This is a genomic window from Roseomonas sp. AR75 (genome assembly GCF_005222815.1).
Classification (GTDB): Bacteria; Pseudomonadota; Alphaproteobacteria; order Acetobacterales; family Acetobacteraceae; genus Falsiroseomonas.
In genome coordinates this window covers 219,027-332,051 of sequence record NZ_STGB01000005.1, presented here as the reverse complement: position 1 = coordinate 332,051, position 113,025 = coordinate 219,027, and the positions used below count along the sequence as shown (strand labels likewise).

The 113,025-nt window shown below is 71.9% G+C and carries 99 protein-coding genes and 1 pseudogene (2 of these 100 running past the window's edge); 47 read left to right on the top strand and 53 right to left on the bottom strand.

Features of this window, described 5'->3' with window-relative positions:
- A protein-coding gene (locus tag E4T13_RS21200) for a hypothetical protein (RefSeq protein WP_137180339.1) crosses the window boundary here: on the top strand, positions 1–491 show its 3' portion. It extends 418 nt beyond the left edge of the window; the window shows 491 of its 909 coding nt (coding positions 419–909); the start codon falls outside the window, past its left edge; the stop codon is at positions 489–491.
- Positions 492–531: 40 nt separating this feature from the next.
- Positions 532–2,031 (top strand): oligosaccharide flippase family protein, encoded by a 1,500-nt coding sequence (locus E4T13_RS21195; RefSeq protein WP_137180338.1) that lies wholly within the window; start codon positions 532–534, stop codon positions 2,029–2,031.
- A 23-nt stretch (positions 2,032–2,054) separates the two neighbouring features.
- Here the strand turns inward: E4T13_RS21195 and E4T13_RS21190 are convergent, their stop codons facing one another.
- The 7 genes from E4T13_RS21190 to asnB form a co-directional block, all read right to left on the bottom strand.
- Positions 2,055–2,705, bottom strand: coding sequence for a sulfotransferase family protein (locus E4T13_RS21190; protein WP_137180337.1), 651 nt, complete (start codon positions 2,703–2,705; stop codon positions 2,055–2,057).
- 201 nt (positions 2,706–2,906) lie between these two features.
- Entirely contained in the window at positions 2,907–3,740 is an 834-nt protein-coding gene (locus E4T13_RS21185; RefSeq protein WP_206030264.1) for a carbohydrate ABC transporter permease, read from the bottom strand.
- Positions 3,733–4,671 (bottom strand): carbohydrate ABC transporter permease, encoded by a 939-nt coding sequence (locus E4T13_RS21180; protein WP_137180336.1) that lies wholly within the window; start codon positions 4,669–4,671, stop codon positions 3,733–3,735. Before E4T13_RS21180 ends, E4T13_RS21185 begins: the two co-directional genes overlap by 8 nt.
- Before the next feature lie 19 nt (positions 4,672–4,690).
- Complete coding sequence (locus E4T13_RS21175; RefSeq protein ID WP_170985128.1) at positions 4,691–5,974, bottom strand: ABC transporter substrate-binding protein; 1,284 nt, start codon at positions 5,972–5,974, stop codon at positions 4,691–4,693.
- 37 nt (positions 5,975–6,011) lie between these two features.
- A complete protein-coding gene (locus E4T13_RS21170; protein WP_137180334.1) occupies positions 6,012–6,761 on the bottom strand; it encodes a FadR/GntR family transcriptional regulator in 750 nt (249 codons plus the stop codon).
- 4 nt (positions 6,762–6,765) lie between these two features.
- Positions 6,766–7,653: a TauD/TfdA family dioxygenase gene (locus E4T13_RS21165; protein WP_240791270.1), complete on the bottom strand. Its 888-nt coding sequence runs from the start codon at positions 7,651–7,653 to the stop codon at positions 6,766–6,768.
- Positions 7,654–7,754: 101 nt separating this feature from the next.
- Positions 7,755–9,683, bottom strand: coding sequence for an asparagine synthase (glutamine-hydrolyzing) (asnB, locus tag E4T13_RS21160; RefSeq protein WP_137180332.1), 1,929 nt, complete (start codon positions 9,681–9,683; stop codon positions 7,755–7,757).
- A 162-nt stretch (positions 9,684–9,845) separates the two neighbouring features.
- Between asnB and E4T13_RS29995 the strand changes: the two genes are divergently transcribed.
- On the top strand, positions 9,846–10,010 hold the full coding sequence (locus E4T13_RS29995) for a hypothetical protein (protein ID WP_170985127.1): 165 nt from the start codon (positions 9,846–9,848) through the stop codon (positions 10,008–10,010).
- Here the strand turns inward: E4T13_RS29995 and E4T13_RS21155 are convergent.
- The 10 genes from E4T13_RS21155 to E4T13_RS21115 all read right to left on the bottom strand — a co-directional run bounded on the left by E4T13_RS21155 (position 10,003) and on the right by E4T13_RS21115 (position 24,540).
- Complete coding sequence (locus tag E4T13_RS21155; protein ID WP_137180331.1) at positions 10,003–10,968, bottom strand: NAD-dependent epimerase/dehydratase family protein; 966 nt, start codon at positions 10,966–10,968, stop codon at positions 10,003–10,005. The genes E4T13_RS29995 and E4T13_RS21155 overlap by 8 nt on opposite strands.
- A 37-nt stretch (positions 10,969–11,005) precedes the next feature.
- A complete protein-coding gene (locus E4T13_RS21150; RefSeq protein WP_137180330.1) occupies positions 11,006–13,228 on the bottom strand; it encodes a hypothetical protein in 2,223 nt (740 codons plus the stop codon).
- Positions 13,225–14,331 (bottom strand): glycosyltransferase, encoded by a 1,107-nt coding sequence (locus tag E4T13_RS21145; protein ID WP_240791229.1) that lies wholly within the window; start codon positions 14,329–14,331, stop codon positions 13,225–13,227. Before E4T13_RS21145 ends, E4T13_RS21150 begins: the two co-directional genes overlap by 4 nt.
- Positions 14,282–14,566, bottom strand: a complete 285-nt coding sequence (locus E4T13_RS30615) for a hypothetical protein (protein ID WP_240791228.1) — start codon at positions 14,564–14,566, stop codon at positions 14,282–14,284. The genes E4T13_RS21145 and E4T13_RS30615 overlap by 50 nt, the downstream gene beginning before the upstream one ends.
- Before the next feature lie 37 nt (positions 14,567–14,603).
- Entirely contained in the window at positions 14,604–15,935 is a 1,332-nt protein-coding gene (locus E4T13_RS21140; protein WP_137180328.1) for a putative O-glycosylation ligase, exosortase A system-associated, read from the bottom strand.
- 9 nt (positions 15,936–15,944) lie between these two features.
- On the bottom strand, positions 15,945–18,755 hold the full coding sequence (gene prsT / locus E4T13_RS21135) for an XrtA/PEP-CTERM system TPR-repeat protein PrsT (protein WP_170985126.1): 2,811 nt from the start codon (positions 18,753–18,755) through the stop codon (positions 15,945–15,947).
- 13 nt (positions 18,756–18,768) lie between these two features.
- Positions 18,769–20,178, bottom strand: coding sequence for a PEP-CTERM-box response regulator transcription factor (gene prsR / locus E4T13_RS21130; protein WP_137180326.1), 1,410 nt, complete (start codon positions 20,176–20,178; stop codon positions 18,769–18,771).
- A complete protein-coding gene (gene prsK / locus E4T13_RS21125; RefSeq protein WP_137180325.1) occupies positions 20,175–22,247 on the bottom strand; it encodes an XrtA/PEP-CTERM system histidine kinase PrsK in 2,073 nt (690 codons plus the stop codon). The genes prsR and prsK overlap by 4 nt, the downstream gene beginning before the upstream one ends.
- Positions 22,248–22,284: 37 nt before the next feature.
- Complete coding sequence (locus E4T13_RS21120; RefSeq protein ID WP_137180324.1) at positions 22,285–23,589, bottom strand: exopolysaccharide biosynthesis polyprenyl glycosylphosphotransferase; 1,305 nt, start codon at positions 23,587–23,589, stop codon at positions 22,285–22,287.
- Positions 23,590–23,946: 357 nt separating this feature from the next.
- Positions 23,947–24,540, bottom strand: coding sequence for a PEP-CTERM sorting domain-containing protein (locus tag E4T13_RS21115; RefSeq protein WP_137180323.1), 594 nt, complete (start codon positions 24,538–24,540; stop codon positions 23,947–23,949).
- 213 nt (positions 24,541–24,753) lie between these two features.
- Here E4T13_RS21115 and E4T13_RS21110 point away from each other — a divergent pair, with 213 nt between their 5' ends.
- The 11 genes from E4T13_RS21110 to E4T13_RS21060 all read left to right on the top strand — a co-directional run bounded on the left by E4T13_RS21110 (position 24,754) and on the right by E4T13_RS21060 (position 36,968).
- On the top strand, positions 24,754–25,833 hold the full coding sequence (locus tag E4T13_RS21110) for a GNAT family N-acetyltransferase (RefSeq protein WP_137180322.1): 1,080 nt from the start codon (positions 24,754–24,756) through the stop codon (positions 25,831–25,833).
- Between the two features lie 350 nt (positions 25,834–26,183).
- A complete protein-coding gene (locus tag E4T13_RS21105; RefSeq protein WP_170985125.1) occupies positions 26,184–26,681 on the top strand; it encodes a helix-turn-helix domain-containing protein in 498 nt (165 codons plus the stop codon).
- 122 nt (positions 26,682–26,803) lie between these two features.
- A complete protein-coding gene (locus E4T13_RS21100; protein ID WP_137180320.1) occupies positions 26,804–27,709 on the top strand; it encodes a hypothetical protein in 906 nt (301 codons plus the stop codon).
- Positions 27,710–27,992: 283 nt separating this feature from the next.
- Positions 27,993–28,619, top strand: coding sequence for an XrtA/PEP-CTERM system exopolysaccharide export protein (locus E4T13_RS21095; protein ID WP_137180319.1), 627 nt, complete (start codon positions 27,993–27,995; stop codon positions 28,617–28,619).
- 1 nt (position 28,620) lies between these two features.
- Positions 28,621–30,147, top strand: coding sequence for an XrtA system polysaccharide chain length determinant (locus E4T13_RS21090; RefSeq protein WP_137180318.1), 1,527 nt, complete (start codon positions 28,621–28,623; stop codon positions 30,145–30,147).
- On the top strand, positions 30,144–31,100 hold the full coding sequence (locus tag E4T13_RS21085) for a hypothetical protein (protein WP_137180317.1): 957 nt from the start codon (positions 30,144–30,146) through the stop codon (positions 31,098–31,100). The genes E4T13_RS21090 and E4T13_RS21085 overlap by 4 nt, the downstream gene beginning before the upstream one ends.
- Positions 31,093–32,805 (top strand): TIGR03016 family PEP-CTERM system-associated outer membrane protein, encoded by a 1,713-nt coding sequence (locus E4T13_RS21080; RefSeq protein ID WP_137180316.1) that lies wholly within the window; start codon positions 31,093–31,095, stop codon positions 32,803–32,805. The genes E4T13_RS21085 and E4T13_RS21080 overlap by 8 nt, the downstream gene beginning before the upstream one ends.
- A gap of 12 nt (positions 32,806–32,817) precedes the next feature.
- Positions 32,818–33,798, top strand: coding sequence for an AAA family ATPase (locus tag E4T13_RS21075; RefSeq protein WP_137180315.1), 981 nt, complete (start codon positions 32,818–32,820; stop codon positions 33,796–33,798).
- Entirely contained in the window at positions 33,795–34,688 is an 894-nt protein-coding gene (locus E4T13_RS21070; protein WP_137180314.1) for an XrtA system polysaccharide deacetylase, read from the top strand. Before E4T13_RS21075 ends, E4T13_RS21070 begins: the two co-directional genes overlap by 4 nt.
- A 10-nt stretch (positions 34,689–34,698) precedes the next feature.
- The gene (locus E4T13_RS21065; RefSeq protein WP_137180313.1) at positions 34,699–35,745 is read left to right on the top strand and encodes a FemAB family XrtA/PEP-CTERM system-associated protein; all 1,047 of its coding nucleotides are present in this window, start codon (positions 34,699–34,701) and stop codon (positions 35,743–35,745) included.
- Complete coding sequence (locus tag E4T13_RS21060) at positions 35,745–36,968, top strand: TIGR03087 family PEP-CTERM/XrtA system glycosyltransferase (protein ID WP_137180312.1); 1,224 nt, start codon at positions 35,745–35,747, stop codon at positions 36,966–36,968. The genes E4T13_RS21065 and E4T13_RS21060 overlap by 1 nt, the downstream gene beginning before the upstream one ends.
- 10 nt (positions 36,969–36,978) lie before the next feature.
- Here E4T13_RS21060 and E4T13_RS21055 read toward each other — a convergent pair whose 3' ends face one another.
- Positions 36,979–37,722 carry a choice-of-anchor W domain-containing protein gene (locus tag E4T13_RS21055; protein WP_137180311.1) on the bottom strand — a complete coding sequence of 248 codons (744 nt, stop codon included), beginning with the start codon at positions 37,720–37,722 and terminating at the stop codon, positions 36,979–36,981.
- A gap of 158 nt (positions 37,723–37,880) precedes the next feature.
- On the opposite strand from E4T13_RS21055, the gene E4T13_RS21050 reads away from it, so the two are divergent.
- Together E4T13_RS21050 and E4T13_RS21045 are read left to right on the top strand one after the other, a co-directional pair.
- Positions 37,881–39,116, top strand: coding sequence for a glycosyltransferase family 4 protein (locus E4T13_RS21050; RefSeq protein WP_137180310.1), 1,236 nt, complete (start codon positions 37,881–37,883; stop codon positions 39,114–39,116).
- The gene (locus tag E4T13_RS21045; RefSeq protein ID WP_137180309.1) at positions 39,113–40,072 is read left to right on the top strand and encodes a glycosyltransferase family A protein; all 960 of its coding nucleotides are present in this window, start codon (positions 39,113–39,115) and stop codon (positions 40,070–40,072) included. The genes E4T13_RS21050 and E4T13_RS21045 overlap by 4 nt, the downstream gene beginning before the upstream one ends.
- A 6-nt stretch (positions 40,073–40,078) precedes the next feature.
- On the opposite strand, the gene E4T13_RS21040 is transcribed toward E4T13_RS21045, so the two are convergent.
- Positions 40,079–41,215, bottom strand: a complete 1,137-nt coding sequence (locus tag E4T13_RS21040) for a glycosyltransferase family 4 protein (protein WP_170985124.1) — start codon at positions 41,213–41,215, stop codon at positions 40,079–40,081.
- A gap of 179 nt (positions 41,216–41,394) precedes the next feature.
- Here E4T13_RS21040 and E4T13_RS21035 point away from each other — a divergent pair, with 179 nt between their 5' ends.
- Together E4T13_RS21035 and E4T13_RS21030 are read left to right on the top strand one after the other, a co-directional pair.
- A complete protein-coding gene (locus E4T13_RS21035) occupies positions 41,395–42,204 on the top strand; it encodes a TylF/MycF/NovP-related O-methyltransferase (protein ID WP_240791269.1) in 810 nt (269 codons plus the stop codon).
- A gap of 144 nt (positions 42,205–42,348) precedes the next feature.
- On the top strand, positions 42,349–42,807 hold the full coding sequence (locus tag E4T13_RS21030; protein WP_137180306.1) for a DUF6525 family protein: 459 nt from the start codon (positions 42,349–42,351) through the stop codon (positions 42,805–42,807).
- Positions 42,808–42,809: 2 nt separating this feature from the next.
- On the opposite strand, the gene E4T13_RS21025 is transcribed toward E4T13_RS21030, so the two are convergent.
- A complete protein-coding gene (locus E4T13_RS21025) occupies positions 42,810–43,403 on the bottom strand; it encodes an SIS domain-containing protein (RefSeq protein WP_137180305.1) in 594 nt (197 codons plus the stop codon).
- A gap of 48 nt (positions 43,404–43,451) precedes the next feature.
- Between E4T13_RS21025 and E4T13_RS21020 the strand changes: the two genes are divergently transcribed.
- The 4 genes from E4T13_RS21020 (at position 43,452) to E4T13_RS20995 (ending at position 48,566) form a co-directional block, all read left to right on the top strand.
- A complete protein-coding gene (locus E4T13_RS21020; RefSeq protein WP_137180304.1) occupies positions 43,452–44,192 on the top strand; it encodes a YdcF family protein in 741 nt (246 codons plus the stop codon).
- Positions 44,193–44,349: 157 nt separating this feature from the next.
- Positions 44,350–46,218 (top strand): M10 family metallopeptidase C-terminal domain-containing protein, encoded by a 1,869-nt coding sequence (locus E4T13_RS30915; protein WP_206030263.1) that lies wholly within the window; start codon positions 44,350–44,352, stop codon positions 46,216–46,218.
- A gap of 75 nt (positions 46,219–46,293) precedes the next feature.
- Positions 46,294–47,493, top strand: coding sequence for a VanZ family protein (locus E4T13_RS21000; protein WP_137180303.1), 1,200 nt, complete (start codon positions 46,294–46,296; stop codon positions 47,491–47,493).
- A complete protein-coding gene (locus E4T13_RS20995) occupies positions 47,490–48,566 on the top strand; it encodes a GNAT family N-acetyltransferase (RefSeq protein WP_137180302.1) in 1,077 nt (358 codons plus the stop codon). The genes E4T13_RS21000 and E4T13_RS20995 overlap by 4 nt, the downstream gene beginning before the upstream one ends.
- On the opposite strand, the gene E4T13_RS29990 is transcribed toward E4T13_RS20995, so the two are convergent.
- A complete protein-coding gene (locus tag E4T13_RS29990; protein WP_170985122.1) occupies positions 48,535–48,693 on the bottom strand; it encodes a hypothetical protein in 159 nt (52 codons plus the stop codon). The two genes, E4T13_RS20995 and E4T13_RS29990, sit on opposite strands and share 32 nt — an antisense overlap.
- Before the next feature lie 298 nt (positions 48,694–48,991).
- Here E4T13_RS29990 and E4T13_RS20990 point away from each other — a divergent pair, with 298 nt between their 5' ends.
- Positions 48,992–49,924, top strand: coding sequence for a glycosyltransferase (locus E4T13_RS20990; RefSeq protein WP_137180301.1), 933 nt, complete (start codon positions 48,992–48,994; stop codon positions 49,922–49,924).
- A 154-nt stretch (positions 49,925–50,078) separates the two neighbouring features.
- Here E4T13_RS20990 and E4T13_RS20985 read toward each other — a convergent pair whose 3' ends face one another.
- From E4T13_RS20985 to E4T13_RS20970, 4 genes are all read right to left on the bottom strand, one after another.
- Positions 50,079–52,340, bottom strand: coding sequence for a glycosyltransferase (locus tag E4T13_RS20985; RefSeq protein ID WP_170985121.1), 2,262 nt, complete (start codon positions 52,338–52,340; stop codon positions 50,079–50,081).
- Between the two features lie 16 nt (positions 52,341–52,356).
- Complete coding sequence (locus tag E4T13_RS20980) at positions 52,357–54,612, bottom strand: glycosyltransferase (RefSeq protein ID WP_137180299.1); 2,256 nt, start codon at positions 54,610–54,612, stop codon at positions 52,357–52,359.
- A 137-nt stretch (positions 54,613–54,749) separates the two neighbouring features.
- Positions 54,750–57,281: an ATP-binding protein gene (locus tag E4T13_RS20975; protein ID WP_137180298.1), complete on the bottom strand. Its 2,532-nt coding sequence runs from the start codon at positions 57,279–57,281 to the stop codon at positions 54,750–54,752.
- A gap of 103 nt (positions 57,282–57,384) precedes the next feature.
- Entirely contained in the window at positions 57,385–59,259 is a 1,875-nt protein-coding gene (locus E4T13_RS20970) for an ABC-F family ATP-binding cassette domain-containing protein (RefSeq protein ID WP_137180297.1), read from the bottom strand.
- Positions 59,260–59,374: 115 nt separating this feature from the next.
- On the opposite strand from E4T13_RS20970, the gene ndk reads away from it, so the two are divergent.
- Together ndk and E4T13_RS20960 are read left to right on the top strand one after the other, a co-directional pair.
- Positions 59,375–59,797 carry a nucleoside-diphosphate kinase gene (gene ndk, locus E4T13_RS20965; protein ID WP_137180296.1) on the top strand — a complete coding sequence of 141 codons (423 nt, stop codon included), beginning with the start codon at positions 59,375–59,377 and terminating at the stop codon, positions 59,795–59,797.
- A 124-nt stretch (positions 59,798–59,921) separates the two neighbouring features.
- A complete protein-coding gene (locus E4T13_RS20960; protein WP_137180295.1) occupies positions 59,922–61,607 on the top strand; it encodes a methyl-accepting chemotaxis protein in 1,686 nt (561 codons plus the stop codon).
- Between the two features lie 63 nt (positions 61,608–61,670).
- Here the strand turns inward: E4T13_RS20960 and aroB are convergent, their stop codons facing one another.
- Complete coding sequence (aroB, locus tag E4T13_RS20955; protein WP_240791227.1) at positions 61,671–63,386, bottom strand: 3-dehydroquinate synthase; 1,716 nt, start codon at positions 63,384–63,386, stop codon at positions 61,671–61,673.
- Positions 63,387–63,435: 49 nt separating this feature from the next.
- On the opposite strand from aroB, the gene E4T13_RS29985 reads away from it, so the two are divergent.
- Positions 63,436–63,585 (top strand): hypothetical protein, encoded by a 150-nt coding sequence (locus E4T13_RS29985; protein WP_170985120.1) that lies wholly within the window; start codon positions 63,436–63,438, stop codon positions 63,583–63,585.
- A 12-nt stretch (positions 63,586–63,597) separates the two neighbouring features.
- Positions 63,598–64,479, top strand: coding sequence for a site-specific tyrosine recombinase XerD (locus E4T13_RS20950; protein WP_137180294.1), 882 nt, complete (start codon positions 63,598–63,600; stop codon positions 64,477–64,479).
- A gap of 99 nt (positions 64,480–64,578) precedes the next feature.
- Here E4T13_RS20950 and E4T13_RS20945 read toward each other — a convergent pair whose 3' ends face one another.
- Together E4T13_RS20945 and E4T13_RS20940 are read right to left on the bottom strand one after the other, a co-directional pair.
- Positions 64,579–66,060 (bottom strand): UbiA family prenyltransferase, encoded by a 1,482-nt coding sequence (locus E4T13_RS20945; protein WP_240791268.1) that lies wholly within the window; start codon positions 66,058–66,060, stop codon positions 64,579–64,581.
- On the bottom strand, positions 66,038–67,318 hold the full coding sequence (locus E4T13_RS20940; RefSeq protein WP_137180292.1) for a hypothetical protein: 1,281 nt from the start codon (positions 67,316–67,318) through the stop codon (positions 66,038–66,040). Before E4T13_RS20940 ends, E4T13_RS20945 begins: the two co-directional genes overlap by 23 nt.
- A gap of 291 nt (positions 67,319–67,609) precedes the next feature.
- Between E4T13_RS20940 and E4T13_RS30600 the strand changes: the two are divergent.
- Positions 67,610–67,867 (top strand): annotated as a pseudogene (locus tag E4T13_RS30600) (hypothetical protein); the annotation flags it as partial.
- On the opposite strand, the gene E4T13_RS20935 reads toward E4T13_RS30600, so the two are convergent.
- Together E4T13_RS20935 and E4T13_RS20930 are read right to left on the bottom strand one after the other, a co-directional pair.
- Positions 67,755–68,150, bottom strand: a complete 396-nt coding sequence (locus E4T13_RS20935) for a hypothetical protein (protein WP_137180291.1) — start codon at positions 68,148–68,150, stop codon at positions 67,755–67,757. The pseudogene E4T13_RS30600 and the gene E4T13_RS20935 overlap by 113 nt on opposite strands.
- A gap of 22 nt (positions 68,151–68,172) precedes the next feature.
- Positions 68,173–68,898 (bottom strand): M48 family metallopeptidase, encoded by a 726-nt coding sequence (locus E4T13_RS20930; RefSeq protein WP_137180290.1) that lies wholly within the window; start codon positions 68,896–68,898, stop codon positions 68,173–68,175.
- Between the two features lie 75 nt (positions 68,899–68,973).
- Here E4T13_RS20930 and E4T13_RS20925 point away from each other — a divergent pair, with 75 nt between their 5' ends.
- Entirely contained in the window at positions 68,974–69,867 is an 894-nt protein-coding gene (locus E4T13_RS20925) for a DMT family transporter (RefSeq protein ID WP_170985119.1), read from the top strand.
- Here the strand turns inward: E4T13_RS20925 and E4T13_RS20920 are convergent.
- From E4T13_RS20920 to E4T13_RS20905, 4 genes are read right to left on the bottom strand one after another with little or no spacing between them, the layout of a single operon-like run.
- A complete protein-coding gene (locus E4T13_RS20920; protein ID WP_137180288.1) occupies positions 69,857–70,171 on the bottom strand; it encodes a cupin domain-containing protein in 315 nt (104 codons plus the stop codon). The two genes, E4T13_RS20925 and E4T13_RS20920, sit on opposite strands and share 11 nt — an antisense overlap.
- Positions 70,168–71,106: a dihydrodipicolinate synthase family protein gene (locus E4T13_RS20915; protein WP_137180287.1), complete on the bottom strand. Its 939-nt coding sequence runs from the start codon at positions 71,104–71,106 to the stop codon at positions 70,168–70,170. Before E4T13_RS20915 ends, E4T13_RS20920 begins: the two co-directional genes overlap by 4 nt.
- Positions 71,103–71,603 (bottom strand): YcgN family cysteine cluster protein, encoded by a 501-nt coding sequence (locus E4T13_RS20910; RefSeq protein WP_137180286.1) that lies wholly within the window; start codon positions 71,601–71,603, stop codon positions 71,103–71,105. The genes E4T13_RS20915 and E4T13_RS20910 overlap by 4 nt, the downstream gene beginning before the upstream one ends.
- A 27-nt stretch (positions 71,604–71,630) precedes the next feature.
- Positions 71,631–72,242: a phosphohydrolase gene (locus E4T13_RS20905; protein WP_137180285.1), complete on the bottom strand. Its 612-nt coding sequence runs from the start codon at positions 72,240–72,242 to the stop codon at positions 71,631–71,633.
- A gap of 124 nt (positions 72,243–72,366) precedes the next feature.
- Here E4T13_RS20905 and E4T13_RS20900 point away from each other — a divergent pair, with 124 nt between their 5' ends.
- From E4T13_RS20900 to E4T13_RS20875, 6 genes are all read left to right on the top strand, one after another.
- Entirely contained in the window at positions 72,367–74,217 is a 1,851-nt protein-coding gene (locus E4T13_RS20900) for an alpha/beta hydrolase (protein WP_137180284.1), read from the top strand.
- A gap of 45 nt (positions 74,218–74,262) precedes the next feature.
- Complete coding sequence (locus E4T13_RS20895; RefSeq protein ID WP_137180283.1) at positions 74,263–75,489, top strand: DNA repair exonuclease; 1,227 nt, start codon at positions 74,263–74,265, stop codon at positions 75,487–75,489.
- On the top strand, positions 75,486–78,950 hold the full coding sequence (locus E4T13_RS20890; protein WP_137180282.1) for a YhaN family protein: 3,465 nt from the start codon (positions 75,486–75,488) through the stop codon (positions 78,948–78,950). The genes E4T13_RS20895 and E4T13_RS20890 overlap by 4 nt, the downstream gene beginning before the upstream one ends.
- A gap of 41 nt (positions 78,951–78,991) precedes the next feature.
- Positions 78,992–80,524 carry a UxaA family hydrolase gene (locus E4T13_RS20885; RefSeq protein ID WP_137180281.1) on the top strand — a complete coding sequence of 511 codons (1,533 nt, stop codon included), beginning with the start codon at positions 78,992–78,994 and terminating at the stop codon, positions 80,522–80,524.
- 4 nt (positions 80,525–80,528) lie between these two features.
- A complete protein-coding gene (locus E4T13_RS20880; protein WP_137180280.1) occupies positions 80,529–80,795 on the top strand; it encodes a hypothetical protein in 267 nt (88 codons plus the stop codon).
- A gap of 96 nt (positions 80,796–80,891) precedes the next feature.
- The gene (locus tag E4T13_RS20875; RefSeq protein ID WP_137180279.1) at positions 80,892–83,093 is read left to right on the top strand and encodes an esterase-like activity of phytase family protein; all 2,202 of its coding nucleotides are present in this window, start codon (positions 80,892–80,894) and stop codon (positions 83,091–83,093) included.
- Positions 83,094–83,096: 3 nt separating this feature from the next.
- On the opposite strand, the gene E4T13_RS20870 is transcribed toward E4T13_RS20875, so the two are convergent.
- The 6 genes from E4T13_RS20870 to E4T13_RS20845 all read right to left on the bottom strand — a co-directional run bounded on the left by E4T13_RS20870 (position 83,097) and on the right by E4T13_RS20845 (position 88,221).
- Complete coding sequence (locus E4T13_RS20870; protein WP_137180278.1) at positions 83,097–83,303, bottom strand: hypothetical protein; 207 nt, start codon at positions 83,301–83,303, stop codon at positions 83,097–83,099.
- Between the two features lie 51 nt (positions 83,304–83,354).
- The gene (locus E4T13_RS20865) at positions 83,355–83,663 is read right to left on the bottom strand and encodes a YdhR family protein (protein ID WP_137180277.1); all 309 of its coding nucleotides are present in this window, start codon (positions 83,661–83,663) and stop codon (positions 83,355–83,357) included.
- Positions 83,663–84,511 (bottom strand): fumarylacetoacetate hydrolase family protein, encoded by an 849-nt coding sequence (locus tag E4T13_RS20860; protein WP_137180276.1) that lies wholly within the window; start codon positions 84,509–84,511, stop codon positions 83,663–83,665. The genes E4T13_RS20865 and E4T13_RS20860 overlap by 1 nt, the downstream gene beginning before the upstream one ends.
- Positions 84,512–84,678: 167 nt before the next feature.
- Positions 84,679–85,428: an SDR family oxidoreductase gene (locus E4T13_RS20855; RefSeq protein WP_137180275.1), complete on the bottom strand. Its 750-nt coding sequence runs from the start codon at positions 85,426–85,428 to the stop codon at positions 84,679–84,681.
- Positions 85,429–85,504: 76 nt separating this feature from the next.
- Complete coding sequence (locus E4T13_RS20850; protein ID WP_137180274.1) at positions 85,505–86,371, bottom strand: response regulator; 867 nt, start codon at positions 86,369–86,371, stop codon at positions 85,505–85,507.
- 47 nt (positions 86,372–86,418) lie between these two features.
- Complete coding sequence (locus E4T13_RS20845; protein ID WP_137180273.1) at positions 86,419–88,221, bottom strand: IlvD/Edd family dehydratase; 1,803 nt, start codon at positions 88,219–88,221, stop codon at positions 86,419–86,421.
- 380 nt (positions 88,222–88,601) lie between these two features.
- On the opposite strand from E4T13_RS20845, the gene E4T13_RS20840 reads away from it, so the two are divergent.
- Positions 88,602–89,369, top strand: a complete 768-nt coding sequence (locus tag E4T13_RS20840; RefSeq protein WP_137180272.1) for a response regulator — start codon at positions 88,602–88,604, stop codon at positions 89,367–89,369.
- Positions 89,341–90,861: a PAS-domain containing protein gene (locus tag E4T13_RS20835; protein ID WP_137180271.1), complete on the top strand. Its 1,521-nt coding sequence runs from the start codon at positions 89,341–89,343 to the stop codon at positions 90,859–90,861. The genes E4T13_RS20840 and E4T13_RS20835 overlap by 29 nt, the downstream gene beginning before the upstream one ends.
- A 230-nt stretch (positions 90,862–91,091) precedes the next feature.
- On the opposite strand, the gene E4T13_RS20830 is transcribed toward E4T13_RS20835, so the two are convergent.
- Both E4T13_RS20830 and E4T13_RS20825 read right to left on the bottom strand, forming a co-directional pair.
- Positions 91,092–91,427: a hypothetical protein gene (locus E4T13_RS20830; RefSeq protein ID WP_137180270.1), complete on the bottom strand. Its 336-nt coding sequence runs from the start codon at positions 91,425–91,427 to the stop codon at positions 91,092–91,094.
- Positions 91,428–91,541: 114 nt separating this feature from the next.
- Positions 91,542–92,588, bottom strand: coding sequence for an alpha/beta hydrolase (locus E4T13_RS20825; protein WP_137180269.1), 1,047 nt, complete (start codon positions 92,586–92,588; stop codon positions 91,542–91,544).
- A 117-nt stretch (positions 92,589–92,705) separates the two neighbouring features.
- Here E4T13_RS20825 and E4T13_RS20820 point away from each other — a divergent pair, with 117 nt between their 5' ends.
- Genes E4T13_RS20820 through E4T13_RS20810 form a run of 3 tightly spaced genes read left to right on the top strand, consistent with a single transcriptional unit; the run spans position 92,706 to position 95,568 of the window.
- Positions 92,706–94,118, top strand: a complete 1,413-nt coding sequence (locus E4T13_RS20820; protein WP_240791226.1) for an MATE family efflux transporter — start codon at positions 92,706–92,708, stop codon at positions 94,116–94,118.
- A gap of 8 nt (positions 94,119–94,126) precedes the next feature.
- On the top strand, positions 94,127–94,561 hold the full coding sequence (locus tag E4T13_RS20815; protein WP_137180268.1) for a PaaI family thioesterase: 435 nt from the start codon (positions 94,127–94,129) through the stop codon (positions 94,559–94,561).
- A 5-nt stretch (positions 94,562–94,566) separates the two neighbouring features.
- Positions 94,567–95,568 carry an asparaginase gene (locus E4T13_RS20810; RefSeq protein WP_137180978.1) on the top strand — a complete coding sequence of 334 codons (1,002 nt, stop codon included), beginning with the start codon at positions 94,567–94,569 and terminating at the stop codon, positions 95,566–95,568.
- A gap of 42 nt (positions 95,569–95,610) precedes the next feature.
- Here E4T13_RS20810 and E4T13_RS20805 read toward each other — a convergent pair whose 3' ends face one another.
- The gene (locus E4T13_RS20805) at positions 95,611–96,456 is read right to left on the bottom strand and encodes a cell envelope integrity EipB family protein (RefSeq protein ID WP_137180267.1); all 846 of its coding nucleotides are present in this window, start codon (positions 96,454–96,456) and stop codon (positions 95,611–95,613) included.
- Positions 96,457–96,482: 26 nt separating this feature from the next.
- Positions 96,483–98,444, bottom strand: coding sequence for an aspartate--tRNA ligase (aspS, locus tag E4T13_RS20800; protein ID WP_137180266.1), 1,962 nt, complete (start codon positions 98,442–98,444; stop codon positions 96,483–96,485).
- A 107-nt stretch (positions 98,445–98,551) separates the two neighbouring features.
- Between aspS and rnd the strand changes: the two genes are divergently transcribed.
- Positions 98,552–99,736, top strand: a complete 1,185-nt coding sequence (rnd, locus tag E4T13_RS20795; protein ID WP_137180265.1) for a ribonuclease D — start codon at positions 98,552–98,554, stop codon at positions 99,734–99,736.
- Between the two features lie 74 nt (positions 99,737–99,810).
- Positions 99,811–100,332, top strand: coding sequence for a YqhA family protein (locus E4T13_RS20790; protein ID WP_137180264.1), 522 nt, complete (start codon positions 99,811–99,813; stop codon positions 100,330–100,332).
- A gap of 46 nt (positions 100,333–100,378) precedes the next feature.
- Here E4T13_RS20790 and E4T13_RS20785 read toward each other — a convergent pair whose 3' ends face one another.
- From E4T13_RS20785 to E4T13_RS20750, 8 genes are all read right to left on the bottom strand, one after another.
- The gene (locus E4T13_RS20785) at positions 100,379–101,593 is read right to left on the bottom strand and encodes a serine hydrolase (RefSeq protein WP_137180263.1); all 1,215 of its coding nucleotides are present in this window, start codon (positions 101,591–101,593) and stop codon (positions 100,379–100,381) included.
- 102 nt (positions 101,594–101,695) lie between these two features.
- Positions 101,696–103,222, bottom strand: coding sequence for a Ppx/GppA family phosphatase (locus E4T13_RS20780; RefSeq protein WP_137180262.1), 1,527 nt, complete (start codon positions 103,220–103,222; stop codon positions 101,696–101,698).
- 8 nt (positions 103,223–103,230) lie between these two features.
- Complete coding sequence (locus tag E4T13_RS20775; RefSeq protein ID WP_137180261.1) at positions 103,231–105,441, bottom strand: RNA degradosome polyphosphate kinase; 2,211 nt, start codon at positions 105,439–105,441, stop codon at positions 103,231–103,233.
- Between the two features lie 9 nt (positions 105,442–105,450).
- Complete coding sequence (locus tag E4T13_RS20770) at positions 105,451–106,155, bottom strand: HdaA/DnaA family protein (protein ID WP_170985118.1); 705 nt, start codon at positions 106,153–106,155, stop codon at positions 105,451–105,453.
- Positions 106,156–106,425: 270 nt separating this feature from the next.
- Positions 106,426–106,980 carry a hypothetical protein gene (locus E4T13_RS20765; RefSeq protein ID WP_137180259.1) on the bottom strand — a complete coding sequence of 185 codons (555 nt, stop codon included), beginning with the start codon at positions 106,978–106,980 and terminating at the stop codon, positions 106,426–106,428.
- A gap of 115 nt (positions 106,981–107,095) precedes the next feature.
- Entirely contained in the window at positions 107,096–108,277 is a 1,182-nt protein-coding gene (locus tag E4T13_RS20760) for an AI-2E family transporter (RefSeq protein ID WP_170985117.1), read from the bottom strand.
- Complete coding sequence (locus E4T13_RS20755; RefSeq protein WP_137180258.1) at positions 108,274–108,876, bottom strand: CDP-alcohol phosphatidyltransferase family protein; 603 nt, start codon at positions 108,874–108,876, stop codon at positions 108,274–108,276. The genes E4T13_RS20760 and E4T13_RS20755 overlap by 4 nt, the downstream gene beginning before the upstream one ends.
- Complete coding sequence (locus E4T13_RS20750; RefSeq protein ID WP_137180257.1) at positions 108,860–109,642, bottom strand: hypothetical protein; 783 nt, start codon at positions 109,640–109,642, stop codon at positions 108,860–108,862. The genes E4T13_RS20755 and E4T13_RS20750 overlap by 17 nt, the downstream gene beginning before the upstream one ends.
- Before the next feature lie 49 nt (positions 109,643–109,691).
- On the opposite strand from E4T13_RS20750, the gene purM reads away from it, so the two are divergent.
- The 5 genes from purM (at position 109,692) to E4T13_RS20725 (ending at position 112,755) form a co-directional block, all read left to right on the top strand.
- Complete coding sequence (gene purM / locus E4T13_RS20745; protein ID WP_137180256.1) at positions 109,692–110,750, top strand: phosphoribosylformylglycinamidine cyclo-ligase; 1,059 nt, start codon at positions 109,692–109,694, stop codon at positions 110,748–110,750.
- Entirely contained in the window at positions 110,750–111,448 is a 699-nt protein-coding gene (gene purN / locus E4T13_RS20740) for a phosphoribosylglycinamide formyltransferase (RefSeq protein ID WP_137180255.1), read from the top strand. Before purM ends, purN begins: the two co-directional genes overlap by 1 nt.
- Before the next feature lie 18 nt (positions 111,449–111,466).
- A complete protein-coding gene (locus E4T13_RS20735; protein ID WP_170985116.1) occupies positions 111,467–111,631 on the top strand; it encodes an aa3-type cytochrome c oxidase subunit IV in 165 nt (54 codons plus the stop codon).
- Positions 111,632–111,656: 25 nt separating this feature from the next.
- Positions 111,657–112,115 (top strand): GNAT family N-acetyltransferase, encoded by a 459-nt coding sequence (locus E4T13_RS20730; RefSeq protein ID WP_137180253.1) that lies wholly within the window; start codon positions 111,657–111,659, stop codon positions 112,113–112,115.
- Between the two features lie 64 nt (positions 112,116–112,179).
- Complete coding sequence (locus E4T13_RS20725) at positions 112,180–112,755, top strand: DUF2889 domain-containing protein (RefSeq protein WP_137180252.1); 576 nt, start codon at positions 112,180–112,182, stop codon at positions 112,753–112,755.
- 7 nt (positions 112,756–112,762) lie between these two features.
- Here E4T13_RS20725 and E4T13_RS20720 read toward each other — a convergent pair whose 3' ends face one another.
- Positions 112,763–113,025, bottom strand: the 3' portion of a protein-coding gene (locus E4T13_RS20720; RefSeq protein WP_137180251.1) for a BolA family transcriptional regulator. It continues 19 nt past the right edge of the window; the window shows 263 of its 282 coding nt (coding positions 20–282); the start codon falls outside the window, past its right edge; the stop codon is at positions 112,763–112,765.

The following is a 113,025-nucleotide window of genomic DNA, read 5'->3' as shown; positions in this document are numbered from 1 at the left end:
CCTTCAGCCTGGATGTCGAGCGGCTGCTCGGCGACCGCGATGCCTTCAACCTGCCGGCGATGCTGTGGGACTTCGTGCAGAAGCAGGTCCGCCGCGACCGCGCGCATGCGAATTTCGACAGCGTGATGCGCTACCTCTGGCCGGGCCGCGAGGCCGGGCGGGTGCTGACCCGCAAGCCCGGCGGCACGCTGCACTGCTTCCGCCTGGATGACGAGGCGGGCGGCATGCCGATCCCGCCGGACAACATCGACCTCTCCCAGGTCTTCGCCTTCGGCGTCTCGCCGCCCGCCGTCGCCTTCCACGCGGCGCGCTGCATGATCCGCGTGGTCAAGGCCTGCGACCAGGTGGACACGGACCGGCTGCATGTCGCCGTCTCCTCGGCGATCGCCGGCACGACCATCCGCTTCTTCCCGAACAGCTACTACAAGTGCCGGGCGGTCTGGGAATTCTCGATGAAGGACCGCTTCCCCAACGTGATCTGGATGGGCTGATGCCGCTCGCCGCCCGCCTGCAGCAATCCCGGACGCCGCGATGAGCGAGGGGGAGGCGGGCGCGAAGCCGCTGGCCAATGTGGTGCTGCGCGGCGCCGTGATGATGGTCGCGCTGCGCTTCGCGCTGCGCGGCATCGGCCTGGTCTCGGTGTTCTTCACGGCGCGGCTGCTCACGCCCGCGGATTTCGGCGTGCTCGGCACCTCCGCCATCGTGCTCGGCCTGTTCGCCATCCTGCAGAGCGTGGGCATCGGCGATGCGCTGGTGCGGCTGCGGAAGCTGGACGCGGATCATGTCCACACCGCCTGGACCATCAACCTGATCGCCTCCCTCGCCGTCTCGGCCTGCGTGTGGGTGACGGCGCCCTTCGCGGCCCGCGTGCTGGAGGAGCCGGCGCTGGTGGCGGTGCTGCGCTGGCAGGCCTTCACGCCGACGCTGATGGCGCTGGTCAGCCCGGGCACGATGACCTTCCTGCGCGACTTCGCCTTCCGCAAGGAGTTCGTGCTGAAGGTCTTCCAGAAGGTCGTCGTGGTGGTCTGCGTGGTGACCGGCGCCTTCCTCACGCGCAGCTACTGGGGTCTGGTGTGGGGCACCATGACAGGCACGGCACTGACGGTCGTGATGACCTATGTGCTGTATCCCTACCGCCCGCGCCTCAGCCTGGCGAAGCATCGCGACTTCCTGGGCTTCTCCTTCTGGACGATGATGTTCAGCCTGGCGAGCTACGCCGCGCGGGTGGTGGACGAGGTCGTGGTGCGGCGCATGGTCTCCACCCAGGTGTTCGGCCTCTATCACACCAGCCGCGACCTTTCCCGCACGCTGGTGTCGGAGATGGTGGCCCCGGCTTCGGCCGCGCTGCTTCCCGGGCTGGCGCGACTGCAGGACGAGCCCGCGCGCTTCGCCCGCGCGGCGCAGCACATGGTCGGCGCCGGCGCGATCGTCGCGGTTGCCGCGGGCCTTGGCGTCTCTGCGACGGCGGAGGAGATCACCGGCCTGCTGCTCGGCCCGAAATGGGCGGGCGCGGCGGCGATCCTGCAGATCACCGCGATCGGCGTGGCGGGCCAGACGCTCGCCGGGCTGCATCGGAGCATCCTGATCCCGCTGTCGAAGCAGCACTGGTCTGCGGCGCTCTGGGCGCTGCGCGCCGCGGTGCTGGCGGCGGTCTGCGTGCCGGCGGGCGCTTATGGCGGCGTGCTGGCCGTCGCCGCGGCCTTCGCCGTCACCTCGGTGCTGATGACGATCCTGGACTACACGCTGATCTTCGGCCATCTCGGCCGCCCGACGGCGCCGGTGGCGATCTTCCTGCGGCCGATGCTGGCGGGCGCGGCGATGATGGGCGTGCTGGCGCTGCTGCCGGCGGGCCTGCCGCTGCTGCTCTCCGCGGTGCTGAAGGTTGCGGTGGGCGCGCTGACCTACACGCTGGTTCTATGGGGCGCCTGGTTCCTCGCGGGGCGGCCGAACGGGGCGGAGACCGCGCTGCTGCATCGCCTGCCGGCGCGCATCGGCAGGCTCTTCCTGCCGCGCAAGCAGGCCGCCGCCTGACCGCAGGGCATCGGGCGGGACGCTCAGCGGAAACGGGCGAGGGCGCGGCGGAGCGCGGGCTTCACCAGGGCGGTCAGGCCGGTCTCCGGCTCCTGCTTCGGATTGGTGTTCGCCTTGCCCCACCAGGTGATGGGGATGCCGAGCGCGCGGCTCAGGCGGTCCGGCGCGTCCGGTGCGGTGATGTCGAGTTCGAGGAAGGCGGGATCGTCGCGGAACATGGCACGGACGGCGGCGAAATGGCCCTCGATCCAGCGGATCAGTTCCGCGCGCGTGCGGCCGCGGCCGGCGGGCAGGCCGGGGATGTATTGCGATGCGATCCGATGCTGCATGTCGCCCCAGCGCTCGATGCTGCCGGCGATACCCTCGGCGGGGCGTGTGTTGAGGATCAGCAGGCAATCCGGATGGCGCTCCCGGATGGCCGCGAGGAGTGCGAGATCCAGGTTCGGCCAGTAGTTCTGCTTCCGGGCCGGCTTGCAGTAGTCCATCTGCGTGACGGCATCCACGTCCTGCAAATGGGCGAAGGGATCGCCCGTCTCGAACCAGCCATCGTAGACGAGCTTGCCGATCGGCTGGCCGCGATGCGTCCAGTGGACGCTGCGCAGCCCGGCCTCCTGCAACGCCTCGTAAAGGGTGCTGGTGCCCGACTTCGGGAAGCCGATCGCAACGGCCCGCAAGCTGAACTCCTCATTCACAGCAGAGGCGCGCATAACGCATAGCACGCCACGAATCGAGTATGGGCCTGTTCACAAGCGTCAGCTTTATACGCGAAGAAATTTTATTCCGCACTTTTCTGTCCATCGGTAAGCGCGTGATCGACCCCGCCCGGCCTGTGTAACAAAGTGCGGGTGGCCGGGCGCGGCGGTCGCGCTGCGGAACTATCCCTTCACCGCGCCGGCGGTCAGCCCCGCGATGACGTAGCGCTGCGCCGCCAGGATGAAGGCGAGGATCGGCGCGAGTTGCACCGTCGCGGCCGCGAACAGCACGCCCCAGTCCACGCCATCGGTCGTGCTCAGCATCTCGCTCATCACCAGCGGCGTCGTCCGCGCGATGCGGGTGGTGAAGACCAGGGCGAAGATGAATTCGTTCCACGCATAGACGATCACGAAGAGCGAGGCCGCGATCACGCCGTTGACCACCAGCGGCAGCACCACCATGCGCAGCACCTGGAACAGGCCGGCGCCGTCCACCAGCGCGGCTTCCTCCAGCTCCCGCGGCACCTGGTCGATGAAGGCGCGCATGATCCAGGTGGCGAGGCTGACGAAGAAGGCGGCGTAGAGCACGATCAGCACGAAATGCGTGTCGTTCACCTGCAGCCAGGAGAAGAAGGGGAACAGCGGCAGCGTCACCACGATGGGCGGCAGCATCCGCACCAGCACCATGAAGAAGGCCGAGAGCGCCAGGATGCGCCCGCGGAACCGCGCATAGACATAGCCCGCGAGCGTGGCGCAGAGCACGGTCAGCAGCGTCGCGCCGGTGGTCACGATCAGGCTGTTCAGCATGTTCGGGAAGAAGGCGGGCCACTCCGTCACAAGGCGGCGGTAATTGTCGAGCGTCGGCGCGAAGACGAGTTGCGGCGGAATGGCGAAGATTTCGCGCTGCGGCTTGAACGACGACAGCACAACCATCGCGATCGGGAAGACCGACCAGGCGATCGCCGCAGCCGCACCGGAGAGCCGCAGCGCGCGCCACATCGGCCCCGGCCTACGCATGCCGGAACATCTTCAGCCAGGCGGCGTAGAGATAGGGCGCCGCGACCGCCAGCGAGAGCAGCACCATCGCGAAGGCCGTGGCGGAGGCCAAGCCGAATTCGTGGTAGCGGAACGCCGCGCGATACAGATAGACCGCAAGCACCTCCGTCATGCGCGCCGGGCCGCCTTCGGTCAGCAGCCAGATCTCGGAGAAGATGCGCATCGCCGTGATGTAGCGGAACACCAACGCCACCAGCAGCGCCGGCAGGATGAAGGGCAGGGTGACGTGGCGGAAGGACTGCCACGCATTCGCGCCATCCACCGTCGCCGCCTCCTTGATCTCCTGCGGCACCGATTGCAGCGCGGCGTAGAGGATCAGGAAGGTGAAGGGCGTGTGGATCCAGATGCTGAGCAGCGCCGCCAGCACGAGCGCATCGGCCGGATCGGCCGACCAGTCGAGCTGGCCGAGCCCGATCTGCAGCATCGCCCAGTTCACCATGCCGATGTCGGGCTCCAGCACGAAGCGCCACATCGCGACGGCCGAGACCTCGTTGATCGCATAGGGCGCGATCAGCAGCGCGATGACGATCTTGCGGTACGGCATCCAGCCGGAGACGAGCAGCGCCAGGCCCAGGCCGAGCAGCAGTTCGCCATAGACCACGGCATTGACGACGAGGAAGGTGTTCCAGGCTGCGCGCCAGAACACGGAATCGGCCAGCAGGGCGCGGTAGTTCTCCAGCCCGACGAAGACCGGGTCGGCGCCGAAGCTCACCTTCTGCAGGCTCATCCAGGCCACGTAGATGGCGGGCAGCAGGATGATGCCGACCAGCAGGATCTGCGCCGGCGCCAGCAGCGCGTAGTGCGAAGCACCCGGCCGCGTGCCGCCGGGCAGGCGCCGCGCGCGTCTCGCGGCGGGCCGCGCCGCCGTGAGCGGCGCGGCGCCGGCCGTCATCTCCGAAGGCGCCACGGCGTCAGGAAGGCAGCAGGGGCTCGATCCGCGACTTCGCCGCGTTCATCGCCGCCTGCGGCTCGGCGGCGCCGAGCATCGCCTTCTGCACCTCCTCCATGAAGATATCCATCGCGCGGCCGGCCTGGTCGAAGCCGGGCACGGTGAGCTGCGCGGTCGGCAGCACGCGGCGTTCGAGGTCGGCATAGGGCGCCAGTTCGCGCACGCGCGGGTCGTCATAGGCGGACATCCGCACGGGACCGTTGCCGTTCACCGCCGCGCGGATGGTGCTCTCCACCGAGGACAGCTCGCGGATCAGCGACCACGCCCGCTGCTTGTCCGGCGAGTTGCTCGGGATCGCCATTGCCCAGACCGATGTCTTGGCGGGCACCAGCGCGCCCTTCCGGCCCGCGACGGATTCCATCATCGGGATGTTCGCGACCGAGATCTCGCCGGGGAAGCGGCTGCCGCGCGGATCGTTGTAGTTGACGATGCGGCCGAAGGGCTGGTTGGTCAGCGCCGCGCGGCCCTGCTGCATGGCGGTGATCACCTCCTCCGTCTTGAAGGTCATCACGTTGCGCGGCAGCACGCCGCGGCGATACCAGTCGCGCACCAGCGCGATGGCCGCGACCGCCTGGGGCTGGTCGGCGACGAAGCGGTAGTCGCGCGTGATGAAGTCGCCGCCATGCGCGCGGATGATGTCCATCAGCGCCGAGGGATCGTCCATCGACAGCGCATAGCCCGCCACGCGCGCACCGTCCCGCGTGTAGGTCAGCTTGTCGGCGGCGGCGATCACCTCCTCGAAGCTCTGCGGCACCTGCGTCACGCCGCGTTCGCGCGCCATCACGTTGTTGGTGAAGAAGCCATGCGTCGCATGGCGGAAGGGAATGCCGATCAGCTTGCCGCGATAGGTGTGCGCGGCGAGCATGGAGGGCGAGATCTCGTCCAGCTTCTCGATCGGCGCGGCATCCATGTAGGGGCGGAGATCCTCGAAGAGCGGCGCGATATGCGGGCCGCCGTAGCGTTCCAGGATGAAGGCCATGTCCACGCCGCCCTGGGAGAGCTGCGCCTCCCGGTACAGGCGCTCATGCACCGCCTCCACGCCGAAGGTCAGCCACTCGATCTCGAGGTTGTTGCGCTGGCGCCAGGCCGCCGTGCTGTCGCCGCCGCGTGCGCCGGTGGAGACGTTGCGGTGCACCGCATGACTCATGATGACGAATTTGCGCGTCTGCGCGATCGCGGGCCGCGCAAGCGCCGCCGCAGCCAGCGCCGTGCCCGCGGCCAGTGCGTTCCTGCGTTTGATGTCCATGGCCGTTCCCTCCCTGCCTGCTGCGCCTGCGGCGCTTCTATTCGTGGACGATCCGCGCCTTGTGGCGCTGGTAGACGTGCTGCCGCGCCGCGCTGATATGCGCGCCCATCTCCGCCCCCGCGCGCGCTGCGTCGCGTGCCCGGATCGCCTCGAGGATCGAGCGGTGCTCGGCATTGATGCGCGCGATCCGCGCCGCCGGATCGCGTTCGTCGAAGTTGCGCACCTCGACCGGGCCGAGGCCGATCAGGTTCGGCAACTGCTCGATGGTCGCGACATGGAAGGCATTGCCGCTGGCCCGCGCCACGGCGCGGTGGAAACGGAAATTGGCGTCGCGGGTGAGTTCCGGGGCGCCCATCTGCAGCACCTCCTCCGGCTCGGCGAGCGTCGCCTCGATCTCGTCCAGCGCCTCGGGCGTGCGGCGCTGCGCGGCGAGGCGCGCGATCTCGCTTTCCAGCGCGGCGCGGTATTCGAAGTATTGCTCGACATCCGCGATGGTGTTGATCAGCGGGAAGCGCAGCCCCGCAGGGTCCGGCCCGCGCAGCACAAGCGTGCCGGAGCCCTTGGTGGAGCTGACATAGCCGGCGTCGCGCAGCGTCTGCAGCGCCTGCCGCACGATGGGGCGGGAGACGGAGAAGCGGCGGCACAGCTCGAACTCGGTGGGCAGGCGCACGTCGCGCGGGAACTCGCCGCGGTCGATCAGGCGGCGGATCTGCTCCTCCACGCGCTCGGCGAGCCCCGCCGGCCGCTTTGCGGCGGGCTCGGCCGGCAGTGCGGCGCTGCGCGCCACGGCGTCAGGCCGGCCGTTCGCCGAGCGTGGTCAGCCGGTGCATCCGCCGCCGTCCCTGGCCTGTGAAGGCGTCGCGGCGATGCATGGTGCAGCGGTTGTCCCAGATGATGAGGTCGCCGACGCGCCATTCCTGCGTCCAGGTGTTCTTCGGCAGCGCCGCCACCGACCACAACTCGTCGAGCAGTTCCTCGCTGCGCGCCAGCGTCAGGCCCGGGACGTAGCCGCCGAAGCGGCGGCCGAGGAACAGCGCCTTCCGTCCCGTCTCGGGGTGGGTGCGCAGCAGCGGATGGATCGGCCCCGGCATCTCCCTCACGTCGTCGGTGACGACATCCTTGTAGCCGGGGCGGGCGCCGCCCTGGGCGTTGTGGCTGGCCTGGTGCTTCGCCTTCAGCCCGTCCCTGCGGCCGCCGGGATGTTCCAGCAGCGCCCGCGTCTCCGGCTTCAGGGCGTCCACCGCCGCATACATATTTGCAAAGGAGGTGTTCCCCCCGGTTGGCGGCACTTCCCGCGCCAGCAGCATGGTCAGCGCGGAGGGCTCGTCGGTGAAGGCGAGGTCGGTGTGCCAGTTCAGCTCGCCATCGCCATGCTCGCCGATCGGCTTCCCGTCCTCCGTGACGTTGGAGATGATCGTCACCGAGGGCGCGTCCTGCAGGTAGACGGGACGCGAGCGCGTGAAGTCGGGCGAGGGCTTCAGGGTGCCGAAGCGGGCGCCGAAGCGCTCGAAGGCGGCGTCGTCGATGTCCGTGCCGCGGATGCGGATGACGAGGTGATCGAGCAGCGCCTGCTTCACCGTGGCGAAGTCGTCATTGCTGAATTCGGCGGGGTCGAAGCCGATGATGTCGGCGCCCAGCGCGGCCCCGCTCGGCCGCACGGTGACGCGGGTCTTTTCCATGACAGGCACGGCCGTCCCTCCCACTGACAGAATTGGAGGCAGGGTGATGGCTGGGTGACAAATGTGTCAAGGGAAATCTCCGGCCGCCCCGGAGGGAGGCGCTACGCGCCCACCGTCTCCACCGCGCGCGCGGGCGCGGCGCCCTGGGCGGCGAAGAAGCCTTCCAGCGACAGCAACTGCCAGATCGCCTGCGCATGGTCGAAGCGGCCGGAGGCATGCTCGTCCACCAGCCGGCCGAGCGACGCGGCGTCGAACAGCCCGCTGTCCAGCATCGCGCCGCCGGTCAGCCGCGCCCGCACCGTCGCGGCCTGGGCGCGGAACTGGCCGGCGATGTCGTCGGCGAAGCCGCGCTTCTTGCCCCAGAGCAGGTCTTCGGGCAGCAGCGGGGCCATCGCGCTGCGCAGCACATGCTTGCCGTAGCCGTCCTTCAGCTTCAGCGAAGCCGGCAGCGACAGGCCGAACTCCACCAGCTCATGGTCAAGGATCGGCGGCCGCAGTTCCAACGAGACGGCCATCGCCATGCGGTCGGTCTTCACCAGGATGTCGCCGGGCAGGTAGCTGTGCAGGTCGGCATATTGCGCCTGCAGCAGCGCGTCGTCCGGATCGCATTCCTCCATCAGCGCGACGATGCGCGCGGCCGGATCGTAGCCTTGCAGCGCCGCACGGAGCGGCGCGGCGTACAGGCCGCGGCGGCGTTCCTCATGCAGCTTGCAGACGGTGCGGTAATAGCCCAGCGCGGAATCGAGGCTGATCTCCGTCAGCGTGGATTTCGCGCGCAGCCAGCGCGGCGCGCGATCGAGCTTCGGATAGGCCGCGGCGAGCCGGCCGATCACCTGCCTGCGTACCCCCGCCGGGAAGATGCGCCGCGCCGCCTCGGCCAGCTTGTGGAAGCGGTAGCGGCGATAACCGGCAAAAACCTCGTCGCCGCCATCGCCGGAGAGCGCGACGGTCACGTATTTCCGCGCCAGCCTGCACACCATCAGCGTCGGCACGGAGGAATGGTCGCCGAAGGGTTCGCCGAACAGCTTCGCCTGCTCCCGCGCCGCGGCCACGTAGTCCACCGCGCCGGCCTCCGCATGCGCTGCGAGGCCGAGACGCGCGGCGAGCGCGGCGGCCGCGGGGCGCTCATCCTCGCTGCCCTCGAAGCCGATGGTGAAGGTGGCGAGCGGGCCGGTGCCGGCCTCCGCCACCGCGCGCGCGGCGAAAGCGACGACCGCGCTGGAATCCACGCCGCCCGAGAGGAAGGCGCCGAGCGGCACGTCCGACATCAGCTGCGCGCGCACCGCCGCATCCAGCCGCCGCGCGAGCTCCGCCGGCGCGTCGGCCGGCGCTGCCACCGCCTGGCGCGGCGCCTGCCAGTAGCGACGGGGCGAAAGGTCCAGCGGCTCGCCGCGGCGGACCAGCAGGAAATGCCCGGCCGGCAGGCGGCGGATATCCTGGTAGATGCTCTGCGGGTCCGGGATGTAGCCGAGCGCCAGGAAGTCATCGAGCGCCGCCTGGTCCAGCCGACGCGGCATGGAAGGCAGCGCCAGCAGCGCCGCCATCTCGGACCCGAAGGCCAGCGTGCCGTCCGGCAGCGCGCCGTAGAGCACCGGCTTCTCGCCGAGACGGTCGCGCGCCAGCAGCAGCTCGCCGCGCGCGCGGTCCCACAGCGCGAAGGCGAACATGCCCTTCATGCGGTCGAGCAGGCCGAGGCCCCATTCGCGCCAGCCATGCAGGATGGATTCCGTGTCGGAGCGCGTGCGGAACCGATGGCCCGCCGCTTCCAGCTCCGTCCGCAGCGCGGCGTAGTTGTAGATCTCGCCGTTGAAGCAGACGATCAGCGCGCCGTCCTCGGTCGCCATCGGCTGCGCGCCGCCGGCCAGGTCCACGATGGACAGGCGCAGATGTCCGAAGCCGAGATGCGGCTCGGCATGGAAGCCGTCGCCATCGGGGCCGCGATGCGCGATGGCTGCCGTCATCCGGCGCAGCAGCGCCTCCGCCGGCACGGCGGGACGCAGGGGGTGGAACAGGCCGACTATGCCGCACATGGCGTGGGGCTCCTGCACAACCCGCGATTGTCCAGGGCAACCACGGCGGCTTCAGGGCGCTTCATTCGCATGCCGGGTCGCATGCCCCGCCTCACGGAGCGGTGAGGGCGATCCGGCCAAGTGCCGGTCGGGACCTCGGCCCAGGCAGAAGCGAGAGGAGACATGACCCAGCTCGATGTGGCGAGAAGCTGCCGGACCCTGCGGGACATCACGCGGTCGCAGGCGCAGGACCGGTTGCCCTGGCCGGTGGCAGGCCTCGCGATCGCGGCGCTCGCGTTCGTCGGCTGGAGCCTCGTCCTGCTTCTCGGACGCGTGCTGCTCAACTGAGCTGCGCCTCCAGCGCGCGCTGCCGTGCCAGCCCGGGCCGGCCATCGCGCAACCAGGCGACGACCTGATCGAGCCCTTCCCGCAAACGCGCGGGCTCGCCGAGGCCGAGCAACGCGCGGGCCTGTGCCGGATTGCCAAGGGAATGGCGGATCTCGCCGGCGCGCGGCGGCGCGTGCCGGATATCCGCGGCGACACCGCATGCGGCCGCGATGGTCCGCCCCAGTTCCACCACCGAGGTGGCGCGGCCCGTGCAGACATTCAGCACCGGCGCCTCTACCGACGCCGCCTGCATCCCCGCCAGCAGCGCCGCGACCACGTCGGCGACATAGACGAAGTCGCGCGTCTGCGCGCCGTCGCCGAACACAGTCACCGGCTCGCCGCGCGACAGGCGGTCGCAGAAGATCGAGATCACCCCCGAATAGGGCGAGCGCGGGTCCTGCCGAGGCCCGAACACGTTGAAGAAGCGCAGGCCGAGCGTCGGGATGCCGTGCACATGGCCGGCGACGAGCGCCTGCTGCTCGCAGCCCAGCTTGTCCGCGCCATAGGCCGAGAGCGGCCGCTTCGGCGCGTCCTCGGTGATCGGCAGCACCGCCTGGTCGCCATAGACCGCGGCCGAGGAGGCATAGACCACCGGCACGCGCCGCTCGCGCGCCGCGTCCATCACGGCGATGGTGCCGGTCAGGTTGACGCGATGGGTGCCGAGCCAATCCTGCACGCCGCGCTCCACCGAGGCGATGGCGGCGAGGTGGAAGCAGCCCGCAACCCCCTGCATCGCATCCCGCACCAGCGCGGCATCCGCGACGTCGCCCTGCACCAGCTCCGCGCCCGGCAGCAGATTGTCGAGCGAGCCGGTCGAGAGATCGTCCAGCACGCGCAGCCGGTCGCCGCGCGCGGCCAGCGCGGCCGCGAGATGCGAGCCGATGAAGCCGCAACCGCCGGTGACGAGGTAGAGGGCCAAGGGCAGGACTCCGCGTCGGGTTGGGGAGGTCAGGCTGTCATCGCCGCGGCGGCGCCGAGGCGGCGCAGCGCGGCAGGTGCTCGGGATCGAGCGCCATGCCCGGCGGCGCCACCGTGTGGAAGGAGGCGCGCAGGAAGTTGCCGAGGTTGACGTTGGGCGAATCCGATTTCGCCAGCCACTGCCACGCCTCCTTCGCGCGCGGATCGTCGAAGGCATGCGCGATCAGCGCGAGGGACAGCATCCCCAGGCGGATGTACTCGCCGTTGCTGTGGCTCCATCCCGTGCCGTTGTCCTGGTCCCGTGCGCGGTTGGAGGCCACGACCTCGGTCCAGGTCTGCAGCGGCGGCTTGGGCGGGCTCGGCGGTTCGGGCAGCGGGTCCGCGATCAGGGAGAAGCGGTCCGCCACCGCGTCGTTGCGCGTGAAGCCGTACTGCGTGGCGAAGAAGCGCCCGACGATGAAGTTGCGCATCCAGTCCAGCACCTGCCGTGCATCCTCGCGCCCGCGCAGCGTCGCCATCGCGGCGGAGGAGACGACATAGTCCTGCTGCCAGGCCGCGATGTTCGGCGTGTAGCCGTAGTTCAGCGGCTCGATGTAGCCGTGCAGCTGGCCCTGGAACTCGGTCAGGCGGGGAATCTGCTCCACCATCCAGCCCCAGTTCGCCGCTGTCACCTGCTCGATGTAGGGCAGGGTGGGGTCGGCGTCGGATGCGGCCCAGGCCGCCTCGCTCAGCGTGCGGATGGTCCAGGCGGTGCTGCGGGTCTGGCGCTTGCGCACCACCAGCATGTCGTCGGCCGGCCCTTCCACCCGGCGGTTGGCGGGCCAGACGCAGATCACGTTCCACCCGGCTTGCGCCATCAGGTTGTCCAGGAACGGCCGGCGGCCGGTCAGCACATAGGGCACGAAGCTGAGCGCCGGCTGGTGCGAGGGCACCGCGCCACGCTGCCAGACGCTGTTGGGCACTGCGCGGACCAGCGTGTGGGGCGGGGAGCCGCCGCGACGGTCGGTCCAGAAGCGCGGCCAGCGCTTCACGTCCAGCCAGCCGCCATTCCCGTCCTTGCCGCCCTTCGGGTCCCAGAAATGCCAGGGAATGCCGCCGGCGGCCTCGGCCTGGCCGATCGCGATCTCGGCCGCCTCGGCATCGCCGGAGATCAGCCAGGCGGCGTTCCAGTTGGTGGTCTGGCCAAGATCGGGACGCCCGCCGGGCGCGCCCATGCTGGTCTTCAGGCCGCGTGGCGAGAGCGGCGGGTCCCAGGTCTCGGGCTCGCGCGCGCGCGCCATCCGCTGCAGGACCGCCTGGTCAACACCGACGGAAATGTCGAACGGCATGGTCGCGCCGGTGGTGCCGAGGTAGCGCGGGTCATGGATCACCCGCGGCGGCTTCGGCGCCGCGCCGCGCGCCCCGGCGCCGACCAGCCGGCCCCAGGCACCGTACTGCCAGTGCCGCGGCACGTCCTCGGTCAGCGCGTCATGCTCGCCGATGGTCAGCCGCGCCGTGTAGGAGGCGTCGCCGCCGCCCGGCTGCATGGCGATGTCGTTGCGCAGCCAGAGATCCACCCAGATCGTGCGGTCGGCGCGCACCGCGACATCGGCGATGCAGCGCATCGAGCGCACGGCGCCGAGCGGCGCCGGCAGCACGATCCGCGCCTGGGTCGCCAGCGGGCCGGATTGCCAGGGTGCCTCCGCACGACCGCCGCGCAGCAGCGCGCCGAGATCGGCCCGCCACGGCGCGCCGCCTTCCTTCGGCGTCAGCTCCACCGTCACCTGCCGGCCATCGAGCGCCGAGGCGAAATCCAGCGCCTGGCCGGCGGGCGCGCCGCCCTGGCCGCGGGCGAGCACCACCCCGGCAAGCTGGCCCTGCGGCAGCGCCGGCGCGGCAAGCGACACCAAGCCGTAGCGCACCGAGCCGTCGGGATGATGGCGCGAGGCATCGAGCTGCACCGGCAGGGCGCGGCCATCGGCGGCGAGCCGCGCGGTGAGCCCGCTGCCGCGGGGAATCTCGCCGGGGCGGAAGGGCAGGCCGAAGACCACCACCGTGCCGGACGGGGCCCCGCTGCCTTCCAGCAGCAGCCCGGTGAGGTCGCCGGGACGGTCCGCGCAGGGCATCGAGGCAGGCAGGCGCAGGACGGTGCGCTGCCGCCCGCCGCGCGCCTGCCGGCGGTTGTGCTGCGGCTGCGCCTGCGCCGTGCCGCTGGCGCAACCCGGCAGCAGCAGGCCGAGCAGCGCGGCGAGGTCGCGGCGGCCGAGGGGACGCGCGGTCATGCCGCGGACCCCGCCAGGACGCGGCGGAAAAGCTCGAGCTGGCCCATCGTGGTCTCCTCCCAGCCGAAGCGTTCGGCATAGGCGCGCGTCGCCTTGCGGTCCGGCAGCGCGGCGAACAGCCGTCGCACACCGGCAGCGATCGCCGCCGCGCTCGTTTCATCCAGCACGAGACCGGCCTCCGGCGCCGCGATCGCCTCGCGCGAGCCCCAGGCCGGGCTCGCCACCACCGGCGTGCCGCAGGCGAGCGATTCCAGCAGCACATTCGCCCAGCCCTCGCGGCTGGACGCCAGCACCATGGCATCCGCGGCGCCGTAGTACATCGCCAACTTGTCGTGGGGTTGCGGACCGACGAGGCGAAGGCGGTCGGCCACGCCGAACCGCGTGGCCAGCGCTTGCAGCCGCTCGCGCTCCGGCCCGTCGCCGACGATCAGCAGGCGGTGGTCCGGAAGCTGGGCGAGCGCTTCGATCGTCAGGTGATGCCCCTTGCGCGGGATCAGCAACCCGACGGAGACCAGAGTCGGCCCGTCCAGACCCAGCGCGGCGCGCGCGGCGTCGCGATCCGCGGGCTGGCGGAACAGGCCGAGATCCACGCCGTTGCGCAGCACCGTCACCTTCTCGCGCGGTGCGCCGAGCGCATGCAGCCCCTCCGCCAGGTCGGCGCTGACCGCGATCAGCGCGTCGGCGCGCGCGATCGCGTCGCGGATCAGGCGGCCGGGCACGGCGTGGCGCGGCAGCTGGCTGGTGTCGGAGCCGCGCGCGGTGATCACCACGGGCAGGCCGAATTCGCGCCCGAGCCGCACCGCGGCCACGCCATCCGGATAGAGGTAGTGCGCGTCGATCGCGTCGAAGCGCTGCCCGGCCGCGAGCAGCCGGCGCAGCGCACGGCGCGCGACATGGGCGAGGGCGAAGGGGTTGCTGTACATCCCGATCCCCGGCGGCGCGGCGAAGCGGGGGTGGTGCACCGTCAGGCCGTGCCGCCGCTCCGTCGCCGGCACCGCCGCGCGCGGCGGCGTGCGGCCGGGAAACCAGGGCACCGGCGCGAGGACGGTGCTCTCAGCCTCGCCGCTTGCGACCAGATGCCTCAGCCTGTTCTCGACGAACACGCCATGATTGGGCTGGGCGGGGTTGGGGTACAGGGTGCTGAAGGTGAGCAGGCTCAGCCTCGGCTTCGCGGGCAGGCTTGCCGCGGCGCCTGCCCTCGGGGCCGCTGTCGAACTGCTCGGTATCGTCGCGCATGTCGAAGGGGGATGGGTATCGGCTGGTGAGCTTGGGGAAGCCGATCCAGAGGCAGAGCCAGATGACGCCGATGAGCATGGCGAGATAGTAGGGGCCTTCCATCGGTCCTCTCCTCCGCGGGCGTCGAGCGCCGCCTGGGTCATGTGGTGGCGCCCTTGATCGCGCCCGCAGCCGTGTTGCGGCGCCAGCTTCCGCTGCCGGCAGGCTGCTGCCTTCGCGCCGGCGCCTCCGCCGCCACCTGCGCCAGGGCGATCTTGTAGGCGGCGGCGGTGACCAGCAGGATCGCCCAGTAGAAGTCCCAGTAGGACAGCGACAGGAAGGTTCCGCCCGCGAGGTAGGCCACGATCGAGACCTGCACCATGCGGCCCAGGTCGCCCGCCCAGCTCAGCTCCGGCCGGTTCTTCGCGAGCTTCATCAGCCGCTGCGCGTAGATCGCGCCGGCGATGGTCATCCCGATCCAGATGAAGAAGCCGATGAAGCCGTGCTCGCCCAGCACCTCGAAGTAGATGCTGTGCACCGCGCGGGCGCGCACGTCCGGCGCCACCATGTTCACGATGTCCTGGTTGTACATCGCACGGAAGCCGACGCCGGTCAGCGGGTATTGCAGGGCGAGCAGCCAGGAGGCGGTCCAGATGCGCACCCGCCCCATCGCCGAGGCATCTTCCTCGTAGTTGGTGATGGTGTTCATGCGCTGCACCCAGCTGTCCGGCATGAATGCCAGGATCGCCGCGATGCAGCCGAACAGCACGAGGGCGCTGACGATCTTCTTCTTGCTGCGCCACCACAGCACCATCGCGGTCGCGGCAAGCGCCACCAGCGCGCCGCGCGACTGGCTGCCGATCGCGCCGAGCAGCGTCAGACCGGCGGCCGCCAGCAGCCCGACGCGGATGATGTAGTGCTTCGATTGCAGGCGCAGGTAGTTCATCAGCGGCACCGTCACCAGCAGCGCCACCGCGATGTGGTTGCGGTCGGCGATGATGGTGTCGGGCGGGCCGACCACGCGGAAGCCGCCGCCCGTCATTCCTGTGAATATGCCGCCCTTGACGCCGTAGTATCCGATCGAGATCACCATCAGCCAGATCATCGCGTGGATGCGCCGGCGCGAGGTGAGCAGGCACGCCACCAGCAGCGCGCCGATGATCGTCTTGATGGTGATGTTCCAGCGGTGCCACATCACCGATTGCAGGCCGATGCCGGTGATCGTGGTGAAGGTGATGAACACGCCGAAGAGCAGCAGCAGGACGGTGACCGCATTCACCTCGAAGCGCTTCGGCTCCTTCGCGATGATGCAGGAGATCGCGGTGGCGATGAAGATCACCATCGCATAGGGCAGGTTGGTCGCGAATCCCCACACCTCGCGGTGCGGGTTCATGAAGGAGATCCACGACCACAGCATCGCGCCGACGAAGGGCTGCGCGAGCGCCGGGACCAGCAGCCCCAGATAGACCAGCAGGAAGACGTAGCTGCGCACGCGAAGGGCTCAGCCGCGGCGCATCTCGGCGAGCAGGCGCTCGGCCTCGGCGCGTTCGGGGAAGGCGGCGTCGCCGGCCAGCGCCGGCTCCAGCACCTTGATCGCCTCCTCCTTCTGGCCCGCGGCGTTCAGCGTGGCGGCGTAGCGGAACACCTTGCCCGGATCGGGCGCCTGGCCGCGCGCGCGCGGCGCGCTCGCGGACTGGCGCAGCAGGACCAGCGCCCGATCCCGGTCGCCGGTGCGCGACAGGATCCAGCCGAAGGTGTCGGCCGTCTCGGGCCCGGGCATCAGGAAGTAGGCACGCTCCGACATCGCGCGGGCGCGCTGCAGGTCCTCCGGCCGGCCGCGCTCCTGCAACAGCCAGGCGAGGTTGTTGAGCGCCACGGCATTGTCGGGCGCCTTCTCCACCAGGCGGGTCAGCAGGCGCTCGGCGGCGTCGTTGCGGCCGGCGGCGATGTCGATCTGCGCCGCGAGGTTCAGCGCGCCGATATCGTCCGGCTCCTTCTGCAGCCAGGTGCTGAGCAGCGCGAGCGCCTCCTGCGGCTTGCCGGCGGCGCGCAGCGCCCCCGCCTCGCGCAGCGTGAGCGTCGAGGACGCATCGATCCGCGACGCGGCGGCATAGGCCTGCGCCGCTTCGGCCGGGCGCTGCGCCGCCATCAGCAGGTCGCCGCGCAGGCTCAGCGAGGCGGGGCGCATCGTCACCACGCCCGCCAGCCGGTCCGCCAGCTGCAGCGCCGCATCGAGGCCGCGGTTCTCGCGCACCGTGACGAGCAGGAGCTGCTGCAGCGCCGCGTTGGCTGGCTGGGTGCGCAGCGCTTCCTCCAGCATCGCCTCTGCGCCGCGCTGGTCGCCGTTGCGCAGCAGCAGGGAGAGAAGCTGGCGGCGTGCCGGGAAGAAGGTGGGATCGTCGGCCAGCGCCGCGCGCGCGGCCTGCTCCGCCTCCGGCCACCGCTCCAACGCCGCATAGGCCTGGGAGCGGGTGAGCGGAAGCTGCGGGCCCTGGCCCGCGCGGCGCAGCTCCGGCGTGTCCACCACCGCCAGCCCGCGCTCCGGCTGGCCCATCGCGCCGAAGGCGGTGGCCAGCGTGATGGCAAGTTGCGGGTCGTTCGGCGCCGCGGCATGCGCCGCCTGCAGCGCAATCAGCGCCGGCTCCGCGCGCGGCGGGCCGGACATCACGGTGGCGAGCAGCCGGCCGAGCGCTTCCGGATGGCTCGGTGCGCGCTGCAGCACCTCCACCAGCAGGCGCTCCGCCAGCACCGGGTTGCCTTCCGCGGTGGCGACGCGCGCCAGGCCGAGCCGTGCGCCGATGCTTTCGGGGTGGTTGCGCAGCACCTCCTCGAAGGCGCGGCGTGCCGGCTGCACCTCGAAGCGCGACAGCGCCAGCAGGCCTTCCAGCGTGCCCGCGGCCTCGCCCTTCCGCTGCTCGGGCGTCAGGCGGTCGTATTCCGCCTGCGCGCCGGTGATGTCCCCGCGCGCCAGCGCGGCGATCGCGAGCAGTTCGCGCGCCCCGCTCTGCTCGGGCGCGAGCCGCAGCGATTCCGTCGCCGCCTGGCTCGTGCCGCGCGAATCGCCGGAGGCGAGGCGCGCGGCCGCGAGGCGGGCGCGGATGCCGGAATCGTTCGGCGCCATTTCGGCGGCGCGGGCATAGGCGATCACCGCCTCCCGCGGCCGGCCGGCGGCGACATGGGCGCGGCCGAGCATGTCCATCGCTTCGGCATCGGCGGCGTTGCGCTGCGCCAGGCGGGTCAGCGTCGCCGCCGCCGCGTCGGGGCGGTTGCGCTCGAGCTGCAGCGAGGCGAGCAGCTTGGCGCCGCGCGCATCGTCCGGCCGGCGCGCAACGTAGCGCTGCGCCGCATCCTCGGCCTGGCCGGGCTCGTTCAGCGCGCGCTTCACCGTCGCCTGCAGCAGCAGCGCGTCGCCGAGCATCGGCAGCGCCGCGCCCATGCGCTGCAGCGTCTCGTCCGCCGCGCGCCAATCCTGCGCGCGCACCTGCATCAGCGCGGTGAGGTAGGTCGCCGCGGGGTGGGAGGGGAAGATGCGCAGCGCCGCGTCGATGTCCGGCCGCGCCTGCTGTTCCTGCCCGGTGCGGATCAGCAGCTCCGCCCGCAGCACGCGGGCGGAGACATTGCCCGGCGCCTGGGTGATCAGCTTGCCCAGGGTTTCCAGCGCCATCGGGATCTGGCCGCGCTCCGCCTGGAACGAGGCCTTGCGCAGCTGCGCTTCCTGCGAGGTCGGATCGGCCGCCAGCGCCCGGTCCACCGCTGCTTCCGCCGCGGCGCGGTCGCCGGCCGCCAGCGCCACGGTGCCGGCGGCGAGCTGCGCATCGGCCGAATCCGGCGCGAAGCGCACCGCGGCCTCGGCCGAGGCCCGCGCGGCGTCGCGCTGGTTCAGACCGAGTTCGGCGAAGGTGCGCGCTGCGGCGATCTGCGCGGCGAGCGCGGCGGGCTCGTCCACCTGCGGGAAGTCGCGCAGCAATTCACGGAAGCGGCCGCGCGCGAGATAGGTGCGCATCAGCAGCGCGGTCGCCTGTGCCTTGTCGAAGCCGCGTTCCAGCGCGGCACGCGCCTCGCGCTCGGCGGTGTCGGGATCGCCGAGATCCATGCTGACCTGGGCGAGGCCCATGCGCACCGCGGCGTTGTCCGGCTGCGCCCGGACCGCGTTGCGATAGTCGATCTGCGCCGCGCGCAGGTCGCCGCGCGCCTGCGCCGCGCGCGCACGTTCCAGCGGCTGCGCGATCGCACTGCCGGCGCCCAGCCCGAAGGCCAGGGTGGCGGCCAGCATCAGCGGGCTGCGACGGATGTTGAAGGGCGGTGTCGCCATGGTTCTGGCTCCGCTACACGGGGTCGGGATCGGCCGGGGCAAGCGCGCCCTCGGCCCTTTGGCGGGCTGCGGCGAGACCATGCGTCTCGAGCAGGCTGTAGAGCGTGGGCCGGCTGATGCCGAGCAGCCGCGCCGCGGCGGAAAGGCTGCCGCTGCTACGGGCCAGCGCGCGCTCGATCGCCTCGCGCTCCGCGCGCAGCCGCGCGCTGCGCAGGTCGAGATCGGCCTCGCCCTCATTCTCCATCGAGGCCGGCGCGATCTCCAGGTCGCCGATGCCGACCAGCGGGCCGTCCGACATCAGCGCAGCGCGCCGCACCCGGTTCTCCAGCTCCCGGACATTGCCGGGCCAGCGATGCGCGGCGATCGCCTCGGACGCCGCGGCGTCGAAGCCGCGAAGGCGCCGCCCATGCTCGCGCGCGAACTTCGCCAGGAAGAAGCGCGCCAGCAGCAGCGCGTCGCCCACCCGCTCGCGCAGCGGCGGGATGCGCACCGTCACCGCGTTCAGCCGATACAGAAGGTCGCCGCGGAAGCGGCCGCTCTCGGCCTGCTCCTCCAGCGGCTGGTTGGTGGCCGAAACCACGCGCACATCCACCCGGATCGGCGTGCGGCCGCCGATCCGCTCGATCACCTGGTCCTGCAGGAAGCGCAGCAGCTTGGCCTGCAGCGCGACGGGCATCTCGCCGATCTCGTCGAGGAAGAGCGTGCCGCCATTCGCCGTCTCGATGCGGCCGGCCACCTGGCGCACGGCACCGGTGAAGGCGCCCTTCTCATGGCCGAACAGCTCGCTCTCCAGCAGCGTCTCCGGGATCGCCGCGCAGTTCAGCGCGACGAAGGACTTGCCGGCGCGCGGGCCGAGCTCGTGCAGCGCGCGCGCCAGCGCCTCCTTGCCGGTGCCGCTCTCGCCGAGCAGCAGCACGGGGACGGAGACGCCGGCCAGCCGCTCCACCGTGCGGCAGACCTTCAGCATGCCCTCGTCGGCCGTGAGGATGCCCTGGATCGGCGAGGATTTCGGCGCCGTGGCGAGGCGCTGGTTCTCCTCCTCCAGCTCGCGCAGGCGCAGCGCGCGCTCGATCACGGTGCGCAGCACCGCGACATCCACCGGCTTCTCGCAGAAATCATAGGCACCGAGCGCGACCGCGCGCAGCGCATTCTCCCGCTGGCCCTGGCCGCTTGCCACCACCACGGGCAGGTTCGGCGTCGCGGCGCGGAGCGATTCGAGCGTCGCGAAGCCCTCGCTCACGCCTTCCGCATCCGGCGGCAGCCCGAGATCGAGCAGCACCGCGTCGGGCTGCTCGCGCTTGGCCAGCGCCTCCGCCTGCTTGCGGTCGTTGGCCACCACGACGCGGCAGTTCGGGAAGGCCCAGCGATATTGCGCGCAGAGGCCGGGATCGTCCTCGACCACCAGCAGCTTCGGCTTGCTCATGCCGCACCTCGCAGCATCGGGGCGGCGGCTTCGCGCGGCGGCGCGACGGCGCCGCGCGCGGGCAGCACCACGCGCATCGTCGTGCCGGCGCCGGGCCGGCTGAGCACGGTCAGCTCGCCGCCGGCCTCGCGCAGCAATTCACGCGCCTGCCAGGCGCCGATGCCGCTGCCCTGCCGCTTCGAGGTGCTGAGCGGCCGGAACAGCTCGTCGCGCACGAACTCCGCCGACATGCCGGGACCGCGGTCGATGACATCCACGATGAGCTGGGACCCTTCCTGACGTATCTGCACCCGCACCGCCTCCCCTGGCGGCGAGGCCTCCGCGGCGTTGTTCATCAGATGCCCTATCGCGGTGTCGAAGCGCGAGGCCGGAATCGCAGCGAGAACGGTCGGCGCCTCGCCCTCCACCCGCACCGGATAGGGCTTCGCCGCCGCAAGGGCGTGCAACCGCTCCAGCGGCGCGATCGTCTCCGCAGCACCCTCCGGCACATCGCCCGGCTGGCCGAGGCGCACGATCAGGGCATTGATGCGCGCCGCGGAGGCCCGCACCGTCACCAGCATGTCGTGCTGGAACTCGGGATCGGCAAGGTTCTCCTCGGCATTCGAGAGCAGCAGCGAAAGCTGGCTGGAGACGGTCTTCACGTCATGCGCGACGAAGGCGAACCGTTTCGCGTAGTCGGCCAGCCGCCGCTCATCCACCAGCCGCTCCGCCGCGCGCCGCTCGGCCAGGAACATCGCCACCTGCCGGCCGAGCATGCGCAGCAGCTCCGTCACCTCGCGATCGAGCTTGAAGGGCGCCCGTGGCGGCGCGAGCAGCACCACGCCGGTCAGCCCCTCCCGCCCATGCAGCAGCGGCACGGCGAGCCAGAGCGGGCCATAGGCCTGGCGCAGGACCCGCGTCGCCTGGTCCTCCGCGGCCAGTTCCAGCACCTCCGCGCCAGCGCCGAGCGCCGAGACGAAGGGATGGCCGCCGGTCAGCGCCTGGTGCTCCGACGGAAGGTTCCACGACCCGGTCCAGCGCAGGCCGGCTTCTCCCGGATCGCGCTGCAGCAGCACGCCGGCGGGGCTGTCCACCACATCGGCCACCACGCGGATGGCGCGCTGTTCGGGCGCCATGGCCTGCTCGCCGGCGGACAGGCCCTCCACCGCGCGCAGCCATTCGCGGCGGTAGTCGTAGCGCGCGGTGAAGAAGTGATCGACGATCAGCGTGCGGATGCGCGACCGCGCCGTGCCGGAGGTCAGCGCCACCGCCAGGCCGATCAGGGCGATGGCGAGCAGGCCGATCTGCGCCGTCGCACCCCATTGCACGTCGAGCCAGCGCAGGATCTCGCCCAGCGCGCCGATCACCAGCAGGAAGGCGCCGGCCACCACCAGCGTCGCGCCGTGGAACACGACCTGGCGGGAGACCGGCGGGTCGCGCCGCCAGCGCGCATCGCGCACCGCGGCGACCGCGAGAAGCGGCGTCACCGCCGCGGTCAGCGCGGCGCGGGCATCGAGCAGCGGCACGGAGATCTGCTGCGACAACGCCGCCTCGGCATACAGCAGGACATCGTAGGCGGAGAGGCCGCCGAGCGCGATCGCGGGCAGGCTGACATGCCAGCGCTCCGCCTCGCCCGCGGTGCGGAACAGGTTTTCCGCCATCAGCACGACCAGCAGCGCCAGCAGCAGCCGCGCCAGCGTGCCGAAGGTGGCGAGGCCGGAGAGCAGTTCCGCCGCGTCGCCGCCCACCAGCGCGACCAGCAAGGCGACGCCTGCGCCGCAGGCGGCGGTCAGGGCGAAGGCCCGGGTCAGCGCACCGGCGCGCTGGCCGGCCACGCGGCGGAAGAAGAAGCCGAGTACGCCGAGCCAGACCAGCCAGCGCGCGATCTCGGTGACGGCGGCAAGCTGCATCGCCCAGGGCGCCTGGCTGTGCAGCGCCAGTGCGAAGCTGCCGGCCCAGAGCGCGGCGGCGCCGCAGGCCAGCGCCAGCAGCCGCGCCGCGGTGCCGCGCCCGGCCGAAAGCACGAGCGCGGTCCACACGAGGCAGACCGCGGCCGCACCGGCATGCAGGATGAAGGATGCGGCGCTCACGGCCCGCGCGAGAGGCCCGCCCGCCTTGTGCCCTGCCTCACCGCGAGCCCTCCTGGAACAGCACCACGCGCACGGTGGCGACCAGGATCAGCAGGTCGAGGAACAGGCTTCGGCGGCGGATGTAGTAGAGGTCGTAGGCCAGCTTCATGCGGGCATCTTCCACCGAAGCACCGTAGGGATAGTTAACCTGCGCCCATCCCGTGATGCCCGGCTTCACCACGGCGCGATCGTTGTAGTGCGGGATGATGTGGCCGAGCTGCTCCACGAAGGCGGGGCGTTCCGGCCGCGGGCCGACGAAGGCCATGTCGCCGCGCAGCACGTTCAGCACCTGCGGGATCTCGTCGATCCGGGTGAGCCGTATGAAGCGGCCGACGCGGGTCACGCGGTCGTCGCGGCGGCTGGCCCAGACCGGCGCGCCGCCGGCCTCGGCATCGGTGCGCATGCTGCGGAACTTGAAGAGGGTGAAGACCCGGCCGCCGCGGCCCACGCGCTCCTGCCGGTAGAAGACCGGGCCCGGGCTGTCGAGCTTGATCGCCACCGCGGTGATGAGCAGCAGGGGCAGCGTCGCCAGCACCAGCACCGAGCCGAGCAGGATGTCGAATCCGCGGCGGAACCCGGCCTCGATCCGGCCTTCCCGCACGGCGTTGGACCGCGCGAGCCAGTTCGGCCGCAGGCGCTCGATATCGACCCGCGCCAGTTGATGTTCCAGGAACTCGGTCTCGTCCATCACGCGGATGCCGGCACCCTCGATCGAGCGGGCAAGCGGCTCGGGCAGGCCGGCCGGGCCGCCGGCGATCACCATGCGGATACGCTCCGCGCGCAGCCGCGCAGGGGCGAGGAGACGTTCGAGATCGGCGGCCGGGGCGAGGTCGAGCGCCACCTGGAAGCGGCCGTTCGGGCCGGTCGCGCCCTCCATCTCGTTGATGCGGTAGGGGGCGCCGGCGGCGCCGCGCACAACCGCGACGCGATGCACCAGGCGACCGCTGCGCCGCGCGGCGGCGAAGCCGAGCCGTGTGGTGACCACCGCGCCCAGCACGGCGAGCGTGACGCCGACGAGGTGGTTGCCGAGCTGCACGCCTTCGGCCGGGCTGATCATCGCGATCAGCGGCAGCAGCACCAGCATCAGCAGGCCGGCGACCAGGACGGCAACCAGGAGTTTACGGATTCGCGCGAACGCCTCCGGCTGGTAGAGGCCGGTCGCACCGCCGATCACGCCGCATGCAACCGCGACGGGCACGGCCAGGATGCCGCCTTGCTCCAGCGGCAGGCCAACCTGCAGCACGAGCAGCGCGAACACCGCGATGAAGCACAGCAGCGCGTCTGCCACATACAGAAGTAGCATGTCAGACCGGACGCTGTGCCCGAACAGGCTGGTCATCCCACAGCCCCCCACAACCCGAAGCAGTGAAGCACGATTGGCTACGCGTCCTGCGTGCGGAGACGGGGGTGGCCGGAACGGCCCGTCCCTATCTCTCTGTTTCGCTTTAACAAAATCCTAAGGCTCGATCAAGCTACCATCTTACCCACACTGCAACTTGTCACAAAACAGAGACTTCCTTGCTTTGTTTCCCAGGGAATGCGGCATGCGCCGAAGGTCGGTGCTGTCACCAGGGTGGGCACACGAAAAGAGCCGGCAGACTAGTCTGCCGGCTCTCCCGTGGGGAGCCTCCGTCGGAGGCTCTCCGGAATGTTACGCCAATCAGGCGCGGCGGCGCATCGCCACGCCGAGACCGGCCAGGCCGAGGCCGAACAGCGCCATGCTCATCGGCTCCGGCGTCTCGATCGGCGGCGGGGCCGGCGGCGAGGACAGCGTGAAGGAGACCGAGATGGCCGAGCCCGAGCCGCCGGTCTGGTTGGCGGTCAGCGTCACGCTGGCGGCGCTGGGGTCGAAGGTGTCGAACGCGCCGGGGACTTCCGGCGTCCAGGTGCCGAGCGCGTAGACGTCGAGCGTGCGGCTGCTGTTCGGGCCGCTCGCGGCCGCGAGGGTGATGGTGCCGGAGAAGGCGCCGTAGCCCGCGATGCTGAAGCTCAGCGCGTTGCCGTTGCTCGCCGTGAAGGTCGGCATCACCACGGGCTGGCCGGTCAGGCCGACGCCAGCATAGTCGCTGCCAGCCTCGGTCGAGGTGACCAGCGCGCCGCTGTTGCCGATGTCCGTGCCGACCGCGAGCAGCGCGAGGCTGGTCGTCGGGTCGAGCAGCGCACCGCCGAAGCTGCCATCCATCGTCGCGGCATAGGCGCCGCTCGACATGCTGAGGGCCAGCGCTGTGCCGGCCAGGAGACGAGAAATCTTCATCTGTTGCCCACCTTGTGAAAAAGGCCTGGCCAGTGACGGCCACGCAACGAGGGAAGCAAGTGGCGTGCCAGAGATGCAACCCGTTGGATTCCAATTGGTCCTGCCGCATGGGTTGAGAGGACCGTCGCGGTTTGTAAAGAAAGTCGACACCGGTCGGCGCGGAGCAGGCTTGCCCCGCCCGTGGCCTCGCCCCCAGGATGCGCCGGACATGCGATGACCCTCCTGGTCGCCCCCCAGCCCTTCGAGGGTTTCCAAGCCCTGGGCGAGACCTGGACCAGGCTCGAGGCGTCCGTCCCGGCCTCCTTCTTCCAGGGCTGGACCTGGGTCGGGTGCCTGGCGGAGGAGCGCTACCCTGACCCGGTGGTGCTGCGCGCCGAGCGTGACGGGGTGCTGGTGGGCCTGGCCCTGTTCAACCGCCGCCGGGGCGTCCTGCACCTCGCCGAAAGCGGCGATCCCGCGCGCGACCGGCCTTTCACCGAGCATAACGGCCCGTTGGCAACCGACCCCGCGGTGGCCGCGGCGCTGCTGCGCGCCGCCTGGGCCGTGCCGGGCATGCGCGGACTGGTGCTCGGCGGCATGCCGCCATCCCTCGCCGCCGCCGCCGGCGGGGCCGAGATCCGCCGCCAGGACCGGCCGGCACCGACGCTGGATCTTGCCGCGCTCCGGGCGGCGGGCGGCGAGCTGCTGCCCCGCCTGAGCGCCAACACCCGGCAGCAGATCCGCCGATCCGACCGCTTCTATGCGGCGGGCGAGGCGCTGCGGCTGGAGCGCGCGGAGGGCGCTGCGGCGCTGGATGCCTGGTTTCCCGAGATCCTCCGCCTGCACGAGGCGTCCTGGCAGCGGCGCGGCCAGGCCGGCGCCTTCGCCACCCCTTGGCTGACGCGCTTCCACCGCTGCCTGATGGAACGGGCGCTGGCGGCGGGGCAGCTCGACCTGTTGCGGATCACCGGGGGCAGGGGGCTTGTCGGCCTGCTTTACAATCTGCGGTTCCGGGGGGTGGTGTATGCCTACCAGAGCGCGCTCGCCGATCCCGCTGGCCAGCCGCAGGCGAGGCCGGGCCTGACCTGTCACGCCCTGGCGATAGCCGAAGCGCTGCGGCGCGGCGACCGGATCTATGACTTCCTGGCCGGCGACCAGCGCTACAAGCGCAGTTTCAGCGATGGCGGCGTGACCCTGGCCTGGGTGGAGCTGGCCCGGCCGTGGTCGCCGCGGGCCGCTCTGTCCCGCCTCCGCCGCGCGGCGGGCGCGCTGCGGAGCGGCGCCGCGGCAAGCCCGGACACGGCGGGGTTGTAAGGCTTTCCGACAGGGTCGCGCTGGGAGGGGGTTGGGGAGGGCTGGGGAGGTGGCGGCGGGCGGCCTGGCCCGGATCAGCGGCCGGGCCCCTGTCGATCAGGCTTGTGCGGATGTCATCAATTCTTACAATGTATGGAACTTGCCTGGACGCCTCCTGGCAAGGTTTTGATTCGGCTCATTCCATCGGATGGCATCGTTCTTGCTCGCCTTACACTTCGCACAGCCTGCTGTTGGAAAGGGGGGGATTTGATGTCCGAGACCTTGCATCGTGGTCTTCGCGCGGGGACCGCTCCCGCCCGCCTTCCCGCCTTTGGCGCGGCGCGTCGGGCGACTGCCCGGATGATCGTCGCATGATGGAGGATGGCAGCGCCCTGCCTCTCGAGGAGGAGGGGCATGCGGCCGGGGCCCTGGATGGATGGGGCAGCCGGGCGAGCGTGCTGGATGTCGGGCCGAAGCGACTGGCCAACAAGCGCGCGCCGACCGATGCCGACGCCGCGGTGGGCCGCCGCATCCGCGATTGCCGTGTCGCGATGGGCATGTCGCTGAGCGAGTTGAGCGGGCAGGTCGGCGTCTCCCAGCCGCAGCTCTACCGCTATGAATGCGGGCTGACCCGCGTGGCGGCGAGCCGGCTGATCGCCATCGCCGCAGCCCTCGGCGTCTCCATCGAGGCCCTGGTGCGGGGCGACGACGCGGCCGGGCTGCCGATCCGCGAGGCCGGCATCTCGGCCGAGGTGGACCTTCTGCTGCGCGCCTTCAGCAATATCGGCCAGCCCGAGCGCCGCAGCGCGCTGATCGCGCTCGCGCGATCCATGGCGGACAACACGGAGGCTGCCACCGCGCCACGCTGAGCCGTCGCGGCGCAGCGTCGCCGGCCGGGCGGCCGGGCCGGGGCTGCTTTCGCTCGGCTGCACCATTCTGTAATCACCTCCGGGCCAAGCGACCTGCTCCCCTGGGCCACCCGGACCGATCCATGTTCCAATCCTATCGCCGTCGAGCCGCGATCGCCTGGTTCGGCCGGCAATGCCGCGGCATCCTCCGCACGCCGCCGATCCGGCTGCGCCCGGCGCCGCTCAAGGTCGTCAGCATGGTGCGCACCGAGCACCTGCGGATGTATCTCCTCGCGATCAAGTCCTTCTACCGCTACCTGCCGGGCGGCGAGGTCATCGTGCTGGACGACGGCTCGCTGACCGGGCCCGACCGGGCGCTGCTGGCGGAGCATGTGCCGGGGCTGCAGATCACTCGGCTCGACAGCATCGCGACCGCGCCCTGCCCGCGCGGCGGCTGCTGGGAGAGGCTGCTGCACATCCTCGATCTCAGCGCCGAGAGCTACGTGGTGCAGCTCGATTCCGACGTGCTCGCCTCCGACCCGATCCCGGAGGTGCTGGGCGCCATCGCCTCGAACACCGCCTTCACCCTGAATTCCGGCAGCGGCATGGGGATCGAGACGCTGGAGCAGGCGGCGGCGCGTGTGGCTTCCTACAGCAAGGAGCACCTGCAGGCGGCGGCGGAACAGCTCCTGCCGGGGCTGCCGCCGGAAGCGGGCGGCCGGCTCTATGTGCGCGGTTCCGCCGGCTTCGCGGGCTTCGCGCGCGGCGTGCATGCGCGCGCCGACGCTGCGGCGTTCTCCACCGCGATGCAGGCGCTGCTCGGCCCCCGCTGGGCGGAATGGGGCAGCGAGCAGATCGCCTCGAACTACTTGGTGGCGAATGCGCCGGGCGGGCTCGTGCTGCCCTGGCCTGACTATGCGTGCTTCGAGCCGAACTTCGACCCGGCCGCCTCGCATCTGCTGCATTTCGTCGGTAGCTGGCGCTTCGACCGCGGGGTCTATGCCGCCCGGGCGCGCCGGCTGATCGGCGAGCTGGATGCGGCGGGCTGACGGCGGCGCGGAGGACGCCGGACATTGTCTTTATTCATGCAAATTTCAGTGTCTGGGCTCTATAGGCGCGACAGTCGGGGCGCCCCGCCGCCAGGCTGGCGCCACGCGAATCGCCGGTTTGCGCCGATCTCAGCGGGCTGGGGCAGGACTGTCGCGCTGCGCACAAAGCATTTCGTCCAACTACCATTAGGGCGAAAAATGAGCTAAGGGTTCTGCGGTGGACAACCGTTGGGCGTGCCCGCCAAGGGCGCAGATTGTGCCATTGTTTCACAGGAGTCCGGGCATGGCGTCACTCCCGTTCCAGGTTCTGCGGGCCGGGGCCCTGCTGCTGCCGCTCGTCACAGCGGCCTGCCAGACCGCGCCGCCGCCTGCGATACCTTCCAGCAGCAGCGCAACCGATGTTGCTCCGGATTATGTGATCGGCCCGGGCGACGCGCTCTCGGTATTCGTGTTCCGGTCCCCGGAGCTGAGCATGGAAGTGCCCGTGCGCCCGGATGGCCGCATCTCGCTTCCCCTCGTCGAGGACATCGACGCGGCCGGCCGCACCCCGGTCCAGCTCAGCCGCCAGATCGAGGAGCGACTGAAGACCTATGTGCGCGAGCCGAGCGTCACGGTCATCGTCCGCTCCTTCGTCGGTCCTGCCAGCCGGCAGATCCGCATCGTGGGCGAGGCCGCGCAGCCGCGCGCGATCCCCTTCCGCGAAGGCATGACCGTGCTCGACGCGCTGATCCAGGCGGGCGGCCTCACCCGCTACGCCGCGGGCAACAGCGCGCGCCTGATCCGGCGCGAGGGAGACGCCTCGCAGACCATCCAGCTGCGGCTGGACGACCTGCTGCGCAGCGGCGACATGAACCAGGACGTCGCGCTGCGTCCGGGCGACACGTTGGTGATCCCGCAGGGCTGGTTCTGACGTGACCGAACTTCTCACCCTCGCGCGCCGCTACGCCATCGCCGGGTGGCGTCACAAGTGGAAGGCGCTGCTGCTGGCGTGGCTCGTCTGCCTCGGCGGCTGGGCCTATGTCTACACGCTGCCGAATCAGTATCGCAGCAGCGCGCGCATCCATGCCGATGCGGATGCGATCCTCGGCCAGGTGCTGAGCGGCATCGCGGTGGACAGCCGCCCGTCGAGCCAGGTGGAGGTGCTGCAGCGCACGCTGTTCAGCCGCCCCAACCTCGAGCGCGTGGCGGCCCGCACCGGCCTCGACCTGCGGGCCGACAGCGCCGCCTCGCGCGAGGCGCTGCTGAAGCGGCTGGAAGCCAACCTCCGGCTCGGGCTGCAGACGCGCAACCTGTTCACCATCACCTATACCGACACCGATGCGCGCATGTCGCGCGACGTGGTGCAGGCGCTGCTGACGCTGTTCATGGAGCGGGCGACCGCCAATGACCGGCAGCAGATGGAGAACGCCCGCACTTTCGTGAACCAGCAGATCCAGGCCTATGAGGCGCAGCTGCGCGAGGCCGAGCAGCGGCGCGCCGAGTTCCGCACGCGCTACGCGGACCTGCTGCCCTCCGAGACCGGGGGCGGGGCGACGGGCCTCGACAACGCCCGCAGCCGCCTTCGCACGATGCAGGGCAACCTGCAGGATGCCGAGGCGCGGCGCGACCGGCTGAAGCAGGAGCTGGAAGCGATCCCGCCGACGCTGCGCGCGGGCGAGACCGGCGCGCCCGGCGTGAACCCCGCGATCGCCGAAGCGGAGCGCACGCTGCGCGAGTTGCGGCTGCAATACACCGACCAGCATCCGGGCGTTGCCGCCGCACGGAACCGCCTTGCCGAGTTGCGCGCGACCGGCGGTGGGGGCGGCGGCGGTGGCGGCGGTGCGACCGTGCCGAACCCGCTCTACGAACCGATGCGCACGCGGCTGCTCGACGCCGAAGGCCAGGTCAACTCCTTGCAGCGGCAGGTGCGGCAGGAGACGGCGAATGTGGAGCGGCTCGAGGCGCTGGCGCGCACCGTGCCGCAGCTCCAGGCGCAGTTCGCGAACCTCGACCGCGACTACACGGTCCTGCGCCGCTCCTATGAGGAACTGCTGGAGCGGCGCGAGTCGGTGCAGATCGCCGGCGCCGCGCGATCGGAAGCCGATCGCGTGCGGCTCGAGGTGGTGGATCCGCCGACGGTGCCGCTGACGCCGGTCGGGCCGAACCGCTTCCTCTTCGCCACCGGCGTGCTGGCGGCGGGCGTGGGCGCCGGCATCGCGCTCGCGCTGCTCTTCGTGCTGCTCGACCGCAGCTTCTACACGGTGCTGGACCTGCGCAAGCTGGGCCTGCCGGTGATCGGCAGCATCTCCTCGACGGAACCGCCGCGCAGGCAGGGCTTCGCCGTGGTGGCCTTCGCCTGCGGCTTCGGCCTGCTGCTCTTTGCCTATGGCGCGATCACGGCCGGCGGACCGGCGCTGATCGCCCGCATCCCCAACCTGGTTGCGAGGTTCATCGCGTGACCACGCCTTCCTCCGGCCGTCATCTGGTCGAACGCGCGATGGAGGCCCTGCAGGGCTCCGCCGCCACCGATCCGCGCCCGCCCGCCAGCGTCGCGCGGCCCGAACCCGCCATGGCGGAGGCCGGGGCGACCGCGACCGCCACGGTCGAGCGCCCCGCGCCGCCGCCGCTGGGCAACGAGACCGCCGCCCCGCCGCGCCCGGCGCCGCCCAGGCATGAACCGATCACCTCGGAGGACCTGCAGAAGGCCGGCTTCGTGGTGCCCGGTGGTGCCGCCGCACGCTCCCGCGTGACGGAGGAGCTGAACATCGTCCAGCACCAGATCCGGCGCATGGTGCAGGCGACCGAACCGGCGGAGGGGCGGCTGCAGCGCCTGGTGCTGGTCACCAGCGCGCGCCCGGGCGAGGGCAAGACCTTCTGCTCGCTGAACATCGCGGCGCGGCTGGCGATCGGCTCGGCCGAGCAGGTCATCCTGGTGGATGGCGACAGCAAGCAGCAGCATTCGATCACGCACCTGCTGGAGCGCGACAAGGTTCCCGGCCTGCGTGCCCTGGCGCAGGACCCGATGCAGCGGCCGGAGCACCTGCTGCAGCCGACCGCGATCGAGCGGATGAGCTTCGTCTCCTACGGACCCGCCGCGCCGGGCCAGTCCGGCCTGCCGTCCGGCGCGATGCTGGCCAACGCCATCGGGCGGCTGGCCGCGGCGCTGCCGAACCGCCTCATCGTGCTGGACGCGCCGCCCTGCCTCTACACCAGCGAACCGGCCGCGCTGGCGTCGGTCGCCGGACAGGTGGTGCTGGTGGTGCGTGCCGAATCCACGCAGCGCGACGAGGTGGAAGGCGCGCTCGACATGGTGGAGAGCTGCCCCAACCTGCAGCTCCTGCTCAACCGCACGCGGATGGTGCCGAGCAACACCTTCGGCGCCTACGACTACTACGGCTACTACAGTGGCTGACCGCGCCGCGGCGCGCCGCCCGCGTCGCCCGCGGCGACTCCCCGCAAGCCTGGCCGGCGGCGCCCTGCTCGCCGGCCTTGCCATGCCGGCTGGCGCGCAGTCGCTGCTCGGCCTCGGGGACATGGCCGGCCCGACGGGCGCGACCGGCGGCCTCGGCCGCCCGCTGAGCCCCTTCATGACGCCGCTGGAGCCGGGCCGCAGCGCGGGCCCGACCTTCTGGCAGCCGAACATGCTGCCGGATCTCGGCGGCCCCGGCCAGGTGGCGGCGGGTGGCCAGCCGCCGCCCTGGTCGATCGGTGGCAGCGTGCTCGGCTCCATCTCCTATACCGACAATGTGCAGAGCACGCCCACCAACACGGAAGGCGATGTCTACTTCACGCTCGTGCCGCGCGTGACGGCAGCGGCCGATACGGCGCGCGTGGTCGGCGCGGCCACCTATTCGCCGCGGCTGCGCTACTACGTGAACAACCCGAGCCAGAACAACTTCGACCAGGTCTTCGGCGCGCAGGGCACGGCGACCGTCGTGAGCGACCAGGTCTTCGTGGAGTTCAGCGCCTCGGGCGACGTGCAGTCCGTCTTCGGCAACTTCGTCGGCGAGGGCGTGCCGGTCGACAACACCAACAACGACGTGCAGACCGCATCCTACCGCGTGTCGCCCTATGTCGTGCACCGCTTCGGCAACTTCGCCACGGCGCGCGTGGGCTACGCCTTCCGCCAGGTGGTGCAGGACGGCAACGACGCCTTCGAGCAGGGGCAGACCACGCCCTTCTTCATCTCGAGCGGCTACATCTCGAACCAGTTCTACGGCTTCCTGAATTCGGGCCCCGATTTCGGCCGCTTCGGGTGGACGCTGGCCGCGAGCAGCACCGACTTCGACGGCGACAACGTCTATGACGGCGCGTACAACCGCGTCTATGGCGCGCAGATGCGCTACGCGATCACCAACCAGATCGCGGGCCTCGTCGATCTCGGCTGGCAGGACCTGTTCTACAACGGCACGACGCCCTACACGGTGAACGACCCGGTCTGGTCGGTCGGCGTGCGGTACCAGCCGGATGCGACCAGCTTCCTGACGGTGCGCTACGGCCAGTACGACGGCCAGACCTCCTGGTTCGCGAATGGCGGCATCGATCTCGGCGTGCGCACGCGGCTCTTCGTGAACTACAGCGAATCGCTCTCCAACTCGGCGCTGATGACCGGCAATTCGCTGAACAGCCTGCGCGTGGATGCGCTCGGCAACCTCGTGGACAGCGGCACCGGCGCGCCGGCGGCCATCGCCTTCAGCAGCCCGCTGCAGAATGTCCAGAGCGGCATCTTCCTGCAGAAGCGCGGCGCCCTGGCGATCAGCCACGTGCTGCCGCGCGACACCGTCTCGCTCGCGCTGTCCTGGCAGGAGAGCGATCCGGTGGCGATCGCGGCCGGAACGCAGCCCTTCAGCCAGACCTCGCGCGGCGTGACGCTGGGCTGGACGCGGGCGCTGCAGCCGGCGATGTCGCTCAGCGCGGCCGGGCGCTTCGGCACCAGCGAATCGCAGAACATCAACGGGACGGCGACGAACTACGGCTTCACCGCGGCGCTGACGCGCACGCTCTCGCCCCGCCTCTTCGCCTCGCTGCGCTACGAATACTCCAATCGTGAAACCAACCAGTTCGCCGGGCGCACGGACCGCAACGTGATCACGCTGTCGCTGCGCCAGGCCTTCTGAGGAAACCCGCGGATGCATATCGATATCTACGGCTTCCGCGAGCATCCCTTCCTGATGACGCCGGATGCGCGGCTGTTCTTTCCCTCCACCGTGCACAGCCGCGCGCATGCGCATCTGATGTATGGCCTCGCGCAGGGCGAAGGCTTCGTCGTCGTCACCGGCGAGGTCGGCGCGGGCAAGACCACGCTGGTGGAGCGTTTCTGCAGCGACCTCGACCCCGCTTCCTATGTCGTCGCGCGCATCATGACCACGCAGGTCGCCGGCGACGACCTGCTGCGGCTGGTGGCCGACGCCTTCCACGTGCCGTGCGAGGGAGACAAGGCGGCGGTGCTGCGCGGCATCATGACCGCGCTGCGCAGCGCGGACCGGCGCCATGTGCTGATCGTGGACGAGGCGCAGGCCCTCACCCCCGCGGGGCTCGAGGAACTGCGCATGCTGTCCAACATCACCGATGGCGGGCGCGCGCTGCTGCAGACCATCCTGCTGGGCCAGCCGCAGCTTCGCCGCCTGATCGCCAGCCCCGACCTGGATCAGCTTCGCCAGCGCATCCTCGCCTCCTTCCATCTCGGCGGCCTCTCGCGGGAGGAGACGCGGTCCTACATCGAGCACCGGCTGCGCGCGGTGGGCTGGACCGGCAATCCTTCCTGGGATGACCACGCCTTCGACATCGTGCATCGCTACACCAACGGCATCCCGCGCCGGATCAACCGGCTCTGCTCGCGCGTGCTGCTGGCCGGGGCGCTGGAGAAGGCGCCGCATCTCACCGCCGACCTGATCGAGGCAACGGCGATCGAGCTGGAGGACGACCTCGGCGCCGGCATGGTGGGCGGCTACGGATCGGCCGGCGGCAGCCGCCTGACGGCGGAGACGGAATCGCAGATCGAGGCGCTGGAGAAGCGCATCGACGAGCTGGAACGCTCCATGGCGCGGCGCGAGCGCGCCTTCACCCGGCTGATGGATTTCCTGGCCGAGCTGACCGGTCCGCGCCGATGAGCGCGCCTGCGCCGTGCAACGCGATGAGCGTGGACGTGGAGGACTGGTTCCAGGTCCAGGCCTATGCCGGCGCGATCAGCCGCGACCGCTGGGAGGGTCTCGACCGGCGCGTGGAAGCCAATACCGAACGCGTGCTGGGCCTGTTCGCGCAGGCGGGCGTGAAGGCGACGTTCTTCACCCTTGGCTGGGTGGCGGAGCGGCATCCCGCGCTGATCCGCCGCATCGTCGCCGCCGGGCATGAGCTGGCCAGCCACGGCCATGGGCATGAGCTGGTACACCAGATCGGGCGCGACCGCTTCCGCGCCGACATCCGCCACGCCAGGCGCGTGCTGGAGGATATCGGCGGCGTCGCGGTGCGTGGCTATCGCGCGCCGACCTTCTCCATCGGGCCGAAGCTGACGCCCTGGGCGCATGACGTGCTGGCGGAGGAGGGCTACGCCTATTCCTCGTCGCTCTTCCCGATCCGCCACGACCTCTACGGCGATGCCGAGGCGCCGCGCGATCCCTGGCTGCCCTCGGTGATGGGCGTGCCGGAACTGCCGATGACCACCGTGCGCGCGCTCGGGCGCAACCTGCCCTGCTCGGGCGGCGGCTGGTTCCGCCTCGTGCCGTACCCCGTCTTCCGCACGGGCCTGCGCCGCGTGAACGGCGTGGAGCGGCGGGCGGGCATCTTCTATTTCCACCCCTGGGAAGTGGATCCGGGCCAGCCGCATGTGCCGCAGGCCAGCCGCGGCGCGCGATTCCGCCACCGCGTCGGGCTGGAGAGCATGGTGACGCGGCTGGAGAAGCTGCTGCGCGACTTCCGTTGGGACCGCATGGACGTGGTCTTCGCCGACGCCATCGGCGGCGGTGCCGTGGCGGCTTCGGTGCCGCAACGCCAGGCCGCCTGAAGCCCTCGCCATGGCCGTTGCTATTCGCGAGCTGAACGCCGGCTCTGCCGCCGCATGGGATCGCTTCGTCCGGGAGACACCGGCGGCGACCTTCTTCCATCTGGCGCCCTGGGCCGAGGTGATCCGGCGCAGCTTCGGCCATCCCACGCACTACGTCTTCGCCGAGCAGGACGGCGCCATCGTCGGCGTGCTGCCGCTGGCGCGGATGAAGACGCTGCTGTTCGGTGACCTGCTCGCCTCCACGCCCTTCTGCGTCTATGGCGGCAGCGTCGCCGTCACGCCCGAGGCCGCGGTGGCGCTGGAGGCGCATGCGATGGCGCTGCGCGCGAAGCTGGGCTCTCCCGCGCTGGAATTCCGGCGAGAGGCGGAGGCCGATCCGGGCTGGACCGAGCGCGCCCCGCTCTACTTCACCTTCCGCAAGCCGATCGTCGCCTTCGGCGACGACACGAAGGGAATGGAGAAGAACATCCCGCGCAAGCAGCGGGCGGAGGTGCGGAAGGGGCTGACGAAGTTCGGCCTGCGCTCGACCTCCGACAGCGACATCGACGTGCTGCACGCGATCTACGCCGAGAGCGTGCGCAACCTGGGCTCGCCGGTGTTCCCGAAGCGCTATTTCCGCGCGCTGGCGGAGCTGTTCCCGGACGAGCACGACGTCACCACGGTGTGGCAGGGCGACACGCCCGTTTCCTCCGTGCTGAACTTCCATTTCCGGGACGAGGTGCTGCCCTATTACGGCGGCGGCACGCGCGCGGCGCGCGGCAACGCCGCGAACGAGGTGATGTACTGGGAGGTGATGCGCCGCGCGCATCGCGAGCGCGGGGCGACCAGCTTCGATTTCGGGCGCAGCAAGATCGAGACCGGCGCCTTCGCCTACAAGAAGAACTGGGGTTTTGTGCCGCAGCAGTTGCACTACTGCTACCGCCTGGCGGAGGGTGCCGCGATCCCCGAGAACAATCCGAACAACCCGAAATACAAGCTGTTCATCGCCATGTGGAAGAAGCTGCCGGTGCCGGTGGCCAATGTGCTCGGCCCGCCGCTGGTGCGTGGCCTCGGCTGATGCCGAAGCGTCTTCTCTTCCTGAGCCACCGCATCCCCTATCCGCCCGAGAAGGGCGAAAAGATCCGCGCCTGGCACATGCTGGAACACCTGGCACCGCGCTGGGAGATCGAGTGCGGCTTCCTCGTGGATGATCGCGCGGACATCGCGCATCTGCCGGCGATGGCGAAGGTGGCGAAGCATGTGGAATGGCGCCCCGCGCTCGGCCGCTGGCAATCGGCTGCGCGCGCGCTGCTGCGGCTGCGGCCCGGCCTGCCGCTGAGCCTCGGCTGGTTCCACGAGCCCGGCCTGTTCCGCTGGGCGCAGCAGGGGCTTGCCGCAGGCCGCTACGACGCGGCGCTGGTCTATTCCTCCGCCATGGCGCCCTACGCGATGGGAAGCGCTGCGCAGGGCGTGGCGCGCGTGCTGGACCTGGTGGACGTAGATTCCGAGAAATGGCGCGCCTACGCCGCGGATGCGAAGCCGCCGATGCGCCAGGTCTGGTCGCGCGAGGCGCGCACGCTGCTGGCGTTCGAACGCCGCGCCGTGATGGAGTTCGACCGCTCCATCTTCGTCTCGGCCGAGGAGGCTCGGCACTTCGCGGAACTGGCGCCGGAAACCGCGGAGCGCCTCGGCCATGTCGACAACGGGGTGGAACTCGCGCGCTTCGATCCCGCGCGGGAATATCCCTCGCCCTTCGCGCCGGATGCCGGGCCGGCGCTGGTCTTCACCGGCACGATGAACTACCGCCCGAATGTCGAGGCGGTGTCCTGGTTTGCCGAGAACGTGCTGCCGCTGCTGCGCGCCGATCCGCCGGCCGGCGGCAGGCCGCCGGAGTTCCACATCGTCGGCGCGAGCCCCGCCCCCGCCGTGCTGGCGCTCGCCCAGCTCGACGGCGTTCATGTGACCGGACCCGTCCCGGATGTGCGCCCCTACATCGCGCATGCCGCGGTGTCGGTCGCGCCGCTGCGCATCGCGCGCGGAATCCAGAACAAGGTGCTCGAGGCGATGGCGATGGCGAAGCCGGTGGTCGCCAGCCCGCAGGCCTTCGAAGGCGTGCGCGCCGTGCCGGGCCGCGACCTGCTGGTGGCCGACGGCGCGACGGAGACCGCCGCGCGCGTGCGGGAGGTGCTGGAAGGCCGCCATCCCGGCCTCGGCGCCGCCGGCCGTGCCGCCGTCGCCGCCGGGCATGACTGGAGCGCGACGCTGCGCGCGCTCGATCCGCTGCTGGAGCGGGCGGGCTGAGACCGTGCGCTCAGCCCCGCCGCGCCCGTCGGGTGGCCAGCAGGCAGCCGAGCCCGGCCAGCAACAGCGCCGCCGCCGTCGGTTCGGGCACGGTGAAGCCTTCCAGCCCCTTGAGCTGCATCGCCAGGCTCGATCCGTTGGGCGTTCCCGTCCAGGTGAAGGTCAGCGTCCCTGTCAGCGTGAAGTCGCCGGCGAGCGCGCCGAACAGCGCGAGGTCCGGCCCGGTGCTGCCGGTGGAGGTGAAGCTGCGCAGCGCCTGGGCGGGGCCGCCGCCAGCATAGGTCAGGTCGGTCAGCGTCGTGACATGCGTCGAACTGCCGCGCGCGCGGAAGCTGATGGCGTTCACCTCGGACACCGCGTCGTTCGTCCAGCTCTCGCTATAATTGCCCAGCGCGAAGGCGATGGTGTCGCCGCTGCGCGACAGGCTGAAGGCGTAGGCCGTGCCGTTGCCCCAGGCGAACTGACGCTCCGTGGCATCGCCGACGGGTGGCGTGTTGGTCGGAAACACGGACGGGTTGGGCTGGCGCACATGCAGGCCGATCTCGTAGTCGCCATTGGTCGCGCGGTTGCCGATGCGCGCCTGCGCCACGAACACCTCGCTGGTGGCGGTGGGATAGTCGATGCCGTAGCGCGGCAGCGTGATGCTCTCATAGGCCAGGTCGGCGTTGCCGGTGGCGACGAAGCGCGGCCCGGCCTCGGCCGCTCCGGCGAACAGCAGCAGCGCTGCGCAGACATGGCGGAGACGGATCGGCATGGGCGGCCTCGGCAGCTTGCGCGCATCCCGTGCGCGCGCCAGCCGATGTGCCGCGGCGCCGCGGCGCGAACAAGTCGTTTCGATATCCGTCTGACAACTTCCGCCAATGTCGGTCTTTGTCACTGTATCGGTTGCGATGTGCGGCGTGCGGGGGCGGGATGACCACGCCCCGCTGCCTGATGGTCTGCCACACCTTTCCGCCGCTCATCGGCGGCTCGGCCGGTGTCTATGCGGCGCTTGCGCGGCATGCGCAGGGTGCGATCGCGGTGCTGACCTCGTCGTGCGACGCAGCGACGGGTCGGGAATGGCCGGGCTGGCGCGACCATGATGCCGCCGCGGGCTACCCGATCCGCCGCCTGGCGCTGGTGCGCCCGCCGCTCGCCGCGGCCGCGCCGCGCAACCGGGTGCTGCGGCAACTTGCCTGGGGGTTCTCGGCGCTGCGCCTCGCCTGCACGGTGGCACAGGAAGCGGGGCGGCACCGCGCCGACGCCGTCTGCATCTGCGACGACGAGACGGTGGGCTGGCTGGTGCCCTTCGTGCGCCGCGTGCTGCGGCGTCGCGCGCTGATCTACTGCCATGGCGACGACCTCGTGCAGACCGACGAAGCCGCACGGCGTGCGCGGCGCCGCTGGTTCGGCGAGGCCGATTGCATCGTCGCCGCCGGCAGCTTCCCCGCCGCGCGACTGACGGGTGCCTATGGCGTGTCGGCCGAGCGCATCGCCGTGATCCCGAACGGCGTGGACCTCGACCGCTTCCGCCCGCTGCCGCCCGATCCCGCGCGTCGCGCAGCGCTGGGCCTCGAAGGGCGCCGCGTCATCCTGGCGCCGACACGCCTGGTGCCGCGCAAGGGCGTGGACCGGCTGATCGCCGCCATGCCCGCGATCCGCGCCCGCCATCCGCAGGCGCTGCTGCTCGTGGCCGGGGAGGGGCCGCAGCGCGCGCAGCTTGAAGCGCTCGCACAGGCGGCCGGCGGCGCGGAAAGCGTGCGCTTCGTCGGTGCCGTCCCGGCCGAGGACATGCCCGCGCTCTATGCGCTGGCGGACTTCGTCGCGCTGCCCAACCGCGCCGAGCCCGGCGAGAGCGACGGCACGCCCCTGGTCTTCCTGGAGGCGAATGCCTGCGGCCGCCCGGTGATCGGCGGGCGCGCCGGCGGCACCGCGGAGGCGGTGACCGATGGCGTCAACGGCCTGCTGGTGGAGGGTGCGGATCCCGCCGCCATCGCCGCCGCGGCGCTGCGCCTGCTGGACGATCCCGCGCTCGCCGCGCGCCTGTCGGCGGGCGGGTTGGCCGCGGCGCGGGCGGCAGGCTGGGCGGCCCGCACCGCGCAGTTCCTGGCGCTCTGCCGGCCCGGGCATGGCGCGGGCGCACGGAGCGCGGTAGTGCAGCCGCCATGACCCGCCCCTCGATCGAGGTCGTCATCCCCGCCTACAACGCCGCGCCCTTCCTGCGCGCGACGCTGGAGAGCATCGCCGCGCAGACGGTGCTGCCAGACCGCGTGACGGTGGTGGACGACCGCAGCACGGACGGCACGGCGGAGGTCGCCCGCGCGGCGGCCGAGGCGCTGCGCGACCGGATCGCGATCCGCGTGCTGCCCAATGCCGGCCCGCAGGGACCCTCGGCGGGGCGCAACACCGCAATCCGCGCGAGCGAGGCCGAGCTGATCGCGCTGCTCGATTCCGACGACCTGTTCCGCCCGAACCATCACGCGATGCTGCTCGGCGCGCTGCAGGCGGCTCCCGATGCGGTGCTCGCCTTCGGCGACAACACGCTGTTCCGCGGCGAGCAGACCATCCTGCCGAGCATGCTGGCCGAAAGCGGCATCGCCGCCCTGCCGGCGGAGGAGCTGGCGCCCGGCCTGTTCACGCTTGGCGATCGCATGTTCGCGGAACTGCTGCGCACCACGCCCTTCGGCACCTCGGCCTGCCTGTTCCGCCGCGACGCCGCGCTGGCGACCGGCCTGTTCGACGAGACGATGATGTACAGCGAGGACCAGGATTTCTTCATCCGCCTCGCGCTGCGCGGCCGCTTCGTCTTCACGCGCGCGCTGGTGACGGACAAGCGGGTGCACGAGACGAACCTGTCCCACGCGCGCAACACCCTTCGATTCTGCAAGGGCAGCGCGGAGGCCGTGGCACGGCTGGCGCGTGACGGCTCGGCGCTGACCCCCACGCAGCAGGCGGCGGTGCGGGAGGTGCTGCCGCGCGCGCTCGGCGGCTACCTGTATCACGCATCCCGCGCCGGGCCTGGCGCCTGGTGGCAGGCGGCGCGGCTGGCGGCGGCGAGCGGGCAGGGCGCGCTGGCGGCCAGCCCGCGGCACCTGCTGCGCGCGGTGGTCAGCGCGGTCCGCTGAGGCGGATCATGCCGTGCGGTATTCCTGTTCCAGCCGGTCGGTGATCGCCTCCCACAGGAAGCCTTGCGCCCAGCGCCGGCCGGCCTCGCCCATCCGGGCACGCGCGGCCGGGTCCGCGCCGAGCCGCTCCATCGCCGCGACGAGCGCGTCCACATCCTCGAGCGGGATGAGGATGCCCGTGTCGTCCGGCACCACCTCCGGCACGCCGCCGATCGCGGTGCCGATCACCGGCACGCCGTAGCGCATCGCCTCGACGAAGGGCATGCCGAAGCCTTCGTAGCGGGAGGGCATGACGAAGACATCCGAGCCCGCATAGGCAGCCTCCAGCGTCGCCTCATCCACCAGGCCCAGCACGCGGATGGCATCGCCGAACTCTTCCTCCAGCGACGCCTTCGTGGCGTCCGAGACGCGACCCACCACATCCAGGCGCCAGCCCGGCCGACGCAGGCGCGCGAAGGCGGCGCGGAGCAGGTCGAAGCCCTTGCGGTGCTCGTCCACCCGCCCGACGAACAGGAACACCGCCTCGTTCGGTGCGCGCTCCGACCGCGTCAGCGCGCGCGCGGGATCGACGCCGTTCGGCAGCACCGCCAGGCGCTCGCGCGGCACCTTCGGGTACTCCGCCAGGAAGGGTTCGTAGTCCAGCCGCGTCAGGTGGAAGACGCGGCGCGCGCAGCGCATCGGCAGCGCGTTCAGCCCGTGCAGCAGGCGGTACTGCCGCTCCTGGCCGGGCTGCATGTCCGGATGGTAGTGCGGCGAGTAGAAGAATTTCCGGCGCCGCGTCCAGGCGTGCCAGGCGGCGCCGAAGGCCCAGGCGGGGGCGGCGATCTGATGGGCGTGCAGCACCTCCGGCGCGATCCGCCGCAGCGTCGCGCCGAGCCCCTCGATCAGCAGCCCGCCATTGTTGAGATAGGTCCAGCGCCAGTTCGGCTTGGCCAGGCGCACGCGCAGCCGGTGCACGGTGAAGCCTTCCACCTCCTCAAGGGCGGGCAGCCCCTCGAAGCGGCCGGTCGGGTAGCGGAGGGAGGAGGTGACGACATGCACCTCATGCCCCCTGCCGGCCAGATGGCGGGCATGGTTCAGCATCACCTTCTCCACCCCATCGAGCTGGGGGAAGAAGAAGGGGCCGACGATCGCGATCCTCACCCTGGCTGCGCTCCGCGGCGATACGGCTGGGTTTCTTCCAGACCGGCGGCGGCCGCGCAATGCGGTCGCCTCACCGGCCGCATGTAACCTGGACGCGAACATTGCGACCAGTTGCGCAACGACCGCGCCCATGCGACCAGAGGGACATGGCGGCTTCGATGTTGCGTCCCTTGCGTACGATGGTCCGGCGCGCGCTCGAAGCCGCGGGCCTCGTCGCCATCCCCGCATCCCAGTGGCGGGAGCTGCGCAACCATCGGACGGTCCGCGCCATCCATCGCCGCGACGTCATCGAGATCGAGGAGCTCTACCGCAGCTTCGTCTTCCCCGACCTGCCGCGCGATCCGCAGCGCGTGGATATCCTGCACAACCTGGAAGGCACGACGGTGGGGGAGGGCGTGCATATCGTCCACTACCTGCATCGCGCGCTGCGCCAGCCCGGCGATGTCTGCGAGTTCGGCTGCAACGAGGGCGCCACATCGCGCCTGCTGGCGAATGAGATCCTGCCCCATGCGGAGCGCCGCCTCTGGCTGTTCGACAGCTTCGAGGGGCTGCCCGCGCCGGGCGAGAAGGACCGGCTGATCGACGACATCGCCCATCTCGGCGACATCGCCCGCTACCAGGGCGACATGCGCGCGACCGAGGAGCAGGTGCGGGACAAGCTCGCCCTGGTGCCTTTCCCGCCGGAACGCACGCGGGTCGTGAAGGGCTGGATCGAGCAGACCCTGGCGCGGCCGGAGGTGCCGCGGCAGGTCGCCTTCGCCTATGTCGACCTCGACTTCCACGATCCGATCCGCCTGGCCCTGGACTTCCTCGACCGCAGCATGCAGCCCGGCGGTTACGCGGTCGTGGACGATTACGGCTTCTTCTCCGAAGGCGCGCAGCTTGCGGTCGATGCCTTCGTCGCCGCGCATCCGAGCCGCTGGCGCCTGCTGATGCCGCATCCCGCGGCGGGGAAGTTCTGCGTCCTGGAACGCCTCGCCGCGGTCTGATCCCGTGGGCCGCCGCTGCCGGAACGCGGTGATCGGCCTGGTGGCGCGCCCGGTGCCGCGCCATGCCGGCGGCGTGGGCCTGCCCCGCCATGCCGCCCGGCCCGCTGCGGTATTCCCAAACCCGCCGTGTCGGTAGAAGGCGGCATGGACAACAGCATGGCCGCCAAGCCCTACAGCAAGCTCAAGGGCGACCCCTACCAGGCCTATGAGGCACTGCCGGTCGAGGTGCGCCAGGCGCTGCAGGAAGCCCTGGTGGACTGGTGTCCGCTCCGCGCGCGCGAATGGCATCTCCGGCTGCTGCGCCAGGATCGGCTGCGGCCGGCCCATGCGGCGTCCTTCCTCGTGCAGACCATCCGCAGGCAGGACCACGCCGAAGTGGCCGCCTTCGCGCGGACATGGCCCAAGGGTGCCGCGGCCTATCCGCATGTCGCCGCCGGCGCCACGCTGCAGCGCTATGTCGGGACGGATGGCATCCCGGCCGCCGAACCTGTCGTCATCGCCCCGCCGGCAGGAAAAAAGCGGCCCAAGGCAGTGCGGCCCAAGGCAGTGCGGCCCAAGGCAGTGCGGGCCAAGCGCCCGACCCGGCGACGCGCCCGGCGCTAGGACTACGCCGCCAGCCGCTCCTCCACCGCCGCGCAGAAGCAGTGGTACAGCACCAGATGCACCTGCTGGATCGCCGGCGTGAAGCGCGACGGCACCGCGAGCAGCACGTCGCAGAGCGCCGCCATCCGGCCGCCGCCCTCGCCGGTCAGGCCGATGGTGGCCATGCCCCGCTCCCGCGCGGCCTCCATAGCCAGCACGACGTTGCGCGAATTGCCGGAGGTGGAGAGGCCCATCAGCACGCCGCCCGGCTCGGCATAGGCTTCCACCTGGCGGGCGAAGACCGTGTCGTAGGCGTAGTCGTTGCTCCACGCCGTCAGCACCGCCGGGTTGGAGGCCAGGCAGATCGCCTTCAGCGCGCGGCGTTCCTTCAGAAAGCGCGCGACGAGCTCGCCGACGATGTGCTGCGCATCCGCCGCCGAGCCGCCATTGCCGCAGACCAGCAGCGGTCGTCCGGCGCCGAGCGCATCCGCGGTGAGCGCCACCGCGCGGTCCATCGCGGCATCGAGCCCGGCGGCGCGGGTGGCGGCGAGAAGCTCGCCGGCCTCGCGCAGCCAGCGGTCGAGTTCGGCGGTGTGCGGCGATGCGGCCTCGGTCATCACGCGGCAGCGATGGACGAAAGCCGCCCGGAAGTCTAGGCGGGCGCGATGCCGATCCAGGGGACGCTGACCAGCCTGTTCTTGCCGCCCCTGGCGCTGGTGCTGCTGGTGCTGGTCGCGGGGCTGCTCGCCTGGCGCGGGCGGCGCCTGGCCGGCGCTGTCGCGGCGCTCGCCGCGATCCTGCTGCTGCTGCTCGCCACGCCCTTCGCCGCCGGCGCCCTGACCTATGCGCTGGAGCGCGAGGCACGCTTCGAGGCGCCGCCCGGCGCCCCGCCGCCGGGCGCGATCATCGTGCTGGGGGGCGAGATGGCCTCGGGCTCGGTCGTGCCGGAGATCGGACCGCTGACGCTGGAACGGCTGCGCGCCGCGGCCGCCTTGCATCGCAGCACCGGGCTGCCGCTGCTGGTCACCGCCGGGCCGGTCTCGCGCGGCGCGCCGCCGCTGGCGGAACTGATGGCGAAAAGCCTCAAGGAGGATTTCCGCGTCCCCGTCCGCTGGGTGGAGGCGGTGGCGCGCGACACGCGCGACAATGCCGCACTGTCGGTTGCGAAGCTGCGCGCGGATGGGGTGGAGGCGGCGCTGCTGGTCAGCCATGGCTGGCACCTCGCGCGCGCCGAGGCCGCCTTCGCGCGGCTCGGCTTCCCGGTCACGGGCGCGCCGGTGCATCGCCGGCGCATGCCGGAGGGGATCGCGACGGACTGGATCCCCCGGCCGGACCATCTGGCCCAGAGCTGGTACGCCTTGCGCGAATGGGCGGGGATGATTGTGTATCGACTCCGCGATGGTTGAGCCACGCGGAACGGGTGCCCGCAAAGGTTGACGTAGACAATCTGCTGATCACTATGCCGTGAGCACCGGAACCCTTGCCGGAATGGCGGGGCGCCGGGGCTCGTTGGCAGCCGAAGCCTGTCCGGGGCGAGACCCGGGCACAGCCGGAGGATCAGTCTTGGCCACCCTTACCGTCGGAACCGGGCAGCAATACGCCACCATCGCCGCCGCCGTCGCAGCCTCGAAGGACGGCGACGTCATCGCCGTGCAGGCCGGCACCTACACCAACGACTTCGCCACGATCACCACGGACATCACCATCAAGTCCGTCGGCGGCATCGCGAAGCTTGTCGCCACCACCGCCCCGCCGAACGGCAAGGCCATCCTGATCACGCGCAGCGACGTCACGATCCAGGGGCTGGAGTTCACCGGCACGAAGGTGCCGGACGGCAACGGCGCCGGCATCCGCTTCGAGGGCGGCAACCTCACCATCCTCGACAGCTATTTCCACAAGAACCAGAACGGCCTGCTCGGCGGCACCTATCTGGACGGCACCATCACCATCCGCCGCTCCGAATTCGCCGACAACGGCGCCGGCGACGGCAAGACCCACGGCATCTATGTCGGCAAGATCAAGAGCCTGCTGGTCGAGGACAGCTACTTCCACGGCACCAAGGTCGGCCACGAGATCAAGAGCCGCGCGCTGGAGACCGTGATCCGCGACAGCCGCATCCAGGACGAGGGCGGCAGTTCCAGCTACAGCATCGACCTGCCGAATGGCGGCCGTGCCGTGCTGGAGAACAACGTGATCCAGCAGGGTTCGGCTTCGCAGAATCCGGCCATCGTGCATTTCGGCGGCGAGGGCACGCCGCATGCCGGCTCGACCCTGACGATGACGGACAACATCGTCATCAACAGCCTCTCCTCGCCCAGCACCCGCCTGCTCCTGAACCAGAGCGGCTACGGCGCGACCATCACGGGCACCGACGTGTTCGGCCTGACCGCGAACCAGATGGCCGGTGCGGGCACGGCGACGGTGACCGGCACGACCTTCCTGACCAGCGCGCCGGCGCTCGACACCTCCTCGCCCTGGACGGGCGATGGCGGCACCGGCGGCGGCACCGGCGGCGGCACGGGTGGCGGCACGGGGGGCGGCACGGGTGGCGGAACGGGGGGCAGCTACACCGGCACCGCCGGGAACGACCTGCTGACGCTCGCCGCGGCGGTCACCGGCGCGACGGTCGATCTCGGCGCCGGGTCGGACCGGCTGGACCTTGCCAACGGGACCAACGCGGTCGCGGTCGCGAATGTCGAGCGCGTCTATGGCGGCTCGGGCGCCGACACCGTCACCTGGACCACCGCGGCGAAGAGCGCCATCGCCGATCTCGGCGGCGGCGTGGATACGCTGGTGCTGTCCTCCGCCGGCAGCAACGCCATCAAGGTCCTCGGCGTCGAGACGATCCGCGGCGGGTCGGCCGCGGATGCCGTCACCTTCGCCGCCGCCGTGACGGACGGCGTGATCGACCTCGGCGCGGGGCGCGACAGCGTCAAGCTCTCCTCGCTCGGCGCCAACAGCGTCACGCTGGCGAATGTGGAAGTCGCCACCGGCGGCACCCTTGCCGACCGCATCGCGCTTTCCACCGCGGGTGCGGCGACGCTGGATGGCGGCGCCGGCAACGACACGCTGGTGGGGAACGGCGGGGCGGATCGGCTGACCGGCGGCACCGGGCGCGACGCGATGACCGGCGGCGGGGGCGCGGACAAGTTCGTGTTCCGGGCGGGCGACAGCGCGGTCGGTGCGCCGGACCGCATCACCGATTTCCAGGCCGGCACGGACGACCTGGTCTTCACCAAGCTGCTGCAGGGCAGCTTCGCCTGGCTGGGCAGCGCGGCTTTCGACGGAAGCGGCAATTCCGAGGCGCGGATGGCCGCCGGCACCACGCTGCTGCTGGTCGATGCCGACGGCAACGGCAGCGCGGAGATCGCCGTGGACCTGACGGGCGGCAGCCTGGCGGGCTTCGGCGCCAAGGACTTCATCTGGAGCTGAAATCCCGCGCCGGGCGATCCCGCCCGGCGCCGACCTGGCCTATCCTGCCGCCGCGACGAGGGGGATGCCCGGCAGGTGACGGAACAGCGGCCGGGGAGGGGTGTCGGCCTGGCGGCCCTCCTGCTCGGCGTCCTGGTGGCGGGCTTCATCGTCTATGGCTCGCTCTATCCGTTCCGCTTCGCGCCGCTGCCCGAGGGCAGGGCGCTCGGCCCGGCGATCCTTGCCGCGCTGCTGCGCCATCCCGGCGGGCGCGGCGACATCCTGGCGAACCTGGTGCTGTATGCGCCGTTGGGCTTCGCGCTGGCGCTCGCCCTGCAGGCACGCCTCCGGCCGGGAGCCGCGATGGGTCTGGCGGCCCTGGCCTGTCTGCTGCTCTCCGCGACGATGGAAGTCGCGCAGTTGCACCTCCCCCGGCGTTCCTCCTCCGGCCTCGACCTGCTGCTGAATGGGGTGGGCGGCGCGGCCGGCGCCCTGGCGGCAGGATGGATCCGGCCGCGCGGGCTGGAGGGGCTGCCGGCCAACCGCCTGGTGCCGGCCGATGCCTTCGCGCTGTTCCTGCTGGGCTGCTGGCTGGCCTACCGGCTCTATCCCTATATCCCCGCGCTGGACTACGGGGAATGGCGCGCCAGCCTGGCGCCGCTGCTGCGCCCCGTGCCGCTCGACCCCTGGCGGGTGCTGCGCCTTGCCGCGCTGTGGCTGGTGGCGGCGCGGCTGCTCGGCGCGGCCTGGCCGCGGCTCGGCGGCACGCTGCCCTTCGCCGCGCTGCTGGCCTGCGTGCTGGCCGCCGCCGTGCCGATCGTGGACCGGCGGCTGACGCGGGAGGAGGTGCTGGCGGCCGGCATCGCGCTGGCCGCCTGGCCGCTGCTGTGGCGGCTGCGCAAGGCGGACCTGCTTTTGCTGCTGTGCCTGCTCGGCGCGACCTTGGCCGAGGGACTGGCGCCCTATCGCTTCCTGTCGGAGCCGCGGTCCTTCGGCTGGGTGCCGTTCCGGTCGGTGATGCGGGGCCATTGGGGCAGCGGGCTGCAGGCGATGCTGCTGAAGACCTGTCTCTATGGCGGGCTGCTCTGGCTCGGCCTGCGGGTCGGGCTGCGCGGGTGGTTGGTGGTGCCGGCGGTGGTGGCGCTCGCGCTGGCGATCAGCCTGGCGCGGGCCTGGTTGCCCGGCCGCTCCGCCGACAGCACCGATGTCGCGCTCGCCCTCGGCGCGGCACTGCTGCTGTTCCTCGGCACAAGGCTTTCGCGCGGCGCGCCACGATGCGAAGCAGGCGGGCGATGAGCCGCGAAGCCGAAGCCCGCCTGCTGCCGGTCGCGCGCACCGGCCTGCCGGCCGCCTGCGATGGCGTGCTGCAGGATCCCGCCGCCGGCGAGTTCTTCGCCTCCCGCCTGTGGTACGACACGCTGCTGGCACACGCCCTGCCCGCCGATGAGACGCCGCTGCTGGCCGAGGCGGGGCCGGTGCTGCTGCCCCTGCTGCGCGGTCCCGGCGGCCTGTCCGCGCTGACATCGCCCTATGCGCTGGATTGGCGCCCCCTGGTCGCGCCCGGCGCGGGGGAGGCCGCGCTGCGCGCGGCCGGGCGGGCGTTCGGCCGCCTCCTGCGCTTCGCGCCGCCGGTGAGGCTGGACCTGCTGGACCCCGCGGCGCCGGGCCTGGCCGCGGTGCTGGCGGGCATGCAGGCGGCGCGGCTGCGTCCGCTGCGCTACGCCCATACCGGCAACTGGCATGAGGCGCTGCCGGCGGGCACCGGCTGGCAGGACTATCTCGCGGCAAGGCCCTCCGCGCTTCGCTCCACCATCCAGCGGAAGCTGGCCCGTGCGAAGCGGGAGGCGGCGTTCGAGATCCTGGCCGCGCCCGGCGCGGGGCTGGAGGCGGGCATCGCCGCCTATGAAGCGGTGCGGGCGCGAAGCTGGAAGCCCGACGAGCCCTTTCCCGATTTCGACGCGGCGCTGATGCGCGCGACGGCGGCGCAAGGGCTGCTGCGTCTCGGCGTGCTGCGCCGCGCGGGCGATGGGGTGCCGCTTGCGGCCCAGTACTGGATCCTGGACCGCGGCGGCCGCCGCGCCACGGTGCTCAAGCTCTCCCATGTCGAGGGGGAGCGCGCCGCTTCCCCGGGGACGGTGCTCACCGCGCTGGCGATACGTCACCTGCTGGAGGCGGACCGGGTGGAGGAACTGGATTTCGGCCGCGGCGACGACGACTACAAGCGGCTCTGGGTTGCCGAGCGGCGGCAGCGGATCGGGGTGGTGCTGGCCGACCCGCTGCACCCGGCGGGGCTGGCGGCGATCCTGCGCCAGATGGCCGGCGGGCTGCGCCGGCGCTTCAGCCCACCAGCATCCGGATCAGGGCGATGACGGCGACCCAGGAGAGGACGGACAGCGCGGCGATGGTGGCGACGGCTGCAGGCGGCGAAAGTCGCTCGCCGCGTTCGGCCGGGCCATCCAGCTCGATCGATGCGTCCTGCAGGGGAACCCTGGTCATCGCTTGCGCTCCGGCTCGCCACGGCGTGTCGTGGCGGAGCTCAGTATCGGCTCGGGATGTAAATGGCTTGCTAACGGCGGGGGCGGATGAGATGTGGCCGCGACGCGTCGCGGGGCGGCGGGCCGGCGATCGGCGTGGGGAGGCAGGTTCCACCAGGCGGCCCGAAGCGTGCCCGGCGTGCTTCCTCCGCGCGGGGCCGCGCGCCATACGGCAATGCAACGAACCGGGAAAGACGACCTCATGTTCACGTTTTCGTGCTACACGACTTATCCGCGGTTTACCAGGGTGAATTGACATCATGGAGTCACCAACCGGCGGTCATGTTCCCGTTTTCGTTTCAATCTGCATCTTTGCCTACAACGAGGAGTCGCATATCGCAGCCGCGCTCGACGCCCTCGACGCCTGCGGGACCGAGGCGCGGCTGCGACTCCATGTGCTGATCAATGGCTGCACCGACGGCACCGAGGCCGCGGTGCGCGCCTGGCAGCCGCGCCATGTCGAGGTCGTGCCGGTCGTGCTTGCGCGCGGCGACAAGGCGAATGCCTGGAACCACTACGTGCATGAGGTCGCCCCCCTCGACGCCGACATCCATGTCTTCACCGATGGCGACATGCTCGTCTCAAAGGGTTCGATCGCCGCCTTCCTCGCCGCCTTCGCGGCCGAGCCGCATGCCAATGGCTGCGCCGGCCTGCCGGTCAGCGGGCGCAGCCGCGACGGCTTCCGCGCCAAGCTGCAGCGCGGGCGGGAGATGGCGGGCAACCTCTATGCGCTGCGCGGGCGCTGCGTCGCCGCCTTCCGGGAGGCCGGGCTGCGCCTGCCCTTCGGCATGTTCGGCGAGGACGGGCTGGTCACTGCGCTGGTGAAATACGACCTCGACCTGCGCAACCCGCGCGACGACCTTCGCGTGACCTCGGCCGAGGGGGCGGGCTTCGGCTATGTGCCGCTGTCGCTCTGGCGGCCGCGTGACTGGCGCACCTATCGGAACCGCAAGATGCGCTACGCGGTGCGACGGCAGCAGGCGCTGATGCTCTACGACCTGCTGCGCGCCGGCGGGCCCGCGGCGATGCCGGCGCATGTCGTCGATCTCTATCGCGAGCGCGGCGCCGCGATGCGCCTGGCCTGGCGGGGGCCGGACACCTGGTTCGACTGGGTCGCGATCCGCCGCATCCGCCGCGACATGGCGGCTGATGACAGCGTGAAGCAGGAGGCGCGGGCGCACCTCTACAGCTGATGGCGAGGCACGACGTTCCGACCTGCGGCCGCCGTGAGGCGGCCGAGCGCCCGAATGGGCGCCGCCGCGCGTGCGGCGAAGCCAAGCGCGCGGAGGCGCGCGCCGGCGTCTGAGGCACGAAGGCGATCCCTTCGTGCGCCAGACCGAGCCGCCTTCAGCGCCGCCCGGCCGGCAGCGTGGCGAGGCGCGCGTGCAGCGCGGAGGGGGTGGTGAAGGCGCCGCCGATCTCGTCGCGGAAGAAGGTCAGGAACCCGTCCAGGTCCCGCAGCAGCGCCTGCAACTCGGCTTCCGAGCGCACATAGGGCGTGTTGCCCACCTGCAGCGTCGGGCTGTGCAGGCTGAGGGTGAACACGCCGAGCTTGTCCTGCCGCAGCCGCCAGGTGACCGCCCGCATGTCCGCCAGCTCGCAGCCTTCCGGCGAGAGGCGGCGCGGCACGAAGGCGTTGACGCGCTGCGCCACCCGGGCCAGGCGCAGCCGCCGCCCGAGCGGGCTCTGGATCGCCCGCAGCACCGGATCGGGCCGGCGGCCGAGCCAGCCCAGCGGGGCTGCGGTGGTGGGCAGGGACAGCAGGCGCCGCGTGCGCCCGAACCAGCCGGGGCGGGACGTGAACCGCGAGAAATCCGGCCCGCCGAGATGGCTGTAGTCGTACCAGGGGCAGATGCTGAGGTCGGTCTCGAAGCCGAGATCCTCGATCGTGTCGAAGGTGTTGGGGCTGAGCCCGTAGCGCCCCGCCTTGAACAGCTTCGGGCGTTCGCCGATCAGTTCGGCGACGCGCTCCGTCAGGGTGATCAGCTTCGCCCGTTCTAGCCAGGTGCCGAGATTGCCCGAGAAGGAATGCCAGTCGTCCTTGATCTCGACGATCGGCGGCGTGGTCCAGGGATGCAGATGCACGCCGACCTCGCAGCCTTCCGCGGCGAGCTTGGCGATGATGCGCTGGCTCACTTCCTGCGTCGCGATGGGATGGTCGATCAGCAGCGCCGGCTTCACGCCGTGCTTGCGGAAGACGTCGAAGCTCGCCTCCATCCCGGTGATCGAGGAGACCTCCCCGAAATCGGTGGCGATGCCCTTGTGCCAGTCGAAATGCGCCTCGGTATCGATCACCACCTGCAGCAGCGGCTGCCAGTCCGGCGGCGTGTCGAACTCCTCCAGCCCCAGCGCCGCCGGGCCTTCGCTCAGCCGCCGGGTGAAGCTGACGCGCAGGTCGGGCAGCGGCGCCGGCACCGGCCCGGCCTCGCCCCGGCGATACAGCGCGGCGTAGCGCGCGGCGACCGTGCCGAGCTCCAGGTTGCGCTCGGCGAAGCCGCGATGCGCCTCGCCCATGCTGGCGCGCAGGCCGGGATCGGCGCGCAGGTGGCGGATCGCGGCGACGAACTGATCGGCATCGGCGGCCATGAAGCCGGCGCGGCCCTGGTCGATGATGAAGTCGGTCAGGCCCGGCAGGAAGGTGCTGACGATCGGCACGCTGCGCGCCATCGCCTCGAGATACACGTTCGGGAAGCCCTCGGCGGTGGAGGCGAAGACGAAGGCGTCGGCCGCGGTGAACCAGCGCGCCGCGTCGTTGCGGAAGCCGGCCAGGATCACCCGGTCCTCGATCCCCTCGCGCGCCATGATGGCGCGGATCTCCGCGACGTAATCGTCCTCCAGCAGCGGGCCGACCACGGCGAGCTTCACCGCGGGATCGGGGATGCGCGCCAGCGCCTCCACCAGGAAGGCGATGTTCTTGCGGCGGGAGACGGAGCCGACATTGAGCAGCACCATGTCCTCGGCCGCCAGGCCGAGCGCCTCGCGCGCCCCGGCACGGTCCTCCGGCGTGACCGGCGCGAAGTCGAGCGCCACGCCCTGCGGGATGAAGGCGAGACGGGACGGCGGCACCGTCTCCAGTGACCGGCGCAGCAGGTGCGGGCTGATCACGACGAAGGTGCTGATGCTGCGCATCAGCAGCCGCACCAGCGGCCGGTTGCGCCGCTTGTATTCGGCCAGCAGCTGGGTCGGGCTGTCGTCCAGCGTGCAGGAGAACAGCACCGGCCTGCCGCGTGCCCGGGCGAAGGCATAGGCCAGGAATGACCGGCTCACATGGGCATGCAGATGCACCAGGTCGAAGCGGTCGAGATGGGCGGCGAGCCAGCGCAACAGCGCGATCTCCGACGCCTCGCCATAGCGGTTGGCCAGGTAGTGGACGGGGATGCCCTCGACCGCGCCGGTCTCCACGCCGTCCGGCGTCACGGTCTCATAGGCCAGCACCTCGTTCGCGATGCCGCGCGCTTCGAGATGCGGGATCAGCCGCGTGTAGTAGATGCCGTCGCCCGTGTAGTCCGGATGGAACCGCCGGTAGACATGCAGCACGCGCAGCGGGCGGCCGCCCTCGGCGCCGGCCGCGCTGGCAGGAAGGATCGGGTAGGCAGGGCTCTCGGGCATCGTCCTCTGCGACTGCTCAGACGGCCGGCACGGGGGCGGCCGCCGCTCGGGCGGGTTCCATGGGGCGGCCGAAGCGGATCTCCTCCCAGCGGGCCGGCCGGCCCCCCACCTCCTCGCGGAAGAAGGTGTAGAAATCGTCGAGCCATTCGAGAAGTCGGCCGACATCCTCCTCGCGCCGCGTATACGGCGTATTGCCGGGTTCGAGCGAGGGGGAATGGTAGGTCAGGACGAAGATCCCGTGGCCCTGCGCGAGCATGTGACGCACCAGCCGCCGCGCCTCCTCGGTCGTGATGCCTTCCGGGCTGAGCCGGATCCGCTCCAGCAGGCCCAGCCGGGCGAGCCCCGCGCCGAGCGCCCGCTGGCCCGACCCGCCATAGGCGATCGGCGCGAGTCGCGTCCCGTAGCGCGTCGCGAGCCGCCCGACCAGGGCCGCCGAGACCGGGATCTCCATCAGCCGCCGCTCGCGGTCCAGCCAGTGCGGCCGGGCGCAATGCGGCCAGTCGCCGCGCGTCCATTCGGTGCCTTCGGGCGGCCAGCAGACGGGCAGGCTGCTGTCGGCCAGGTAGCCCAGCCGCTTCAGCACGTCCGCGGTGCGCCGCCCGGCGCCATAACGCCCGGCGCGGAAGATGCGGGGCTGCACGCCAAGCCTGTCCTGGATCGCCTCCGTCAGGCGGCGTGCCTTCTCGTATTCCAGCGCGGCGGGCAGGTTGCCGGCATAGCTGTTGTGGCCGGTCACCTCCTCGAGGAAGGGCGGGTTCACCCAGGGGTGGAGCTGCGCGCCGATGTCGCAGCGCCCGTCCCGCAGCAATTCGCGCAGCGGCGCGCAGCCTTCCTCCTGCGCGACAACGGGGTAGTCCGCCAGGTAAGTCGGCACCACGCCGTGCCGGTCGAACACCCGGTGCGCCAGGTGCAGCCTGGCCATGGCCCGGACATCCGCGGCATCGCGCGAGAAGGGCCGCGACCAGTCGAAGCTCTCCTCGGCGTCCACGGTGGTCAGCAGCAGCGGCACCTCGCCGGGCGGGCGGGCCACCGGCTGGTGGAACCGCCGGTCGATGACCGAGGCGGTGCAGCCCATGCCCGTCTCCGGCAGGGAAGCGGCGGGGGCGGCATCGGCATGCGCGCCGAGGCCGTACACGTCGAGCCAGCGTCGCGCGATGGCGCGCATGTCGAAGCGGCGGCGCGCGAGGTCGCGCGCCGCGGCGCCGATGCGCCGTCGCAGCGGCGCCGAGGCGAGGAGGTCGAGCGTGGCGGCAGCGAAGCCTTCGGCATCGTCGAACAGGAAGCCGGTGCGGCCCTGCAGCACGAAATCGTCGTTCACCCCGGGCAGCCGGCGCGCCACCACCGGCAGCCCATGCGCCATCGCCTCCGGCACCACCGTGCCGAAGCCCTCCAGGCGGGAGGCGAAAACCAGGATGTCGGCGGCGGCGAACCAGGGATGCGGGTCCAGCCGCTCCCCGGCGAAGACCACCGCCTCCGCCACGCCGAGCCGCGCCGCGGTCGCACGCAGTTCGGCGGCGTAGCCGGGATCGAGTTCCGGCCCGACCAGCGCCAGACGCAGCCGGGGATGCGCCGCGCGCAGCCGCGGCAGCGCCTCGATCAGCAGCAGCGGGTCCTTGCGCGGCACCAGCCCGCCGACGAAGAGCAGCACCGGGTCCAGCGCGCCGGCGCCGATCTCCGTGCGCAGCCGGGCGCGGGTCGCCGCCGGCTGCGCCGGCGTCGTGATGCCGCAGGGAATCAGGTGGCACCGTTCGGCCGGCGCCATCGCGCGCGTCTCCGAGTGCAGCTTCGGACTGATGCCGACATAGGCGTGGAACAGGCCGAAGCCGCGCCGCGCCAGCGGCCTGAGGCTCGGCCGGTACTGCGCGACCAGCACCGGCAGGCTGTCGTCCAGCGTCGCCGACAGCACCAGGCGGCAGCCGAACAGCCGCGCCAGGAGGTAGCTGCCGAAATACCAGTCCGCATGGGTCCGCACATGCACGGTGTGGAAGCGGCGCAGGTTGGTCAGCATCCACCACAGCAGCGCGATGCCGTTGAACCCGCCGCGCGAGAGATAGGTGATCCGCCTGAGCGTGGAGCAGGCAACCCCGGCCGCCGGATCGGCCGGCGCCGCGGTGTGCGTGACCAGAAGCTCATGCTCGATGTCGGGCGCAAGCTCCTGCATCACGGCGCTCGACCGTTCCAGGAAGACGCCTTCGCCGGTGAAGTCGGGCCGGTAGTACTTCAGGACGTGAAGGACCCGGACCGGCCGGCGCGTGCTGTTCTCGTCCGACATCCCGCTTCCCACGGGGAAGTCCGCGACGGACCAGTCCTAGCCTGGTGATTGATCGCGCTTCGGCTTCCCCACCCCATGGGACATCATGAAGGCCTGTTCAGGCAAGGGCGGAATGTGTCGGCGTCATGTCGTGCCGGTCAGGCAGCGGCGGCGCAGGTGAGGCGGCGCACCAGCGCATCCAGCTCCTCCTGCCGATAGGGCTTGGCCAGGCGTGGCAGCCAGGCGACCGCCTCGCCGGGCGCTTCGGCCTGGCCTGTGGCCAGCGCGACCGGCAGTCTCGGCCTGTCACGGCGCAGCCGCTCCGCCAGTTCGAGGCCGGTCATGCCGGGCATGAGGTGGTCGGTCAGCACCAGCGCGACCTCGGCATCCTGCGCCAGGCGCCGCAGCGCCTCCTCCGCCGAGGCGGCGACGACGGTGCTGTGGCCGAGATCCTCCAGCATCATCGCCGTGCCCGCGGCGACCAGCGGGTCGTCGTCCACCACCAGCACCCGGCGCGGCGGCGCCGGCGGGGCGGGCCTGGGCGGCGGCGGGGCCGGCTCCGCCGCCACCTCGGCGCGGGGCAGCCAGATCTCCACCCGGGTGCCGCCGCCGCGCCGGCTGGCCAGCAGCAGACCGCCGCCGGATTGCTGCGCCAGGCCATGCACCATGGACAGGCCGAGGCCCGAGCCTTCGCCCACGCCCTTGGTGGTGAAGAAGGGCTCGGTGGCGCGGCCGAGCGTGGCCGCGTCCATGCCCACCCCCTCGTCGCGCACCACCAGCCGCAGGTAGCGGCCGGGCAGCAATCCCGCCGGCATCGTCGCCGCGGGGGCCTCCACCGGCTCGGCCGAGATCGCGATGGCGCCGCCCTCCGGCATCGCGTCGCGTGCATTCACCACAAGGTTCATCAGCGCGAGTTCGAGCTGGTTGGCATCCGCCAGCGCCGGCGGCAGGCCCTCCGGCAGGTCCAGCTCCAGCCGTGCCTTCGGCCCGGCGGAGCGCTCCAGCAGCGGCAGCATGCCGCCGACCAGCGCGGCGAGCTCCACCGGCCGCGGCCGCAACTCCTGCCGCCGCGCGAAGGCCAGCATGCGCGCCGTGAGCGTCGCGCCGCGCTCGGCGCCCTTCTGCGCGCCGTCCAGCAGGCGCCGGAGTTGCGGCTCCGCGGGCAGGCGCTTGCGCAACAAAGCGAGGTTGCCGAGCACCACCATCAGAAGGTTGTTGAAATCATGCGCGACGCCGCCGGTGAGCTGGCCGAGGGCCTCCATCTTGCGGGATTCGTGCAGCCGATTCTCGGCGGCCTTCAGCTCCGTCAGGTCATGCGCCTCGGCCACCAGCCAGGCGACGCGGCCATCTGCACCCGAGACGGGGCGGAGCGAGACCTCGATCGGCGCAATCCGGCCATCGCCGCTGCGCGCCGTCATCTCGGCACGGACCGGGCTGCCGGCGGCCGCGTCCCGCAGCGCCTCCTTCAGCCTGTCGCGCGTCGCCCCATCGTGCCAGCCTGGCAGGGCGGAGATGTGCCGGCCCACCACCGCGCCCCGCGGCAGGCCGAGGAAGCCGAGCGCGGTGCCGTTGATCTCCAGCACCGTGCCGTCGCGGTCGAGCAGCGCCATGAGCTGGAAGGCGCTGCCGAAGATCACGCGGAAGCGCGTCTCGCTGGCGGCGAGGTCGCGCGTGCGGGAGTCCACCCGCGCCTCCAGCCCGGCCGCGGCCTCCCGCAGCGCGGCATTGGCGGTGGCGAGCTCGGCGCGCGCCCGTGCCTCGGCGCTGGCCATGCGGATCGCCAGCGCCGAGAGCAGCACCAGGCCGAGGCCGAGGCTGCCCAGCACGCCGATGGACCATCGCACCGACTGGCGCCAAGCCGCCAGCGCATCGGCGACCGGGGTGGAGGCGCTGACCACGACGGGCCAGTCGTTCAGCCGCCGGAAGGCGATGATCCGCTCCGCGCCGTCGAACGGCACGGTGCCGCGCAGCAGGCCTTCCCGTGCCGGTCCTGCCACCGCCGCGCCGAGCACGCTTCCCTGCAGGGTGGTGGCGAGCTGGTCCGCCCGGAGGCCGGTGCGCGCCAGGACGCGTCCGGCACTGTCATAGAGGCCGATGGCGAGGCCCCGGCCGAATTCCTCGGCAAGCCCCGGCGCCTCGAAGAAGCCGGCCCGCGCGGCGACCTGCACCGCGCCGTCGAACATGCCGTCGGGCGTGCGCAGGATGCGGCTGTAGGTGAAGAGAATCTCGTCGGTGATGCGGCTGTGCAGCGCCTCCCCGACATGGGTCTCGGCGCCGTCCCGGTGCGCGCGGAACCAGCCGCGATCGGAGAGATCGACCGCCGGCGCGGGATGGCCGTAGGAGGTCGCCATCGGCATGCCGTGACGATCCACCACCAGCAGGTAGTCGCCCGCCGAGCGCTGCGACAATTCGAGCAGCCAGTGATGCATGCCGACGTCGCCGCGCAGCGTCGCCGCGCCGCCGCGCTCGGCCACGCGCGCGGCAACCTGTTCAGCGATCATCTCGGAGCCGTCGAACACGCGCTGGGCATACTGCTCCGCCACGCGGGCGAGGCTCCGCATGTCGCTCTCGGCGCGCGCAAGGGCCATGGCGCGCTCTTCCTGCAGGGCGGAGACGCGCATCCACGCCATCACGGCGAGGAACAGCGCGACGAGGCCGAGCAGCGCCGTGCTCACCCGATGCGTGGCCAAGACACCTCCCGGGGGCCGTCAGGCAGGCCCCTCGGGGGGAAGCGTTACGCGGGTGGCGCCCTGCGCAGAAGCTCGGCGTCGGCTTCTCGCAAGCTCGTGATCCTCACGCGGTGTCGAGGCGCTCGGACAGCGCGAGCCATTCCTCCTCGAGTACGGAATTTTCTTTCGCGATCGCTGCGCGCCGCGTGGTCGCCCAGGCGATGTCCTCCGCCTTGCGCTTCGCATAGGTCTCGGGGTCGGCAAGGCGCTTCTCGATCAGCTTCGCTTCCAGGCCCAGGCGCTCGAGCTGCTTCTCGATCTCCTTCAGACGCTGGCGCAGCGGCGCGAGCTTTTCCCGGCTTTCCGCCCGGTCGCGCCGTTCCGCCGCCTTCGCGCCGCCGGCCGGCGCGCCGCCGTCGCGCGCGCCGGCGCGGGCGCGCTCGGCCAGCAGCGCGCGGTAGTCGTCGAGGTCGCCCTCGAACGACTTCACCGTCCCGTCGCCCACCAGCCACAGCCGGTCCGCGACCAGCTCCACCAGATGCGGGTCGTGGGTGATCAGCAGCACCGCGCCGGCGAAATCCGCCAGCGCCTTCACCAGCGCTTCCCGCGCGTCGATGTCGAGGTGGTTGGTCGGCTCGTCCAGGATCAGCAGATGCGGCGCGTCGCGCGTGCAGAGCGCCAGCAGCAGCCGCGCCTTCTCCCCGCCCGAGCATTTGTCGAGCGTCGTCTCCGCCTTCTCCCCCTGCAGCCCGAAGCGCGCGAGATGGGCGCGGCATTGCGTCTCGGTCGCGCGCGGCAGCGCGGCGCGGATGTGCGACAGCGGCGTGCCGGCGAGGTCCAGCTCCTCGGACTGGTGCTGGGCGAAGAAGCCGACGCGCAGCTTCGGCGCGCGGCGGATCTCGCCCCGCATCGCCGGCAGCCGCCCGGCGAGCAGCTTCGCCAGCGTGGATTTGCCGTTGCCATTGGCGCCGAGCAGCGCGATCCGGTCATCCTGGTCCAGGCGCAACTCCAGGTTGCGCAGCACCGGCGGACCGCCGTAGCCGACATCCGCGCGCTCGATCGCGACGATGGGGGGCGACAGTTCCTCGGGCTCGGGGAAGGCGAAGCGCGTCGGTGCATCCTCGATCACCGCCTCCAGCGGCGGCAGCTTCGCCAGCGCCTTCAGCCGCGACTGCGCCTGCCGCGCCTTGCTGGCCTTGTAGCGGAAGCGGTCCACGAAGGCCTGCATATGTGCGCGCTGCGCCGCGATCTTGCCGGCCTCCGCGGCCTGCTGCGCGGCGCGTTCGGTCTTCTGCCGGACGAAGTTCTCGAAATTGCCCTGGTAGGTGGTGATCTTCGCCCGATCCAGATGCGCGATGATGTCCACGCAGCGATCCAGCAGCCCGCGGTCGTGGCTGACCACGATGGCCGCGCCGGGGAAGCGCGTCAGCCAGCCCTCCAGCCACATCGTCGCTTCCAGGTCGAGATGGTTGGTCGGCTCGTCCAGCAGCAGCAGGTCGGGCTCCAGGAACAGCGCGCGGGCCAGCGCCACGCGCATCCGCCAGCCGCCGGAGAAGGAGGCCAGCGGCCGCGCCTGCGCCGCCGCGTCGAAGCCGAGGCCGGCCAGGATGGTGGCGGCGCGCGCGGGCGCGGCATCGGCGCGGATGGCGATCAGGCGTTCATGGATCTCGGCCGCGCGATGGCCGTCCGGCTCGGCTTCGAGCTCGGCCAGCAGGTCGGCGCGTTCCGTGTCGGCGGCCAGGACGGCATCGAGCAGGCTGCCCGCGCCGCCCGGCGCGTCCTGCGCGACATGGCCGAGGCGGGCGCGCGCGGCGAGCCGGATCTCGCCGCCATCGGGCTGGATCTCGCCGATGATCGCCTTGAGCAGCGTCGACTTGCCGGCGCCGTTCTTGCCGACCAGGCCGAGGCGGCGCCCGGTGTCGAGCGTCATGTCCGCGCCTTCCAGCAGCGCGCGGCCGCCGACGCGCAGCGTCAGGTTGCGGATGGCGAGGACCGTCATGCGCCCCCTTTAACCCCTGGCGGCGCGGCGGGGGAGGGCATCGGGCGGGACTTGCGCCGCCGCCCGGCACAGCCTATCCGGCGCGCGCCTTCGCAGACGCAACAAGGAACGCCCCATGGCCATCGAGCGCACCTTCTCCATCATCAAGCCCGACGCCACGCGGCGCAACCTGACTGGCAAGGTCAACGCCGTGTTCGAGGCGAACGGCCTGCGCATCGTCGCCCAGAAGCGCATCCACATGACGCAGGGGCAGGCCGAGACCTTCTACGGCGTGCATCGCGAGCGGCCCTTCTTCAAGGACCTGGTGAGCTTCATGACCTCCGGCCCCGTCGTGGTGCAGGTGCTGGAAGGCGAGAACGCGGTGGCGAAGAACCGCGAGCTGATGGGCGCCACCAACCCGGCCAATGCCGCGGAGGGCACCATCCGCAAGCTGTTCGCCGAGAGCATCGAGGCCAATTCGGTGCACGGCTCCGACAGCCCGGAGAATGCCGCCATCGAGATCGCGTATTTCTTCGCGGGCTCCGAGATCGTCGGCTGAGCCCCGGGGCGCTGAACACCGGGTGCCGCGCGGGCAGGCGAGGCCCTGCCCGCGGGCTCCATAAGGTCTTCGTTAAGTCCAAGCCTGCATGGTCCGCGGCGCAGAACCGCGGGAGATTTCGCCCATGCGCCGCTGGCACGCCTCGATCGGACTACGCCTCGCCGCAGCCCTGATGCTGCTCGGCGTCGTCGCGCTCGCGGCGGGCTTCGCCAATTTCGTCGCGATGCGCCATGAGGCGGAGCGGCAGGCCCAGGTGATCCGCCTCGCCGAGGCTGAATCGCTGGTCCAGCGCGTGCGCGTCGGCATCTATGCCGTGGTGATGGAGAGCCGCGGGCTCTACCTTGCCTCCAGCCGCAACCAGGCCGAGCGCTTCGCCAGCGGCCTGCGCCGCCACCTGGATGACATCGACCACGCCTGGAAGGAGCTGCGCGGGCGCCTGCCGGCCGAGGAGGCGGAGCGCATGGCGCGGCTCGGCACCGCGCTGGCCGAGTTCGTCGCGCTCCGCACGGAACTCGCCCGCATCGGCGTCGAGGAGGGGCGGGAGGCGGCCAACCGGCTCGGCAACAACGATGCGAACCGCGCCAACCGCACCGCCTTCTCCGACGCGCTGGACGCGATCGGCGTGGCGCTGAACGGCGCGGTGACCCGTCAGCGGGATGCGGCGGCGGCAGAGGCGCGGCGCGTGGCAGTAACGCTGATCGCCGTGGTGCTGATCGCCGTGCTGGCCATCACCGGTGCGGTGCTGCTGCTGACCCGGCGGCAGGTGGTGCAGCCGCTGCGCCGGCTGACCGCGGCCTTCGGCGCCATGGCGCAGGGGCGGCTGGACGTCGTCCTGCCGCCGGCCGGCAAGGACGAGGTCGGCGCCATCGCCGCCGCGGCGTCCAGCTTCCGCGACAAGCTGGCCGAGAATGCCCGCCTTGCCGCCGAGGCCGAGGCCGCCCGCGCCGAAGCCGAGGCCGCACGCCGCCAGGCGGCGCAGTCAGCCGCGCAGGAGCTGGAGACCGCGCTCGGCGCCGTGGTGCGAGGGCTTTCCGGCTCCGCGCAGGCGCTGCGCACCAGCGCGGGCGCGCTGGACGGCACGGTGCGCCGCACCGCCGACCAGGCCGGCGCCGCCGCCGAGGGCGCGAGCGTGGCGAGCCAGAATGTCGGTGCCGTCGCCGCGGCCTCCGAGCAGCTCAGCGTCGCCATCGCCGAGATCACCCGCCAGGTCGCCGAGGCCGCGTCCGCGACGCGCCGCGCGGTGTCCGACAGCCGCCGCAGCGACGCGACGGTGAAGGGCCTGACCGAGGCCGCCGGCCAGATCGGCGCGGTGGTGCAACTGATCAACGAGATCGCCGGCCAGACCAACCTGCTGGCGCTGAACGCCACCATCGAGGCGGCGCGGGCGGGCGAGGCGGGCAAGGGCTTCGCCGTGGTCGCCGGCGAGGTGAAGGCGCTTGCCGCGCAGACCGGCAAGGCGACCGAGGAGATCGGCCGGCAGATCGGCGCCATCCAGTCCGCGACGGCGGAAGCAGTGGAGGCGATCCGCGGCGTCGCCGCGCAGGTCGAGGCGGTGGATCATGTGGCGACCGCCATCGCCGCGGCGGTCGAGCAGCAGGGCGCGGCCACGCGTGAGATCGCCCGCAGCGTGGCGGAGGCGGCGAACGGCACGACCGCGGTCACCGGCGCGATCGTCGAGGTCAACGCCGCCGCCGAGACCGGCGCCGGCGCCCTCGGCGCGCTGCGCGAGGCCGCCGAGGCGGTGGCGCAGCAGGGCGGGGCGCTGCAGGAGGCGATGGACCGGATGGTGGTCAGGCTGAAGGCGGCCTGATCCGGCCTTCGCATGAGCGGATGACTGACCGCGGCGGCGATGCCGCATCCGCGAATCAATCAGCTAGGCCCCGCAGCCCTCGTCGCGCAGCAGGCGCTCCACCTGCTCGGGCGGCACGTCGCCTGCGGTGAAGCAGGCGCCCGGGCCCTTCAGCAGCACGAAGCGCATCGCGCCGTCGCGCGCCTTCTTGTCCTTGCGCATGCGCGCGATCAGCCGCTCCGCCGAGAAGGCACGGTCGAGGTCGCCGATGCGCGCGGGCAGCCCGACCGATTGCAGATGCGCGATCACGCGGCCCGGCAGTTCCTGCGCACAATGGCCGAGCCGCGCCGAGAGCGAAGCCGCGAGGCCGAGCCCCACCGCCACGCCCTCCCCATGCAGCAGGCCGCCGCCATAGCCGGTCTCGGCCTCCAGCGCGTGGCCGAAGGTGTGGCCAAGATTGAGCAGGGCGCGGCCGCCTTCCTCGCTCTCCTCCCGCTCATCCGCCGCCACGACAGCCGATTTCAGCCGGCAGGATTCCAGCACGGCATGCGCCAGCGCGGCCGGGTCGCCCTGCACCGCGCGGGGGCCGGCCTGCTCGCACCACTCCCAGAAGGCATCGCCGGAGATCAGCCCGTGCTTGGCCACCTCCGCCCAGCCCGCGCGCAATTCGCGCGGCGGGAGCGTGGCCAGCGTCGCCATGTCCGCCAGCACGATCCGCGGCTGGTGGAAGGCGCCGACCAGGTTCTTGCCGAGCGAGAGGTTGATGCCGGTCTTGCCGCCGACGGAACTGTCCACCTGCGCCAGCAGCGTCGTCGGCACCTGCACGAAGGGCAGGCCGCGCAGGGCGATGGCGGCGACGAAGCCCGCCAGGTCCCCCACCACGCCGCCGCCGAGCGCCACCACGGCCGTGCGGCGGTCCGCGCCGGCGCCCAGGATGTCCTCCAACGCGCCTTGGGTCGCGGCGAAGCATTTCGTCGGCTCGCCGGGCGGCACCAGGTGTTCGGTGAGGATGGCGAAGCCGGCTTCGCGCAGGCCTTCCCGCAGCGCGGGCAGGTGCAGCGGCGCGACCTCGGAATCGCTGACGATGGCCACGCGGCGGGCCGGCAGGACGGGCGCGAGCAGCGCGCCGGCGCGCGCCAGCAGGCCATCCCCCACCAGGATGTCGTAGCCGCGCGCCCCGAGGCCCACCGGCAGGCGCTGCGGTGCGCGATGGCCCGCGATGCCCTCGATCACGCGGCGGGTGGTGACCTCGGGCGGTTCGTCGGTGCAGTCCACGATGATGTCGGCCTCGGCGAAGAGCGGATGCCGGGCGGCGAGCAGGCGCTGCAGCACGTCGCGCGGATCGGCGTTGAGGAACATGGGGCGGTGCTCTCGCCCCGCCACGCGGCGCAGCAGCGTCGGCAGCGAGCAGCGCAGCCACACCGACAGCGCGCCGGACTGGCGCACCGCGGCGCGGGTGCGGGCATCGGCGAAGGCGCCGCCGCCGGTGGCCAGCACCAGCGGCCGGCCGGCCAGCAGCCGCGCGATTACCCGGCGCTCTCCGTCGCGGAAATGCGGCTCCCCGTAGCGGGCGAAGATCTCCGTGATCGGCAGCCCGGCCGCAGCCTCGATCTCGGCATCGGCATCCACGAAGGGCAGGCCGAGCCGGGCGGCCAGGCGGCGCCCGATCGAGGATTTCCCGGCGCCGGGCATGCCGACGAGCACGATCGCGCGCTGCGCGAGCGCCGCCGCGTCCTGCGCGGTCTCGGTCGGCTCGGGCGGCATCTCCTCGGAGGCCGCGAGGGCGGTGTTGCGTGACACGGCCCCCAAGGCTAGCACAGCCCCTAGCCGACGAGGATCCGCCCCGCCGATGTTCCGCAACCCCCTGCTGCTGCTGATCGCCATCGTGCTTGGCGTGCTGCTGCTCGGGCTGCTGGCAATCGGCGCCTTCCCGCCCTCGGTCACCCCTCAGCCGACCGAGCGGGCGATCCCGGCCGAGCGATTCGCGCCGCGGAACTAGAGCCGCGTCCGCATGGACCGCCACGTCGAGGCCTTCCTCGAGATGCTCGCCGCCGAGCGGGGCGCGGCGCGCAACACGCTCGGTGCCTATCGTGCCGATCTCGACGATTTCGGCGCGCATGCGCGAATCCGCGGTATCCCGCCGGCCGAGGCACCGGCCGTGCTGGTGCAATCCTATCTGCGCGCGCTCTCCGATGCCGGGCTCTCGGCACGCACCGCGGCGCGACGGCTTTCCGCCCTCCGGCAGTTCTTCCGCTTCCTGGTGCGCGAGGGCGTGCGCGCCGACGATCCGACCGAGCTTTCGGAAAGCCCGAAGCTGCCGGCGGGCCTGCCCAAGGCGCTGAGCGAGGCGGAGGTGGCGGCACTGATCGCCGGCGCGGCGCGGCTGCCGGGGAAGCGCGGGCCGCTCGCGGTTGCGCTGGTGGAGCTGCTCTATTCCTCAGGCCTGCGCGTCAGCGAACTGGTCGCGCTGCATGCCGGCGCGCTGCGCGCCGATGCGCCGATGATCGCGGTGCTGGGGAAGGGGAGCAAGGAGCGGCTGGTGCCGATCTCGCGCCGGGCGCGGGAAGCGGCGCAGGAGGCGCGCGGCGAGCCGAGCAAGCCCTCGCGCTGGCTGTTCCCCTCCCGCGCGGCGGAGGGGCACATCACGCGCCAGGCGGTGGGCGCGGTGCTGAAGGATGCCGCGCTGGCCGCCGGGCTCGATCCCGCGCATGTCAGCCCGCATGTGCTGCGGCACAGCTTCGCCACGCATCTGCTCGGCCGCGGCGCGGATCTTCGCAGCCTGCAGATCCTGCTCGGCCATGCGGACATCGCGACGACGCAGATCTACACGAAGGTGCTGGACGAAAGGCTGCGGCGGGTGGTGGAGGAGCATCACCCGCTCAGCACGGGCTAGAGCCATTTCACCGCATGCGGATGCGGTGAAACGGCTCCAGCGCTTTGCGTGAACGCTTTTTCCGAGTCGCCAAGCGATTCCGCTTGGCTTGAAAAAGCTCTAGCTCCCCGGGGGCGAGAACATGCCGGCGGCGTCCGAAGCGACGAGCGCCAGCATCAGCAGCCCGGCGAAGATGCACCAGGACACCCAGTCGCGCGAGGCATAGACGATGGGATCGTCATGCATGTAGCCGCGGGCGGTGGAGAGCCAGAGCCGGCATTGCCAGAACAGGATCAGCGGCACGCTCCCCCATAGCGCCTCGGGCCGGGCATAGATGCCGGCCTGCGACTTCTCCTGCACGAAGAGCGCCAGCACGACGCAGGCCGCGAAGGAGGCGACGACGCCGAAGATCTGCAGCATCGCGAGATCGGCGACCCCGTAGCCGCGCCGCGCGAGGGTGCGGCCGGAGATGCGCGCATCGCCGAGTTCCGCAACCCGCTTGAGGATCGCGAGCCCGAGGAAGAGGAAGCTGGCGAAGCCCAGCAGCCACAAGGACAAGCCGTGATCGGTGGCGACGCCGCCGCCGTAGAGCCGGATCGCGTACAGGCCGGCGAGCATGAACACGTCCACCAGCGGCATCTCCTTGAGCCGCAGCGTGTAGCCCAGTGAGAGCAGCCCATAGGCAAGCACGATCAGGACGCCGTCCGCCGCACCGGCCAGCCAGAGGCCGGCGCCAAGCAGCAGCGCGGCGAAGGCGAGCGCCTGGCTTGGGCTGAGCGCGCCGCTGGCAATCGGCCGATGGCGCTTGCGCGGGTGCCTTCGATCGGCATGCAGGTCGGCAAGGTCGTTGAGCAGGTAGATCGCGGAGGCGGTGCAGCAGAAGGCGGCGAACATCGTCGCGGCGATCAGCCAGGAATTGCCGTCATGCGCGGCTTCCGCCGCCAGCACGGGAACGAAGACCAGCAGGTTCTTCACCCATTGATGCGGGCGCATCGCGCGCAGCGCGGCGCGGGCCGCGCCCTCGTCCCGGTCGAAGCGCCGCTCAACCGGCGCGAGGCGGGCAGCGGCTTGTGCGACGCGCGGCGACGCGTTCACCAGCACGGCAGCCCCTGCCACGCGCCACACCGCGAGGTCGGCCGCGCTGTCGCCGGCATAGGCGAAGCCATGCAGGCCGAAGCGGCGAACCAGGCTGTCGGCCTTGGCTGCGCCCTTGTTGTTCCGCACGCCATCCGAGGCCAGCACCTCGTCGAACAGGTCGAGATGCGCGGCGATCGCATGCGCAACGCGCGCATCGGCCGCCGTGGCGAGCACGATGCGCCTGCCCGCCCGGCGCTCTGCGCGCAGCCAGGCGACCAGGGCCTTGTTGTAAGGCAGGATCGCCGGGTCGAGCGCGGCGAGTGCAGCGACGCGCGCCTTGAAGGCAGCCCGCCCTTCCGGCAGGACGCGCAAGGCATCGAGGAGATCGCTGGTGGCGCCGAGCGCCAGGACCGCATCGATGAGCGCGTCGCTGCGCAGCAGCGTCCCGTCCAGATCCACGCAGAGCGGCAGCCCGACCGGCGCGACCGCCGAGGCTGCCGTCTCAGAAGGCCGCGCCAGGTCCATCCGGCCCACCGCCCGCTCCTGCTGCCGTAAAGCGCGATCGTCGAACGGGAGCGAGGCCGCGACCCGCCCTCAGCTGTGCCTGCATGGCCAGAAGACCGACGCCACCCAGCAGGCAGACCAGCGGCATGATCGGCAGGCGGTATCGATACACGACGTAGAACAGCATGTGGACCGCCGTGTAGCCGGCCAGCATCACCATCAGTGCCGCAAGCGCGCGGCCCTGCCGGCGCCATTGCGCAAGGCTCGCCACGGCAAGCGCGCAGAGCGCGACGTACTGCGCGAGCCACGCCAGCCGCACCAACTGCTCGGCGCGCGAGGTCTGGTTGCGCCCGGTGTGCGTCGGCGGCTCCCAGAACGCGATCGCCTTGCGCACCGCAAGCGCGGTCGTCGCCCCGGGATTGTCCAGAATGTGGCGAAGGGCCATCGCCCCCAGTCGGCGATCCGCGCCGCGTTCGCCCTCGCGCATGCGCAACGCATGCCAGCCAGCGCCCATGGGCGTCTCGGCGATGCTCTGGAAGTAGGGCGTCGCGGCCGGATTGTTGCCGATGTAGAGGTTGAAGCCGCCGTTGTTGTTCAGTGCGTAGCCGCCGAAGGTGTTCAGGTTCCGCCACATCAGGGGCGCCGTGGTCAGCGCCGCGACCAGCGCTGCGACGCAAAGGTAGCCCGCCGTCGCCCGGGCGGAGCCCGTCGCGAACAGGATGACGAGAACGAGACCTGGCAGCAGGGCGAGGGCCGCATTGCCGGTCATCGCGAGCCATCCCGCCGCCACGCCGAAAAGCAGCGGGTTCCAGGCTGGCACTGCCGCGCCGCGCCCGCCTGCATGCGACGCCAGCGCCACGAGCACCAGGATGAGCGGGATCATGAGATTCTCTTTGGCGACATAGGCGGTGTAGACCACGGGCTCGAGATACACCGCGAAGAGCGCGGTCGCGCAGAGCGCCGCGGCGATGGAGCGGAACAGCGCGCGCGCGGCCAGATGCAGGAGCAGGATGGCGCCGAGGCCGAGCAGCAGGTTCAGCGCCTTGGCCGCGGCGATCTCCGGGCCCGTGAAGGACAGGACGGCGCCGAGCAGGATCGGGTAGCCGAGGCTCAGGAACGCAGTGGGTTCCCCGGCAAGGTTCGCGAGGCCGCGTCCGTCTGCGAGGTTGTTGGCGATGGCCCAGTAGCCGAGATAGTCGCTTTCCAGGGGCGAGGGGATCAGCAGCACCGCGAAAGCGCGCAACAGGGCCGCAACGCCGAGCAGCGTGGCGACACACACTGCCTCGCGACCTGTCCACTGCGGAATCGCAAGAAGATCGCGGGCAGCAGCCGGCTCGACCCTGTGCGATGGGAAGTCGCTCATGGTGGCAACGACGGGCTTTCGCTGTTCAATTACGATACGAGACGAGCGAACTGACCCTAGTCGGAGCCTGACGCTTCAAGCCATCACATTTTGCTGTACTTGTCACGAAATAGAAACTTTCCTCCAATTATTGGAATGTCGCCGATGCGCGGTGATGCCGTGCCAACGCTCTCGCGACAGCGGCCCGAATCGATCAACTGCGGCCAGGCAGACGGCGCGGATCGTCGCAGCCTGCGGAGCCTGCTCGGCCATGCCGACATCGCGACGACGCAGATCGACAGGAAGGTGCTGGACGAAAGGCTGCGGCGGGTGGCGGTGGAGCATCACCCGCTGGCAGCCGGTGGTGCCTGGGCTAGAGCCGCCCGATCAGGTCGCCGAAGCCCCAGATCAGCGTGCCCACGACCAGCAGCCCGAACCCCGCCTTCTCCATCACCTGGCGGTCGAGGTCGCGCTGGAGGCGCTTGAAGCTTTCGAGCCGGGCAGTGCGCTCGGTGCCGTCGGCGCGCTCCATGTCCGCCAGCAGCGCCAAGAGGTCGGCGCGCGCGATCAGGATCTTCCGGCTGGCGAGAACGAGGCCGAGCGCCGTCAGGACGGCGCCGGAGCGCGCGAACCAGACCCAGTCGCCGGTGGCCGCGCTCAGCCAGGCAAATCCCGCCACGCAGGCAAGCGACACCGCCAGGAAGCCGCGCACGACGTGGCGCAGCGCGCGCGAGGATGTGTCCGCTACGGTGGCGCGACGATCGGGCATGGTGGGGGCAGGTGGTTGCGCGCTATCCCACGCGCAAGAGCGCCGGCCCTTCCAGCCGCAGCCACTCCACGGCCGCGTCGCGGTGCGGCGTGAGCTGCGCGACCAGCGCCCAGAAGCGCGCGGAGTGGTTCAGCTCACGCAGATGCGCGATCTCATGCGCGACGACGTAGTCCGTCACCCATTCCGGCGCCATGACCAGCCGCCAGGAGAAGGCGAGCGTTCCGTCCGGCGCGCAGCTCCCCCAGCGGCTGCGCGTGTCCTTCACGCGGATCGTCCGCGGCTTGACGCCCAGCATTCCGGCATGCGGCGCGGCCAGCACCGTGATGCGCCGCTTCGCTTCCGCGCGCAGGAAGTCCGTGGCGCGGCGCCGCAGGAACTCCCGCGCGCCGGCGACGACGAGGTGCTGCCCATCGAGGAAGGCGCCGCCGCGCGCCCGCGGTTCGTGGCGGATCACATGCGGCTCGCCGCCGAGCAGGAAGGCGGCGCCCGGCGCGAACTCGATCATCGGCGTCAGCGCCGCGAGCCGGTCCAGCACCCACGCCTCGTGCTCGCGGATCAGCGCAAGGCCGGCGCGGCGACCGCTGCGCGGCGGCAGCGTGACGACCACGGCGCCTTCGCGCGGGCAGATGCGCATCGAGACGCGGCGCGCGCGCGTCGAGGGCCGCCACCGGACCGGGATCTCCGACGCAGGCGCGAATGCGCCGCGCGCCGGTGGCAGGGTGACGATCTCCGACTCGGGAAGCGGCATGGCCGCAGGATGCCGCGGAGCGGCCACGCTCCGCAACGGCTTGACAGCGCGGCGGCGCTCGCCGCGAGTGCGGCGATGCCCCGGCTGCTGCTTCATGTCTTCGCGATGCTGACCGTCGGCGCGATCTGGGCGCTGACGCCGGCGCTGGCGAAGCTGCTCATGCAGGCGGGCATGAGGCCGCTCGGTGTCGCCGCGATCAGCGCGGCGGTCGCAGCCTGCGTGCTGATCCTCGTCGGGCTCGCGCGCGGGCAGGTGCCGCCCGTCGACCGCGCGCATCTGCTGCAATATGCCGGTGGCGGCGTGGTGGGGCTCGCCCTTGCGCATCTCTTCGCCTTCACCGGGCTGCAGCGCGCGCCGGCGGGGCTTTTTGCACTGATGGTGCCGCTGTCGGGCCTGCTGACGGTGGTGCTCTTCGCGCTGGCCGGCGTGGAGCGCGCGGGCGCGTGGCGCTGGCTCGGCGCGCTGGTCGGGCTGTGCGGCGTCGCGCTGGCGATGGCGCCGGGCGCCGCGCTGCCCGACGCGTCGATGCTGCCCTGGGCGGCAGTGATGCTGCTGACCCCGGTCTGCTACGCCGTCGCCAACCTGCTTTCGGTGAAGCTCGCGACGCGCGGCACGCCGCCCTTGGCGCAGGCGGGCGGCACGGTGGTCTGCGCGGCGATGGGTGCGGCGCTGCTGGCCTGGCCGCTCGGCCATCTCGGCCTGCCGCCGACGCCCGGGCTGGCGGCGCTGCTGCTGATGCAGGGCGTGCTGACCGGCCTCGCCTACCTGCTCTACTTCCACCTGCTGGTGCATGCGGGCGGCGTGTTCACCAGCCAGACCGCCTATGTCATCACGCTGGCGGGGCTGGGCTGGGGCTTCCTGCTGTTCGCCGAGGTGCCGGGACCGCTGACGATCCCGGCGGCGCTGCTGATCTTCGCCGGCCTGGCGCTGGTGACGCTGGCGCCGAAGCCGCGTTCCGTCAGCCGCTGAAGGCCTTCATCTCGATCTCGACGAAGCTGAGCGGCGCGCTGCCGCCATTCACCACGTTGTGCTCCACGCCGAAGGGGCGTGCGTAGGAGACGCCGGCCTTCAGCGCCGCGCTCTGCGTGGCGCCGCCAGGCAACTCCAGGTGCAGCGTGCCGTCCGTCACCGGCACGACGACATAGGCCATGCCGTGGCGGTGCCAGCCGGTCTCCGCGCCGGGCGCGAAATCCCAGCGCGTGACGCGGACCTTGTCGTCGTCCACCTGCACCGTTGCGATGGCGGGCGCCCGGCAGCGCAGGGGCTCGCTCACTCTGCCGCGGCCTTCATGCCGAGGCCAGGCAGCGGCAGCACGCCGGCCGCCTGCATCGCGTCCCACGCCTTCTGGCCTTCGGCGGCCGTCAGCGGCAGATGCGGCGGGCGGATGGTGCGCCAGCCGTCATGGCCGGTGCTGCGCGCGATGATCTCGCGCAGGCCGGGGATCAGCGCGACCGCGGTCGCGGCCTTGCGGCTGGCGTTCAGCACGGCCTGCGCCGCATCGGCCTCCGGTCCCGTGCGCTTCTGGTAGACGATCTGGCCGAAGCGCGCATTGACGTTGCCGGCGGCCGTGATGCAGCCCGCCGCGCCGTCGCCCAGCAATTGCTGCAGCAGGTTGTCCGCGCCCGCGTACACCTCGAACCCGTCCTTGGCGAAGGCATCCACCATCGCCTTGGAATTCGCGTAGTCGCCCGAGCTGTCCTTCACGCCCTTGATCGCGCCGGGGAAGGCCTTCAGCAGCCGCTCGATCAGCGCCAGGCTGAACGGCACCGCGGATTGCTGCGGGAAGTGATAGAGATAGAGCGCGATGCCGCCGCCGACGCGGTTCACCACCTCGGAGAAATAGGCGAACAGGCCGTCGTCGCTCGGTCCCTTGTAGTAGAAGGGCGGCAGCAGCAGCGCGCCGCGGCAGCCCAGCGCCTTGGCGTGCTTCGTCAGCTCCACCGTGTCGGTCAGGCTGGCGCAGCCGGTGCCGGGCATCAGCTTCGCCACGGGCACGCCGCGCGCCAGGATGCCCTCCAGGATCTGCTTGCGCTCGTCGAAGCCGAAGCTGTTCGCCTCGCCCGTCGTGCCGAGGATGCCGAGGCCGTTGCAGCCATTCGCCAGCAGCCACTTGCAATGGTCGGCGTAGCGGTCGAGGTCCGGCGAGAGATCGGGCTTCATCGCCGTGAGCGCGGCGGCATTCACGCCGCCGAACAGCGCATCCTTCATGGCGTCGGGGTCCTTCCTTCGGGTTTCGTGGTGCGGGGCCGCGCGGCGCGTGGCGTGCGCCCGGGCCAGGCGACCAGATGGTCTTCCAGCGCGCCGGCCTCGCGTTCGCGGATCGTCTTGCCGGCCACGCTGACTCCGGCCTCCACCACCGTCGCCGGCGTGCCGGAGACCAGCGGGTGCCACCAGGGCAGGTCCTGCCCCTCGGCCAGCAGGCGATAGGCGCAGGTGGGCGGCAGCCAGTCGATCCCGGCGAGTTTCTTGGGCGTGAGCTTCACGCAGTCCGGCACGCGCGCGCGGCGGTTCGCGTAGTCCGAGCAGCGCGCGGTCGCGCCATCGAGCAAGCGGCATGCGACGTTGGTCCAGCCGAGCTCGCCCGTCTCCTCGTCGCGCAGCTTGTGCAGGCAGCAGCGGCCGCAGCCGTCGCACAGGCTTTCCCACTCGGCGCGCGTCATCTCGCCAAGCGTTTTCGTCCGCCAGAAGGGCTCGCCGGCTGCCATGCCGCTTCTCTAGACCTTGGCGGCGCCTCAGGCCAGCCGCGCGAGGGCGGCGAGGAAGCGCGAGGCCGCGAGTTCCGGCGGCCAGGGCTCCCAGGGCGTGCCGCCGAACTCGGCTGCCAGCGGGTCTGCCTGCATCACGGCCGCCCTGATCCCGAGCGTGGCGCGCACCTCCGTCGGCGACCAGCCCGCGACATGCACCGCCTCGGCCGCCGCGATGGCGATGTCGAGCTTCTTGTGCAGCCGCCGCTCCTCCTCCTCCCAGGGCGGCAGCGCGTAGCGTGTGGCGATGACGCTGGCGAGCCGGTCCTGCAACTGCCGGAATCCCTCTCCCAGGAAGGGTTTCAGCGGGGAGATGCAGTCGAAATTGGTCAGCCCTTCCTCCGCGTCGTGCAGCAATTCGCGGCGCAGCGCGGCGCGGCCGACGGCGGGCTTCGCGGCGCGGCGCAGCGCCAGCACCGCCAGCGAATGCTGCGCGACGGACAGCGGCGCCGGCCACACGGAATGCCCGCCCCAGCGGAAGGTGCGCGACAGGCCAGTGGCGAGGTCGGCATCGGTCCAGTCGAAGGGCGTCGGCGCCAGCAGGTCGAGTCGCCTGCCGGAGGGCAGCCGCACCCAGGCGCGCGCATCGGCGCGGGTCATGCCGCCAGCTAGACCGCTTCGCCGGCGGACGGAAGCCGCCGGCGCCGCATTGCGTTGTTGCCGCGCAGGGCTTCGCCTGTGGCATGCTGGCACGGCCGCGCGCGCGCGGCGCGGGAGGACGGCCATGAACGACAACGACGCCCCGGGCGGGCGCTCCGCCGCGCCGCCGCCTTTCTGGCCGATGGGGCCGGCGGGCACGGCCTCGCCCGGGAACTGGGCCGGCGCCTTCGCCGATCCGCTGCGCCTGGCAGACACCATCGCGGCCAATCCCGTGCTGCGCGGTCTCGACCAGATGTGGAACGCCAACCCGTTCCGCCGGATCATTCCCGTGGACTGGGCGGAGGTGGCCTGGGCGCTGCGCACCATCGGGCTGCGCAGCGCCGGCAACCCGCATCGCGCGCTGGCCGCCACCGCGGCGCTGCAGGCCGACCTCTGGCGCGCCGCGGCCGAGGCCTGGACCGGCACGGCCCGCCGCGTGCTCTTCGGCGAGGACGGCGCCCAGCAGGCCGCATCCGCAGACAAGCGCTTTGCCGCGGCGGCCTGGCAGGCAAACCCGGCCTTCCGCATGCTGCGCGACGCCTATCTGCTCGCTTCCGACTGGCTGATGAAGCATGCGGAGGAGGAGGCGATGGAACCGCGGCAGCGCCAGCGCCTGATGTTCCATCTGCGCCAGTTCACCGATGCGGTGAGCCCGGCGCTGCTCTTCGCCGCCAACCCCGCAGCGATCCAGCGCGCCGTGGAGACGGGCGGCGCAAGCCTGGCGCAGGGCGCGCGCAACCTGATGGAGGATCTGGCCGCCGGGCGCCTCTCCATGGCCGACGAGACCGCCTTCGCGCCGGGGCGGAACCTGGCGATGACGCCGGGCAAGGTGGTGCTGCGCAACGCACTCTGCGAGCTGATCCAGTACGAGCCCGCCACGCCGCAGGTGCATCAGCGCCCGCTGCTGATCCTGCCGCCCTGGATCAACAAGTTCTACATCCTGGACCTGCAGCCGAAGAACAGCCTGATTCGGCACCTAGTGGCGCAGGGCTTCACCGTCTTCGTCGTGTCCTGGAAGAATCCGGATGCGACGATGGAGGGGCTGGGCTTCGAGGACTACCTCCGCCTCGGCGTGCTGGAGACCAGCGACGCGGTGCGGGAGATCACGGGGTCCAAGACGCTCAACGTGATGGGCTACTGCATCGGCGGCACGCTGCTGGCGATGGCGCTGGCGTGGCTGGCGCAGCAGGACGATGCGCGCTTCAACGCCGCCACCTTCATCGTCTCGCTGCAGGATTTCTCCCGCGTCGGCGACACGGCGGTGTTCATGGGCGAGCCGGAAGTCGAGCTGATCGAGCGCCAGATGATGGCGCGCGGCTATCTCGACGCCCGCGAGATGGCGAACATGTTCAACCTGCTGCGCGCCAACGACCTGATCTGGTCGAATGTGGTGAACAACTACCTGATGGGCGAGCGCCCCGCGGCCTTCGACCTGCTGACCTGGAACGCCGACGGCACGCGCATGACGCGCGCGGCGCACTCCTTCTACCTGCGCAACACCTACCTGGAGAACCGCCTGGTGCAGCCCGGCGGCGTCGAGCTGGCCGGCGCGACGCTGCACCTGAAGGCCATCGCGATCCCCGTCTATGCCGTGGGGGCGGAGCGCGACCACATCGTGCCCTGGGACGCCGCCTGGCAGGTGACGCGGCTGGTCGGCGGCCCCGTCCGCTACGTGCTGGCCAATTCCGGCCATATCGCCGGCATCATCAATCCGCCCGGCGGCAAGGGGTTCTTCTTCGTGGCACCCGATGGCCCGCCTTCGGTCAGCGCGGAGGCCTGGAAACAGGGCGCGGAGCGCAAGCCGGGCTCCTGGTGGGAGGATTGGGTGCCCTGGCTCGCCGCGCAGGGCGGCAAGCGCGTGAAGCCGCCGCCGATGGGCAGCGCGGCGCATCCGGCGCTGATGGATGCACCCGGCAGCTACGTGCTGGAGAAATAGCGCGCGGCATTTGCGGCGACTCGCGCGGGCCTTATCCTGGCGCGCATGAAGTTCCTGCATGCGGCCGACATCCATCTGGACAGCCCGATGGCCGGGCTGCAGGCGCGTGCCGAGCCGTTGCCGGCGGAGCTGCGCGACTGCACCCGCCAGGCCTTCGCCGCGCTGGTGGACCTGGCCATCGAGGAGGATGTCGCCTTCCTCGTCATCGCGGGCGACCTCTATGACGGCGACTGGAAGGATTTCTCCACCGGATTGTTCTTCACCGCGCAAATGCAGCGGCTCGGCCGGCCCTGCTTCCTGCTGCGCGGCAACCACGACGCCCATTCGCAGATCACGCGGCGGCTGAAGCTGCCGGACAACGTGCACGAATTCTCCGCACGCCGGCCGGAAAGCGTTCTGCGGCGCGACCTCGGCGTGGCGCTGCACGGCCAGTCCTTTCCTCAACGCGAAGTGCCGGAGGACCTGTCCGCCGCCTATCCCGATTCGGTCCCGGGCCTGCTCAACATCGGCGTGCTGCATTCCTCCGCCGATGACGCCTCGGGCGAGCACGCCACCTACGCGCCCTGCAACCCGCTGCGCCTGCGCGAGAAGGGCTACGAGTACTGGGCGCTGGGCCACATCCACCAGCGCCGCGTGCTGCATGAACGCCCCTGGATCGTGTTCCCCGGCAACATCCAGGGCCGGCACGCCAAGGAGACGGGCAGCAAGGGCTGCACGCTGGTGACGGTGGAGGACGGCCGCATTGCCACCGTCGAGCATCGCGGGCTCGACGTGCTGCGCTGGGCGGCGCTCGAGGTGGATGCGACCGGGGCGGACGACACCGATCTGCTCGACCGGCTCGCGACCGCCATGCGCGGTGCGCTGGACGAGGCGGAGCAGCGCCCGCTGCTGGCGCGCGTGACGCTGACCGGCGAGACCGCGCTGCACGCCGCGCTGCCCGACCGCATCGAGGAACTCTGCGCGCATTGCGCCGGCGCCGCCATCGAGGCGGGCGGGCGGCTCTGGATCGAGAAGATCCGGCTGCGCACCCGCCCGCCCGCGCGGCTTGCCGCCGACACGCTGGAGCCGCTGCGCCGCGCCTTCCTCGACGCGCTGGACGACCGCGCCGTGGCGGAACCACTGCGCGCGGAGCTCGACGCGCTGCGCCTGCGCGTGCCGGCGCCGATCCGCGCCGAGGTGGACATCCCCGCCGATGTCGCCGGCCTGACCCGCCTCGGCGACGAGGCCTGGGACCTGGTCGCGGCCGCGCTGGCGGCGGAGAGCGCACGATGAGGCTGCTCGGCCTCGACCTGCTGCGCTATGGCCACCTGACCGATGCGTCTCTGCGCTTCCCGGAAGACGCCGGGCTGCATGTCGTGCTGGGCCCGAACGAGGCGGGGAAGTCCACCGCGCTGTCGGCGATCGGCGATGCGCTGTTCGGCTTTCCGCACCTGACGCGCTTCGCCTTCCTGCACGACACCGCGCAGCTGCGCATCGGCTTCGAACTCGCCGCGCGCGATGGCAGCCGCGCCGCCTTCATCCGCCGCAAGGGGCGGCAGAACACGCTGCTGGACACGGCGGAGACTGTCGTGCCGGAAGCCGCGCTGCAACGCTTCCTCGGCGGTGCCGGGCGCGACCTGTTCGAGAAGTCGTTCGGCCTGAATGCGGCCGGACTGCGGGATGGCGCGCAATCGCTGATCGAGGGTGGCGGCGCGGCGGGTGAGGGGCTGCTGGCCGGCATGGGCCTGCCGCATCTGCGTCGCGCGCTGGACCGGCTGGAGAAGGCGGCGGACGAGCTGCACGGCACGCGGCACCGTACGCGCAAGCTGCCCAAGGCGCTGGATGACTGGCAGGCCGCGCAGCGCAACCTCGACCAGGCTTCGGTGAAGCCGAAGGAGTGGGCGGATGCGGTGGAAGCGCTGGCGAAGACGCAGCGCGACCTCGCGGAGATCGCCGCCGAAGCGGCCGCGCTGAAGACCGAGGAGCTGCGCCTGCGCCGCGCGCGCGCGGTGCGCCTGCCGCTGGCGGAGCTTGCGCGCCTGCGCGCGGAACGCGACGCCGTCGGCGATGCAGCCGCCCTGCCGCCGGAGGCCGAGGCGACGCTGGCGCGCGTGACCGCCGCGCTCGACAAGGCCGCGCAGGACGAAGCGCGGGAGGAGGAAGTGGCGAAGCGGCTCGCCGCGGAGCTCGCGGCCCTGCCGCGCGACGCCGCCACGCTCGCGGTGCAGGATGCGGTGGACGCGCTCGCGGCGCTGCGCGCGACGGCAGAGGGCGCGGAGCGCGACCTGCCCGCGGTGCGGCAGCAGGCGGAGGCGCAGCGCGAACGCATCGCCGCCGCCGGCGCGCGGCTTGGCCTGTCGGACGCGCCCGAGGTGGTGCGCGACAGGCTGCCGCAGGAGCGCGAGCGCCTTGCCGCGCAACGCCTGATACGCGGCCGCACGGCGCTGCTGACGAAGGTGCAGGCGGCCGCGGAGGCGCTGCACCCCGCCGAGCGCAAGCTCGCCCGTGCCGCCGCCGCGCTGGCCGAGGCGGCAGTGCCGGCACCCGCCGCGCCGCTGCGCCGCGCCATCGAGGAAGCGCGCAAGGAAGGCCGCCTCGACCAGGAGCTGGCGCGCGCCGAGCGCGACCTGGCGGAGGCGGAACGCCGCGTGGCGGCGGCGCTGGCTTCGCTCGATCACTGGTCGGGCGATGCGGCGGCGCTCGCCGCCTGCCGCCTGCCGCTGCCCGCGCTGTGCGATACGGCGGCGCACCGGCTCGACGCCACCGCCGCGGCGGCGGAGGCGGCGCGCAAGGCGGCGGTTGGGATCGGCGCGGAGATCGCGGCGCTGGAAGCGGACCTCGCGCGCCTCGCCGCGTCGGGCAGGGTGGCGACGCGGGAGGCGGTGGCGGAGGCCCGCGCGGAGCGCGACGCGGCCTGGGCGGAGATCCGCCGCGCGCTTGCCGGCGAAGTCGCGACGCAACGGCCCGATGCCTTCGAGGCCCTGCGCGACGCGGCGGATGCCTTGGCCGATGCGCGCGCCGACGATGCGCAGCGGGTGAACGACTACACTGCCAGGACCGCGCGGCTCGCCGCCCAGCGCCTGGCGCAGGCGGAGGCCGCGGAGGCGGAGACGAAGGCTGCCGAGGCGCTCGCCGCGGCGGAGCAGGCATGGTGCGCCCTGTGGGCGCCGGCCGGCATCGCCGCGCTGTCGCCGCCGGCCATGCGGGAATGGCGCGCGGCGCGCGAGGCGGTGCTTGCGCTGGATGCGCGCGCGGCGGAGCTGCGGCGCCGGCGCGACGATCTTCGGCTGCAGCGCGACGCCGCCTGCGCGCTGCTCGCGCCGCACCTGCCGCCGCCGCCGGACGCGACGCTGTCCACGCTGCTCGCCGCCGCCGAGACCGCCTGCGCCGCGCTGGAAGACGCCGAGGCGGCGCATCGCAAGCTGCGCGACGCCGCCGCGCAGGCCGGCGAGCAGGCCGAGGTGGCGCGCGCGAAGCGCGATGCCGCCGTCGCAGAGCTTGCCGCCGGCGCCGAGGCCTGGCGGCCCGCCGTGCGGCTGCTGGGCCTTGCCGAGACGGCGGAGCCCGAGGATGTCGAGGCCGCGCTCGCCGCCTGGGGCAGCGTGGCCGAAGCCGCGACCGCCTGGCGTGGCGCGGAGGCGCGGATCGCGCAGATGGAAGCGGCGCGCGCCGCGCTGGCGCAGGCCGTCGGCGCGCTGGCCGCGCGGCTGGGCGACGCGCCTGAGGGCGAGGCGCCCGCCGCCGTCGCAGCGCGCCTTGCGCGCCGGTTGGAAAGGGCGCGCACCACGGAGATTGAGGCCACTTCGCTGGCCCGCCAGGTGGAGGACCGCCGCAAGGCGGCCGAGGCGGCGCGCGACGCGCATCGCGCCGCGGAGGCGGAACTCGCCCGCCTGCACGCGGCCGCCGGCACCGAGGACCTGCCGGCGCTGGCCGAGGCCGTGCAGCGCGCCGCGCGTCGCGCCGCACTGCATGCCGCGATCGCCGCGGAGGCGGTGACGCTGCGCGAGCAGGGCGATGGTCTGCCCGAGGACCGCTTGCGCGCCGAGCTTGACGGCTTCGACCCCGACAGCGCCGTGGCGCGGCTGGCCGGCATCGAGGCGCGGCAGCACGAGCTGAATGAGGAGCGCACGCGGCTCGGCGGCGAGCGGCAGCGCGTGCAGGCGGAGATCGCCAGGCTGGAAGCCGGCCGGGACGCCGCGGCGATCGCGCAGGATGCGCGCCAGGCGCTGGCCGAGGCGCAGGACGCGGCCGAGCGCTACGCCCGGCTGCATGTCGCGCGCACCCTGCTGAAGGCCGGCATCGAGCGGCTGCGCCAGGGCCAGCAGGGGCCGATGCTGCAGGCCGCGACGCGCCATTTCGCGCTGCTGACGGGCGGGCGCTATGCCAGGCTCGACACCGACGAGGAAGGCGAGGCGCCGGTGCTGCGCGCGCTGCAGGCCAATGGCACGGCCTGCCCGATGGACCAGCTCAGCGAAGGCACACGCGACCAGCTGTATCTTGCGTTGCGCGTGGCGGCGCTGGAGATCCAGGCCGAGGCCGCGGAGCCGCTGCCCTTCATCGCCGACGATCTGCTGGCGAGCTTCGACGAGACCCGCGCGCTGGCGGCGTTGCGCCTGCTGGCAGGCCTGGGGCGGCAGGTGCAGGTGATCCTGTTCACCCACCACGCCCATCTCGCGGAGCTTGCCACCGCGGTTCCGGGCACCGCCGTGCTGCGCCTGCCGGCTGCGGCCGCGGCGGCCCTTCCGGCCGCCTGACCCGCTGGCCTAGACTGCCGGCAACCGAAGGAAACGCCGCCATGGACGCCCGCACCCTGCCCCCCGTGATCCGCCTCGCGCCCGAGGATGGCGTGGTGATCGCCCGCATCGCCATCCCCGAGGCGACGACGGTAGCCGAGGGCGTGACGACGAAGCGCCGCATCCCGCCGGGCCACAAGATCGCCACGCGCACGCACGCGGCCGGCGAGGCGATCCGGCGCTACGGCCAGATCATCGGCTTCGCGACGGAGGCCATCGCGCCCGGCGACTGGGTGCATGTCCACAATTGCGCGATGGGCGACTTCGCCAAGGACTATGCCTGGGGCGTGGATGCGAAGCCGACGCCGATGGTCGCGCCGGCCGCGACCTTCCTCGGCATCCGTCGCGCCGATGGGCGCGTGGCGACGCGCAACTACATCGGCATCGTCACCAGCGTGAATTGCAGCGCGCATGTCGCCGACCTGATCGCGGACGCCTTCAAGCGCAATCCGTTCAAGGGCGAGGATCCGCTGGCGGATTTCCCGAACGTGGATGGCGTGGTCGCACTCACCCACAAGACCGGCTGCGGCATGACCATGGGCGAGCCGCTGCGCCTGCTGCGCCGCACGCTGGCGGGCTTCGCGCGCCATGTGAATTTCTCGCACGTCATCGCCATCGGGCTCGGCTGCGAGGTGAACCAGCTCGGACCGATGCTCGAGGAGCAGAAGCTCGCCGGACGCCTGCGCAACATGGACATCCAGGAGATGGGCGGCACCCGCAAGACCGTGGAAGCCGGCATCGCCTTCGTGCGCGAGGTGCTGCATGAATCCAACCAGGTGCGGCGGGAGGCCGTTCCGGCATCCGAGCTGATCGTCGCGCTGCAATGCGGCGGGTCCGACGGCTATTCGGGCATCACGGCGAACCCCGCGCTCGGCGCGGCGTCGGACCTGATCGTGCGGCATGGCGGCACGGTGATTCTCTCCGAGACGCCCGAGACCTATGGCGCGGAACACCTGCTGACGCGGCGCGCGGTCTCGCGCGAAGTCGGCGAGAAGCTCGTGCAGAAGATGCGCTGGTGGGAGGAGTACACGGCGCGCGAGGGCGCCGAGATGAACGCCAACCCCTCGCCCGGCAACAAGGCCGGGGGGCTCACCACCATCCTGGAGAAGTCGCTCGGCGCCATGGCGAAGGGCGGCACCACGAACCTCACCGCGGTCTACGACTACGCCGAGCCGGTCACGGCGAAGGGCTTCACCTTCATGGACACGCCCGGCTACGACCCCGTCGGCGCCACGGGCCAGGTCGCGGGCGGCGCGAACCTGGTGTGCTTCACCACAGGGCGCGGCAGCGTCTTCGGCATGAAGCCCGCGCCCTCCATCAAGCTCGCCACCAATTCAGCCATGTATGAGCGCATGAGCGAGGACATGGACATCAATTGCGGCACCATCCTCTCCGGCGAGGAGAGTGTCGCGCAATGCGGCGAGCGCATCTTCCAGCTCATCCTGCGCGTCGCCTCCGGCGAGCGGACCAAGAGCGAGGGCTACGATTTCGGCAGTTCCGAATTCGCGCCCTGGACGCTCGGCGCGACGATGTAGGCCGATGGCGGCGCTGCTGCACGCGCTGGCGTTCCTGCTGGCGGCGGCGGCGTTCGGCGTCGCGCTGTCCTCGATGCCGCATGTGCTGCGCGCGCGGCGCGCCGGCGTGCCGTTCTGGTATGGCGGGCTCGGTTGGTATGGCGCGCCGTCCCGCCACATGCCCGAAGCGGCCCGGCCGCATGCGCGGCTGGCGATGCGGCGTTGGCTGATCGCGACGGGCCTGTTCGTGCTGGCGGCGCTCGCTGGCGGGCTAGCTGCGTTACAGGACTGAGACTCTTCCGCGAAGCTTCGGTGAAACCGTTCCGCACCCGGTTGCCGCGCTTCCGCCGCCGCGTCTAGCTCCGCCCCGCATCACCGGGGTTTCTCCATGCGATCCAGCCTTCGCGCCGCGCTTCTGGCGAGCGTCGTCGCCATGCCGGCTTCGGCACAGTCGCCGCAGGTCTTCCACCGCATCGCCACCATCGAGGCGCAGCGCATGCTGCCCGCGGATCGCGACCGCGCCCGCCGTTCGATCGCGGAGATCGTCACCGCCACGCCGGATGGCAACACGCTGGTCTATGTGGATGGCGAGCAGCGCGGTGTCGGCTTCGTGGACATCACCGATCCCGCCGCGCCGCGGCCCGCCGGCTTCGTCGCGCTGGAAGGCGATCCGACTTCCGTCACGGTGCGCGGCGGGCATGCCTTCGCTGTCGCGGACACCTCGCCGGACAAGGCGAACCCCTCCGGCATCGTCGCGGTGCTGGACATCGCCGGCCGGCGCGTCACGCAGAGCTGCGCGCTCGGCGGCCAACCGGATTCGACGGCGATGAGCCGCGACGGCCGCTTCCTCGCCGTCGTCATCGAGAATGAGCGCAACGAGCAGCTCAACCGCGGCGCCATCCCGCAGCTGCCGCCGGGCAACCTCACGATCATCCCGACCACCGCCGAAGGGCTGGATTGCAGCGCCTTGCGCCGCGTGGACCTGACGGGCCTGGCCGAGGTCGCCCCGACCGATCCCGAGCCGGAATTCGTGGACGTCAACAGCCGCGGCGAGGCGGTGGTCACGCTGCAGGAGAACAACCACATCGCGATCGTGGATCTCGCCACCGGCCGGGTGACCGCGCATTTCCCCGCCGGCCGCGTCACGCTGACGCAGGTGGACGGCAGGCGCGACGGCGTGATCCGCCCGACCCAGACGCTCGAGAACCTGGTGCGGGAGCCGGATGCGGTGCGCTGGCTGGACGATGACCGCTTCGTCACCGCCAACGAGGGCGACATGGTCACCGGCAGTCGCAGCTTCACCATCTTCCGCCGCGACGGCACGGTGGAGTGGGACAGCGGCAACCTGCTGGACCATCTGGCGATCCGCATCGGCCACTATCCGGAAGCGCGCAGCGGCAGCCGCGGCAACGAACCGGAGGGCGTCGATGTCGGCACCTTCGGCGGCCAGCGGCTGATCTTCGTGGGCTCCGAGCGCGCGTCGGTCGTGACCGTCTGGCGCGACGAGGGGCCGGGCCGCGCGCCGACCTTCCTGCAGGTGCTGCCCGCCGGCGTCGGCCCGGAAGGGCTGCTGGCGATCCCGTCGCGCGGCCTGTTCGTCGCGGCGGCCGAGGTGGACAACCCGGAAACCGGGCTGCGCTCCGCGCTCAGCCTCTATCGCCTGGGCGACGGGCCGGCGCGCTACCCGACGATCGAATCGGTGAACGGCCCCGATGGCGCGCCGATCCCCTGGGGCGCGCTGTCGGGCCTCGCCGCGGATCGCAGCGTGGCCGGAAGGCTCTACGCCGTGACCGACAGCTACTATGCCGAGGCGCAGATCCTGACGCTGGACGCGACGCAGACGCCGGCGCGCATCACCGCGGCGGTCACGGTGACGCAGAACGGCCAGGCGGCGCCGAACCTGGATATCGAGGGCATCGCGACGCGGCCCGGCGGCGGCTTCTGGCTCGCCTCCGAAGGCAACCCCGAACGGGAACGCAACAAGACGCAGAACCTGCTGCTGCGGGTCTCCGCGACCGGCGCGATCGAGCAGGCGATCGCGCTGCCGGAGGCGCTGGCGAACCAGGCCAGCCGCTTCGGCTTCGAGGGCGTGGCGGTGACCGGCGAAGGCGCGGAGGAGACGGTGTGGCTCGCCGTGCAGCGCGAATGGCGGGACGACCCGCGCGGCCATGCGAAGCTGCTGCGCTATCGCGTGGCCACCGGCGAATGGGGCGTGCTGCATTATCCGCTCGGCGCAACGCCCGCGGGCTGGATGGGGCTTTCGGAGATCACCAGCGCGGGCCCCGACCGCTTCATCATCATCGAGCGCAACAACCAGTGGGGCGACCGCGCGGTGAAGCGTCTCTACGAGGTCTCCGTCGCCGGCCTGACGCCCGCGGCGCCGGGTGCGACACAGGTGCCCGTCGTGACCAAGCGCCTGCTGCGCGACATCGTGCCCGACCTGGCGGCGACCGGCGGCACGGTGCTGGAGAAGCTGGAAGGTTTCGCGGTGGATGCCGCGGGCAACGCCTTCGCCGTCACCGACAATGACGGCGTGCAGGGTGTCTCCGGCGAGACGCAGTTCCTGCGCCTCGGGCGCATCGCGCCCTGAGCGTCACCTGCCTTGCGCCAGCCGGGCGATCAGTTCGCGCACATGGAAGCAGTGCGCGACCTGGTGCCCGGCATCGGGGCGCAGCGCGCGGGCGGGCGTGGTGATGCGGCCTGCCCAGGCCTCGCAGGCGGCGGCCGTGTCGAAATAGCGGGTTTCCAATACGGGTGGCCCGCCCGCCACGGCCAAGACCAAGGCAACCCACGCCCCCATCTGCGCATCCTCCGGCTTCGTCGCGGGGTGAACGCGCGGCAGTCGGGGTAGTTACGGGATCGGCGCGCGGTCGATCCGGCTCAGCAGCGCGTTGATGCCGCGATAGGTCGCCTCGATGCCCGTGACGCCGCGCGCCGCCAGGCGCTGCGCGTGCATCGCGTGATAGGCCTCGGCCGCCGCGCGGTTCTCGAACAGGTAGACGCCGCCGGCGCGGCCGGCAGCGGGTTCCTCCGTCCAGATCTTCCACAGCAGCCCGTGCTGGCCGGCGATGTCCTCGGCCAGCGGCTTCAGCGCCTCGGTCCGGTCGGGACCGAAGGCGCCGTTGGGGAAGTCGAAGATCAGGACGGTGAGGTCGGACATCAGCCCTCGTAGGCCACCGTGCGCTGCGTCTGCTCTCCGAGGCCCTGGATTGCCAGCGTCATCGTCTGCCCCGCCTTCAGGAACACCGGCGGCTTCTGGCCGAGCCCGACGCCCGGCGGCGTGCCGGTGGAGATCACGTCGCCGGGATGCAGCGTGATGAAGTGCGAGACGTAGGAGACCAGGTGCCGCACGCCGAAGATCATGGTGCGCGTGGAGCCGTTCTGCATGCGGTGTCCGTCGACATCCAGCGTCATCGCCAGGTCCTGCGGATCGGCGATCTCGTCCTTCGTCACCAGCCAGGGGCCGAGCGGGCCGAAGGTGTCGCAGCCCTTGCCCTTGTCCCAGGTGCCGCCGCGCTCGATCTGCCATTCGCGTTCCGACACGTCGTTGCAGACGGCATAGCCCGCGACATGGTCCATCGCCGCGTCCTCGGACACGCATTTCGCCTTGCTGCCGATGATGACCGCGAGCTCGACCTCCCAGTCGGTCTTCACGCTGCCCTTGGGGATGATCACGTCATCGTTCGGGCCGCAGAGCGCGCCGAGCGACTTGATGAAGACGATCGGCTCCTTCGGGATCGCCGCACCGGTCTCGGCGGCGTGGTCGGCGTAGTTCAGGCCGATGCAGATGAAGTTGGTCAGCCCCGTCACCGGCGGGCCGAGACGCGGGTTGCCGGAGACGGCCGGCAGTTTCGAGGCATCGAGCGCCGCGAGCTTCGCGAGGCCGGCCGGGGAGAGCGCGTCGCCCTTGAGGTCGGCGATCACGCCGGAGAGGTCGCGGATCGTGCCGGAGGCATCGAGCATGCCGGGCTTCTCGGCGCCGGCGGGACCGTATCGGAGGAGTTTCATGGCGGTTTTCCTAAACCGTGTGGCGTGGGCCGGCTAGATTGGTACGGTGGCGCTGCCCCCACCCCGACCAGCCTTCGTAGGCAGCGGCACGCCGCTGCAACTTCGGCGTTCGACGCCGCGCGTCGAACCCCCCGCACTGCGGGGGAGGGAGAAGAGGCGGGCACACATCACAACATCCAACCGCCGTCGATGACGATGGCCTGACCCGTGACGAACGCGCTTTCGTCGCTGGCGAGGTAGACGGCGAGCGCCGCCATCTCCTCCGCCGTCGCCAGGCGGCCCATTGCCTGGCGGGCGACGAAGGCGGCGCGGGCGGCATCCAGGCCGCCGGCCTGCGCGGCATTGGCGGCGATGCGGTCGCCGAGGCTCGGCGTGTCCACCGTGCCGGGGCAGATCGCGTTGCAGCGGATGCCCTGCGTCACGTATTCGGTCGCGATGCTCTTGGTCAGGCCGATCACCGCGGCCTTGGTGGTGCCGTAGATGAAGCGGTTCGGCGCGCCCTTCAGGGATGAGCAGGCGCTGCTCATGTTCACGATGGCGCCGCGTTTGCGCTCCAGCATGCCCGGCAGCACCGCGCGCGACATCCGCCACATGGAGCGCACGTTCAGGTCGAAGGCGAAGTCCCACTCCGCCTCGGTCGCGGTCAGCACCGTGTTCTGGTGCACGAAGCCCGCGCAGTTGAACAGGATGTCGAGCGGCCCGGCGTCCTTCGCCGCAGCCTCGATCGCCGCGGCGTCCAGCATGTCGAGAGGTTGCGTGGAGATGCCCGGCGCGCGAAGCTCGGCGAGCTTCGCGGCATCCTTGTCGGTGGCGATCACCGTGGCGCCCTCGGCGGCGAAGGCCAGCGCGGTGGCGCGGCCGATGCCCTGCGCCGCAGCCGTCACGAAGGCGCGCTTGCCCGCCAGACGTCCTGCCATCCTTCCCTCCGCCAGCCTTGCCGGCGGACCTTGGGCAGCGAGGGGCGGCGCGTCAACCGCCCCGCCTGGCAGCGCGTCAGCCCGCGGCGGGCAGCAGCCCCACGGCGCGCATCGCGGCGGTGCCGTTCTCCACCTGGTCGCGCAGCGCCAGCAGCAGGGCACGCCCGGCCGCGCCGCCGCCGGCGGTCAGCCTCTCCTGCAGGATGGCGGCGAGCGTCGCCAGATGCGCCTCGATCATCGGCCAGCCGGCGCGATGCCGTGCATGGCCGCGTTCCAGCACGCGGCAGAGCGAGGCGGCGACGCCGGTGACCAGCGGGTAGCCATGGCTCGTGCCCTCGCCGCGCAGCGTATGCGCCGCGCGGTAGAGCCGCGCCGCCGCCTCGCGCGAGCCGGGCAGGGTGCGGAAGGCGAGCCAGGCCGCGCGCAGCTCCTCGAGGTCGGGCGCGACGCTGGGCGGGATGCGCCGCTCCGGCCCGGCGAAGCAGCGAAGATGGCGGCGCCGGCAGGGGCCGCGGAAGGCGCGGCTCTGCACGAATGGGCGGGGGTGGTCGAGGATGGCCTGGATGCGGCCGGCCAGCCCGCCGGCGCTGATCGGCTTGGCCAGGAATTCCGTGACGCCCGCATCGCGCGCGGCGTTGATGCGCCACTGCTCGGTATGGGCGGTGACCATCAGCACGGGAGTGCGGCGCAGGCGCGGATCGGGCAGGGCGCGGAGCGTGCGGACGAAATGCAGACCGTCCGGCGGCGGCATCTCCCAGTCGGCGAGGATCAGGTCGGGCGGCGCGCGGCGCAGCTCGGCCAGCGCGGCGGCGACGTCGGCGGCCTCGCGCGGCGGCGGCACCCAGAGGCTGCGCAGCACCGCCTTCAGCAGCGCCCGCATGGAGCGGCTGTCGTCCAGGACCAGCACGTCCAGCCGCTGCAGGCGGTCGAGAAGCTGCTTCATGCCGCGCGGCAGTTTGGCCGCGCGGGGTTAACGCGACGCGAAAGGGATCAGTGGTTGTGCCGGCTCTCGCCGCGAGTCTCCAGGATGTTCAGATAGAGCGTCGCCGGCTCCAGGCAGGCGCCGGTGCCGAGCTGGCCGACATTGTTGCGATAGATCTCCTCCCAGGGCGTCTTGTTCAGCAGCTTCGGCGGGGTCCATGCGGCGCGGCGCGCGGCAAGTTCCGCATCGGGGATCAGCACGTCCACGCGGCGGTTCTTCAGGTCGATGCGGATGCGGTCGCCATGCTTGAGCAGCGCCAGCCCGCCGCCCACCGCCGCTTCCGGCGTGACGTTCAGGATGGAGGGGCTGCCGGATGTGCCGGATTGCCGGCCGTCGCCCATGGTGGGCAGGGCGTTCACGCCCTGGCGGATGAGTGCGGCCGGCGGCTGCATGTTCACCACCTCGGCGCTGCCGGGATAGCCGACCGGGCCGCAATTGCGCACGACCAGGATCGTCTTCTCGTCGATGCCGAGCGCAGGGTCCTCGATGCGGGCGTGGTAGTCCTCCGGCCCTTCGAACACCGCGGCCTTGCCCTCGAACACGTCGGGATCGTCGGAGAAGAAGCGCTTGCGGAATTCGGCGTCGATGACGCTCACCTTGATGACGGCGCTGTCGAAGATGTTGCCGGTCAGCACGAGGTAGCCGGCCTTCTCCTTCATCGGCTTCGCGTAGGCGCGGATCACCTCGCGATCCGGCGAGAGCGGCACGTCCTTCAGGTTCTCGGCCACCGTTTTCCCGGTGACGGTCATCACGTCGCCATGCAGGCGGCCGGCTTCCAGCAATTCCTTCATCACCGCGGGCACGCCGCCCGCGCGATGGAAGGCCTCGCCCAGGAAGCGGCCGGCGGGCTGGCAATCCACCAGCAGCGGCAGGTCGGCGCCGACGCGCTGCCAGTCCTCCAGGTCGTGCTCCACGCCCATGTGCCGCGCGATGGCGATCATGTGGGGCGGGCAGTTGGAGCTCGCGCCGATCGCGCTGGCGACCGCCACCGCATTCTCGAACGCCTTCTTCGTCATCACGGCCGAGGGCGTCAGGTTCTCCCGCACCATCTCCACGATGCGCCGGCCAGACCAGTAGGCCATCTGCGCGCGTTCGCGGTGCGGGCCGGGGATGGCGGCGCAGCCGGTCAGGCTCATCCCGACGGCTTCCACCAGGCTGTTCATGGACAGCGCCGTGCCCATGGTCGAGCAATGCCCCCAGGAGGTCGAACTCGCGGCCACCGCCTCCATGAACTGGCGGTTGTCGATCTCGCCCGCCGCGAGCATGCGCCGCGCCTCCCACACCACCGTGCCGGAGCCGACCAGGCGCCCGCGATACCAGCCATCCAGCATCGGCCCGCCGGAGAAGGCGAGGGCGGGGATATTCAGCGTCGCCGCCGCCATCAGCGCCGCACCCGGCGTCTTGTCGCAGCCGATCGTCAGAACCACGCCATCCAGCGGATAGCCGTGCATGATCTCGACGAGCGAGAGATACTGCAGGTTGCGGTCCAGCGCCGCGGTCGGGCGCTTCAGCGTCTCCTGGATCTGGTGCACCGGGAATTCCAGCGGCACGCCGCCGGCGTCGCGGATGCCTTCCTTGATGCGCTGCGACAGGATCGTGTGGTGCCGGTTGCAGGGCGCGATGTCGCTGCCGGTCTGGCTGATGCCGATGATCGGGCGGCCCGACTGCAACTCGTCGAAGGTCATGCCGAAATTGAGCTGCCGCTCGCAGTAGAGCGAGGTCATCCCGGGATCCGACGGATCGTCGAACCAGCGCTGGCTGCGCAGCTTGAAGGGCTTCTTGGTCTGGTCGTGGTCGTCGTGGCTGGCCATGGCGCTTCCCCTGCGATGCGTCGCACCGCTTGGGGGGAGTGATGCGCCGGCGGTGCCCCCTGTCAACGCCCCGGCGGCGCCAGGGTCACGAGGGCGCCTTCATCGTTTCCTCCGGCGCGCGCGCCGGAGTCGCGCCGTCCAGCCAGTGGCGTGCCAGCCTCTCCCAGAGCGTCTCCTTCGCGTCGTCGCGCATGGCCTGTCCCCTCATCCCGTGACGCAGGGATTACCGGGGCCAGGTTTCGGCCGGATGTCATGGCGCGATGCGTTCGTATCGCCTGTTGCACCATCGTCGTGCAACATGTTGCACCACAAGGCGCTTGCCGCGGACGCCGCCCGATGGACATATGCGCCCGTGCCGATGGGAAGGACGGAGGGACCCAATGGCGGACACCGCCGCCATCATCGTCTGCGACGACGAGCCTGACCTGCGCGAAGCGGTTGCCGAGTATCTGGCGAAGCGCGGCATGGATGTCCGCCAGGCGGAGGATGGCGCCGTGCTGCGCCGCCTGCTGGCGGAGCGCCCCGCCGATTGCGTCGTGCTCGACATCGCGATGCCCGGCGAGGATGGGCTTTCCGTGGCGCGCGCGCTCCGCGCCGAATCGGATATCGGCATCGTCATGCTGACGGCGGCCGGCGACGTCGTGGACCGTGTCGTCGGGCTGGAAGTCGGCGCCGACGACTACATCGCCAAGCCCGTGGACCTGCGGGAACTGCTCGCCCGGCTGCGGGCCGTGCTGCGCCGGCGGGAGGCGACGCAGCAGGCGCTGGCCGGCGCGGCGGGCGCGCCCGCCTTATCGCAGCCCGCCACCGGCACGCCCGCGCTGCCGCCCGGCAAGCGCGTGCGCATGGGCCGCACCTGGCTCGACCTGGATGCGCGGCGGCTGACCGGGGCGGATGGCGCGGAGATCCCGCTCGGCCCCAGCGAATTCGCGCTGCTGCGCGCCTTCGCCGAACGGCCGGGCCGCGTGCTGAGCCGGGAGACGCTGCTGGACCTTGCGCATCCGCGCGGCGACGAGCATTTTGACCGATCCATCGATGTCCGCATCGCGCGCATCCGCCGCAAGGTGGAAGCCGTGCCGGAGCGGCCCGCGGTGATCAAGACCATCCGCGGCGCGGGCTATGTCTTCGACCCTGCCGCCGACGCCTGACATCGCCGCGCTGGAGGCGGAGCTCGCGCTGCTGCGCGGCGTGCTGGATGCCGCGCCGGCGCGCGTCTGCGTGATCGACCGCGACCGCCGCTACCTCTACGTGAACCGGGAATTCGCCGAATTCGCCGGCCGCCGCGCCGAGGACATCGTCGGCCTGACCACCAGCGAGTTGATTGGCCCGGACCTGGCCGAGAAGCTGTTTCCGATCTCGGAACGGGCGCTGGCCGGCGAGGTCGTGAAGATGGAAGGCTGGGTCGACTACCGGAAGAACGGCCGCCGCTACATCTCCTACAGCTTCTCGCCCTTCGGCGCGCAGGGCGTGCCCTCCCGCGCCTTCATCAATTCGATGCGCGACCTGACGGACATCAAGCGGCGGGAGGAGGAGGCGGCGGCGCAGCGCGCGCATCTGCGCGCCATCCTGGAAGGCATCGCCGATGGCGTGAACATCGTCGGGCCGGATGCACGGCTGGTGATGGCCAATCGCGGCTTCATGCGGATGTACGGCTTCCCCGAACACCTGGCCGCGCCCGGCACGCCGGTGGCCGATTTCGTGCGGGAGCGCATCCGCCGCAGCGACTTCTATGCCGGCGAGGATCCTTCCCGTTCCGAGGAGGACCTGGTCGTCACCCGCGTTGCGCAGATCATGACCGCGCCGGTCGGTCGCTTCGAGGAGACGCGGCCCGATGGCCGCGTGGTCGAGGTGCGGCGCGAGCGGCTGCCCGACGGCACGCTGGTGAACACCTATATCGACATCACCGCGCGGCGGGAGGCGGAACGGGCGCAGCGCGCCAGCCGCGACGCGCTGCGCCGGAACGAGCGGCTTTCCGCCATCGCCAGCCTGCTCGCCGGCGTCGCGCATGAGATCAACAACCCGCTCGCCGTCGTCGCCGCACAATCGCTGCTGCTGGCCGAGGAAGCCGAGGGCACGCCGCTTGCGGAGCGCGCGGAGAAGGTGCGTCTGGCGGCCGAGCGCTGCGGGCGGATCGTGGCGAGCCTGCTTGCCAGCGCACGGCAGAAGCCGGCACGTCGCGACGCGGTGGACCTCGCGCGCGCAGTGGAACTCGGCCTCGACCTGACGGTGGAGGCCGCGCGGGCGGCCGGGATGGAGTTGCGCGTGGAATTGCCGCGCGACCTGCCGACGATCCGCGGCGATGCCGACCAGATCGCGCATCTCGTCGGCAACCTCATCGGCAATGCGCGATCGGCGCTGGCGAGTGCCGAGCCGCATGGCGGGCCGCGCCGCATCTCCGTGACGCTGCGCCAGGAGCAGACGGTCGCGGTGCTGCGGGTGGCCGACAACGGCCCCGGCGTGCCGCCGGGGCTGCGGGAGCGGGTGTTCGACCCGTTCTTCACGACCAAGCCGGATGGCGAAGGGACGGGCGTCGGCCTGGCGTTGTGCCGCACCATCGCGAAGGCGCATGGCGGCAGCATCGTGGTGGAGGACACGCCCGGCGGCGGCGCCACCTTCGTGGTGCGCTTCCCGCTGGGGTGAGGCGCGTGAAGCGCGCGCTCATTTCGGGAAGGTCGGTCGCGCCCCCACCCGCCTCGCTCCGCTCGGCACCCTCCCCCGCATGGCGGGAGAGGGAAGATCGGCGCCCGGCGTCTGAAGGCACCCAGACCAGGCGGCGCGCAACGCGCGCCGAGGCCGCGAACGCGGCCCGCGGCCTATGCCGCGAAGCCAAGCGCGCGGAGCGCGCGCCCGGCGTCTGAGGGCACCCCGAACTACTGCATGTTGTAGTCGGTGATCTGGCAGGTATCGACTCGGCGCCGCTCATGCGCCTGGCCGTTGGCGAAGACCACGCGGAGGTCGTTGATGCACTGGCCCTGCGGCAGGCGGATGATCAGCGTCTGCCCGGGCTGCAGCACATCCTGCCCCAGCCGGTCCGGCCCCCAGGCATTGTCGTTGGCCGAGGAGACATACACCTCGTTGATCGTCACGCCGGAGCGGTTGTTCAGCCGGAAGGACGGATCGCTGGTCTGCGCCGCGACGGGGGCGGCAAGGGCAAGCGACAGGAAGGCGGCCGGCAGGGCGCGGCGCAGAAAGCGCGTAAGGCGCATGGAGGGGGTATCCCGAAATTACGCCGGACCGGTCCGGCGCGATGGCATCATCGGCCCGCACGCCTGAACCGGGCAATAACGCCAGCCGCGCCGGCGGGCGTCACGCACAAAAAATCACCCGGCCGCGGCTTCCTCCAGGAAGACCTGCACCGCCTGGAACAGCCCGCCGCGGTTGCGCTCCATCAGCATGGTGTGGGTTCCCTCGCCCAGCAGGACGCAGCGCTTGCCCGGGCTCGCCGTCAGCAGCGGGAAGATGGTCGTCGCCATCGCGGGCGGCGTGTCGCGGTCCCATTCCGCGACCACGAGCAGGGTCGGGACGGTGACCTTCGCCGGATCCCAATAGGGGCGGTTGGACTGCCAGTATTCCCGCGAATCGAGCAGCACGCCGTTCGGCGCGCGCAGCACGGACGGATTGCGGCGCATGCCTTCGGGATCGGTCGCCCAGGTCACGCCGGCCCAGTGCTCGAACCAGCCCGGCGGGATCAGGTTGGCACGCGCGGCATCCGGCACGCCGTTCGTCCAGCGCTCCCGCGCCTGCGCCTGCGTCACCATGCGATAGGCGCCGAGCGTCGCGCCGGCGCCGGCCGAGGCGGGGCTCGCGCCCTCCCGCAGCCATTGCGGGGCATAGAGCGCAAGGCGCTCCACCGTGCCCGGATTCTCCGTCGCATGGCGGGCGATCAGCGAGCAGCCCCAGGACCAGGCCATCATCTGCAGGCGCGGGATGCCGCGGCGTTCGCGGATGAAGGCGGAAGCGGCGCCGATCGCGGCCACCGCCTGGTCGCCGCGCACCAGCGGCGGGTTGGCCTCGGGCGGTTGTGCCATCTGCTCGGGGCGCGTGCTGCGGCCATAGCCGGGCAGGTCCAGGCACCACACGTCGAAGCCGCGGCCGGCGATGTAGTCCATCCAGGACACGCCGGCGAGCGGCAGGTCGAAGGCGGTGGAGGCCGGATAGGTCGCGCCATGCACGAACAGCAGCGTACGGCCCGCCGAGGCCTGCGCGCCCTGCTGGCGCTTGCTGCGCAGGAACACCTCGATCCCCGCGGTCGGCGTCGGCACCATGAATTCCTCGGTGACGATGCTCGGCGCCTGGGCCTCAGCCGGCTGCACCAGGCTTGCGGCGGTCACCACCGCCGGTGCCGCCAGAAGGCTGCGTCGCTGCATGTGATCAAACCCTCGCGAGTCATTCGCCCCAATCTAGCGCGCCGCATGCGTCAAGCCCAGGCGCGCCCCCGTCAACCGGCATAGGCCAGCCGGCGCCGCCCGGGCTAGAGGAGCGCGATGGTTGCCAGCATGGCCATCCCGTCGCGCCACGGCGCTTCCGCCTGGCGCGCGGAGGTGGCGGCGACGCTCGCCCTGGCCTGGCCGCTGGTGCTGACCAACCTCTCGCAATTCGCGCTGACGCTGACCGACACGATCTTCCTCGGCCGGCTGGGCACGCAGGAACTGGCGGCGGCGACACTGGGCATGAACCTGTTCTTCGCACTGCTCGCGCCCTGCTTCGGCCTGGCGACCGCTGCGGCGCCGATGGTGGCGCAGACCCGCGGCCATGGGCGCGGCTTCGTGCGCGGCATGCGGCGCGACATTCGCGCTGCCTTCTGGGCCGTCGCGCTGGCCACGCTGCCGACCTGGGCGGTGCTGTGGAATGCCGAGGCGCTGCTGCTGGCGCTGGGACAGGAGAGGGCGCTGGCCGCGCTGGCGGGCGACTATGTCCGCGCGCTGATGTGGGGCCTGCCCTGCTTCTGCGCCTTCGTCGCTCTGCGCGGCTTCCTGGCGGCGGAGCAGCGGCCGGGCGCGGCGCTTGTGGTCTCCTGCTTCGGCATCCTGCTGAACATTCCGCTGAACCTCTGGCTGATCCATGGCGGGCTTGGCGTACCGGCGCTGGGGGTGGTCGGCGCCGGCATCGCCTCCTCGCTCTGCAACCTCGCAATGCTCGCGGGGCTGCTGCTGCTGATCGCGCGCGACCGGCATCTGCGGCGCTTCCATATCCTCGGGCGCTGGTGGCGCTTCGACGCGGCGCGGCTGAAGGAGGCGGCGGTGATCGGCCTGCCGATCGCGGGATCGATGCTGCTGGAGATCGGCGTCTTCGCCTTCGCCGCGTTGGTGATGGGGTGGATGGGCGCGGTGGCGGTCGCGGCGCATGCCATCGCGGTGCAACTGGCCTCGGCGACCTTCATGGTGCCGATGGGCATCGGCCAGGCCGCCACCGCGCGGGTGGGGCTGGCGACCGGCGCGGGCGACCGGGCGGCGGCGGAGCGTGCGGGCTGGGTCGCGATCGCGCTCGGCGCCGGCTTCATGGCGGCCTCGGCCGCGCTGCTGATCCTGGCCGGCGGCTGGATCGCTTGGGTCTTCCTGGATGCGGCCAATCCCGGCGCGGCGGCGACGGCCGGCCTGGCGGCGACGCTGCTGGTCGTGGCGGGGCTGTTCCAGCTGGCCGATGGCGTGCAGGCGGTCGCCTCCGGCGCGCTGCGCGGGCTGAAGGACACGCGCGTGCCGATGCTGCTGGCCGGCTTCGGTTATTGGGTCGCGGGGCTGCCGCTGGGGCTGCTGCTCGGCTTCCGGCTGGAGCTCGGCCCGGTGGGCGTCTGGGTGGGGCTGGCTGCCGGGCTGTTCCTCGTCGCGGGGCTGATGACCTGGCGCTGGCGCGCGCTCTCCGGCGCGGGGCGCTTGACGCGGCGGCCGCGTCCCGCGTGACTGGGCGGATGACCTCGATCTGGAAGCGCCCGCCGGACATCGCGGCGATCAATGCGCGCATCGCGAAAGGCGCCGGCGGCGTCTTCGGCATCCGCCTGACCGCCATCGGCGACGATTCGCTGGAAGCGGAGATGCCGGTGGAGGCGCAGCATCTGCAGCCTTTCGGCCTGCTGCATGGCGGCGTCTCCGTCGTGCTGTCGGAGACGCTGGGTTCGCTCGGCTGCCTGCTGACCCTGCCGCCGGACCGCCATGCGGTGGGCCTCGAGATCAATGCCAACCACATGGCGGCGGTGACGCCGGGGCAGGTGGTGACGGCGGTGTGCCGCCCCTTCCATACAGGGCGCACGACGCAGGTCTGGCAGACCGAGATCCGCCGCGCCGATGGCAAGCTGGCCTGCGTCTCGCGGCTGACCTGCGCGGTGATCGAGGGAGGCTTCGCGTGAACCGCATGGATAAGCCAAAGGTTGCGGTGATCGGCACGGGCGGCACCATCGCCAGCCAGGGCAGCGGGCCGCTCGATACGCAGGACTACGCCTCCTCCGGCCGGCCGATCCTCAAGGCGGACGAACTCGTCGCCGGCGTCCCCGCGCTGGCGGAGGTCGCCGAGGTCATCGCGGTGCCCTTCGCCAACATCGCCTCCACCGCCATCGGCTGGGCGGAATGGCGCGGTCTGCTGGCCGCGATCGCCGCGACCAGGGCGGCGCATCCCGACCTCGCCGGCGTCGTCGTCACGCATGGCACGGCGACGCTGGAGGAGACGGCGTATTTCCTCTCGCTGACCCTGCCGGACGACATGCCCGTGGTGGTCACCGGCGCGCAGCGGCCCTTCACCGGCCTGTCCACGGACGCGCCGATGAACCTGGTGGCGGCGGTGCGCGTCGCGGCGGATCCGCAGTCGCGCGGCCTGGGCGCGCTGGTGGTGCTGAACGACGAGGTGCATGCCGCGCGCGAGGTGACCAAGACATCCACAGGCCGATTGCAGACCTTCCGCGCGCCGGATTTCGGGGCGCTGGCGCATGTGGATGCCGACCGGATCAGCCACTGGCGCCGGCCCACCCGGCTGCTGCCGCCGGCGGAGCGCTTCGACGTGGCTGCCATCGAGACGCCACCGCGGGTGGATGTGACCTATTCCGTCGCCGGCGGCGACGGCGTGGCGACGCGCGCCTTCCTCGCCGCCGGCGCGAAGGGCATCGTCTGCGCCGCCTTCGCCCCCGGCTTCCCGACGCCGGCCGAGCGCGAGGCGCTGGCGGAGGCGATCGGGCAGGGCTGCGCGGTGGTGCTCTCCACCCGCGCCGGATCGGGCCGCGCTTTCCCGACGCGGCGCTACGGCGAGCAGGGCTTCCTCAGCGCGGACAACCTGAACCCGCAGAAGGCGCGGGTCCTGCTGATGCTGGCACTGACGCGCACCACCGACCGCGCGGAGATCGAGGCGCTGTTCGCAAGGGCCTGAGGCGCTGGTCCCTCCTCCGCAGGCGCGGTGGAGGGAACCGCCTCAGCAGCCGCCCGGCACGGGCAGCAGTTCCAGCAGCTTGCCGGTGACGGAGAACTCGCCGAAATCCATCACGATCTCGTCGGCCACGCCATTCTCGAAATAGCGCAGGCCGACCTCGTATTCCGGCTGGCTCGCGCCCGTGCTCGCGCCGCCGCGCTCGAAGAAGGCGATGCGCATCCGCGCCGAGGAGAGCCCAGCCAGCATCGGGAAGGGCGGCGAATCCTGCGCGGGCGTCCAGGCGGAGATCACCGTCGTGGTGTCCTGCGCGCCCTCGTCGGTGGTGCCGTCGAACAGCGGCGCGGCCAGGATGCGCTTGCCGGCGCGCGCCGCCTCGATCGCCAGCACGGTATGCCGCATGGGCAGGATGGTGCCGGCGGGAAGCTCCTCCTGCTGGCCGGCGGGCTCGGTGAAGACGGCGCGGCCGCCGCCATCCGGGCGCAGCGTCGCCTCGCCCGCCACGCGCTGGCTGACCGCGCCTTCGGTGGACTGGGTCAGGGAGAAGCGGAGGGAGGAATTGTCCTTCGCCTCATAGGTCGCGTAGTCGGAATCGGTCTCGATGGCGCGCCCGTCGCGGTCCACCATGGTCATGGTCATCCGCTGGCGGGTCGCCCAGCCCTCGCAGGCATCCTGCACGTCGAACACCATCGCGCCGCGCACGGAGGTGATGCCGGAATTGCGGGCCTCGCCGAGATCCAGGCGATAGGCCGCGCGATGCGCGGCCATGCGCGCGATGCCCGCCTGCATCGCCTCCGGCGCCACGCCGTGGCTGGGGCCGGCGGCCTCGCCCGGCGCGGCGAACAGGGCGAGCGAGGCGACGGCGGCGAACAGGCTGCGGCGCACGGTCATGGCGGCTCCTTGGGTTGCGGCCAGAGTTAGGGAGCCTTCGGGCCGGCGGCACCCTTGGCGGGCGGAAGTTCGATGCGGATCGACAGTTCCTTCAACCGCGCCGGCTCGACGGTGGAGGGCGAGCCCATCATCAGCTCCTCACCCTGCTGGTTCATCGGGAACAGGTTCACCTCGCGCAGGTTCGGCTCCTCCGCCAGCAGCATCACGATGCGGTCGATGCCGGCGGCCATGCCACCGTGCGGCGGGGCGCCGTAGCGGAAGGCGTTCAGCATGCCGCCGAAGCGCTCCTCCACCGCCTCGGGCGGGTAGCCGGCGATGCCGAAGGCCTTCACCATGATCTCGGCCTTGTGGTTGCGGATGGCGCCGGAGGCCATCTCGTAGCCGTTGCAGACCACGTCGTACTGGTAGGCCGGGATGGTCAGCGGGTCCTTGGTCTCCAGCGCCTCCATCTCGCCCTGCGGCATCGAGAAGGGGTTGTGGCTGAAATCCACCTGCCCCGTCTCCTCGTTCAGCTCGTAGAACGGGAAGTCGGTGATCCAGCAGAAGCGGAAGGCGTCCTTCTCGCTCAGGCCGAGCTCGTTGCCGAGGCGCAGGCGCGTCTGGCCGGCGAATTTCGCGGCGTCCGCCTCCTTGCCGGCGGCGAAGAACACGGCGTCGCCTGCGTCAAGGTCCACTTGAAGGGCGAGCGCAAGCAGTCGTTCCGGTTCAAGATTCCTGGCGATCGGCCCCAGGCCCAGGCCCGAAGCAATTGCGGAGATAGTGCCTTCGTCAGGTCCGGGTCGCGCCGCCAGGAAGGCTACGTATTCTGTCGCCGTTCCACCGACGTTTGTCTTTTGCCATTCCTTAAATGCTTCGCGCAGGCTCCTATAGGGCGCGACTGCGACGTCAGGCTCGGATCGCAGCGAAATATAGCCGAGGCCGCCGGCGCCCTGCTCGCGCGCCCATTCGTTCAGCTTGTCGAAGAAGCTGCGCGGGTTGCCGCCGGCGCCCGGCGCCGGAATCGCGCGGACTACCCCGCCTGAGGCCGCGATCTTCGCGAACAGCCCGAAGCCCGAGCCGGCGAAATGCTGCGTCACGTCGCGGATCACCAGCGGGTTGCGCAGATCCGGCTTGTCGGAGCCGTAGTCGAGCATCGCCTGCGCGTAGGGGATGCGGCGCCAGGCGGTGCCGTCGGCGCCATCCACCGTGCGGCTGCCCGCGAATTCCTCGAAGCAGCCGCGGATCACCGGTTCCATCGTGCGGAACACGTCGTCCTGGGTGACGAAGCTCATCTCGACGTCGAGCTGGTAGAACATCAGCGTCCGGTCGGCGCGGCCCGCCTCGTCGCGGAAGCAGGGGGCGATCTGGAAGTAGCGGTCGAAGCCCGCGACCATGGTCAGCTGCTTGTACTGCTGCGGCGCCTGCGGCAGGGCATAGAACTTGCCCGGATGCAGCCGTGCCGGCACCAGGAAGTCGCGCGCGCCCTCCGGGCTGCTCACGGTCAGGATCGGGGTCTGGAACTCGTTGAAGCCGGCCGTGATCATGCGGCGGCGGATGCTGTCGATGATCTGCGCGCGCAGGATCATGTTGCGCTGAAGTCGCTCCCGCCGCAGGTCGAGGAAACGGTAGCGCAGGCGCAGCTCCTCCGGCGCCTCCTGCTCCTGCGCCACCTGGAAGGGCAGGATTTCGGCCGCGGATTGCAGCACCAGCTCCTTCACCCGCAGCTCGACCGCGCCGGTGGGCAGCTTCTCGTTCACCGTGCCCGGCTCGCGGTGCACGACCTCGCCGGTCACGGTGATCACGCTTTCCGGGCGCAGCCGGTCGGCCGCGTCGAACACCGGGGAGCCCGAGGGGATCACGCATTGCGTGATGCCGTAATGGTCGCGCAGGTCGATGAAGAGCAGCCCGCCATGGTCGCGCTTGCGGTGCACCCAGCCGGAAAGCCGGGCGGTCTGGCCGGCATCGGCGGCGCGGAGCGCGCCGCAGGTATGGGTGCGGTAGGCGTGCATGGATCGGTCCGGGGTGCCTGGAATATCGGCGGAAACCGCACCAGCCCGTGCGGGAAGTCAAGCCGCGCGGCTTCCCGGCCCGCCCCCCGGGGCGTAAACCCCCGGTCATGAGCCGCCGCCCGCCGGCATATGCCGAGCTTGTTCCGAGCCTGGTCACCGACACCGCGACCCTGGCCGCCCTGTGCGAACGGCTCCGGCAGGAGCCTTTCGTCACGGTCGACACCGAGTTCATGCGGGAGCGGACCTATTGGCCCGAGCTCTGCGTGGTGCAACTCGGCGGCGAGGCCGAGGTGGCGGTGGTGGATGCGCTGGCGCCGGGGCTGGACCTCGGCCCGCTGGGTGCCCTGCTGGCCGATGAAGCGGTGGTGAAGGTGTTCCATGCGGCGCGGCAGGATGTGGAGATTTTCCTGCTGAAATTCGGGGCCGTTCCCACCCCGCTCTACGATACCCAGATCGCCGCCATGGTCGCGGGCTTCGGCGACCAGGTGAGCTACGACGCGCTGGCCCGGTCGCTGGCAGGCGCGCAGATCGACAAGGCGCACCGATTCTCCGACTGGACGGCGCGGCCGCTCTCCCCCGCCCAGATCGCCTATGCCGCCGCGGATGTGACCCATCTGCGCCGGATCTACACCGGCCTGACCGCCCGGCTGGAGCGGGAGGGCCGCACCCCCTGGGTGGCGGAGGAGATGGCGGCGCTCGCCGACCCCGCCACCTACCGCCCGGACCCGGAGACGCAGTGGGAAAGGCTGCGGCCGCGCAGCCACAACCGGCGCTTCCTCGGCATGCTCCGCGCCGCCTGCGCCTGGCGGGAGCGGGAGGCGCAGCGGGTCAACATCCCCCGCGGCCGGCTGGTGAAGGACGAGACCCTGCTGGAGATCGCCGCCACCGCCCCGGCCAATCCCGCCGAGCTGGGCCGCGCCCGGGGCATTTCGGAGGGCTTCGCCAAGGGCAAGACCGGCGCCTCCCTGCTCGCGGCGCTCGCCGAGGCCAGGGAATTGTCGGAGGACGCGCTGCCGGAGGTACCCCGCGAGCGTGCCGGCCCCGCCGCCTCCCCCGCATTGGTGCTGCTGCTGAAGGTGCTGCTGGCCGCGCAGAGCGAGGCGCATCACGTCGCGCCGAAGCTGCTGGCGAGCAGCGAGGACCTGGAGCGCCTCGCCGGCGGGGAGGAGGATGTGGCGGCCCTGCATGGCTGGCGGCGCGAGGTGTTCGGCGAGTCCGCCCTGGCCCTGAAGGAAGGCCGCATGGCCCTGGGGGTGGACGGCAAGCGGGTGAAGCTGATCGCGGCGGGGTAGGGGCCTGCTCGCCAGGGCGTGCCGCCCGCTCGATCTCCGCGCGACCCAGCGGCCCGTGGCTGCGTTGAGCGAACATGATGCTCGCGAAACTCGCACAGCTGCTGCTTGCCGGCCGCTTTCTGCTCGCCGTGTTCTTCCTCGGCCTGCTCTGGGGGCTCGCCCTCTTTGCGCTGCGGTTCGCTGCGAAGCTGTGGGACATGACGACCGGCCTCTGGGAGAGGTCCGAGACGGAGATGCTGATCGAGCTGCTGCACCTGGTGGACGCCGCACTGGTCGCGGCGCTGGTGCTCATGGTCGCGCTCGCCTCCTATGACAGCCTGGTGGACCGGCTTCAGCGTGAGGCGGATCAGCGGGAGCTGCGCTGGGTTTCACGGACGGACCACGGCAACCTCAAGATCAAGATCGCCACGGCGATGGTCGCGATCTCCTCGATCCACCTGCTGCAGATCTTCCTTCGCGCCGACCACCAGGACGACAGGACGATCCTGTGGCGCATCGTGATCCATCTCGTCTTCCTCGTCGGCGCCGTGCTGCTGGGCGTGCTCGACCGCATCGGCGCGCACCGCGGCGAACCGGAACGCAACGAGAAGGTCTGACCTTGCAGGCGGGTCCGCTCCGCCCCAAGGGGCGGAGCCCCGGGCGTCACCCCCGCTTCGCCGGCCCGAACTGGGTGTACAGCGCCTCCGCCACCCCGCGCAGCATTGTGTCGGCCTTCTTCGTCCCCGCATTGGTCGCCATCACCATCGCGAAGTCGAGGCGCGGCTGCAGGAACACCATGGCCAGGTTCATCGTGTTGGACCCGGTGTGGGTCACGAAAGGCTCGGTCGAGAACGGCATGCCCAGGATGCCCCAGCCAAGGCAATAGGACCCGCCGCCATCCGGCGTGCCCGGCGCGGCACCGGGGCGGGGCGGGATCGTCGCGCGGGCGGTGTGCAGCAGCTTCAGTGTCTCCGGCTTCACCAGCGCCGGGCCGCGGCGGCCCTCGCCGGCGTTCCAGCCGGCCCATGCGGCGAAGTCCAGGATGGACAGATGCGCGGCGCCGGCCGGCCCGACCACCGCAGGGACATCGCCATTCGGCCCGGCCAGGATGGGCTTCAGCGTGCCGTCGGGGTTCTCCGCATGCGCCAGCGGCGCATCGACGAAGCCGCGCCGCGCCTGCGGGCCGAGCCCGGCGGTGGTGAGGCCCAGCGGGGCGAAGATGCGCTGGACCATCATCTCCTCCCAGGTGGAGCGGGCGCGATGCTCCATCATGCTGCCGGCGATGACGTAGTTCATGTTGGCATAGGCCCAGCGCGAGCCCGGCGCCGCGGCGAGCGGGCGCGGTGCGTAGCGGCGGAGCAGCCAGAGCCGCATCTCGTCGAGGTTCAGCACGTCGTCGCCGCCCGCCCCATAGGCGCCGATCACCATGTCGAGCCAGGCCTGGTCGTCGGGCGCGAGGCCGGAGGTGTGCGACAGCAGTTGCACGAGCTGCACCTGCGCAAGCGGCGCGTTGACCGCGACGATGTCCGGAAAGACCTGGCCGATGGTGGTCTCCCAGGTCAGCAGCCCGGCCTCGACCATCGTCGCGGCGATGGTGGCGGTCATGGCCTTGGTGTCCGATCCGATATGCCAGCGATCGTCGCGCGCGACGGGGATGTCGGTGCCCGCGCGGCGCGTGCCGATGGCGCCCAGGGCGACGATCCGCCCCGCCTGCACCACCGCGGCGGCGAGCGCCGGCACGCCGCCGGCGGCGAGATGCGAGCGCAGCTGATCCTCGAGCCCCTCGGGGGCGGGCATCGCGCCCTGCGCCGCCGCGGCCTGCGCCTGCACCGCGATGCCCGCCGCGGCCACTCCCTGCATCAAGTGCCTGCGTTGCATCCTGTCCTCCCGCCCGCGGAAGGATCCTGGGTTGCATGCGCGCGGCCGCCGCTCAAGCCGTCCTGCAGCCCGCGGCCGCTCACGCTCTCGCGCGCCGCGCGGTCAGCCGCGGATCACCTCCACCGTCGCGGTCATGCCGGCCGCTGCCGCCAGCGCGTCCAGCCGGCGTTGCACGCTCTCGCCGGCGAAGACGCCGGTGCCCTCGCGCAGGCCGAGGCGAAGCTCCGCGCCGACGCGCCGCAGCTCCGTGCCGCGCAGCAGCGCTGGCGTGCCGCCCGACAGGGTGAAAGCCAGGCGCAACGCGGCGCCCAGGATCTCGGCGCGCTTGATGGCCGCCGCATCCAGCAGCGCGCGGGAAGGCGCCAGGAAGGGCGCGTCGCCGCCGGCCTCGTAGCGCAGCGCCGCGACGAGCGCGAGGAAGGCGCGCTGGGGGTGATCCACGCCGACCCCGGGCTGGCGCAGCACGCGGTAGAAGGCGTGTTCGCTGCGGTAGTCCGGATGGTCGTGGCTGCCGATATCGGCGATCCAGCAGGCGGCCTGGCGCAACAGGCGCGCCTCCGGCGTCTCCTCCTCGAACAGCGGATCGGTCCAGGCGAACAGCGCGGGAGCAAGGTCGGTGTCGCGACCGAAGCGGTCGGCCAGGTCGCGGCCGGCGGCAAGCAGCGGATCCTCCTGCCTGATCGCGGGTGGCAGCAGGCGAGAGTACCAGCCCTCTCGCAGGCCATTGGCGCTGAACACGACGCGGGACGCGCCGGTGGCGCGCAGCAGGCGGCGTAGCACGACCGCGGCGAAAGGCATGTCCTGCAGGCGCCGCGCCGGCGCGCCGGGCATCTTCTCCAGCGCCTTGCGGCTGGCCTGCGCGACCACGCCCGCAAGGTCGCGTGCCTCCTCCCGCGGGATGACGTAGTGATGCACGATGGAGAGCGGGTAGTTGGTCTGCATGATGTGCATGCGCGCCAGCGCCCGCCAGGCGCCGCCGACGAGATAGAGGTCGCGCCCTTCGCCACGCTTCAGCCAGGGCACGCGCGCGAGGTCCGCCTGCGCGATGGCGCGCGCCTTCACCACGTCGCCGCCGGAGCGGTCGGCCAGCCGGATCGCGCCGAGCGGCAGGGAGGCGACCTGGCCGCGCTGCCCGCGATCGAGCTCCACCAGTTCGAGCGAGCCGCCGCCGAGATCGCCGAGTACGCCATCGGCGCCGGCGAAGCCGAGCAGCACGCCATCGGCCGAGAGCGCGCCTTCCTCGCTGCCGGAGAGGACATGGATCGGAATGTCCGGCAGCCGCGCGCGGATCGCATCGATGAAGTCCAGGCCGTTCTCGGCATCGCGCGCGGCGGCGGTGGCGAGGATCTCGACCGGATCGGCCTCCATCGCGGCGGCGACGGCGGCGTAGCGCGCCAGCACGGTGATGGCCGGGTCGATCGCGGCCTCGTTCAGCCTGCCGGTCTGCTGCAGGCCGCGACCGAGGCCGAGCACCGCCTTCTCGTTGAAGATGGTCAGCGGGTTGCGGGAGACGCCTTCGAAGACGACCAGGCGCACGGAGTTGGAGCCGAGATCCACCACGCCGAAGCGCCGCGGCCGATCCCGGCGCCGCCGGTCGAGGCGCGGCGGCGTGAGGGTGAAGCTGTCCATGCGGCGCGTCAGTCCTGCGACACTCGGTCCTGGCGCCCGCGCCGCGTCGGGTGCAGGCCGCCCGCATGCCGCGCCGCGCGCACGGGGCGGGGACGCAGCGCGCTGCCGCGACCGGACAGCGACGGGTTGGTCATGAAATACTCATGCGCGGAAACCGGCTTGTCGCCCGGCGGCATCCGCCGATAGCCCGCATCGGCGCCGAGTTCCCAGCTCTGCATCGTGTCCTGCAGGTTCACCACCATCACCTGGTCGAGGATCTGCGTGTGCACGGTGGGGTTCTCGATCGGCACCATCGTCTCCACGCGCCAGTCCATGTTGCGGGCCATCCAGTCGGCCGAGGAGATGAACACGCGCGCCCGGCGGGAAGGCAGCTTCTGGCCGTTGCCGAAGACATAGATGCGGCTGTGCTCCAGGAAGCGCCCGACGATGGATTTCACGCGGATGTTTTCCGACAGCCCCGGCACGCCCGGGCGCAGGCAGCAGATGCCGCGCACCACGCAATCCACGCGCACGCCCGCCCCGCTCGCGCGGTAGAGCGCGTCGATCAGCGCCTCGTCAACCAGGGAGTTCATCTTCAGCCAGATCGTCGCCGGCTTGCCTTCCTGCGCGAAGGCGATCTCGCGCTCGATCAGGCTGAGCAGGGCAGGGCGGATGGTCAGCGGCGCGAAGGCCAGCGCCTCCATCGTTTCGGGCCGCGCATAGCCGGTCATGTAGTTGAACAGCTTCTGGGCGTCGCGGGTCAGCGCGGGATCGGCGGTGAAGAAGCTCAGGTCGGTGTAGATGCGCGCGGTGACCGGGTGGTAGTTGCCGGTGCCGAAATGCGCGTAGGATTTCAGCCCCTCGCGCTCACGCCGCACCACCAGCGAGACCTTGGCGTGGGTCTTCAGCTCGACGAAGCCGTAGACCACCTGCACGCCGGCGGCTTCCAGCTCGCGCGCCAGCGCGATGTTCCGCTCCTCGTCGAAGCGCGCCTTGATCTCGATGATGCCGGTGACGGACTTGCCGGATTCGGCCGCCTCGATCAACGCCTTGACGATGGGGCTGTCGCGCGTGGTGCGATAGAGCGTCTGCTTGATCGCGACGACATTCGGGTCGCGCGCCGCCTGGCGCAGGAACTGCACGACGACGTCGAAGGATTCATAGGGGTGGTGGACGACGATGTCCTTCGCCGCGATGGCCGCGAAGCAGTCGCCGCCGAAATCCAGGATGCGCTCCGGGAAGCGGGGCGTGTAGGGCGTGAAGAGCAGGTCCGGCCGGTCGTCCACGATGAGCTGGCGCAGATCCGCCACGCCCAGCACGCCTTCCATCTTCAGCACGCCCTGCGGATCGGCATCCAGCTCCTCCACAACCAGGTCCAGCATGTCCGGCGGCATGCGGCCATCGACGGTCAGCAGGATCACGCGGCCGCGGCGGCGGCGCTTCAGCGCGGTCTCGTAGCTGCGGACGAGGTCCTCGGCCTCTTCCTCGAACTCCACGTCGGTGTCGCGGATCAGGCGGAACAGGCCGCTTTCCGCCGGCAGGAAGCCGGGGAAGAGGCGGTCGAGGAACAGGCCGATCAGGTCCTCCAGCATGACGAAGCGGATCGTCATGCGGTCGCCCTTCACCGCGGGCTCCCCGGGCAGGCGGATGAAGCGCTCCACCTGCGGCGGCAGCGGCAGCAGCGCGCGCATCGTGCCGCCATCCTCCAGCCGCACCAGCTTCAGCACCATGCAGAGGGCAAGGTTGGCGATGAAGGGGAAGGGATGCGCCGGGTCCACCGCGAGCGGCGTAAGCACCGGGAAGATCCGCTCCATGAAGTAGCCTTCGAGCCAGGCGCGGTCGGTGGCGGTCAGCGTGCCGGGCTCGCTGACCACCACGCCAGCCTCCCCGAGCAATTCGCGCAATTCGCGCCAGGCCTGCTGCTGGCCGACGATCAGGTCCTGCGCGCGGGCATGGATCGCGACCAGCGCCTGCGCCGGCGTCAGCCCGTCGGAGGAGGCGGTGGCGATGCCCGCGCGTTCCTGCCCGATCAGCCCGGCGACGCGCACGGAGTAGAACTCGTCGAGGTTGGAGGCGGAGATCGCGACGAAGCGCAGCCGTTCCAGCAGCGGGTGGCGCGGATTGGCCGCTTCCTCCAGCACGCGGGTGTTGAAGGCGAGCCAGGAAAGCTCCCGGTTGATGAAGCGCGCGCTGTCGGCGGGGCCGATCCGCGCGGCGAGGTCGGGCGCCAGCGTGTCCATGGGCGAAGCCTAGCCCAGCCCGGCCTCCGGCGGCGAGGCACCAGACGCTTGCGCAACCGAACCGTCATGATCCCCGAACAGCCGGGCGAGCACGGTGCGCGCGAGGGGGCGGGTGACGGCGCCACCCGTCGCCAGCGCGGCCGCGTCCAGCGCGGCGATGGCGGCGGCGATGGCGGCGGCCTCGCGCGGCAGGCGTGCCAGGAGGAAGGTCTGGACCTCAGGGCCGACGCGAAGCTGCCGGTCAGCCAGGTGCTTGGTCAGCAGCGCCGCCAGCAGGGCTTCGGTCGGCGCGGCGATGCCCACCGCGAGGGTCGCGCGCAGGCGGGAGGCGAGATCGGGCAGGGCGACGGGCCAGCGCGCCGGGGCTTCGCGGGCGGCGAGCAGCAGCGGCGCGCCGGCTTCCGCGCTGCGGTTGATGAGATGGAACAGCGCGGCCTCCGGCGCAGCGTCGGCCGCGTCCAGCACGGTGCCCGGTGCGGGGGCGAGGGCGAGGTCATTCGACAGTTCTGCGCCTTGCAGCAGCCGCCAGCCATGCTCCGCCGCGGCGGCGCGGAGCATGTGCGACTTGCCGGTGCCGGCCGGGCCGAACAGGGCGAGGCGGTGGTTCGGCCAGTCGCGCGGGCGGTCGAGCCAGGCGAGCGCCGCGGCGTTGGAGGTGTCGGACACCAGGTCGGCGCGCGAGGAGGAGGGCGCGACCTGGAGAGGCAGCGGCAATTGGCGGGGCGGATCCGACGCGCTCACCCGCCCGGCATAGCGCAGGGCGGGCGACGGCGCGATGGCGGCCGGGCTCGGGGTCGTCGTTGGTCGGGAAGTTGAATTCGAGAATGTTGACGGCGCGGCTGTCATGCGAGGCGCCTTTCACGTTCGCGCTCGATGCGGTGCCGACCATAGCGATGTCGCCAGCGTCGATGCCGCCCCGGTCCGCCCCGGCGTTCAGCGCGACATACTTCGTACGACAGCGGGCGCAACGCGACCCGGCCGGCTTCAGCGGACGCTGCCGCGGATGCGCTCCGCGTTCAGGCTGTCCGCCGCCGCCAGGGCGCTCGGCACGCGCGGCGGCGCGCTCAGGCGCTGCACCGTCTCGGCCGGGCCGGCCGTGAAGATCTCCCCGGGCAAGGCGCGGTCCAGCGCCGCGCGGTCATTCGCCTCCAGCGCCTGCGCGGCGGACGCAAGGCCGTCGATCACCGGCTGCGCCGGCGCATCGAGCGGGATGCCCAGCGCCGTGCGGGCCTCGTTGCGGGCAACGGAGAGCTGCAGCAGACCGGGCCCGCCGAGCGACTGCCATTGCTGGGCGTTCGGCACCGCCGTCGCCAGCCATTCCAGCTCGGCGAAGGCGCGGGCCGCGGCGGCCGGCTGGTTCGCCGGGCGGGCGCGGAAGAAGGCACCCGCGCTCTGCCCCACAACCATGATCGGATCGCGCCCCGTCGCAGCCGGCGCCAGGGAGGCGGGCAGCGTCGCCTCAGGTGGTGGCCAGCGCATCGGCTCCGACCCGGCGCAGGCCGCCAGGATCGGCAGGATCAGAAGCAGTCGGAAGCGCATGGCGACCCCTCCGGGGCTGGGCGGCGGCCCTGCCATCCTAGGGCCGATCCCGCCTGGCTTGCGAAGCGAATTCGCTGCCCCGCCGGGCACCGTGCCGGCGGGCACGTCCCCCGCATCAAGACCCCGTGCGCGGCGGGTCCAGATACAGCGGGCTCTCCAGGTAGCGCCGCAGCCAGTAGCGCGCGACCACGCCAAGCGCCGCGGCGATGGGCACCGCCAGCAGCACGCCCAGGAAGCCGAAGGCCACGCCGCCCGCGAACAGCGCGAAGATCACCCACACCGCGTGCAACTCCACCCGGTCGCCCAGCAGGCGGGGGTAGATCACATAGCCTTCCAGGATCTGGCCGGTGACGAAGACCGCCACCACCAGCCCCACGCCGTGCCAGGTGGCGAACTGCGCCGCCGCCAGCAGCACCGCGACGACGAAGCCGGTCAGCGACCCGACATAAGGGATGAAGGAGAGCGCGCCGGCCATCAGCCCGACGATCAGCCCGAGCTCCAGCCCCACCAGTTGCAGCCCGGCCGCGTAATAGATGCCGAGGATGCCGCAGCACAGAAGCTGCCCGCGCAGCCACGCGGCCAGCACCCGGTCTGTGTCGCGCGCCAGCTGCCGCAGCGTGTGCGCCGAACGCCGCGGCAGCCAGCTGTCCACCCGCGCGAGGATGCGCGGCCAGTCGCGCAGCAGGTAGAAGGCGACGATCGGCGTCACCACCACCAGGGTGAACACGTTGAACAGCGCGACGCCGCCGCCGATCAGCCGGCCCACCGCGGTGCCGAGGAAGGTCACCATCGCACCGGCCTGGCGCACCGCCAGGTCGCGCAGCTGCGCGTCCACCACCTCCGGCCCGAAGGCTTCCTGCGCGCGCTCCAGCGCCTGCTGCACCAGCGTGCTGATGCCCGTGACATAGGCTGGCAGGCGGGTGATCAGCACGCCGATCTGCGCGACCAGCAGCGGATACAGCAGCAGCATCGCCAGCAGGCCGAAGGCGGCGAGGCCCAGCACCAGCAGGAAGGCGGCCAGCCCGCGCGGAACGCCGAACTGGCGCATCTTCGTGACTGGCGGGTCCAGGAAATAGGCGATGCAGAAGGCCAGGACGAAGGGCGTCAGGATCGCGGAGAACAGCCACAGCGCGAACAGCAGCGCGGCCAGCACGCCGAACACCAGCCCCAGCCGCTGCGACCGCGTGGCGGTGCGCGGTCCCGGCTGGGGCGGCCAGGTGGGCGCGCGCGGCGACGTCACGGCGACGCCGCGCGGGGCCGGCGCCGGCGCCGGCGGCCGCGGCTCCTCCGGCTTCATCGGGTGCGCCTCGCGGTGCGCCAGACATAGACGGCGCCGGAGGCGAAGGTGCTGGCCGCCACCAGCCAGACCAGCGCCGCCACCAGCTTCTCCCCCGGCAGGCCGAATCCGGCGACCATCAGCGCCAGCGCGGCCAGGCCGATCTGCAGCGCTGTGTTCGCCTTGGACAGCAGGATGGGCTGGATCGCCGGCGGTTGGCCGGCGAGGTAGAGGACGATGACCCCGCCGACGATCACGAGGTCGCGGAAGACGACAAGGATGGCGAGCCAGTCCGGCAGCACGCCGATCGCGGCCAGCGTGACATAGATCGAGACCAGCAGCGCCTTGTCCGCGAGCGGGTCGAGGATCGCGCCGAGGCGCGAGCGCGCGTTGCGCACCCGCGCAAGCCAGCCATCCACCCCGTCCGAGATGCCGGCCGCCAGGAACATCCAGAAGGCCAGGTCCAGCCGATGCTGCAGCACGAGCCAGATCGTCGCCGGCACGGCACAGAGCCGGGCGAAGGTGATGGCGTTGGGCAGGGTGAAGACGAGCGCATCATGGGCGCCCTCGGGCGCATTGCCCGGCCCATCCGGCGCCTGGGGATCAGCGCCCGCCGGCAAGGCCGAGGCGCCAGCCCCCGCCGCCCGGCGCCCCCTGGGCCGGCGCGGCAGCCCCGGCCGCCGGCAGGGCAGGGGCCACCTGCAAACCGGCGCCGGCGAGTTCCTCGGCGGCCTGCGGCGGCAGGTTGCGCAGGCCGAGCCTGAGCCGCGCCATGTCGCCGGAGACGCTGAGCACCTCCACCCGCGCCACGGTCGGCGACCGGCTCAGGCGCCGGCTGATCTCGATGTATTCGGGGAAGGAGCGATAGAGCGCGGTGGCCTCGACCGAGGCGATGGGCGGGCCCGACGCCGCCGGCGCGGCCGCGCCGCCGCCGCCGGGTTCGGCCGCGGCCGCGGCCTCGGCCCGGTTCGGCTGGCGGAAATTCACCGTGATGCGCGCGCTGTAGCCGCGCGGCGTGATTCGCTCGCTCTCGATCACCAGAGAGGCGACCATGCCCTCGATCTGCTGGTCCGAGAGGCCGGTGGGCAGGCCGAGCTGCGCCGCCATGCGGCCATAGGCGATGCGCTGGCCGGAGGCGAGGGCGCGATCCCGCGCGACCACGGCATTCTCCGCCGTGGCTTCCGCCGGCACGTCGCGCTGCACCAGCGGATTGCCCTCGGGCGTCGCCTGGGCGAGCGCCGGCGAAGCGAAACCGAGGCCAAGCAGAAGCAGCAGCGCCGCGATTGCGCGCCGGCCGCCGCCGTGGTTGTTACCGGCCGCCGCGCGGGCGGCCTGTCTGCCGCCTGTCCCGGTGCCGTGCTGCGTGCGGTCCTGGCCGACCGGCATCCTGCCATCCCTGTCCCGACCCGCAGCGCATAGCCGATCGAGGGCCGCCATGACCAGCCTGACCTACCGCGACGCCGGGGTGGACATCGAAGCGGGCGACGCGCTGGTCGAGGCGATCAAGCCGCTGGCCCGCGCCACCGACCGCAGCGGCACCATGGGCGGGCTCGGCGGCTTCGGCGCGCTGTTCGACCTGAAGGCGGCCGGATTCGCCGATCCGGTGCTGGTCTCCTCGACCGACGGGGTCGGCACCAAGCTGAAGCTCGCCATCGACTCAGGGATCCACGGCACCGTCGGGCAGGACCTGGTGGCGATGTGCGTCAACGACCTGGTGGTGCAGGGCGCGGAGCCGCTGTTCTTCCTGGACTACTTCGCCACCGGCCGGCTGGAGGTGGCGCAGGCCAGCCAGGTGATCGCCGGCATCGCCGAGGGCTGCCGGATCGCCGGCTGCGCCCTGGTGGGCGGCGAGACCGCGGAGATGCCGGGCCTCTACAAGGGCGGCGACTACGACCTGGCGGGCTTCTCGGTGGGCGCGGCGGAGCGCGGGACGCTGCTGCCCCGTGGCGATGTCGGGCCCGGCGACGTGCTGCTCGGCCTCGCCAGCTCCGGCGTGCATTCCAACGGCTTCTCGCTGGTGCGCCGGGTGCTGGCCGCGACCAACCTGACGCTGGCGGCGCCTGCCCCCTTCGGCGGGGGCAGCGTGGCGGAGGCGCTGCTGGCGCCGACGCGCATCTATGTGAAGCCGCTGCTCGCGGCGCATCGCGCCGGGCTGGTGAAGGCGGCGGCGCACATCACCGGCGGCGGCCTGCCCGGCAACCTGCCCCGCGTGCTGCCGAAGGGCGTGCTGGCGGTGCTGGATGCCGCCGCCTGGCCGGTGCCGCCGGTCTTCGCCTGGCTCGCCCGCGCCGGCGGGATCGCGCCGGAGGAGATGCTGCGGGTGTTCAATTGCGGGGTCGGCATGGTCGTGGTGGTCGCGCCGGAGCAGGCGGAGGAGGCCATCGCGCTGTTCGCCGCGCAGGGCGAGGCGGCGCGGCGCATCGGCGTGCTGGAAGCGGCCGAAGGCCCGGCCGGCATCCGCGTGGACGCACTGCGTCCCGGCTGGCCCGGCTGATGCCCCAGCCGCTCCGACGCGTGCGCACGGCGGTCCTGATCTCGGGCCGCGGCAGCAACATGGCCGCCCTGCTGGAGGCCGCCGCCGACCCGGCCTACCCCGCCGAGATCGCGCTGGTCCTGTCGAACCGCGAGGACGCCGCCGGGCTGGAGCGCGCCCGCGCGGCGGGCGTCCCGACCGCGGTGGTCGAAAGCCGCGTCTTCCGCCGCGACCGCGACGCCTTCGAGCGCGCCATGGAGGCCGAACTGCACGGCCACGGCATCGAACTCGTCGCGCTCGCGGGTTTCATGCGCGTGCTGACCGAAGGCTTCGTCACGCGCTGGCAGGACCGGCTGGTGAACATCCATCCCTCCCTGCTGCCGGCCTTCCCGGGGCTCGACACCCATGCCCGCGCCCTGGCCGCCGGGGTGAAGCTGCATGGCTGCACCGTGCATCTGGTGCGGCCGGGTGTGGATGACGGGCCGATCCTGGCCCAGGCCGCGGTGCCGGTGCTGGATGGCGACACCGAATCCGAACTCGCCGCCCGCGTGCTGGCGCAGGAGCACCGGCTCTACCCTGCCGCGCTCGCCTGGCTGGCGTCCGGCCGGGTGCGGCTGGAGGGCGCCGCGACCCGCATCGCGGCGGACCAGGCGGCCGGCGCGCTGGCCAACCCCTTGCCGGGCCACGCCGCGCTCCGTACAAGCGGCGCCGGACTCTGAGCCTGACGGGGAAGAATGATGGCCGACCACCATGGCCCGACGACGATGGAACTGGTCACCGTGCGGTCGGACGACATCATCGCCGAGCGCCGCTCCTTCTACGAAAGCTTCATGACCGCGACGTCCTGGGCGATCGGCGCGACGGTGCTGGTGCTCGTTCTGATGTGGATCTTCCTGGTCTAGCCAGGAAGCGACGGCCGGGTCCCCGATGCAGGGCATCGCCTTCCGCGCCGCGACCGAGGACGACCTGCCGGCCATCGTGGAGATGCTGGCCGACGACCCGTTGGGCCGGGAGCGGGAAGCGCCGGGCATGCCGCTTGCGGCGGCCTATCGCGCGGCCTTCGCGGCCATCGATGCGGATGCCAACCAGCTTCTCGCCGTCGCCGAGGACGCCGAGGGCGTGGTCGGCACGCTGCAGGTCAGCTTCATCCCGGGCCTGTCCCATACTGGCGCCTGGCGCGGCCAGATCGAGGGCGTGCGCATCGCCGCGCGCCGCCGCGGCAGCGGGCTGGGCGCGGCGATGATCGAATGGGCGGTGGCGCAGTGCCGCGCGCGCGGCTGCCGCATGGTGCAACTCACCACCAGCAAGTCCCGCGGCGACGCGCAGCGCTTCTACGATCGCCTCGGTTTCCGCGCGACGCATGAAGGCTACAAGCTGAGCCTGTAGCTGGCCTCGACGCCGTGGCCATGCCATAGCCAGCGGCCGCGCCGCATCCTCCCCGGGATTTTTCATGCCGCTGTCCGCCCCCGCGCCGCGCCAGGCGCTGCATCGCCGCCTCATCGACATGCATGGCTATCAGCGCGACGACGGGCTCTACGACATCGAGGCCTGGCTCGAGGACACCAAGACCTACGCCTTCGACAATGTCGATCGTGGCCAGGTGAAGGCCGGCGAGAAGCTGCACGGCATGTGGCTGCGCCTGACGGTCGGCGAGGACATGGTGATCCATGCCTGCGAGGCGGTCTCGGACTTCACGCCCTATGCCATCTGCCCGCAGGCCGCGCCCAATTTCGCGCGCCTCGCCGGGGTGACCATCGGCCCCGGCTTCAACCGCGCCGTGAAGGAGCGCGTGGGCGGCGCGCTGGGCTGCACCCATCTGCGTGAGGTGCTGGCGCAGATGGCGACCGTCGCCTTCCAGACAATCGGCCCCATGCGTTGGCGCAAGGCGCGGGAAGTGCGCGAGGCCGCCATCGCCCGTGGCGAGACCCCGCCGCCCGCGCGCCGCGTGCTGCCGCTCAATTCCTGCTACGCCTATGCCGAGGGGAGCGAGGTGGTGCGGCGCCACGAGGAAGTGGCGGAAGAGTAGGCGCCGTTCAGGCGCCCGCCGCTTCCTCCGGCGTCCTCAGCGTCAGCGCAAGCGCGTGCATGCCGCCCTCGAACTCCGCGGTGAGCGCGGCATGCACGGCGCGGGACCGCGCGACGCGGTTCATCCCCGCGAAGGCCGGGGAGACGACGCGCACGCTGTAATGCGTCTCGCCTTCCGGTCGCGCCCCGGCATGGCCGGCATGGCGGTGGCTGTCATCGGCCACCGCCACCTCGGCAGTCGGGAAGGCGGCGCGAAGGGCGGCGGCGATGC

Bases quoted from the DNA above. Each gene is read 5' to 3' on its own strand.
- E4T13_RS20850 (WP_137180274.1), bottom strand. From the start codon at position 86,371: ATGAAGCAGCTTCTCGACCGCCTGCAGCGGCTGGACGTGCTGGTCCTG.
- E4T13_RS21110 (WP_137180322.1), top strand. From the start codon at position 24,754: ATGACCCTCCTGGTCGCCCCCCAGCCCTTCGAGGGTTTCCAAGCCCTG.
- E4T13_RS20905 (WP_137180285.1), bottom strand. From the start codon at position 72,242: ATGACCCGCGCCGATGCGCGCGCCTGGGTGCGGCTGCCCTCCGGCAGG.
- E4T13_RS21095 (WP_137180319.1), top strand. From the start codon at position 27,993: ATGGCGTCACTCCCGTTCCAGGTTCTGCGGGCCGGGGCCCTGCTGCTG.
- E4T13_RS29985 (WP_170985120.1), top strand. From the start codon at position 63,436: ATGTTCCGCAACCCCCTGCTGCTGCTGATCGCCATCGTGCTTGGCGTG.
- E4T13_RS21185 (WP_206030264.1), bottom strand. From the start codon at position 3,740: ATGCGTAGGCCGGGGCCGATGTGGCGCGCGCTGCGGCTCTCCGGTGCG.
- E4T13_RS20775 (WP_137180261.1), bottom strand. From the start codon at position 105,441: ATGGACACGCTGGCGCCCGACCTCGCCGCGCGGATCGGCCCCGCCGAC.
- E4T13_RS20825 (WP_137180269.1), bottom strand. From the start codon at position 92,588: ATGCAGCGACGCAGCCTTCTGGCGGCACCGGCGGTGGTGACCGCCGCA.
- E4T13_RS20830 (WP_137180270.1), bottom strand. From the start codon at position 91,427: ATGCGCCTTACGCGCTTTCTGCGCCGCGCCCTGCCGGCCGCCTTCCTG.
- E4T13_RS21180 (WP_137180336.1), bottom strand. From the start codon at position 4,671: ATGACGGCCGGCGCCGCGCCGCTCACGGCGGCGCGGCCCGCCGCGAGA.
- E4T13_RS30615 (WP_240791228.1), bottom strand. From the start codon at position 14,566: ATGGAAGGCCCCTACTATCTCGCCATGCTCATCGGCGTCATCTGGCTC.
- purN (WP_137180255.1), top strand. From the start codon at position 110,750: ATGCCCCAGCCGCTCCGACGCGTGCGCACGGCGGTCCTGATCTCGGGC.
- E4T13_RS20885 (WP_137180281.1), top strand. From the start codon at position 78,992: ATGGACGCCCGCACCCTGCCCCCCGTGATCCGCCTCGCGCCCGAGGAT.
- E4T13_RS20750 (WP_137180257.1), bottom strand. From the start codon at position 109,642: ATGCCGGTCGGCCAGGACCGCACGCAGCACGGCACCGGGACAGGCGGC.
- E4T13_RS20785 (WP_137180263.1), bottom strand. From the start codon at position 101,593: ATGCAACGCAGGCACTTGATGCAGGGAGTGGCCGCGGCGGGCATCGCG.
- E4T13_RS20990 (WP_137180301.1), top strand. From the start codon at position 48,992: ATGGAGTCACCAACCGGCGGTCATGTTCCCGTTTTCGTTTCAATCTGC.
- E4T13_RS20835 (WP_137180271.1), top strand. From the start codon at position 89,341: ATGTCTTCGACCCTGCCGCCGACGCCTGACATCGCCGCGCTGGAGGCG.
- E4T13_RS20890 (WP_137180282.1), top strand. From the start codon at position 75,486: ATGAGGCTGCTCGGCCTCGACCTGCTGCGCTATGGCCACCTGACCGAT.
- E4T13_RS21060 (WP_137180312.1), top strand. From the start codon at position 35,745: ATGCCGAAGCGTCTTCTCTTCCTGAGCCACCGCATCCCCTATCCGCCC.
- E4T13_RS20760 (WP_170985117.1), bottom strand. From the start codon at position 108,277: ATGAAGCCGGAGGAGCCGCGGCCGCCGGCGCCGGCGCCGGCCCCGCGC.
- prsR (WP_137180326.1), bottom strand. From the start codon at position 20,178: ATGAGCAAGCCGAAGCTGCTGGTGGTCGAGGACGATCCCGGCCTCTGC.
- E4T13_RS20765 (WP_137180259.1), bottom strand. From the start codon at position 106,980: ATGCGCTTCCGACTGCTTCTGATCCTGCCGATCCTGGCGGCCTGCGCC.
- E4T13_RS21150 (WP_137180330.1), bottom strand. From the start codon at position 13,228: ATGACCGCGCGTCCCCTCGGCCGCCGCGACCTCGCCGCGCTGCTCGGC.
- E4T13_RS20935 (WP_137180291.1), bottom strand. From the start codon at position 68,150: ATGCCCGATCGTCGCGCCACCGTAGCGGACACATCCTCGCGCGCGCTG.
- E4T13_RS20980 (WP_137180299.1), bottom strand. From the start codon at position 54,612: ATGTCGGACGAGAACAGCACGCGCCGGCCGGTCCGGGTCCTTCACGTC.
- E4T13_RS20860 (WP_137180276.1), bottom strand. From the start codon at position 84,511: ATGAAACTCCTCCGATACGGTCCCGCCGGCGCCGAGAAGCCCGGCATG.
- E4T13_RS20995 (WP_137180302.1), top strand. From the start codon at position 47,490: ATGAGCCGCGAAGCCGAAGCCCGCCTGCTGCCGGTCGCGCGCACCGGC.
- E4T13_RS21075 (WP_137180315.1), top strand. From the start codon at position 32,818: ATGCATATCGATATCTACGGCTTCCGCGAGCATCCCTTCCTGATGACG.
- ndk (WP_137180296.1), top strand. From the start codon at position 59,375: ATGGCCATCGAGCGCACCTTCTCCATCATCAAGCCCGACGCCACGCGG.
- asnB (WP_137180332.1), bottom strand. From the start codon at position 9,683: ATGTGCGGCATAGTCGGCCTGTTCCACCCCCTGCGTCCCGCCGTGCCG.
- E4T13_RS20820 (WP_240791226.1), top strand. From the start codon at position 92,706: ATGGTTGCCAGCATGGCCATCCCGTCGCGCCACGGCGCTTCCGCCTGG.
- E4T13_RS20945 (WP_240791268.1), bottom strand. From the start codon at position 66,060: ATGGACCTGGCGCGGCCTTCTGAGACGGCAGCCTCGGCGGTCGCGCCG.
- E4T13_RS20875 (WP_137180279.1), top strand. From the start codon at position 80,892: ATGCGATCCAGCCTTCGCGCCGCGCTTCTGGCGAGCGTCGTCGCCATG.
- prsT (WP_170985126.1), bottom strand. From the start codon at position 18,755: ATGGCGACACCGCCCTTCAACATCCGTCGCAGCCCGCTGATGCTGGCC.
- E4T13_RS20845 (WP_137180273.1), bottom strand. From the start codon at position 88,221: ATGGCCAGCCACGACGACCACGACCAGACCAAGAAGCCCTTCAAGCTG.
- E4T13_RS20855 (WP_137180275.1), bottom strand. From the start codon at position 85,428: ATGGCAGGACGTCTGGCGGGCAAGCGCGCCTTCGTGACGGCTGCGGCG.
- E4T13_RS29990 (WP_170985122.1), bottom strand. From the start codon at position 48,693: ATGACCAGGGTTCCCCTGCAGGACGCATCGATCGAGCTGGATGGCCCG.
- E4T13_RS21035 (WP_240791269.1), top strand. From the start codon at position 41,395: ATGGTCCGGCGCGCGCTCGAAGCCGCGGGCCTCGTCGCCATCCCCGCA.
- E4T13_RS20900 (WP_137180284.1), top strand. From the start codon at position 72,367: ATGAACGACAACGACGCCCCGGGCGGGCGCTCCGCCGCGCCGCCGCCT.
- E4T13_RS21050 (WP_137180310.1), top strand. From the start codon at position 37,881: ATGACCACGCCCCGCTGCCTGATGGTCTGCCACACCTTTCCGCCGCTC.
- E4T13_RS20725 (WP_137180252.1), top strand. From the start codon at position 112,180: ATGCCGCTGTCCGCCCCCGCGCCGCGCCAGGCGCTGCATCGCCGCCTC.
- E4T13_RS21165 (WP_240791270.1), bottom strand. From the start codon at position 7,653: ATGGAAAAGACCCGCGTCACCGTGCGGCCGAGCGGGGCCGCGCTGGGC.
- E4T13_RS20985 (WP_170985121.1), bottom strand. From the start codon at position 52,340: ATGCCCGAGAGCCCTGCCTACCCGATCCTTCCTGCCAGCGCGGCCGGC.
- E4T13_RS21070 (WP_137180314.1), top strand. From the start codon at position 33,795: ATGAGCGCGCCTGCGCCGTGCAACGCGATGAGCGTGGACGTGGAGGAC.
- E4T13_RS21120 (WP_137180324.1), bottom strand. From the start codon at position 23,589: ATGCTACTTCTGTATGTGGCAGACGCGCTGCTGTGCTTCATCGCGGTG.
- E4T13_RS20895 (WP_137180283.1), top strand. From the start codon at position 74,263: ATGAAGTTCCTGCATGCGGCCGACATCCATCTGGACAGCCCGATGGCC.
- E4T13_RS20810 (WP_137180978.1), top strand. From the start codon at position 94,567: ATGGATAAGCCAAAGGTTGCGGTGATCGGCACGGGCGGCACCATCGCC.
- E4T13_RS20960 (WP_137180295.1), top strand. From the start codon at position 59,922: ATGCGCCGCTGGCACGCCTCGATCGGACTACGCCTCGCCGCAGCCCTG.
- E4T13_RS21100 (WP_137180320.1), top strand. From the start codon at position 26,804: ATGTTCCAATCCTATCGCCGTCGAGCCGCGATCGCCTGGTTCGGCCGG.
- E4T13_RS20805 (WP_137180267.1), bottom strand. From the start codon at position 96,456: ATGACCGTGCGCCGCAGCCTGTTCGCCGCCGTCGCCTCGCTCGCCCTG.
- E4T13_RS20780 (WP_137180262.1), bottom strand. From the start codon at position 103,222: ATGGACAGCTTCACCCTCACGCCGCCGCGCCTCGACCGGCGGCGCCGG.
- E4T13_RS20870 (WP_137180278.1), bottom strand. From the start codon at position 83,303: ATGGGGGCGTGGGTTGCCTTGGTCTTGGCCGTGGCGGGCGGGCCACCC.
- E4T13_RS21055 (WP_137180311.1), bottom strand. From the start codon at position 37,722: ATGCCGATCCGTCTCCGCCATGTCTGCGCAGCGCTGCTGCTGTTCGCC.
- E4T13_RS21195 (WP_137180338.1), top strand. From the start codon at position 532: ATGAGCGAGGGGGAGGCGGGCGCGAAGCCGCTGGCCAATGTGGTGCTG.
- E4T13_RS20930 (WP_137180290.1), bottom strand. From the start codon at position 68,898: ATGCCGCTTCCCGAGTCGGAGATCGTCACCCTGCCACCGGCGCGCGGC.
- E4T13_RS20925 (WP_170985119.1), top strand. From the start codon at position 68,974: ATGCCCCGGCTGCTGCTTCATGTCTTCGCGATGCTGACCGTCGGCGCG.
- E4T13_RS20730 (WP_137180253.1), top strand. From the start codon at position 111,657: ATGCAGGGCATCGCCTTCCGCGCCGCGACCGAGGACGACCTGCCGGCC.
- E4T13_RS21065 (WP_137180313.1), top strand. From the start codon at position 34,699: ATGGCCGTTGCTATTCGCGAGCTGAACGCCGGCTCTGCCGCCGCATGG.
- E4T13_RS20880 (WP_137180280.1), top strand. From the start codon at position 80,529: ATGGCGGCGCTGCTGCACGCGCTGGCGTTCCTGCTGGCGGCGGCGGCG.
- purM (WP_137180256.1), top strand. From the start codon at position 109,692: ATGACCAGCCTGACCTACCGCGACGCCGGGGTGGACATCGAAGCGGGC.
- E4T13_RS20915 (WP_137180287.1), bottom strand. From the start codon at position 71,106: ATGAAGGATGCGCTGTTCGGCGGCGTGAATGCCGCCGCGCTCACGGCG.
- E4T13_RS21115 (WP_137180323.1), bottom strand. From the start codon at position 24,540: ATGAAGATTTCTCGTCTCCTGGCCGGCACAGCGCTGGCCCTCAGCATG.
- E4T13_RS21105 (WP_170985125.1), top strand. From the start codon at position 26,184: ATGATGGAGGATGGCAGCGCCCTGCCTCTCGAGGAGGAGGGGCATGCG.
- rnd (WP_137180265.1), top strand. From the start codon at position 98,552: ATGAGCCGCCGCCCGCCGGCATATGCCGAGCTTGTTCCGAGCCTGGTC.
- E4T13_RS21175 (WP_170985128.1), bottom strand. From the start codon at position 5,974: ATGGACATCAAACGCAGGAACGCACTGGCCGCGGGCACGGCGCTGGCT.
- E4T13_RS20815 (WP_137180268.1), top strand. From the start codon at position 94,127: ATGACCTCGATCTGGAAGCGCCCGCCGGACATCGCGGCGATCAATGCG.
- aspS (WP_137180266.1), bottom strand. From the start codon at position 98,444: ATGCACGCCTACCGCACCCATACCTGCGGCGCGCTCCGCGCCGCCGAT.
- E4T13_RS21025 (WP_137180305.1), bottom strand. From the start codon at position 43,403: ATGACCGAGGCCGCATCGCCGCACACCGCCGAACTCGACCGCTGGCTG.
- E4T13_RS29995 (WP_170985127.1), top strand. From the start codon at position 9,846: ATGACCCAGCTCGATGTGGCGAGAAGCTGCCGGACCCTGCGGGACATC.
- E4T13_RS20970 (WP_137180297.1), bottom strand. From the start codon at position 59,259: ATGACGGTCCTCGCCATCCGCAACCTGACGCTGCGCGTCGGCGGCCGC.
- E4T13_RS20865 (WP_137180277.1), bottom strand. From the start codon at position 83,663: ATGTCCGACCTCACCGTCCTGATCTTCGACTTCCCCAACGGCGCCTTC.
- E4T13_RS20790 (WP_137180264.1), top strand. From the start codon at position 99,811: ATGATGCTCGCGAAACTCGCACAGCTGCTGCTTGCCGGCCGCTTTCTG.
- E4T13_RS20735 (WP_170985116.1), top strand. From the start codon at position 111,467: ATGGCCGACCACCATGGCCCGACGACGATGGAACTGGTCACCGTGCGG.
- E4T13_RS21045 (WP_137180309.1), top strand. From the start codon at position 39,113: ATGACCCGCCCCTCGATCGAGGTCGTCATCCCCGCCTACAACGCCGCG.
- E4T13_RS20950 (WP_137180294.1), top strand. From the start codon at position 63,598: ATGGACCGCCACGTCGAGGCCTTCCTCGAGATGCTCGCCGCCGAGCGG.
- E4T13_RS21030 (WP_137180306.1), top strand. From the start codon at position 42,349: ATGGACAACAGCATGGCCGCCAAGCCCTACAGCAAGCTCAAGGGCGAC.
- E4T13_RS20840 (WP_137180272.1), top strand. From the start codon at position 88,602: ATGGCGGACACCGCCGCCATCATCGTCTGCGACGACGAGCCTGACCTG.
- E4T13_RS20910 (WP_137180286.1), bottom strand. From the start codon at position 71,603: ATGGCAGCCGGCGAGCCCTTCTGGCGGACGAAAACGCTTGGCGAGATG.
- E4T13_RS21020 (WP_137180304.1), top strand. From the start codon at position 43,452: ATGCCGATCCAGGGGACGCTGACCAGCCTGTTCTTGCCGCCCCTGGCG.